This is a genomic window from Nocardia tenerifensis NBRC 101015, assembly GCF_000308715.1.
In the GTDB taxonomy this organism is placed as follows: domain Bacteria; phylum Actinomycetota; class Actinomycetes; order Mycobacteriales; family Mycobacteriaceae; genus Nocardia; species Nocardia tenerifensis.
The window spans coordinates 1-86,943 of sequence record NZ_BAGH01000010.1; the positions used below are offsets into that span (position 1 = coordinate 1).

Annotated in this window: 80 protein-coding genes, 4 tRNA genes and 1 other RNA gene; 48 read left to right on the top strand and 37 right to left on the bottom strand. The window is 68.1% G+C overall.

The annotated features are described in order from the left end of the window. The 4 genes from ON39_RS00850 to ON39_RS00865 form a co-directional block, all read left to right on the top strand. A partial coding sequence (locus ON39_RS00850) for a hypothetical protein (protein ID WP_040729560.1) occupies positions 1–251 on the top strand: 251 nt, incomplete at its 5' end. A gap of 153 nt (positions 252–404) precedes the next feature. Further along, entirely contained in the window at positions 405–818 is a 414-nt protein-coding gene (locus ON39_RS00855; protein ID WP_040729561.1) for a phage holin family protein, read from the top strand. Then, on the top strand, positions 815–1,414 hold the full coding sequence (locus tag ON39_RS00860; RefSeq protein ID WP_051186148.1) for a DUF3618 domain-containing protein: 600 nt from the start codon (positions 815–817) through the stop codon (positions 1,412–1,414). The genes ON39_RS00855 and ON39_RS00860 overlap by 4 nt, the downstream gene beginning before the upstream one ends. Further along, entirely contained in the window at positions 1,411–1,668 is a 258-nt protein-coding gene (locus ON39_RS00865) for a DUF4235 domain-containing protein (protein ID WP_174412481.1), read from the top strand. The genes ON39_RS00860 and ON39_RS00865 overlap by 4 nt, the downstream gene beginning before the upstream one ends. 12 nt (positions 1,669–1,680) lie before the next feature. Here the strand turns inward: ON39_RS00865 and ON39_RS00870 are convergent, their stop codons facing one another. Then, positions 1,681–2,793: a nitric oxide synthase oxygenase gene (locus tag ON39_RS00870; protein ID WP_051186164.1), complete on the bottom strand. Its 1,113-nt coding sequence runs from the start codon at positions 2,791–2,793 to the stop codon at positions 1,681–1,683. Positions 2,794–3,472: 679 nt separating this feature from the next. Between ON39_RS00870 and ON39_RS00875 the strand changes: the two genes are divergently transcribed. Next, the gene (locus ON39_RS00875) at positions 3,473–4,543 is read left to right on the top strand and encodes an alpha/beta hydrolase (RefSeq protein WP_051186166.1); all 1,071 of its coding nucleotides are present in this window, start codon (positions 3,473–3,475) and stop codon (positions 4,541–4,543) included. Here ON39_RS00875 and hisC read toward each other — a convergent pair. Continuing rightward, the gene (gene hisC / locus ON39_RS00880; RefSeq protein WP_040729564.1) at positions 4,540–5,619 is read right to left on the bottom strand and encodes a histidinol-phosphate transaminase; all 1,080 of its coding nucleotides are present in this window, start codon (positions 5,617–5,619) and stop codon (positions 4,540–4,542) included. The two genes, ON39_RS00875 and hisC, sit on opposite strands and share 4 nt — an antisense overlap. A 118-nt stretch (positions 5,620–5,737) precedes the next feature. Between hisC and ON39_RS00885 the strand changes: the two genes are divergently transcribed. The 3 genes from ON39_RS00885 (at position 5,738) to ON39_RS00895 (ending at position 6,752) form a co-directional block, all read left to right on the top strand. Next, positions 5,738–6,463, top strand: a complete 726-nt coding sequence (locus tag ON39_RS00885) for a dienelactone hydrolase family protein (protein ID WP_040729567.1) — start codon at positions 5,738–5,740, stop codon at positions 6,461–6,463. Between the two features lie 91 nt (positions 6,464–6,554). Beyond that, positions 6,555–6,644 (top strand) — tRNA-Ser (locus ON39_RS00890). Positions 6,645–6,679: 35 nt separating this feature from the next. Continuing rightward, positions 6,680–6,752 (top strand) — tRNA-Arg (locus tag ON39_RS00895). A gap of 150 nt (positions 6,753–6,902) precedes the next feature. Here the strand turns inward: ON39_RS00895 and ON39_RS00900 are convergent. Beyond that, complete coding sequence (locus ON39_RS00900) at positions 6,903–7,853, bottom strand: helix-turn-helix domain-containing protein (RefSeq protein ID WP_040729568.1); 951 nt, start codon at positions 7,851–7,853, stop codon at positions 6,903–6,905. Between the two features lie 71 nt (positions 7,854–7,924). Between ON39_RS00900 and ON39_RS00905 the strand changes: the two genes are divergently transcribed. Together ON39_RS00905 and ON39_RS00910 are read left to right on the top strand one after the other, a co-directional pair. Next, positions 7,925–8,257: a cupin domain-containing protein gene (locus ON39_RS00905; RefSeq protein WP_040729570.1), complete on the top strand. Its 333-nt coding sequence runs from the start codon at positions 7,925–7,927 to the stop codon at positions 8,255–8,257. 96 nt (positions 8,258–8,353) lie between these two features. Next, positions 8,354–8,731: a hypothetical protein gene (locus ON39_RS00910; RefSeq protein WP_040729573.1), complete on the top strand. Its 378-nt coding sequence runs from the start codon at positions 8,354–8,356 to the stop codon at positions 8,729–8,731. A 49-nt stretch (positions 8,732–8,780) separates the two neighbouring features. On the opposite strand, the gene ON39_RS00915 is transcribed toward ON39_RS00910, so the two are convergent. Both ON39_RS00915 and ON39_RS00920 read right to left on the bottom strand, forming a co-directional pair. After that, positions 8,781–9,509 (bottom strand): maleylpyruvate isomerase family mycothiol-dependent enzyme, encoded by a 729-nt coding sequence (locus ON39_RS00915; protein ID WP_040729575.1) that lies wholly within the window; start codon positions 9,507–9,509, stop codon positions 8,781–8,783. A 41-nt stretch (positions 9,510–9,550) separates the two neighbouring features. Then, positions 9,551–9,943 carry a RidA family protein gene (locus ON39_RS00920; RefSeq protein WP_040729578.1) on the bottom strand — a complete coding sequence of 131 codons (393 nt, stop codon included), beginning with the start codon at positions 9,941–9,943 and terminating at the stop codon, positions 9,551–9,553. Positions 9,944–10,025: 82 nt separating this feature from the next. On the opposite strand from ON39_RS00920, the gene ON39_RS00925 reads away from it, so the two are divergent. Then, positions 10,026–11,594, top strand: a complete 1,569-nt coding sequence (locus ON39_RS00925; RefSeq protein ID WP_040729579.1) for an esterase-like activity of phytase family protein — start codon at positions 10,026–10,028, stop codon at positions 11,592–11,594. On the opposite strand, the gene ON39_RS00930 is transcribed toward ON39_RS00925, so the two are convergent. The 3 genes from ON39_RS00930 to ON39_RS00940 all read right to left on the bottom strand — a co-directional run bounded on the left by ON39_RS00930 (position 11,595) and on the right by ON39_RS00940 (position 14,178). After that, positions 11,595–12,296 carry a DUF998 domain-containing protein gene (locus ON39_RS00930; protein WP_083894185.1) on the bottom strand — a complete coding sequence of 234 codons (702 nt, stop codon included), beginning with the start codon at positions 12,294–12,296 and terminating at the stop codon, positions 11,595–11,597. Positions 12,297–12,571: 275 nt separating this feature from the next. Continuing rightward, positions 12,572–13,009, bottom strand: a complete 438-nt coding sequence (locus ON39_RS00935; protein WP_255219221.1) for a very short patch repair endonuclease — start codon at positions 13,007–13,009, stop codon at positions 12,572–12,574. A 35-nt stretch (positions 13,010–13,044) separates the two neighbouring features. Continuing rightward, positions 13,045–14,178 carry a DNA cytosine methyltransferase gene (locus ON39_RS00940; protein ID WP_174412483.1) on the bottom strand — a complete coding sequence of 378 codons (1,134 nt, stop codon included), beginning with the start codon at positions 14,176–14,178 and terminating at the stop codon, positions 13,045–13,047. A 422-nt stretch (positions 14,179–14,600) separates the two neighbouring features. On the opposite strand from ON39_RS00940, the gene ON39_RS00945 reads away from it, so the two are divergent. After that, positions 14,601–15,848: a KasA/KasB family beta-ketoacyl-ACP synthase gene (locus ON39_RS00945; protein WP_040729582.1), complete on the top strand. Its 1,248-nt coding sequence runs from the start codon at positions 14,601–14,603 to the stop codon at positions 15,846–15,848. A gap of 105 nt (positions 15,849–15,953) precedes the next feature. Beyond that, complete coding sequence (fadD32, locus tag ON39_RS00950) at positions 15,954–17,876, top strand: long-chain-fatty-acid--AMP ligase FadD32 (protein WP_040729727.1); 1,923 nt, start codon at positions 15,954–15,956, stop codon at positions 17,874–17,876. Here the strand turns inward: fadD32 and ON39_RS00955 are convergent. Further along, positions 17,873–18,154 (bottom strand): putative quinol monooxygenase, encoded by a 282-nt coding sequence (locus ON39_RS00955; RefSeq protein WP_040729586.1) that lies wholly within the window; start codon positions 18,152–18,154, stop codon positions 17,873–17,875. The genes fadD32 and ON39_RS00955 overlap by 4 nt on opposite strands. A 260-nt stretch (positions 18,155–18,414) precedes the next feature. Between ON39_RS00955 and ON39_RS00960 the strand changes: the two genes are divergently transcribed. The 3 genes from ON39_RS00960 to ON39_RS00970 are packed head-to-tail and all read left to right on the top strand — an operon-like array spanning position 18,415 to position 22,787. Continuing rightward, complete coding sequence (locus ON39_RS00960) at positions 18,415–20,238, top strand: ABC transporter ATP-binding protein (protein ID WP_040729587.1); 1,824 nt, start codon at positions 18,415–18,417, stop codon at positions 20,236–20,238. After that, positions 20,235–22,118 carry an ABC transporter ATP-binding protein gene (locus ON39_RS00965; RefSeq protein WP_040729589.1) on the top strand — a complete coding sequence of 628 codons (1,884 nt, stop codon included), beginning with the start codon at positions 20,235–20,237 and terminating at the stop codon, positions 22,116–22,118. Before ON39_RS00960 ends, ON39_RS00965 begins: the two co-directional genes overlap by 4 nt. A 51-nt stretch (positions 22,119–22,169) precedes the next feature. After that, positions 22,170–22,787 carry a putative glycolipid-binding domain-containing protein gene (locus ON39_RS00970; protein ID WP_083894186.1) on the top strand — a complete coding sequence of 206 codons (618 nt, stop codon included), beginning with the start codon at positions 22,170–22,172 and terminating at the stop codon, positions 22,785–22,787. Positions 22,788–22,790: 3 nt separating this feature from the next. Here ON39_RS00970 and ON39_RS00975 read toward each other — a convergent pair whose 3' ends face one another. Next, positions 22,791–23,741 carry a prephenate dehydrogenase gene (locus ON39_RS00975; RefSeq protein WP_040729593.1) on the bottom strand — a complete coding sequence of 317 codons (951 nt, stop codon included), beginning with the start codon at positions 23,739–23,741 and terminating at the stop codon, positions 22,791–22,793. Between the two features lie 58 nt (positions 23,742–23,799). On the opposite strand from ON39_RS00975, the gene ON39_RS00980 reads away from it, so the two are divergent. The 3 genes from ON39_RS00980 to ON39_RS00990 all read left to right on the top strand — a co-directional run bounded on the left by ON39_RS00980 (position 23,800) and on the right by ON39_RS00990 (position 24,982). After that, complete coding sequence (locus ON39_RS00980; protein ID WP_040729596.1) at positions 23,800–24,339, top strand: tRNA adenosine deaminase-associated protein; 540 nt, start codon at positions 23,800–23,802, stop codon at positions 24,337–24,339. A 34-nt stretch (positions 24,340–24,373) separates the two neighbouring features. Then, positions 24,374–24,817: a nucleoside deaminase gene (locus tag ON39_RS00985; protein ID WP_040729598.1), complete on the top strand. Its 444-nt coding sequence runs from the start codon at positions 24,374–24,376 to the stop codon at positions 24,815–24,817. 74 nt (positions 24,818–24,891) lie between these two features. Continuing rightward, positions 24,892–24,982 (top strand) — tRNA-Ser (locus ON39_RS00990). 93 nt (positions 24,983–25,075) lie between these two features. On the opposite strand, the gene ON39_RS00995 is transcribed toward ON39_RS00990, so the two are convergent. Then, complete coding sequence (locus ON39_RS00995) at positions 25,076–25,519, bottom strand: MarR family winged helix-turn-helix transcriptional regulator (protein WP_040729600.1); 444 nt, start codon at positions 25,517–25,519, stop codon at positions 25,076–25,078. Between the two features lie 78 nt (positions 25,520–25,597). Between ON39_RS00995 and ON39_RS01000 the strand changes: the two genes are divergently transcribed. Beyond that, positions 25,598–26,524 (top strand): quinone oxidoreductase family protein, encoded by a 927-nt coding sequence (locus ON39_RS01000; protein ID WP_040729604.1) that lies wholly within the window; start codon positions 25,598–25,600, stop codon positions 26,522–26,524. A 52-nt stretch (positions 26,525–26,576) separates the two neighbouring features. On the opposite strand, the gene ON39_RS01005 is transcribed toward ON39_RS01000, so the two are convergent. Further along, positions 26,577–27,008, bottom strand: coding sequence for a hypothetical protein (locus ON39_RS01005; RefSeq protein WP_146251174.1), 432 nt, complete (start codon positions 27,006–27,008; stop codon positions 26,577–26,579). Between the two features lie 4 nt (positions 27,009–27,012). Then, positions 27,013–27,396: a winged helix-turn-helix transcriptional regulator gene (locus ON39_RS01010; RefSeq protein ID WP_051186151.1), complete on the bottom strand. Its 384-nt coding sequence runs from the start codon at positions 27,394–27,396 to the stop codon at positions 27,013–27,015. A 62-nt stretch (positions 27,397–27,458) separates the two neighbouring features. Between ON39_RS01010 and ON39_RS01015 the strand changes: the two genes are divergently transcribed. Next, positions 27,459–28,313 (top strand): SDR family oxidoreductase, encoded by an 855-nt coding sequence (locus tag ON39_RS01015; protein ID WP_040729610.1) that lies wholly within the window; start codon positions 27,459–27,461, stop codon positions 28,311–28,313. A 12-nt stretch (positions 28,314–28,325) separates the two neighbouring features. Here the strand turns inward: ON39_RS01015 and ON39_RS01020 are convergent, their stop codons facing one another. Next, positions 28,326–28,616: a DUF6191 domain-containing protein gene (locus ON39_RS01020; RefSeq protein ID WP_040729613.1), complete on the bottom strand. Its 291-nt coding sequence runs from the start codon at positions 28,614–28,616 to the stop codon at positions 28,326–28,328. A 233-nt stretch (positions 28,617–28,849) separates the two neighbouring features. Here ON39_RS01020 and ON39_RS01025 point away from each other — a divergent pair, with 233 nt between their 5' ends. Both ON39_RS01025 and ON39_RS01030 read left to right on the top strand, forming a co-directional pair. Then, positions 28,850–29,050 carry a hypothetical protein gene (locus ON39_RS01025; protein ID WP_040729732.1) on the top strand — a complete coding sequence of 67 codons (201 nt, stop codon included), beginning with the start codon at positions 28,850–28,852 and terminating at the stop codon, positions 29,048–29,050. A gap of 344 nt (positions 29,051–29,394) precedes the next feature. Continuing rightward, positions 29,395–29,589 carry a hypothetical protein gene (locus tag ON39_RS01030; RefSeq protein ID WP_174412484.1) on the top strand — a complete coding sequence of 65 codons (195 nt, stop codon included), beginning with the start codon at positions 29,395–29,397 and terminating at the stop codon, positions 29,587–29,589. Between the two features lie 44 nt (positions 29,590–29,633). On the opposite strand, the gene ON39_RS01035 is transcribed toward ON39_RS01030, so the two are convergent. Together ON39_RS01035 and ON39_RS01040 are read right to left on the bottom strand one after the other, a co-directional pair. Continuing rightward, positions 29,634–31,934, bottom strand: coding sequence for an MMPL family transporter (locus ON39_RS01035; protein ID WP_051186170.1), 2,301 nt, complete (start codon positions 31,932–31,934; stop codon positions 29,634–29,636). A 208-nt stretch (positions 31,935–32,142) separates the two neighbouring features. Then, a complete protein-coding gene (locus ON39_RS01040; protein ID WP_040729616.1) occupies positions 32,143–34,437 on the bottom strand; it encodes an MMPL family transporter in 2,295 nt (764 codons plus the stop codon). Between the two features lie 197 nt (positions 34,438–34,634). Between ON39_RS01040 and ON39_RS01045 the strand changes: the two genes are divergently transcribed. The 5 genes from ON39_RS01045 to tgt all read left to right on the top strand — a co-directional run bounded on the left by ON39_RS01045 (position 34,635) and on the right by tgt (position 40,942). Beyond that, a complete protein-coding gene (locus tag ON39_RS01045) occupies positions 34,635–35,228 on the top strand; it encodes a TetR/AcrR family transcriptional regulator (RefSeq protein ID WP_040729619.1) in 594 nt (197 codons plus the stop codon). Positions 35,229–35,273: 45 nt separating this feature from the next. Then, positions 35,274–35,783: an RrF2 family transcriptional regulator gene (locus ON39_RS01050; protein WP_040729621.1), complete on the top strand. Its 510-nt coding sequence runs from the start codon at positions 35,274–35,276 to the stop codon at positions 35,781–35,783. Between the two features lie 145 nt (positions 35,784–35,928). Next, positions 35,929–37,662 (top strand): ABC transporter ATP-binding protein, encoded by a 1,734-nt coding sequence (locus ON39_RS01055; RefSeq protein WP_040729623.1) that lies wholly within the window; start codon positions 35,929–35,931, stop codon positions 37,660–37,662. Further along, positions 37,659–39,578: an ABC transporter ATP-binding protein gene (locus tag ON39_RS01060; RefSeq protein WP_051186152.1), complete on the top strand. Its 1,920-nt coding sequence runs from the start codon at positions 37,659–37,661 to the stop codon at positions 39,576–39,578. Before ON39_RS01055 ends, ON39_RS01060 begins: the two co-directional genes overlap by 4 nt. Before the next feature lie 119 nt (positions 39,579–39,697). After that, complete coding sequence (gene tgt / locus ON39_RS01065) at positions 39,698–40,942, top strand: tRNA guanosine(34) transglycosylase Tgt (protein WP_040729629.1); 1,245 nt, start codon at positions 39,698–39,700, stop codon at positions 40,940–40,942. Between the two features lie 52 nt (positions 40,943–40,994). On the opposite strand, the gene ON39_RS01070 is transcribed toward tgt, so the two are convergent. Continuing rightward, positions 40,995–41,774 carry a queuosine precursor transporter gene (locus ON39_RS01070; RefSeq protein WP_051186155.1) on the bottom strand — a complete coding sequence of 260 codons (780 nt, stop codon included), beginning with the start codon at positions 41,772–41,774 and terminating at the stop codon, positions 40,995–40,997. A gap of 29 nt (positions 41,775–41,803) precedes the next feature. Here ON39_RS01070 and ON39_RS51120 point away from each other — a divergent pair, with 29 nt between their 5' ends. Continuing rightward, positions 41,804–42,325, top strand: a complete 522-nt coding sequence (locus ON39_RS51120) for a DUF4190 domain-containing protein (protein WP_040729632.1) — start codon at positions 41,804–41,806, stop codon at positions 42,323–42,325. 76 nt (positions 42,326–42,401) lie between these two features. On the opposite strand, the gene ON39_RS01080 is transcribed toward ON39_RS51120, so the two are convergent. From ON39_RS01080 to ON39_RS01090, 3 genes are all read right to left on the bottom strand, one after another. Further along, positions 42,402–43,109: an RDD family protein gene (locus ON39_RS01080; protein ID WP_040729635.1), complete on the bottom strand. Its 708-nt coding sequence runs from the start codon at positions 43,107–43,109 to the stop codon at positions 42,402–42,404. Positions 43,110–43,153: 44 nt separating this feature from the next. Further along, the gene (gene gluQRS, locus ON39_RS01085) at positions 43,154–44,071 is read right to left on the bottom strand and encodes a tRNA glutamyl-Q(34) synthetase GluQRS (RefSeq protein ID WP_040729638.1); all 918 of its coding nucleotides are present in this window, start codon (positions 44,069–44,071) and stop codon (positions 43,154–43,156) included. Between the two features lie 92 nt (positions 44,072–44,163). Further along, complete coding sequence (locus ON39_RS01090; RefSeq protein WP_040729743.1) at positions 44,164–44,649, bottom strand: DUF309 domain-containing protein; 486 nt, start codon at positions 44,647–44,649, stop codon at positions 44,164–44,166. 409 nt (positions 44,650–45,058) lie between these two features. Here ON39_RS01090 and ON39_RS46870 point away from each other — a divergent pair, with 409 nt between their 5' ends. The 3 genes from ON39_RS46870 to ON39_RS01100 all read left to right on the top strand — a co-directional run bounded on the left by ON39_RS46870 (position 45,059) and on the right by ON39_RS01100 (position 47,120). Further along, on the top strand, positions 45,059–45,268 hold the full coding sequence (locus ON39_RS46870; RefSeq protein ID WP_083894188.1) for a DUF397 domain-containing protein: 210 nt from the start codon (positions 45,059–45,061) through the stop codon (positions 45,266–45,268). Between the two features lie 206 nt (positions 45,269–45,474). Further along, complete coding sequence (locus ON39_RS01095) at positions 45,475–45,738, top strand: hypothetical protein (protein WP_146251176.1); 264 nt, start codon at positions 45,475–45,477, stop codon at positions 45,736–45,738. Between the two features lie 17 nt (positions 45,739–45,755). After that, positions 45,756–47,120 carry a tetratricopeptide repeat protein gene (locus tag ON39_RS01100; RefSeq protein ID WP_040729643.1) on the top strand — a complete coding sequence of 455 codons (1,365 nt, stop codon included), beginning with the start codon at positions 45,756–45,758 and terminating at the stop codon, positions 47,118–47,120. Here the strand turns inward: ON39_RS01100 and qcrB are convergent. After that, on the bottom strand, positions 47,117–48,781 hold the full coding sequence (gene qcrB, locus ON39_RS01105) for a cytochrome bc1 complex cytochrome b subunit (RefSeq protein WP_040729646.1): 1,665 nt from the start codon (positions 48,779–48,781) through the stop codon (positions 47,117–47,119). The genes ON39_RS01100 and qcrB overlap by 4 nt on opposite strands. Positions 48,782–48,982: 201 nt before the next feature. On the opposite strand from qcrB, the gene ON39_RS01110 reads away from it, so the two are divergent. Next, entirely contained in the window at positions 48,983–50,398 is a 1,416-nt protein-coding gene (locus ON39_RS01110; protein ID WP_040729649.1) for a wax ester/triacylglycerol synthase domain-containing protein, read from the top strand. Between the two features lie 22 nt (positions 50,399–50,420). Here ON39_RS01110 and ON39_RS01115 read toward each other — a convergent pair whose 3' ends face one another. From ON39_RS01115 to ON39_RS01125, 3 genes are all read right to left on the bottom strand, one after another. After that, positions 50,421–51,056 carry a class I SAM-dependent methyltransferase gene (locus ON39_RS01115; RefSeq protein WP_040729652.1) on the bottom strand — a complete coding sequence of 212 codons (636 nt, stop codon included), beginning with the start codon at positions 51,054–51,056 and terminating at the stop codon, positions 50,421–50,423. Between the two features lie 72 nt (positions 51,057–51,128). Continuing rightward, positions 51,129–51,740, bottom strand: coding sequence for a pyruvoyl-dependent arginine decarboxylase (locus ON39_RS48080; protein ID WP_246002967.1), 612 nt, complete (start codon positions 51,738–51,740; stop codon positions 51,129–51,131). A 209-nt stretch (positions 51,741–51,949) separates the two neighbouring features. Beyond that, on the bottom strand, positions 51,950–52,432 hold the full coding sequence (locus tag ON39_RS01125; RefSeq protein WP_040729655.1) for a GNAT family N-acetyltransferase: 483 nt from the start codon (positions 52,430–52,432) through the stop codon (positions 51,950–51,952). 120 nt (positions 52,433–52,552) lie between these two features. Here ON39_RS01125 and ON39_RS51250 point away from each other — a divergent pair, with 120 nt between their 5' ends. From ON39_RS51250 to ON39_RS51255, 4 genes are all read left to right on the top strand, one after another. Continuing rightward, positions 52,553–54,925, top strand: a complete 2,373-nt coding sequence (locus ON39_RS51250) for a bifunctional serine/threonine-protein kinase/ABC transporter substrate-binding protein (RefSeq protein WP_146251180.1) — start codon at positions 52,553–52,555, stop codon at positions 54,923–54,925. A gap of 501 nt (positions 54,926–55,426) precedes the next feature. Beyond that, positions 55,427–56,695: a cytochrome P450 gene (locus ON39_RS01140; RefSeq protein ID WP_040729658.1), complete on the top strand. Its 1,269-nt coding sequence runs from the start codon at positions 55,427–55,429 to the stop codon at positions 56,693–56,695. Between the two features lie 10 nt (positions 56,696–56,705). After that, a complete protein-coding gene (locus tag ON39_RS01145; protein WP_040729661.1) occupies positions 56,706–57,926 on the top strand; it encodes a cytochrome P450 family protein in 1,221 nt (406 codons plus the stop codon). Between the two features lie 221 nt (positions 57,927–58,147). Further along, entirely contained in the window at positions 58,148–60,328 is a 2,181-nt protein-coding gene (locus ON39_RS51255) for a bifunctional serine/threonine-protein kinase/ABC transporter substrate-binding protein (protein ID WP_157195394.1), read from the top strand. A gap of 28 nt (positions 60,329–60,356) precedes the next feature. Here the strand turns inward: ON39_RS51255 and ON39_RS01160 are convergent, their stop codons facing one another. Then, entirely contained in the window at positions 60,357–62,591 is a 2,235-nt protein-coding gene (locus tag ON39_RS01160) for a hypothetical protein (RefSeq protein ID WP_040729664.1), read from the bottom strand. Positions 62,592–63,222: 631 nt separating this feature from the next. Here ON39_RS01160 and ON39_RS01165 point away from each other — a divergent pair. From ON39_RS01165 to ON39_RS01175, 3 genes are all read left to right on the top strand, one after another. Further along, on the top strand, positions 63,223–64,206 hold the full coding sequence (locus ON39_RS01165) for an adenosine deaminase (RefSeq protein WP_040729667.1): 984 nt from the start codon (positions 63,223–63,225) through the stop codon (positions 64,204–64,206). Positions 64,207–64,369: 163 nt separating this feature from the next. Further along, positions 64,370–64,795 (top strand): hypothetical protein, encoded by a 426-nt coding sequence (locus ON39_RS01170; protein ID WP_040729670.1) that lies wholly within the window; start codon positions 64,370–64,372, stop codon positions 64,793–64,795. Next, positions 64,782–65,177, top strand: a complete 396-nt coding sequence (locus ON39_RS01175; protein WP_040729672.1) for a hypothetical protein — start codon at positions 64,782–64,784, stop codon at positions 65,175–65,177. Before ON39_RS01170 ends, ON39_RS01175 begins: the two co-directional genes overlap by 14 nt. Here the strand turns inward: ON39_RS01175 and ON39_RS01180 are convergent. Then, complete coding sequence (locus tag ON39_RS01180; protein ID WP_040729674.1) at positions 65,174–66,139, bottom strand: GlxA family transcriptional regulator; 966 nt, start codon at positions 66,137–66,139, stop codon at positions 65,174–65,176. The genes ON39_RS01175 and ON39_RS01180 overlap by 4 nt on opposite strands. Positions 66,140–66,209: 70 nt before the next feature. Here ON39_RS01180 and ON39_RS01185 point away from each other — a divergent pair, with 70 nt between their 5' ends. Next, complete coding sequence (locus ON39_RS01185; protein WP_051186159.1) at positions 66,210–67,502, top strand: MFS transporter; 1,293 nt, start codon at positions 66,210–66,212, stop codon at positions 67,500–67,502. Positions 67,503–67,800: 298 nt separating this feature from the next. Here ON39_RS01185 and ON39_RS01190 read toward each other — a convergent pair whose 3' ends face one another. From ON39_RS01190 to ON39_RS01200, 3 genes are all read right to left on the bottom strand, one after another. Then, entirely contained in the window at positions 67,801–68,925 is a 1,125-nt protein-coding gene (locus ON39_RS01190) for a helix-turn-helix domain-containing protein (RefSeq protein WP_306307536.1), read from the bottom strand. Beyond that, complete coding sequence (locus ON39_RS49580; RefSeq protein ID WP_040729676.1) at positions 68,894–69,607, bottom strand: hypothetical protein; 714 nt, start codon at positions 69,605–69,607, stop codon at positions 68,894–68,896. The genes ON39_RS01190 and ON39_RS49580 overlap by 32 nt, the downstream gene beginning before the upstream one ends. 242 nt (positions 69,608–69,849) lie before the next feature. Continuing rightward, positions 69,850–69,937 (bottom strand) — tRNA-Ser (locus ON39_RS01200). 138 nt (positions 69,938–70,075) lie between these two features. Between ON39_RS01200 and ffs the strand changes: the two genes are divergently transcribed. Then, an RNA gene (gene ffs, locus ON39_RS46685) (signal recognition particle sRNA small type) lies at positions 70,076–70,170 on the top strand. Positions 70,171–70,351: 181 nt separating this feature from the next. Continuing rightward, positions 70,352–71,641 (top strand): aspartate aminotransferase type Ic, encoded by a 1,290-nt coding sequence (locus tag ON39_RS01205; protein ID WP_040729679.1) that lies wholly within the window; start codon positions 70,352–70,354, stop codon positions 71,639–71,641. 43 nt (positions 71,642–71,684) lie between these two features. Here the strand turns inward: ON39_RS01205 and ON39_RS01210 are convergent, their stop codons facing one another. After that, positions 71,685–72,491, bottom strand: coding sequence for a methyltransferase domain-containing protein (locus ON39_RS01210; RefSeq protein WP_040729681.1), 807 nt, complete (start codon positions 72,489–72,491; stop codon positions 71,685–71,687). 270 nt (positions 72,492–72,761) lie between these two features. On the opposite strand from ON39_RS01210, the gene ON39_RS01215 reads away from it, so the two are divergent. After that, on the top strand, positions 72,762–73,337 hold the full coding sequence (locus ON39_RS01215) for an HhH-GPD-type base excision DNA repair protein (protein WP_040729768.1): 576 nt from the start codon (positions 72,762–72,764) through the stop codon (positions 73,335–73,337). 112 nt (positions 73,338–73,449) lie between these two features. Continuing rightward, the gene (locus tag ON39_RS01220) at positions 73,450–73,800 is read left to right on the top strand and encodes a hypothetical protein (protein WP_040729682.1); all 351 of its coding nucleotides are present in this window, start codon (positions 73,450–73,452) and stop codon (positions 73,798–73,800) included. Between the two features lie 34 nt (positions 73,801–73,834). Here ON39_RS01220 and ON39_RS01225 read toward each other — a convergent pair whose 3' ends face one another. Beyond that, positions 73,835–74,752 carry a neutral zinc metallopeptidase gene (locus tag ON39_RS01225; protein ID WP_040729684.1) on the bottom strand — a complete coding sequence of 306 codons (918 nt, stop codon included), beginning with the start codon at positions 74,750–74,752 and terminating at the stop codon, positions 73,835–73,837. Positions 74,753–75,182: 430 nt separating this feature from the next. Here ON39_RS01225 and ON39_RS01230 point away from each other — a divergent pair, with 430 nt between their 5' ends. Beyond that, positions 75,183–76,838 (top strand): DUF2207 family protein, encoded by a 1,656-nt coding sequence (locus ON39_RS01230; protein WP_040729687.1) that lies wholly within the window; start codon positions 75,183–75,185, stop codon positions 76,836–76,838. A 144-nt stretch (positions 76,839–76,982) separates the two neighbouring features. Here ON39_RS01230 and ON39_RS01235 read toward each other — a convergent pair whose 3' ends face one another. Further along, positions 76,983–77,345 carry a MerR family transcriptional regulator gene (locus ON39_RS01235; RefSeq protein ID WP_040729690.1) on the bottom strand — a complete coding sequence of 121 codons (363 nt, stop codon included), beginning with the start codon at positions 77,343–77,345 and terminating at the stop codon, positions 76,983–76,985. 66 nt (positions 77,346–77,411) lie between these two features. Here ON39_RS01235 and ON39_RS01240 point away from each other — a divergent pair, with 66 nt between their 5' ends. After that, on the top strand, positions 77,412–78,179 hold the full coding sequence (locus ON39_RS01240) for an amidohydrolase family protein (protein WP_040729692.1): 768 nt from the start codon (positions 77,412–77,414) through the stop codon (positions 78,177–78,179). Positions 78,180–78,182: 3 nt separating this feature from the next. Here the strand turns inward: ON39_RS01240 and ON39_RS01245 are convergent, their stop codons facing one another. The 5 genes from ON39_RS01245 to ON39_RS01265 all read right to left on the bottom strand — a co-directional run bounded on the left by ON39_RS01245 (position 78,183) and on the right by ON39_RS01265 (position 85,437). Further along, complete coding sequence (locus ON39_RS01245) at positions 78,183–79,472, bottom strand: ROK family transcriptional regulator (protein ID WP_040729695.1); 1,290 nt, start codon at positions 79,470–79,472, stop codon at positions 78,183–78,185. Between the two features lie 363 nt (positions 79,473–79,835). Further along, entirely contained in the window at positions 79,836–80,540 is a 705-nt protein-coding gene (locus tag ON39_RS01250) for a DUF8020 domain-containing protein (RefSeq protein ID WP_040729697.1), read from the bottom strand. 194 nt (positions 80,541–80,734) lie between these two features. Beyond that, on the bottom strand, positions 80,735–83,017 hold the full coding sequence (locus tag ON39_RS01255) for an MMPL family transporter (RefSeq protein ID WP_040729700.1): 2,283 nt from the start codon (positions 83,015–83,017) through the stop codon (positions 80,735–80,737). Between the two features lie 88 nt (positions 83,018–83,105). Beyond that, positions 83,106–84,407 carry an ammonium transporter gene (locus tag ON39_RS01260; protein ID WP_040729702.1) on the bottom strand — a complete coding sequence of 434 codons (1,302 nt, stop codon included), beginning with the start codon at positions 84,405–84,407 and terminating at the stop codon, positions 83,106–83,108. A gap of 205 nt (positions 84,408–84,612) precedes the next feature. After that, positions 84,613–85,437: a hypothetical protein gene (locus ON39_RS01265; RefSeq protein WP_040729705.1), complete on the bottom strand. Its 825-nt coding sequence runs from the start codon at positions 85,435–85,437 to the stop codon at positions 84,613–84,615. A 458-nt stretch (positions 85,438–85,895) separates the two neighbouring features. Between ON39_RS01265 and ON39_RS01270 the strand changes: the two genes are divergently transcribed. Continuing rightward, positions 85,896–86,943 (top strand): DNA polymerase III subunit gamma and tau (locus ON39_RS01270; protein ID WP_040729769.1); only part of this gene is annotated, 1,048 nt, incomplete at its 3' end.

Here is an 86,943-nt window from a genome sequence, read left to right on the forward strand (position 1 = left end):
GGCAGTGCTGGGCCGAGGCGGGCGTGGGGCCGGAGAACAACCATGTCTTCTTCGGCGAGGGCAAGCTCGAGTCGCTGGCTCAGCCGGGGCGGACGATCAAGACCTCGCTGACGGGTCTCGAGCCGGGCTCGAAGATCACCGCGCGCGGCGGCTGCGCCGACACCAGCCCGGCGGGTGGGTACGAGCTGAGTGAGACGGTCACCGTGAACGTCCCGTCCAACAAGCCCTCCACCGGCAGCTTCGGCGGCTGAGCCACACCACGGCCGAACCGAGGGCCGCAGAGGTCACAGCGACCTCTGCGGCCCGCTTCGTAAAGTCGCCGAAGTGGCAGCGCCGCCCCTGCGTGTCGCGCGTGTTTGCCTGGCGCGACGCCGGGTAACCGGCCGTCGACTGGGAGGTGCCACATGACGCAAGCGCGGAGCGGGCCACCGGCGGAGACACGGTCGGTCGGCGAACTGGTGAACGACGCCACCGAGCAGATCAGCAGGCTGATTCGAGACGAACTCCAGCTGGCCAGGCTCGAGGTGCAGAAGAAAGGCAAGCTGATCGGCCGCGGCGCCGGACTCGCCGGGGCCGGGGCACTACTCGCGTTCTACGGCGGCGCGGCGTTGATCGCCGCCGCGGTGTGCGCGTTGGCGATTCCGCTGCCCGCCTGGGCCGCCGCGCTGATCGTCGGCGGCGTCCTGCTGGTCGCCGGTGGCGCGCTCGCCTTGCTGGGCAAGAAGGACGTCCAGGAGGCCGTCCCGCCGGTGCCGCAGGAGGCGGCCGAGGGCGTCAAGCGCGACATCGAAACCATCAAGGACGGGAGACACCGATGAGCGACGAGGGACGCCGCGCGACCGACAAGCCGATCCTCAGCGGACCGATCGAGGAGGAGTCCCTCCGCGCGGACCGCGACCTGACGAGAGAGGAACTCGGGCAGACGGTTTCGGAGCTGACCGACAAACTGGACGTCAAGGGCCGCGCGCAGGACAAACTGCACGACACGGCCGAGGCGGCGAAGGAGAAGGTCACCGAAACCACCGAGGCCGCCGCGGAGAAACTCGGCAAGGCGCAGGCCGCCACGAGCCGTAAGGCGGCCGAGACCAAGGCCGCCGCGAGCAAGAAGGCCGCCGCCACCAAGCAGGCCGCGAACGAAAAGGCCGAGCAGGCAAAGGAATCCGCGAGCCACCTCGCCGCCGAGGCCAAGGAGTCCGCGACCCAGGCCAAGCAGGCGGCCGACGAGAAGACCCAGCAGGCCAAGGCGCAGGCGCGCGAACTGGTCGACAAGGCCGAGGCGGCGGCTCCCGAGCCGGTCGTCGCGCGCGGTAGGCAGGCCGCGGACGTGGCGCGCAAGCAGCCCGCCGCCGTCGCCGGAGTCGCGGCGCTCGCCGCAGTCGTCGCCTGGTGGATCGTGCGGAGGCGGCGGTCGTGAAAACGCTCTACAAGCCGCTCGGCATGCTGGTCAGCGTGGTCGGCGGCCTCGCGGCCAACGCCGCGTTCACCCGGGTGTGGCGGACGGTCAGCGGGGAGGACAAGGCCCCGAGCGCCACGGCGCGGAACTACACCTGGACCGAGGTCTTGATCGCGGCCGCCCTGCAGGGAGCCATTTTCGGTCTGGTCAAAGCCGCTATCGATCGCGCGGGTGCGACCGGCTACAAGTCACTGACGGGCACCTGGCCGGAGTAATCGACGCCAGGCTTAATCGTTGAAATGCCGCCGCACGAAATTGGGCCGAATATCGAGATCCGGCGGGTCGTAGTACCGATGAAAAGTAGGCGTCAGCCCCGAGGAGATCGGCGGGTTGATCCAACTCCAGTCGGTGGGGCAGCTACGACCCGCTGTCTCTTCCCGTCTCACGTGATCGCAGAACTGCTTGGCCGCCGTGTGATGATCGACGATGTACACCCCGGCCTTGCGAAAGCTGTACAGCACAGCACGATTGAGCTCGACGAGCGCCGAGTCCCGCCATAAGGTCCGCTCGGACCGCGTGTCCAGGCACATCATCTCGGCGATCAGCGGCAGCATGTTGTAGCGCGTGGCGTCGCTGAGATTGCGCGCACCGATCTCCGCGCCCAGGTACCAACCGTTGAACGGCGCGAACGGATAGGTGACGCCACCGACCTCGAGATTCATATTGGCCACCACGGGCAGCGCGTGCCAGCGCAGGTCGAGACCGGCGAACCACTCGAACTCCGGATGCTCGAGCTCCACCTCGCGCACCAGCTCCGGCGGAATGTCGAACCAGCGGATCGGCTCGTCCGGCGTGCTGACCAGCAATGGCAGCACGTCGAAAGGCGTTCCGGCGCCGCGCCATCCGAGCTTCCTCGCGAACTCGGTGAGCCGCACATTCGCCGCGTCGCCGGTGACCGTGCCGTCGCCGTTGCGGTAGCCGGCGTACCGGATGAGCTGCGGGCTGACGACGCGGAACTCGCGCCCGTCGGGCCGGCGCGGCGGTCCGACGGTGATCATGGATTGGATGGCCCCGCCATTGGTCGCCATCCGCAGGTGCCGCCAGCACACCTCCGCCAGGTCGCGAGCGGACCGCACGTCCCGCGCGTCGAGCAGTTTCAAAGAGCGCCAATGCTTCCGGCCGACGCAGCGGGCGTGATTGCGCCATGCGAGCTTGGCCCCGATCAGGATCTCCTCGGCGGTCTGGGAGTAGCCGCCGGTCTGTTCGAGTTGTTCCAGCGCGGTGCGGCGGCGCTGGGAGGGCAGGTGTGCCAACTCCGGCAGGCGGAAGAACTCGTCGCACTCGCGTAGCCGACGTTTCAGGTCGGTGCGGAAAGGCTGTGTGTCAGGAGCGGTTTCGATCGGCGATACAGGATTCACGATGTTCTCCGGTCGGGCATGGGCACTGCGGTGAAACAGACGAGTTCGAGCGGGAGAATGCGCGGGCGTTTACCGCGCCGGTGAACCGCGCACGGGAACATTCGGGGTGATGCCGCGAAATAGCCTGACGCCGAGGTGAACTCTCGCTGTGCCCGAAGTTTCCGGTGCCCGTACCAGCTCGACGATCCGCTTGCTGCACATGCGCGCAGCGGCCCGAACTCGATGCCGTCGGCGTGGATCCACGATCATGCGCGTCCTCGTTCATGCCCGGAAAGGCCAGACCAGTAGCCTACGGCGGGTGTGCTGACAGTGTGCCCGGATTTGCTGGATTCGTTTGTCGAGGTCTAACCGCGCCCAATGCCAGCCTGGTTCAGTCCCCTTGACTCCAGGTGCAATTCAGTTGTCGAGAATTTGCTGCAAGATCAGCGGACGTTATTGTCGGCACGCTCGACCCCCTCTCGTCGGCGGTCGGAGTGATCTCCGCTACAGGGTCCGCAGCGTCCGCTGCTCGTGGGCGGCCTTGCCGCGCGGGCGATCATCCAGGACGGGAGCAACCGCGCTGGTAGAGCTGTGTTCACTGATAAACGTGTCGCTGGTCACAATAATTGCGACCCGCTATGACAAAACGACCGAACTCGGCATATCTGGCAGGATGGTTCGCATGCTGTCTCGGCGTCGGGTGCGGCGCTGGGTGTCCGGCGTCTTGGTCAGCGCGGCACTGGTTTCCGGTGCCGCGGCGTTCGGCGCCCCCCAGTTGTCCGCCGCCCCTTCGGATTCCCCCCAGCCAAGCACCGGCTCCGCCGACGGCCCAGCCCCGGCCGAGCCGACCACGCAGCGCCCGCCGCAGCCGGCGATCGATCGCATCGAGCCGATCAACGACCGGTGGCTGCGCGTCTTCGTCGACTCGCCCGCCATGAGCCGCGCCGTCGAGGTGCAGGTGCTGCTGCCGCGCGACACGTCCGAGCCGCGGCCGACCGTCTACATGCTCGACGGGCGCAGCGCGGCCCCCGCCAGCAACAACTGGACCGAACAGGCCCACGCGGACCGCTTCTTCGAGGACAAGAACGTCAATGTCGTGCTCACCGTCGGCGGCCCGGCCAGCTTCTACACCGACTGGCAGAAGCCCGATCCGGTGCTGGGCACGAACAAGTGGGAGACGTTCCTGACTCAGGAGCTGCCGCCGCTGATCGACGCGAAGTTCAACGGCAACGGGCGCAACGCGGTCATGGGTGTCTCGATGGGCGCGGAGGCCGCGATGATGCTGTCCGTGCGGCATCCCCAGCTGTACACGGCGATCGCGGCGCACAGCGGCTGCTTCTCCATGGGCACCGACCTCGGCCAGGCGCAGGCCAGAGCCGTCATCGCGTCTTATCAGGGCGAGCCGGACAATATGTTCGGCGAGCAGGATGATCCCGCCTGGCTCGACCATGACGTCACGCTGCACGCGGAAGCCTTGCGCGGCAAGACGATCTACCTCTCCGTCGGTAGCGGACTGCCCGGCATCCACGACGTGCCCGGCGAACCGGGCGTCGACGTGGCCACCACCATCAGCTTCGGCGGGCCGCTCGAGGCCGCCACCAACGCCTGCACCATCCGCCTGGCCGACCGGCTCCGCGTGCTCGGCATCCCGGCGACCGCCCACTTCCGGCCGACCGGCACCCACTCGTGGCCGTACTGGGCCGACGAGCTGGTCCGGTCGTGGCCGGTGATAGCGGGCGCCCTCGGTGTCTAGATCGAGAAGCGTTCGAGCACCGCGGGATCGGTGGCGAAGGTTAGGAACAGGTCGTTCTCGTGCGGATCGCCCGTGGTGACGCGCACCCCGTCGGTGCCGTACGGGCGCACCAGCACACCGGCCTCGGCACTCGCCTCGCCGAACTCGGCGCTGCGCTCGCCCAGCGGCAGCCAGACGAAGTTCGTCTCGCTCGGCGGCACCTCGTAGCCCGCCGAGAGCAGGGCCTCGCGCACCCGGTCCCGTTCGCGCACGAGAGTGTGTGTGCGATCGAGCAATTCGTGCCGCGCCTCCAGCGAGGCGATCGCCGCGGCCTGCGCCACCCGGTTCACGCTGAACGGGATGTGCACCTTCATCAGCGCGGTGATCACCGCCGGATCGCCCACCGCGTACCCGACGCGCAGTCCGGCCAGCCCGTAGGCCTTCGAGAACGTGCGCAGCACAACAACATTGGGCCGGGTCCGGCCGAGCTCGACGCCGTTCGGGTAGTTCTCCTCGGCCAGGCGCATGTACTCGAAGTACGCCTCGTCCAGCACGATGAGCACCCGGTCGGGCACCGAGTCCAGGAAGCGGATCAGCTCGGCCTTGCCGACCGCGGTGCCGGTCGGGTTGTTCGGGTTGCAGACGAAGATCAGCTTCGTTCGCTCGGTGACCGCCGCGGCCAGCGCGTCCAGGTCGTGTACGTGGTCCGGGGTGAGCGGCACCTCGACGGCGGTCGCGTTGCCCACCTTGGCGACGATCGGATAGGCCTCGAACGAGCGCCACGCGAACAGCACCTCGTCGGTGGGTGTGTCGCAGGTGATCTGCACCAGCTCCTGGCACAGCGCGACGCTGCCGCAGCCGATCGCGACGTTCGCCTGCGTGACGCCTAGGAAATCGGCCAGCGCGTCGCGCAATTCGAGGGCCTGATTGTCCGGGTACCGGTTGGCCAGCTCGGCCGCCTCGGCGATGGCCTTGGCCGCGGTGGGCAGCGGACCGAAGGTGGTCTCGTTGCTGGCGAGCTTGACCGCATGGGGGTTGTTGCGGCCGGGGACATACGCCGGAATCGAGTCGAGGTCCGGCCGGGTTGACGCAGTCACACAACCAACCTTAGGTCCCTTCGCGCAAAGCATGCCCCGCGTACCGAAAATTCTGTGGTCGATACACGCTCAGCAGCAATTTCTACCGAAGATCACGAAGTCGCCCTACCCTGGTTTCATGTCGGGCACCTACAACGACCTCGCCCCCCTGCGCCGCGACGACCCGTCGCCCGAACCGGACACCGCATCGAAACGCCGGGCCGCCGATGCCCAGGTGCCCATCATCGTGGTCGAACCCGAGGGCAATGCCCGCGGCGGGATCGTGATGCTGCACGAATCCCGCGAGTTCACCGGCGCGCTGCTCGCCCTGATGAGCGCCCTGGCCTCCGAGGGCTGGACGGTGGTCGCGCCCAACCTGTTCCACCGGGCCGGCCACGAGCCGGTCGGGGAGGTGTTCGGCGACGAGCTCTTCGACGACTTCGACGCCTGCTTCGACTGGCTGACCCGGCACGGCGTGTTCCCCGACACCATCGGGGTCCTCGGCTTCGACTCCGCGGGCACCGCGGCGTTCCTGGTCGCCACCAATCGCCCGGTCGGCGCCGCCGTCAGCGTCGCCGCGCCCGGCATCGTCGAACCGCTCACCGACCAGGCCGACGCGCTCGTCCGGGTCGCCCCGCACCTGCAGGCGCCCTGGCTCGGCCTGTTCGGCACCGACGACCCCGCCACCCCGCCCGCTGAGGTCGAGCGACTACGCGACGCGACCGGCCGGGCCGCCGTGGCCAGCCTCGTCGTCAGCTACCCCGGCCTGCGGCACCGCGCCGACCATCCGGCCCCCGAGGACGACTTCGGCCTGATCGACTCACAGACCCGGATCTTCGACTGGTTCGACAGCAACTTACGCTGATAACCAGCCGTTTTGCGATCTGGACAACGGCTACTGTAATCTTCATGCTCGGCGGTTCGAAAGGACCGGTGCCCTCGAAGAGAAGGCTCCAGGAGGCGTGCCAGAGCGGCCGAATGGGACTCACTGCTAATGAGTTGTCCCTTCACGGGGACCGGAGGTTCAAATCCTCTCGCCTCCGCCACACCCGGGTAACCGGGTACACAACTGAATACCCACGCGGCTGTAGCTCAACGGATAGAGCATCTGACTACGGATCAGAAGGTTAGGGGTTCGAATCCCTTCAGCCGCACAATATGAAGGCCCCGGCGGTTCGCCGGGGCCTTCGTTATTTTTCGATGTTTCCGCAGTTCTCGTGACCGCCTATGTGCTTCCGGACCGTGAGCGTCGACACTCATCCGCAGCCTGTGAGTTGTTGCGGCGCATTGCTCTTGGACGGTCCTTACCCTGCGGTGGTTCTGAACGCACGCCGATAGGCACCGGGGGTCGTGCCGAGGGCGCGGAGGAAGCGGCGGCGGAGGTTGGTGGCGGAGGAGAGGCCGGCTCGGCGGGCGATGGATTCTACGGGGAGGTCGGAGGTTTCCAGGAGTTCTCGGGCCAGGGCGATGCGTTGGGCGAGTAGCCATTGGCCGGGGCCGATGCCGAGTTGGTCGGTGAAGCGGCGGGCGAGGGTGCGGGGGGAGACGGCGGCTTGGGTGGCGAGGTCGTCTACGGTGAGGGGCTCGTCGAGACGGGAGGTAGCCCACTCGAGCAGTGGGGCCAGGGAGCCGTCGATTTGGGTGGGGTGCGCGGGCGCGGCGTATTGCAACTGCCCGCCCTCGCGGTGCGGGGGCATGACCATGCTGCGCGCGACCTGTGCGGCGTAGCCGGCCCCGTGATCCGTGCGTACCAGGTGCAGGCACAGGTCGATGCCGGCGCCCGCACCCGCGCTGGTGGCGACGTCGCCGTGGTCGACGTAGAGCACGTCGCGGTCGACGGAGACGGCGGGAAAGCGTTCGGCCAGCTCGTCCGCCCGAGCCCAGTGGGTGGTCGCCCGCCGCCCGTCCAGCACCCCGGCGTGTGCCAGCGCGAAGACGCCGGAGCAGATGCTGACGAGGCGTGCGCCGCGGGAGTGCGCGCTCCGCAGGGCTTCGATGACAGCCGACGTCGGAGGCTCGTCGGTGGGCAGCCAACCGGGGACGATCACGGTGTCGGCGCGTTCGAGGGCGTCGAGACCTTCGGTCACGAGCATGGTGTATCCGGCGGTCGTCTCGACGTATCCGGGATGCTCCGCGCACACGCCGAACCGGTACCGCGTCGGCAGTCCGCTGCGCTCGATCCCGAACACCTCTGCCGCGCAACTGAGTTCGAAGGGCGACTGAGGTTCGTGGACAAGGGCGACAACGCGGTGCATGGCAGAAAAGTACCCCGAGATGTCATCTCTGACACTCGGCCGGGGCATCCGTGCCGAGAGAGGCTGGCTGCATGACGACAGACCTGAACATGACGGGATACGAGTGGTCCGCCGCGCAGGACGTCACGCCGCGCGAACTGTTCCCCGGCATTCGCTCGCGCACACTGTGGCAGGGCGAGGCCGGCGCGAAGGCGTTCCTGCTGGAGCTGGACCCCGGCAGCCAATGGCAGGGCATCGACGTGCACGAACCGGGTCCGGAGGAGGTCTTCGTGGTCTCCGGCGTGTTCAACGACGGCGTCCGGGACTATCCCGCGGGCTCCTTCATCCACGCCCCCGCGGGCTCCTCGCACATCCCGCAGACGACGACCGGCTGCACGCTGTTCGTCTTCTACCCGGAGGGTTAGGCGCGGCTGCCGCCAGAACTGGGGTCGGCGAAGGCGCTCCTTCGACGCGGTGCGGTCGATACATTGCACCGAAGGCCCCAACGAACGGAGATCGGCATGACAGCGACCTGGCACCGCATCATCAGTAGTTCGGCCCTCCTCGGTCTAGCGACGGCCGCGGCGATCGCCACCGCGGGCTCGGCGGCGGCGGAGCCGAGGGACTGCGTCCTCGACCGGTCGCCGACCGGCGCGACGGGCTTCTGCCCCGGCGGCGACGGGTACTTCACGGTCGAAGCGGACTGTATCGGCGTCTTCGTCACCCGTGGCGGCATCGGGTTCGGCCCGTACCGGCAGTCGAGCCAGCGCCACGCCTACGCGGGCCCCCACCCGGAGATGGATGCGACGCAGACGCACCCGAGGGCCGAGTGCAATGAGTTCATCACCGGGCATTTCGGCATCGCTACCGACGCGCGACTGTACGAGACCTTCCGCTGAGCGAACGAGGAGCCCCGCCGAAAAGGCTGGGGCTCTTTGCTTTTCGGCACTACTTCCAGGGAGGAAGAATCGGAACCTCACCGCTCAGATCCGCCCCGTCCGAACGCCCGAGCATCCAGGCCGCGAGCGCGGCGGCGGGGCCGCTCACGGTCCGCGTGGCGGCGGCGCCGACGAGGCCGGTGAAATCGGTGTCGGTGGCGCGCAATTCGAAGCCGGGAACCGGTTCCGTCGCCGCGGCGGTGATTCGGTTCATGTCCACCGTGGCCTGACGCAGCACGCGCGCGACGAACGACGCGGGCCAATCCGCGGGCGAGTAACCGACATTCAGATCGGCATGGTGAATCTCGACCTCTTGCAACCGCATCCAGCGCACTTCGCTCGCCGGAATCGGACGGCCCTGGCGGGTGCGGACTTCCGCGTGCCAGGTGTCGTCGGTGAGTGAATCCGCCAGCGCCCGCCACCTTCTCGCGGCGGCCGCGTTGTCGGCGTGCTGCTCCGCGGCGGGCCTCGGCGCGCCCGCGTCGATCTCGAAATCGCGCAGGAACATGCTCGCGTACTGCGGGATCTCCACCCCGGTATGCGCCCACAACAGCAGGTTGAGCAGGCTGTCGGCGTTGCGGGCGACGTGCGCGAGCACGTGTCCGCGGGTCCAGCCCGGCAGCAGCGACGGCTCGGCCACGTCGTCGTCGGTCAGCTTGCGCATGGTGTCGAGGAGGCGATCGGTCGCCTCGGTGAGGGTGTCGAGTGAGACGGGATCTTCCGGGGCAGCACTGGTCACACGTGCGACCCTAGCGAGCCTCGCCGGGCGCCGCCGAACTTCTACGCTCCGACGATGGCGTCCGCCTCGATCTCCACCAGCAGCGCCGGGGTGATCAGCGCGCTGATCTCGTACATGGCGGTCGCCGGGCGGATCTCGCCGAAGACCTCGGCGTGCGCCTTGGCCACCTCGGGCCAGCGGGCGATGTCGGTGACGAAGATGCGGGTGCGCACGACGTCGGCGAGGCTCGCGCCCGCGTCGGCGAGCGCGGCGGCGATGCGCCGCAGGGTCTCCCTGGTCTGCTCGCCGATGTCGTCGCCGCCGACCGCGGTGCCGCCCGCGGCCGAGGCGGTGGTGCCGCTGACCGCGACGTGATTGCCGAGCCGGACGGCGCGGCTGTAGCCGACGATGTCTTCGAACTCGGAGCCGGAGGAGATGTTCACGCGTGCGGTCATGGCGACAGCATCGCACGGGCCCGACACCGAGTTGTCACCTGCGCGTCGGATAGAAGTCGGATCGGCACGGTAGGCAGTCCCGGTGAAAGCTCATTCTCGTCCTCGTGTCACCGCCGTAGCCGTCCTCTGCGCACTGGCCGCCGGCTGCTCGTCGTCCACCTCGGCCGCCGACTTCACCGCGACCGCCGGACAGCCACTGGTGATATCCCTGGACGATCTGCTCGCCGCGACCGGTGGCAGTGCCGCGCTCCGCGTCGCCGATCCGGAGCACGGCAAGCTGAGCAGGCGGGTGGACGGCGCGCTCGTCTACACCCCCGACGCCGGATACCAGGGTTCGGACAGCCTCGAGGTGACCACGACCGACGCGGTCCGCCTGTACACCACCGACATTCCGTCGCTGGGCGAGTTCGGCGGAATCACGGTGCAGGGCAGCGGCTTCGGCTCGGCCTGGACACCGGTGCCGGGCAGCAAGGACGAGTTCTACGGGCTGACCGATCGGGGGCCGAACGTGGACGGACCGGGCAAGAACGAGAAGCTCTCGCCCACACCGAGTTTCGTGCCGAAGATCGGCCGGTTCAAGTTGGTCGGCACCCGCGCGGTGCTGCAGTCCACCATCGACCTGCACACCGCGGCGGGCGTCCCGTTCAACGGTCAGGTCGACGTCGCCGCGAACACCGGCGAGACCATCCGCGATCTCGCCGGAAACGTCCTGCCGCCCACCGATCACGGCCTCGACCCGGAGGGGCTGGTCGCCCTGCCCGACGGCACCTTCTGGGTCTCCGACGAATACGGCCCGTTCCTGGTGCATTTCGACGCCAAAGGCGGCGAGCTCGAACGCCTCGCCCCGGGATCGGGTCTGCCCAAGGAGCTTTCGCTGCGCACCCCGAACCAGGGCATGGAGGGCCTGACCATCACGCCGGACGGCGGCACGCTCGTCGGTGTGGTGCAGAGCGGTCTGAACACACCGGGCCTCAGCGGCTCCGCCAAGGACGTGCCGCTCACCCGCATCGTCACCGTCGACCTGAAGACGAAGGCGCAGCGCGAATTCGTTGTCCCGCTGGAGAACCCGAAGACCAACAAGGTCGCCGACTCGGAGATCACCGCGCTGAGCGCGACCACCTTCCTGATCGACGAGCGCGACGGCAACCTCGCGCCCAAGGCCGACAAGAAGCTGTGGACCGTCGACATCGCCGGCGCCACCGACGTCGGCCCCGACTCGAAGGTTCCTGGCGCGCACTACGATCCGGAACGCGGCGGCCTGCAGATCGACGGCAAGCCACTGGAGACGCTGGTCGGCCCGGCCTCGACCGCCGACGGCGTCGCCGCGCTCGCCAAGGCGGGCATCACCCCGGCCGCCAAGACCAAGAACCTCGACTTCGCCGGCTTGATCAAGGACCTCGACGCCGACGGCGGATTCTTCGGCCACGACAAGATCGAGGGCGTGGCGACCCTCGACGGCGGCAAGACGCTCTACATCGCCAACGACAGCGACTTCGGCCTGGCCGGTAGCAAAGGCGAGCAGCCCCCGTTCGAGCTGAAGCCCAAGACCCTGCCGAACGGCGTGCAGGACAGCGGCGAGATCCTCTTCGTCGACACCACCAAGCTGCCCGCGAAAACCGACAGGCACACCATCAAGCTCGAGGTGAAGTAGCTAGTCGCCGGGGTCGATCCACTCCCGGCCCTCCAGGATGACCGCCGCCGCCAGGGTGATCAGCCACAGCGACATCGAACCGACCTGGATGCGCTGGGCGACGCCGAGCGCGTAGTCGCCGGGGAGGTTGTCGGCGACCAGCATCCACACCGTCGCCGCCGACCCGACCGCCAGCACGACGAGCCCGGCCTCGCGCAGAATCCGCCACCGGTGATAGCGGAACGCGGCCAGGCTGAACGCGAAGGTGGCGACGGCGATCGAGGTGACCGCGATGGTGCTCGACAGCGCGTGCGGTTGGTGCAACTGCGGGAAAAGCTCGCTGCCGCCGCCGCACCCGCTGTCGCTCGCGGTGCAGTCCTTCAGGGGCAGCAACACGTCGGCGATCGTCGCGGCGCCGAAGCAGAACAGGGCGACCCAGCCGACCGTGGTGAATCGGCGGCGCGGGAACACCAGCAGTCCGCCGATCGCGGCCGGCATGAGCACCGCGCCGACGATCTTGTCGGCCGTCGCGAATATCGCACGGTATGGCTTGCCTTCGGCGTCCAGCTCGCTCAGAAACGAGTTGACCGGGTCCACGTCGATCTTCAGGAAGAACTCGAGCACCCAGGACGAGTAGCAGACGCCCGCGATCAGGATTGCCGCCGCGATCGCCAGGGACGCCACCCGCACGCGCCGTTCGGCGATCTTTCGGCTATCTGTCACGGATCCATTCTCCTACCTTCCCTGGACCGATGATCAAACCGTAGGTGAGGGCCGTCGCAGAGTCATGGGTTCACCGCTGCGATGGGATCAAACACACGCCATTGCCAACCGACGCACAGGTTCCTGTCAGGTTCGGGCGACAGGCTGTCGGGGAAGCGTTCTCTAGGAGGTCCCCATGATCGGCTACGCAACAGCCGCCGCCGGAGTAGCCGTGATGACGGCGATGGTGGTGTCGAACTACATCGCCGCCCACGCGCCGCGCACACTGGTCCGGGTCAAGTCCCGCTAGCTCGAAGCCCCAGCGCCCGCTGCACCCGATCGGCCGCGGCCACGGCATCCTCGTGTTCCCATACGCGGATCACCTGCCAGCCCGCCTCGGTCAGCGCCGCGTCGGTCGCCCGGTCCCTGGCCACGTTGCCCGCCAGCTTGGCGGCCCACCACTGCGCGTTGTTGCGCGGGTCGGTCGCGTGCTGCGGGCATCGGTGCCAGAAGCAACCGTCGACGTAGACCGCGACTCGCAGGCGCGGGAACACCAGGTCGGCGCGCCGGCGCTGCCCGCGTAAGGGCGCGCGATCGACGAAATACCGCAGCCCGCGCCGATGCAGCTCCCGGCGCAACGCGAGTTCGGGCTTGGTCCCGCTGCGCCGCTGGCGCGCCATCCGCGCACTCGTCGCCGCATCGGTGGTCGGGCGTCCGGGTGTGGTCTCCGGAATCGGTCGCGCCGACGGCACGTCGTCCTGCTGCCCGCTCACGCCGCCCAGCCACCCATTCGATCGAGATGACTCTCGACGTCGTCCAGGAAGCCCGGCGGAAAACGCAAGCTGCCCATGCCCGTTCGACGCAGGAACCCCGCGGTCGCGCGGGCGGACAGCAGTCGCGAGTCGGTGAGGAAGTTCCGCAGGTCCTCGTAAGGCTCGTGCACCGGCCAGGTCGACACCGGCACTCGATACGCCGACCCGGCGCGTCCCCAGGCCGCCACCGGCCACGGCGTTCCCGGCGGCAGCGGCTGATCGCCGGGGATCGGGTCCAGCGGGGCGGCCAGCCGCGCGCCGACCCAGTCGGCCATGCGCACGCTCACCGCGTTGCCGACCAATTTCCAGCGATGCCCCTGGCGAATGCCGGGCACGTCGGCGGCGGGCGCGGTCCATCCCGGGTCGAAGCCCTGCAACCGTTCCACGTCGACGAGACCGGGCGTGACGATCTCCCCCGAGGGCAGCCGCACTGCAGGCGGGCTGGCGATGCCGAGCGCGGATCCGCCCTTCAACGTCGGCACCGCGTTCACCGCCCAGCCCAGCCCGCGCACGCCCTCGGTCCAGTAGAACCCGCACGGATCGCGATCGGCGTCCCCGACGATCCTGGCCCCGGCGTCGTCGCCGAACAGGACACCGCGCGGGTCCTCGGTCCGCGAGGCCAGCATCAGCACCCGCTGACGCCGCTGTGGCAGGCCGAACGCGCGCGCGTCCACCACCCGGTACGCCCAGGTGTAACCCAGCTCGTCCAGGGCCGCGGTGATGTGACGCATCGCAGCTCCGCGGCCGAGTTGCAGCATGAACGGCACGTTCTCGATCAGCAGCCAGCGCGGTCCGCGCTTGCGCCGCACCAGCCGGAACACCTCGTCGACCAGGCCGGAGCGCTTGCCGGTGATGCCGGCGGTGCGCCCGGCCTGGGACAGGTCCTGACAGGGGAATCCGGCGGCGACCAGTTCGGTGCCCGCGGGCAGCGCGCGCAGGCTCGTGATGTCGGAGTGCAGCGCCACGTCGGGAAAGCGCGCGGCCAGCACGCCCTGCGCGCCCGGATCGATCTCGCACAGCAGCTCGGTCTGCCAGCCGTTGCGGCCGAGGCCGAGCTCGAGCCCGCCGATCCCGGCGAACAGCCCGACCATCCGCGCGCCCGTCACCGCCCGTCCCTTCCTCGCGTCCTCGGTCGAGACGCCGCCGACGTCGCGCCCCGTGCCCGGCAAGAGGTTACTCGAGTTGCTCGCCGGCGTGCGCGAACAGCACCATGACGGCGCGACGCAACGCCTGCACGGGCAGCCTGGTACCGTCCGCGTGTCAGCAACGTGATCGGTCCGCCGCTGCTCGATAATGCATATCGGCCGATCTCGGTGCGCGCCTTCACGGCTCGCAAGCGCTCTGTGGCACCACCTGATGACAGGCTCGGCCGGCCGATCTGCCCGCGCTCGGCGCGCAATACGCGCGGACGCCGCCCCCCGCGCGGCGCGTCCGCATGCGAAACATACGTGCTCCACCAGGTTTTGAGCTCGACGAATTTCTTAGTCTTCACGCTAGGGAAAGTGAGCGAAACATGCAGATACCCTCGAAAAACCGGAGCTTTCCCAGTGTCGTCGTGACCGGCCTCGCCGCGACGACCTCGATCGCGGGCGACGTCGACTCGACGTGGAAGGGCCTGCTCAACGGCGAGAGCGGCATCGACGTTCTCGAGGACAGCTTCGTCGAGCAGTTCGAGCTGCCGGTGCGCATCGGCGGGCATCTGAAGGTCTCGCCCACCGACAACCTGACCAGGGTCGAGGCACGCACCCTGTCCTACGTGGAGCAGATGGCCACCGTCCTGAGCCGCGAGGTGTGGCGCAACGCGGGCAATCCGGAGGTCGACAAGACCCGGCTCGGCGTCGCCATCGGCACCGGCCTCGGCGGCGGCGAGTACATCGTCGACGCGCGCGACCGCATCAAAAACGGTGGCTACCGCAAGATTTCACCGCTGACCGTGCAGCGGATCATGCCGAACGGCTCGGCCGCGTGCGTCGGCATCGAGCTCGGCGCGGGCGCGGGCGTGGTCACGCCGGTCTCGGCCTGCTCGTCGGGGTCGGAGGCGATCGCCAACGCGTGGCAGATGATCGTGATGGGCGACGCCGACATGGTCGTCACCGGCGGGGTCGAGGGCTCCATCCAGGCGGTGCCGATCGCGGCGTTCACCATGATGCGCGCCATGAGCACCCGCAACCACGAGCCGAAATGCGCGTCGCGCCCGTTCGACAAGGACCGCGACGGCTTCGTGTTCGGTGAGGCCGGGGCCATGATGATCATCGAGACCGAGGAGCACGCCAAGGCGCGCGGCGCGACGATCCACGCGCGAATCATGGGCGCGGGCATCACCTCCGACGCCTTCCACCTCGTCGCGCCCGACCTGGAGGGCAAGGGCGCGGCACGCGCGATGACGAGGGCGATCGAGAAGGCCGGGTTGACGAAAAAGGATGTCACCCATGTGAATGCGCACGCCACCGCGACCCCGATCGGGGATACCGCTGAGGCACAAGCCATTCTGTCGGCGGTGGGCGCGCACGCCTCGGTCTACGCGCCGAAGTCGGCGCTCGGGCATTCGATCGGCGCCGTCGGCGCGCTCGAGTCGGTGATCACCGTGCTATCGATTCGCGACGGCATCGTCCCGCCCACACTGAATTTGGACAATCAGGACCCGGAAATCGACCTCGACATCGTCAAGGGCCAGAGCAGGCCGGGCCGCATCGATTACGCGGTGAACAACTCGTTCGGTTTCGGCGGACACAACGTAGCGATCGCCTTCGGGCGGTATTGAGCGTCGGAAGGCTGCGCACCTGCTAGCCTTCCCGACGCTTCGTTATCGACCTGTGTTCGGTGTAACTGCACGGCCTTGTGCGTGCTTTGGCAAAAGGATAAGGCGATGATCGACGAAACCTTCGACGACTATTTGGATGACCAGGGCAATATCAAGATCCGCGGCGACAAGACCCTGATCGACTTCGTCGACAAGCACAGCGCGGAGAACGGCGACGACCTCGCCTACCGGTACATCGACTATTCGCGCGAGCGGGACGGCGAATACCACGAGCTGACCTGGCGGCAGTTCGGCGTGCGGCTGCGTGCGGTCGCGGCGAGACTCCAGCAGGTGACCCGGCCCGGTGACCGGGTCGCGATTCTGGCGCCGCAGGGACTGGACTACGTCGTCTCCATCTTCGCGGCGGTCTACGCGGGCAATATCGCGGTCCCGCTGTTCGACCCGGAGGAGCAGGGGCACACCGACCGGCTGACCGCGGTGCTCAGCGACTGCACGCCCGCGGCGATCCTCACGGTCGGCTCCGCGGCGGGCGGTGTGCGGAACTTCTTCCGTCATCTGCCCGCGGCGCAGCGGCCGCGAATCATTGCGGTGGAGGCGATTCCGGACAGCGTCGGCGCGGCGTGGGTGCGCCCGGATATCAATATCGACAGCGTCGCGTATCTGCAATACACCTCGGGCTCCACGAGAACGCCTGCGGGCGTGGAGATCACGCACCGGGCGGTGGGCACGAATCTTTTGCAGATGATCGATGCCATTGGTGTGCAAGAGACTTCGCGCGGGGTCACCTGGCTGCCGCTGTTCCACGACATGGGTCTGCTGTGCGTGATTCTGCCGACCGTCGGCGGGGGATTCATCACCATCATGTCGCCGAGCGCGTTCGTCCGCCGGCCGTATCGCTGGATCAAAGAACTGGCGGCGGCCTCCGACGGCGCCGGGACTTTCGCCGCCGCACCGAATTTCGCCTACGAGCACGCGGCGGCGCGCGGTAAACCGAAGCCGGGCGAGGAGCTCGATCTGTCGAATGTGATCGGGCTGATCAACGGCAGCGAACCGGTGTCGGTGTCGTCGATGAAGAAGTTCAACGAGGCGTTCGCGCCGTATGGGCTGCCGAAGACGGCGATCAAGCCCTGCTACGGCATGGCCGAGGCGACGCTGTTCGTCTCCGCGACCAAGGCCGAGGACGAGGCGCGGGTCGTGTATGTGGATCGGGCCGAACTGAATTCGGGCCGGATGGTCGAGGTCGAGGAGGGCGCCGAGAACTCGATCGCCCAGGTGTCGTGCGGATACGTCGCGCTGTCGCAGTGGGCTGCCATCGTCGATCCGGAGACCGGCGTCGAGCGCCCGGACGGCGAGGTCGGCGAGATCTGGTTGCACGGGGAGAACATGGGCATCGGGTACTGGGGCAAGCCCGAGGAGACCGTGGTGACTTTCCAGGCCAAGCTGGCGGCGCGGCAGCCGTCGGGCAGCCACGCGGAAGGCACGGCGCAGGACGCCGATTGGATGCGCACCGGCGACTACGGCGCCTATCTCGACGGCGAGCTCTACATCACCGGCCGGGTGAAGGATCTGGTGATCGTCGACGGCCGCAATCACTACCCGCAGGATCTGGAGTTCTCGGCGCAGGAATCGAGTTCGGCGCTGCGGCCCGGTTTCGTCGCGGCGTTCTCGGTGCCCGCCAACGAGCTTCCGGCGCTGGTCTTCGCCAAGGGCAGCCACTCCGGCCTGCGGTTCGACGCCGACGACAACTCCGAGCAGCTGGTGATCGTCGCCGAGCGCAACACCGGGGCGGGCAAGCTGGAGACCGAGCCGGTCGCCGACACCGTGCGGGCCGCCGTCTCGCAGCGGCACGGCGTCACCGTGCGCGATGTGCTGCTCGTGCCCGCCGGCTCGATCCCGCGCACGTCGAGCGGCAAGATCGCGCGCCGGGCCTGCCGCGCCGCGTATCTGGACGGAACATTGCGCGGCGGCTATCAGCAGCAGGCTTTCCCCGACGCACCGATCGAGCGGGAGAGCGCGGGAGTGCGTTAGAGCCGAACCTCGTTCGCGCACTCGAATTCACTGACCTCGGCGCCCAGAATCTGGGCGCCGAGGTCGTTGTCCGACGTCCCCGCGCCGCGGAACTCGTCCACCGCCGAACGCGACACCCACCGCTCGTAGACGTTGACCCGATCCGGCTCGACCAGATCCGCGCCCAGGCTGTAGTCCAGACAGCCCTGTGCGGCGCGAGCGAGCTCGACGACCTCGCGGCAGGCGGCGAGATAGCGGTCCCGGTCGGCGACCCTCAGATATCCGGCGACGATCAGCATGCGGCCGAGACTAATCCGTGCCTCCGACACCTTGACCTCGACATTACTCGAGGTTGTTGACTGGGTGCATGACGGCGGACGTGACCTGGGTGGAAGCGGTGATATCCAGCACGAACGCGGTCCGAGGGGAATCGTCGAGCCCGGAAAATCGGTTGGCCGATCCGGGCGATGCTGCAACCCTGAAGTGTCGGACCCCGGTGCGAACATCATCGGGTGTCCCGCTTCTCGACACCGCCATCCACACCACGCGAGGGGTAACTATGTCAGTTGCACTGGACGTCGCGACGGCCGATCCGGAGGTCGATAGACCCGAGCGGCCCGGCGCGTCCGCGCCGGGCCGCCTGCAATCGCTGCGACGTTTCTGGCCGTACGTGCGCCCGTATCGGCGCGCGCTGCTCGGCGCGACCACGCTCGCGATCCTCTCCTCGCTGACCGCGGTCGTCATCCCGCTGGTGATCGCCCGGATCATCGACGGGCCGATCGCCCGTCGCGATTTCGGCGGCGTCGTCGTGCCGGTGCTGGTCGTGCTGGGGCTCGGCCTGCTGGAGGCCGTCGGCGTGTGGGGACGCCGGTGGCTGGTCTCCAAGCCCGCGAGCATGGTCGAGATCACCATGCGCGCCAAGATCTTTCGCAAGCTGCAGTCGCTGGCGATCGGGCGCCACGACTCCTGGGAATCGGGCCAGCTGCTCTCGCGCGCGGTCGACGACATGGCCACGCTGCGCCGGTTCGTCGCGTTCGCCGGGCCATTCCTGATCATCCACTTCGTGCTGATCCCCGTCGGCCTGCTCGTGCTGCTCGGCCTGAGCTGGCAGATCGGCCTGATCTTCGTGGTCATCGCGATCCCGTTGACCTACATCTGCGTGCGCTTCGAGCGGGAGTACTCGGTGGCGTCGCGGCGGTCCCAGGACCAGTCCGGCGACCTGGCCACCACCGCCGAGGAGTCGGCGCAGGGCGTGCGCGTGCTGAAGGCGTTCGGCCGCGGCGTGTTCTTCGGCGGCCGGTTCACCGCGCAGTCGCGCGAACTGCAGCGGACCGAGCTGCTCAAGGTGCGCCTGGACGCGCGGCTGTGGTCGGCCATGACCGGCCTGCCGCAGCTGGCGATCGCGTTCGCGCTCGGCTACGGCGCCTACGCGGTGGTGCACGGCTCGATGACGCTCGGCACGCTGGTCGCGGCGATCACCCTCGCCAACTTCATGCAGTGGCCGATCATCTGGACCGGGTTCCTGCTGGCCGAGCTGAACGACGCGCGCACGGCGGGCGATCGGTACTGGGAGATCATCGACACCCCGGTCGACATCACCGATCCGGCGGACCCGGTGGAGCTGCCGGAGACCATCGTCGGCGAGTTGCGTTTGGAGGGCGTGAAATTCGCCTTCCCGGACGCGAAAGAAGAGGTGCTGCACGACGTTTCGCTGAAAGTACGGCCGGGGGAGACCGTCGCGCTCGTCGGCGCGACCGGCAGCGGAAAGACCGCGCTGCTCAACCTGATTCCCCGGCTCTACGACCTGGCCGGCGGCGCGATCACCATCGACGGCATCGACATCGCGACCATGCGGCTCACCGACCTGCGTGCGCTGGTCTCGGTCGCCTTCGAGGAGCCGGTGCTGTTCTCGGCGAGCGTGCGGGAGAACGTCGCGCTCGGTGATCCGAGCGCTACCGACGCCGACGTGCGCCGTGCGCTGGGCGTCGCGCAGGCCACCGAGTTCGTGGACAACCTGCCGTGGGGCCTGGACACCAGGATCGGCGAGCAGGGCCTGAGCCTGTCCGGCGGCCAGCGGCAGCGCCTCGCGCTCGCCCGCGCGGTGCTGAGCGGGGCGGGCGCGGGCAGCCGCAGCCGGATCATGGTGCTCGACGACCCGCTGTCCGCGCTCGACGTGGAGACCGAGGAGCGGGTGCAGGAGCGGTTGCGCACCGTGCTGGCCGGCGCGACGACATTGCTTGTCGCACACCGGCCCTCGACGGCGGCGCTGGCCGACCGGGTGGCGGTGCTGGCCGACGGCCGCATCGTCGCCGAGGGCACCCACGACCAATTGCTGCGCAGCAGCAGCCGATACCGAGAACTGATGGGAGGTGAACAGCAGTGAGCACGGAGACGGTCGCGTCCCAAGACGCGGCGGCGAGCGAGGATTCGCCCGCTGGCGACACCCCGCGCGACGAGGCCGCCGACTGGCGCGGCATCGCCAGCGAGGACAAGGAGGTCACCCAGGCGGGAAACCTGGTGCTGGCCGAGCGATCCCGGCGACTGCTGCTCGACCTGGTCCGGCCGTACCGCAGGCTGGCCGCGCTCGCACTGGTGCTCATCGTGGTCGACAACGCCGCGATGGTCTCCGCGCCGCTGTTCATCGCGCACGGCCTCGACAACGGCATAGCCGCCGGGCGCGAAGGCAATTGGGGCCCGCTGACCTGGGCGGTCGGCGGCTACTTCGGCGCGGTGCTGCTCGGCGGGGCGACCACGTTCCTGTTCCTGCGGGTGTCCGGCAAGCTCAGCCAGAGCGTGCTGTTCGACCTGCGGGTCCGCTCGTTCGCGCACATGCAGCGGCTCAGCGTGTCGTTCCACGAGAAGTACACCTCCGGCAAGGTCGTCGCGCGCCTCACCGGCGACATCGAGACGCTGCAGGAACTGCTGGAGAGCGCACTGAACCAGGCGCTCAGCGCGATCCTGTCGGTGCTGACCATCGCGGCGCTGCTGATCTACCTGGACCTCACGCTGGCCGCGATCGTGCTGATCGGCTTCGTGCCGCTGGTGTTCGTGACCCGCTGGGCGCAGCGCAGACAGCGGGCCGGTTACCGCCGCACCCGCGGCGCCATCGCGAAGGTGGTCGTGCAGTTCGTCGAGTCGATGGGCGGCATGCGCGCGGTGCAGACCTTCCGCCGCGAGCAGCGCAACGAGTCGGTGCTCGCCTACGAGGACGCCGAGTACCAGCAGGCGACCACGGCCGCCATGCGCGGCATGGGCGACTACGCCGGCCTCACCAGGCTGCTCGGCAACCTCACCACGGTGATCATCATCGTGGTCGGCGCGTGGCAGGTGATCGAGGGCCACATCGCGGTGGGCGTGCTCGCGGCATACCTGTTGTACCTCAACGAGTTCTACGGCCCGCTCGACGAACTCGCCCAGGTCTTCAACTCGTATCAGTCCGCGGCCGCGGCGCTGGAGAAGATCTCCGGCGTGCTCGAGGAGGAGCCCTCGGTCCCGGAGCCGGCCGACCCGACGCCGCTGGCGAAGGCGCGCGGCGCGGTGCTGATGGACAAGGTGTCGTTCGGCTACGGCGAAGAGCGTCAGGTGCTGCCGGAGTTCACGCTGGACATTCCGGCGGGGCAGGTCGTCGCGCTGGTCGGCGCCACCGGCGCGGGCAAGTCGACGCTGGCCAAGCTGCTGACCCGGTTCTACGACCCGTCCGAGGGCACGGTCACCCTCGACGGGATCGATCTGCGCCGGATCTCCGACGCCGACCTGCGCCGCAATGTCGTGATGGTGACCCAGGAGTCGTATCTGTTCTCCGGCTCGGTGGCCGACAACATCCGGCTCGGCAGGCCGGACGCGACCGACGAGGAGGTGTTCGCGGCCGCCCGCGCGGTCGGGCTGTACGACTTCGTGCGGGCGCTGCCGGAGGGCTTCGCCACCGACGTGCGCAAGCGCGGCGGCAGGCTGTCCGCCGGTCAGCGGCAGCTGGTCGCGTTCGCCAGGGTGTTCCTGGCCGACCCCGCGGTGATCGTGCTGGACGAGGCCACCTCCAGCCTGGACATCCCGGGCGAGCGGCTGGTGCAGCACGCGCTCGAGACCGTGCTGCGCGACCGCACCGCGGTGATCATCGCGCACCGGCTGTCCACCGTGGCCATCGCCGACCGGGTGCTCGTGCTGGAATCCGGGCGCGTCGTCGAGGACGGCAGCCCGGCCGAGCTCATCGCGGGCACCGGGCGGTTCGCCACTCTGCACGCGGCGTGGCGGGAATCCCTGGTGTGATGCGAGCTGGTGTGGTGCGGCCTACAGCCCGGTGTCGCTTACGGTAGATACGTGACGATCCCAGCCCCCGAGAGCCAAGCCTCTGGCCCCGAGACGCCACCGGCCTCCCGTTGGCCGGCGATTCTCACCTGGCGCGCGCACAACGCGTCGCGGATGGAATCGGTCCGGGTGACCCTCAACGGCAATCGCATCCGCGCCGCCGGTCGCATGATCGGCGGCGCGTGCGACGACCACCCGGCGTTCAGCGCGTCCTACGACCTGGTCACCGACGAGAGCGGCGCCACAAAGCGTCTCTCGCTGCGCACCACGACGGCGGCGGGCGAGCGGCACGCCTCCATCGCCAGGGACGAGGAGAACTACTGGCTGGTCGACGCGGGCGGCAGCCACGTGCGCTCCACCTTCGCCGGCGCGCTCGATGTCGACGTGGTGCTCAGCCCGTTCTTCAACACGCTGCCGATCCGGCGCTTCGACCTGCAGCACGCGGTGCACGAGGTCCAGGTCCCGGTCGTCTACGTGCGCCTGCCCGATCTGCTGGTCCAAGAGGCGAGTCTGACCTACAGCAGCGCCGCCGACGGCATCAGCGTGCTGTCGCCGGTCTCCAGCGCGACGGTCACCGTCGACGCCGACGGCTTCCTGCTCGACTACCCGGGCCTGGCCGAACGCATCTGACAATTACCGCAGCCGGGTGATAACCCCGCCGAGCTGTCCGGCCTCGCGCATGTTCGCCAGCCAATTGTGGTCGCCGGGATGGATATCGGTGATTTCCCATCGGCGCGCGGTTTCGTAGCGCCTGCGGGCATCGTGACCGGCGTCCACGAGATCGGCCAGGGAATTGTCCGCGCGCAGGCTGTCGCGGGCGGCGCCGAGCACCATGAGCGTTTCCTCGAGCACCGCCAACAGCGCCGCGGAATTCGGCTCACAAATAGCGCGCACGAGATCGGGAGCGGTGCCCGCCACGCGGGTGCCGTCGCGGAACGAACCCGCCGCGAGGCCGAGGGCGAGCTCGCCGCCCGCCGCACCGGCCGAGGCCAGCGCCTCGGCCAGCACGTGCGGCAGATGCGAGATCCGGGCCACCGCCCGGTCGTGCTCCTCCGCGACGACCGGGACGACCACCGCCCCGCAGTCCAGCGCCAGTCGCGCCACCCTCGTCCACGCCTCGGCCTGCGTGCCCTCGTCCACGCCGACCGCCCACACCGCGTCGCGGAACAGGCCGGAATCGGTGGCGGCCCACCCGGATTCGGCCGTGCCCGCCATCGGATGTCCACCGACGTAGCGGGCCGAGAGGCCCTCCTTGCGCACCGCCTCCGCCACCGGCGCCTTCACACTGACCACGTCGGTCAGCACGCAGTGCGGCGCGAACGAGGCGATGGCGGAGGTCATGTGCTCGACCGCGGGCATCGGCACCGCGATCACGATCAACGCGTCCGCGTCGGCCGCCCTGGCGAGCGCGGCGGACAGATCCTCGGTCACGTCGAAACCGTCGCCTCGTGCGGCGCGCGCTCCCTCCGCCGAGCGGTTGAAACCCCAGGCGTCATAGCCGGCGTCGACGGCGGCGCGCAGCAGGGAACCGCCGATCAAGCCGGTTCCGAGGACGCACACGGACGCTTTCTCAGCAGAAGTCACCCGAACAGATTCGCATACGACTTCAACATTTCGGCTTGGGCAGACTACCGTTGCGCCCATGGCAGCACAGCGCTCGGGCACGAATAGGGCGGCGTCGGATGATTACGACGACGTAGAAGGGTTCGCAGTGGCGGTTGTCCGCGAAGAAGGCAAATGGCGGTGCAGCCCGCTGAGCCAGGCCGCGCTTACGGATTTGTCCGCCGCGGAAAACGAACTGAAGGCGTTGCGCAGCTCGGGTGCCGTGTTCGGCCTGCTGGACATCGATGACGAGTTCTTCATCGTGGTCCGGCCCGCGCCGAGCGGCACCCGGATGCTGGTTTCGGACGCCACCGCCGCCATTGATTACGACATCGCCGCGGACGTTCTCGACGCCCTGAACGTGGAAATTCCGGACATCGACCCCGACGAACTCGACGACGTCGAGCCGTGGGAAGAAGGCGACCTCGGCGTGCTCGCCGATCTGGGCCTGCCCGAGCCGGTGCTGAGCGTCATCCTCGCCGACACCGACCTCTACCCCGACGAGCAGCTCGGCATGATCGCCCAGCGACTCGGCTTCGCCGACGAGTTATCGGCGGTGCTGGACAAGCTGCCGCGCTGACGTGCCCGGCCAGGCACCACCCTCGGATACCGACATGGTGCGCGCCGCGATCGCCGCGGCCGCCGCAGCCGACCCGCGCGACGTCCCCGTCGGCGCCGTCGTATTCGACTCCACCGGAAGGGAACTCGCGCGCGCCGCGAACGCGCGCGAAGCCCTCGGTGACCCCACCGCGCACGCCGAGGTGCTCGCCCTGCGCCGCGCGGCCGAGGTCCACGGCGACGGCTGGCGCCTCGAAGGCGCGACCCTCGCCGTCACCCTGGAGCCGTGCACCATGTGCGCGGGCGCCCTCACCCTCGCCCGCGTCTCCCGCCTAGTCTTCGGCGCCTGGGAACCCAAAACCGGCGCCGTCGGCTCCCTCTGGGACGTCGTCCGCGACCGCCGCCTCAACCACCGCCCCCAGGTCCGCGGCGGCATCCTCGAGTCCGACTGTGCCGCCCTACTCGACGCCTTCTTCCGCACCCAGCGCCACCCCTCCTGACCCGCCCCGTGACCCAGACCACCCTTCTTCCAGCCGATTTAGCGATCAGCCCCCCGTCCGGTATGGTTGTCGGCGGTGGCGTGTCCGAGCGGCCTAAGGAGCACGCCTCGAAAGCGTGTGAGGGGTAACCCCCCTCCGAGGGTTCAAATCCCTCCGCCACCGCCAAAGCCCCTTACCTGCTCCGTCAGGTGAGGGGCTTTTTTATTGTCGTGGCTTCGCTCGATTCGGGCACCGAGTGGGCACACTTCGGCTCCGGGTTCACTTTTCATCGCCGCGGTGTGGGGCCGGGGTGAGGAGGGGCTCGAGGAGGTCGGCGAGTTGGCGGCGCTGCTGCGGGTCGATTCGGCCGATGGCCGGGGCAAAGGTTTCTTGGAACTCGTCGTAGAGGCGTTGCATCAGTTCCTGGCCGGCGTCGGTGATGGAGACGATGACGGCACGTTTGTCGTCGGGGCTGGCGGCGCGCGTCATCAGGCCTCGTCGTTCAGCGCGGTCGATGAGGCCGGACAGGGTCGACTTGTCCAGGCCGAGGAAGGCCGCCAGCTCACTCATGCGCGGATGCCGGTCGCGCAGGATGCCGAGAACCCGTAGTTGGGTGAGGGACAGATCGTGCTGTGCGGCGAGGCGGGTGAGTACACCCATGATCTGGAAGGCGCTACGGACCAGGCCGTCGATCAGGGCGTCCGTGTGGTCGTCGGAGGCCATCACTGCACACTACTTGACATTGTTTGTAATACCAACAACTATGGATTTAGTTGGGAATACAAACTACTGGGAGTTCTTATGTACGCCGCAGTCATCACCTCTTCCGACGCCCCGCCCGCCTACTGTGCGCACCCCGCACCGGTGGCACATGATGAGAACGAGATGGTCGTCGAGGTCCTCGCCGCGGGCCTGCATCACTTGACGCGGGCGAAGGCGCAGGGCACCCATTACTCTTCGGCCGGCGAATTTCCGCGCGTGCCCGGCGCCGACGGTGTCGTGCGCGATGCGGCGGGCCGGCTGCGGTACGCGGTCCTGGACGACACGAATCTCGGCACGTTCGCCGAGCGCACCGTGATCGACGTGCGCCGCAGCGTGGTGCTGCCCGACGGGATAGACCCCGTGCGGATAGCCGCGGCGATGAACCCGGGCATGGCCTCCTGGATCGCGCTGCGCCGCCGTATCTCCTTCCGCGAGGGTCAGCGGGTCCTCGTCCTCGGCGCCACCGGCAGTGCCGGACGTATGGCCGTCCAGATCGCCAAGCGGTTCGGCGCCGCACAGGTGTTCGCCGCGGGCCGCGACGCCACCCGCCTGAAGACCGCGCTGGACCTCGGCGCGGACCGGACGCTCACCTTCGACGAGATCAGCGCCGCGGCCGACGTGGACGTCGTCCTCGACTTCGTATGGGGCGCCCCCGCCGCCGACGCCATGCTCCCGATCCTCACCGCGCGCGCCGACCGCAGCGCCCCGCTCGAATGGGTTCAGATCGGCTCCATTGCCGGAGCGACCGCTCCGATCCCGTCCGTGGCGCTCCGGGCGTCGCGGCTGCAGATCCTCGGCAGCGGCATCGGATCGGTCAGCGCACGGGACATGATCGCCGAACTGCCGGAGCTCGCCGCGGCGGTGACGGACGGCGACATCGACGTCCAGGCACGAGCCGTACCGCTGTCCCGCGTCGCGGAGGCATGGAACGAGAAGGCAAGCGAGCGTACCGTTTTCGTGCCGTGAGTTCGCAACGTCAGCTCGGGGTCACGCGGGTGAAGGGCACGGGGAAGTCGGGCTAACCCGTTCTGACGCAAGAGCTTCCGGTGTCCAGGCCGGTGCCTGTGACCTCGACGGTGACGTACTTCGTCGAGGTGCACTGGCCCGGCACGCTCTGGATGGCGGTGATGTTCTGCGATCCGATGCGGGTGGGGGTCCAGGAGGTGGTGACGGTGTTGTTGCCGGGGTGGTGAACAGGCTCACCGGAAAGGCGTTCGCCGTTGCCGGGGATCACGCCGCCCGAGAGCCAGAAGAAGACGGTGCCGGGCGGGGTGGACGCGTCGTCGAGCGTGGCGGTCACGGTGTAGCGGCAGCCGGTCACGATGCCTTCGGAACCCGCGGCGACCTCGACGCCGAGCATCTCGGCGCCGGCCGGCGGGGCGACCAGGATGGGGACGGCCACGGCCGCGAACGCCGCGCACACCACGGCTCTGGAGTGGGACCTGCTCATCGTGCTACCTCCCTGACTGGAATTTCACGATCGCCTCGCCATTGATGCTGACCCACTCCAGCAGCCCGCGCAATTGTTCCGCAACTTCCTGGCCCCTCGGCGTCAGCGCGTAGGTGACCTTGGGCGGGGTGCTCGGCTCCACGGTTCGTTCGGTGAGGCCGTAATTGGTGAAGGTGCGCAGGTTCTGCGACAGCATCTTCTCGCTGATGCCGCCGATGTGGTCGCGCAGGACATGGAATCGCATGGGCCCCTCGCTCAAAGAGGCCAGAATCAGCACGCCCCAGCGACTGGTCAGCTTGTCGAGCACGGTGCGGCCGGGGCAATCGCCGTCGAATATTTCACGTCGCGCGGACACCAGTGCGCTATCGGCCTGGAAACCTACCTTCACGTCTAGAGCTTACTTTGAGGTAGGCCCTTACCAAAGGTTAGCCGAGTTCGTATGGTGAGCTCATGGCTAAGATAAACAAGGTCCTGGTGATCGGTGCGACGGGACACGTTGGCGGACAAGTCGTTTCGCAACTCGCGACGACCGCTACGGCGGTGCGCGCGCTGGCTCGCACGCCGGCGTCGGCCTCGCTGGCGCCCGGGGTCGACGTCGTGCCCGGCGATCTGACCGCGCCGGACACGTTGATTCCCGCACTCGACGGCGTCGACGCGGTCTACCTCACCTGGCCGATACTGCCTCCGGAGGCCGCGAGCCCGGTGGTCGAGATCATCGCCGAGCACGCGCGCCGCATCGTGTTGCTGTCCTCCGCCGCGGTCCGCGACGACCTAGCAGAGCAAAAAAATCCGATCGGCCGTGCGCACGCGCTCATCGAGCAGCCGATCAAAGACTCCGGACTGGAGTGGACCTTCCTGCGCCCCTACGGTTTCGCGACCAACACGCTGGAGTGGGCGCCGCAGATCCGCAGTGGGAATGTCGTGCGCGGCGCGTACGGCGCGGCGTCGATGACGCTGCTGCACGAGGCCGACATCGCCGCGGTCGCGGTGCGCGCCCTCACCGGCGACGGCCACGTCGGGGCGCGCTACGAGCTGAGCGGCCCGGCGCCGCTGAGCAGGATCGAGCAGGTGGCCGCCATCGGCGCGGCGATCGGCCGTCCGCTGGCCTGGGAGGAGATCTCTCCGGAGGAGGCGAAGGCGCAGATGGGTTGGCTTGCACCGGAATTCGCCGACTTCGTGCTCGCCGGTCTCGCCGCGATGGTCGACACACCTGGTCGAGCGACGTCGACGGTTCACGAGGTCACCGGGGCGCCTGCCCGCGGCTTCGCGGAGTGGGCGGCCGATCACGCCGCCGACTTCGCCTGAGGAGCGGCCGGATCATTCGCCCTTCGGCTGCTCCGGCCGCAACACGACGGTGTGCCGGTCCAGGTCTACGCCGAAAGGCGGTGCGCCGTCGGAACTCTCGTCGCGCAGCATCGACACCGACTCACGGTGGTCGAGCTCCATCCGCTTGGTGCCGTAGAACAGCGCGGTGAACTCGTCGGTGAAGGTGCCCGACACCGGCGTTCGCCGCCGTCTGCGTCGCTTGCCCACCGCGAGCTCGTAGAGCGCTACCAGCATGAGCAGAACGACCCAGCCGGGAATCCACCACTGCAGCACCGACGCCATACCGATCGAACGATTCGATCGGCGGCAGTGTTCCCGATCACCGGGCTCCCCAGGCCGCGTCCGACGCGCGAAAAACCCCGCCCGCCTGCGGTTATCGAGCCGGCGAGCAATAGTTCGAGCGGAACGGATATTCCGGGCGAACCGGGGTATACGCCGGTTAGCTAGATGCGGGAAGGACGTGATGCGCTATGCGACGTCGAACTGTCCGCTCGAGACCGATGAGCGAGAGAAACATGAGAATCGGAAGCATAATTGTCTTGGTCTGGTTGCTGATCGGCGTCGTCGCCGCGGCGCAGCGGGACTACTTCGACAGTGGCCCGGTGAACTGCGCCGGGTTCGGCACCATCGCCGTCACCGTGATCGCGGGCCCGCTCAACTACATGGGGGTGAACCCCAAGGTCGCGGATTGCGATGTGCCGCAACCGAGTCCGTAGAACAGTCCGCTGGCGATCGTGAATCGCCCACCGGCACTGCCCATTCGATGTCCTCGCGCTCAGCAATGGGCGCGAGGTTCATCCATATGCGGGCCGAACTAAAACACAATCGCTCACCCTTTCGTCGCACCGCTCGGTTAACCCAGTGACGAACCCCGGAATTCGCCCGGCGCGCACCCCGGAGTCGCCCGACTCCCGCGTCCGCCCCGTCCGCGGATAAACCGTGGTCAGGCGGGTAGTACCTGGTGACGAGCACGGGAAGGGAGCGAGACATGCGCGACTACGAGTTCCGCGACCGCGGGCCCCGCGGCCGAGTAGTGCGCCACACCGGTATCGGCACCCGGGTGTTCAGCACGCTGTTGCTCATCTGGCTGGCCATCGGCCTGCTCGCCGCGGGTCAGCGCCACTATTTCGTCAGCAGCCCGACCAACTGCGCGGGCTGGGGCACGATCGCCGTCACGGCGGTCGCGGGCCCGCTCAACTACATGGGCGTGAACCCGAAGATCGACGACTGCACGCTGCCGCAGCCGAGCCAATAGCGAAACGCCCCCACCCTGAGCAGGGCGGGGGCGAGTCTGAGTGTTCAGCCGACGTCGGCGGGCAATTTCGTGTCGCCGGGCGTCGGTTGCCCGCGCAGCGCGAACAGTTTCGCGCCTTCGACATCGATATCCGGGACGATCTTGTCCAGCCACTTGGGCATCCACCACGCCCACTTGCCCATCAGCGCGAGCAGCGACGGAATCAGCAGCATGCGCACGAGGAACGCGTCGAACAGCACGCCGGCCGCCAGCGCGAAACCCATCATCTTCGCGGTGACATCGGTCTCCAGCAGGAAGGAACCGAACACCGAGATCATGATGATCGCGGCGGAGGTGACGACCCGGGCGCCGTGGTGATAACCGCTGATCATCGCCTCCTTCGGCGGCTTGCCGTGCACATACTCCTCGCGCATCCGGGTCACCAGGAACACCTGGTAGTCCATGGCGAGACCGAAGACCAACCCGATCAACATGATCGGCAGGAAGCTCACGATCGCCCGCGGATCCTGGATCAGCCCGAGCTTGCCCTCCTGGAAGATCAGCACCGTCGCACCGAAGGTGGCCGCCATGGAGAGCAGGAACCCGAGCGCGCCGGTGAGCGGCACCAGGATCGAGCGGAACACCAGGATGAGCAGGATGAACGCGGCCCCGGCCACGATGGCCATGTACGGCACGATCTTGCTGAGCAGCACGTGGTCGATGTCGGCATAGATGGCGGTGGTGCCGGTGATGCCGTATTTCATCCCGTACTGCGACTCCAGCCGGCCCTCCGCGTCGCGGGCGTCGCGCACCAGGTCCTTGGTGGACTGGTCGTTCGGCCCGGATTTCGGGACGCCGTTGATGAGCGCGCCGAGCCCGTCCTGACTCAGCCGCGGCTCGGTCACGTAGTCCATGTCCGGCGAGGCCGCGAGCTCGTCACGCAGCGAGTTCAACGCCGTGGCGCGTTTGTCCGCCGCGACGTTCGTGAGGTCGACGGCGACCTGGAGCACGCCGTTGCTGCCCTCGCCGAACCCGGCCGTGCGCAGCTCGTAGGCCTTTCGCACGGTGGAGGTCTTGGGCATGCTGTCCTCGCCGGGCAGCCCGAGGTTCATCTTCGTCGCGGGCAGCGCGAGCAGGCCGAGCACGACGATGCTGAGGATCAGCGCGACGGCCGGCGCCTTGCCGATGGCCTTGGCGACGCGCATGCCGTTGGTGACCGAGCTGTCGTCCTCCGGGTCGTGCTGGGCGATGACCGGCAGCTTCGGCTTGAACAGGAACCGCCCGAACGCGCCGAGCAGCGCCGGCATCAGCGTGATCGCGGTGAGCACCGCGAACGCCGCCGCGACCGCCCCGCCGAGACCCATGAAGGTAAGGAATCGAACGCCGACGATGCTGAGCCCGACCAGCGCGATGATGACGGTGAGACCGGCGAACACCACCGCCGAGCCCGCGGTCCCGAGCGCGGTCCCGGCCGCCTCGTCCGGCGAGTCCTGTACCGCCAGTTCGTGTTTGTAGCGTGAGACGATGAACAGCGCGTAGTCGATGGACAGCGCGATGCCGATCATCGACGCGAGGAACGTGGTGAAACTGGGGATGGACAGGAACGACGTGCCGAGGAAGATCAGCGAGGTGGCCGCGCTCAGCCCGACCACCGCGGTGATGATCGGTACGAACGCGGCGACGATCGCGCCGAACGCCACGATCATCACGATCAGCGCGACGGCCATGCCGATCATCTCGGACTTGCCGCTCGGCGCCTGCTGCTCCATCGCGATGGTGCCGCTGAGCTCGACCGTCAAACCCGCGCGCCGGGCCTGGTCGGCCACGTCGTAGGCGGCCTTGCGGCTCTCGGCGGTCACATCGGTGAAGTTCTTGATGCCGAACGGCACGCTGAAGAACGCGACCGTGTCCCGGTCGGTCTTGTTGAGCACGTTCAACGGTGCGCCGCTGCACTTCGCCGCGTCCGGCTCGGCGACGAGACAGCCCATCTGCTCGGTGACGGTGACCGGATTCGCGATCGGCTTGCTGTGATCGACGATGCCGAGCTGGTTCAGCTGCTCGATCAGCGCGTCGATGGCCTGCCGGTTGACCGGGTCGGTCAGCTTCTGACCGGCGGGTGCGCCGATCACGTAGGTGCCGGTCACGGCGTCGAACTTGAAGGCCTCCGACATGCCGGGGAAGTGCTGATCGAGGATGTGCGTCGCGCGCTCCGACGGCAGGTTCGGCATGCTGAAGTCGTCGCTCATCGGCTCCTTGAGCTGGGTGCCGAGCGCGCCGAGCACCAGGAAGGCGACGATCCAGATGGGCAGCACAATCCACTTGTGGCGGAAGGCGAACTTTCCCCACCGGTATAGATACACGGACACAGGGTTCTCCTCGCGGTGATCGAGTCGTGCCGGATCGAGCGACTGACGCACGCGGGCCGACTGCGCCCGCAGGGGAACTACCGAGCTGGGGTCGAGCTTTCCTCTGAGTCTGCTGCGGACGGCCGACAAGATCAAGAACCGAGCGCGGATACGACTCGGCCCCGCACCGTTGCACGCGTGCGGGGCCGAGTGGGGTACTACCGCCGGATCAGGCGACGCCGACCGGCACCTTGTCCGTCTGCGCCGAGCGATGCTGCAGCTCACGCAGCTTCGTGCCTTCGACGTCGATGTCGGGCACGATCCGATCCAGCCACTTGGGCATCCACCACGCCCACTTGCCCATCAGGACGAGCAGTGACGGGATCAACACCATCCGGACGATGAACGCGTCGAACAGCACACCCGCGGCGAGCGCGAAGCCGAACGACTTCGCCGTCACGTCGGTCTCCAGCAGGAACGAGCCGAACACCGTGATCATGATGATCGCGGCCGAGGTCACCACGCGGGCGCCGTGGTGGTAGCCGGCCACGACCGCGTCCCTCGGCGACTTGCCGTTGACGAACTCCTCGCGCATCCGGGTCACCAGGAACACCTGGTAGTCCATGGCGAGGCCGAACACCAAGCCGATCAACATGATCGGCAGGAAGCTGATCAGCGGATGCGGATCCTCGATCAGCCCGAACTTGCCCTGCTGGAAGATCAGCACGGTCGCGCCGAACGTCGCGCCCATGGACAGCAGGAAGCCGAGCGCCGCGGTCAGCGGCACCAGGATCGAGCGGAACACCAGGATCAGCAGCACGAACGCGGCGCCGGCGACGATGGCCAGGTACGGCACGATCTTGCCGAGCAGCACGTGGTCGACGTCGGCGTAGATCGCGGTGGTTCCGGTGATGCCGTACTCCATGCCGAACTCGGCCTGCAGCTGCCCCTCCGCGTCGCGGGCGTCGCTCACCAGGTCCTTGGTGGCCTGGTTGTTCGGTCCGGACTTGGGCACGCCGTCGAGCAGCACGCCCTGCTTGTCCTCGCTCCACTTGGGCTCGGTCACGTAGTCCATGCCCGGGTAGGCGGAGAGCTTGTCGCGCAACGCCTTCACCGCGTTCTCGCGGTTGTCCGCGGGCACCTTGGACAGGTCGGCCGCCACGTTCAGCACGCCGTTGCTGCCCTCACCGAACCCCTCGGTGCGCAGCTCGTAGGCCTTGCGAATGGTGGAGGTCTTCGGCTGGCTGTCGTCGCCGGGCAGGCCGAGGTTGAGCCCGGCGGCGGGCGCGGCGAGCGCACCGAGCACCAGGACGCTGAGGCCGAGCGCGAGCCAGGGCGCCTTGCCGATCAGCCGGCCGAAGCGCATGCCGTTGGTGACCGAGTGGTCGTCCTCCGGGTCGTGCTGGGCGACGATCGGCAGCTTCGGCTTGAACAGGAACCGCCCGAACGCGCCGAGCAGCGCCGGCATCAGCGTGATCGCGGTCAGTACCGCGAAGCCCGCGGCGATCGCGCCGCCGAGACCCATGAAGGTCATGAACTGCACGCCGACGATGCTCAGGCCGGCGAGGGCGATGATCACCGTCAGGCCGGCGAACACCACGGCGGACCCGGCCGTGCCGAGCGCGGTGCCGGCCGCCTCCTCCGGCGAATCCTGTTCCGCCAGTTCGTGTTTGTAGCGCGAGACGATGAACAGCGCGTAGTCGATGGACAGCGCGATGCCGATCATCGACGCGAGGAACGTGGTGAAGCTCGGCACCTCGATCATCGAGGTACCCAGCATGATCAGCGAGGTGGCCGCGCCGAGCCCGACGATCGCGGTGACGATCGGCACGAAGGCGGCGATGATCGCGCCGAACGCCACGATCATCACGATCAGCGCGACGCCCATGCCGATCATCTCGGACTTGCCGCTCGGCGCCTCCTGCTTCATGGCGATCGAGCCGCTCATCTCGACGGTGAGCCCGGCGTTGCGCGCGTCGGCGGCCACCGCGTAGGCGGCGTCGCGGTTCGCGTCGGTGACGTCGGTGAACTTCTTGATGGTGAACGGCACGTTCATCACCGCGACCGAGTCGGGCACGGTCTTGCTGAGCACGTTCAGCGGCGCGCCGCTGCACTGCCCGGGATCGGGGTTGGCCAGGCAGCCCATCTTCTCGGCGGCCTCGATCGGGTTCATGATCGGCTTGCTGTGGTCGACGATGTCGAGCTCGCCGAGCTTGGCGATCAGCGCGTCGACGGCCGTCCGGTTGGCCGGGTCGGTGAGCTTCTGGCCCGCCGGCGCGCCGATCACGTAGGTGCCGGTGACGGCGTCGAATTTGAAGGCGGCCGAGGCGCCCGGAAAGTGTTTGTCGAGAATGTCGTTGGCGCGCGCGGAAGGCAGGTCCGGCATGCTGAAGTCATTGGTCATCGGCTTGCTGAGCTGCGCGCCCAGGCCGCCGAGAATGAGGAAGAGGACGAGCCAGACGGGGAGGACTATCCACTTTCTTCGGAAAGCGAACTTTCCCCATCTATAGAGATATACGGACACGAAGGTTCTCCTAGCGATGCTGTGGTGCTGATTCGCCGCCGGTGACAGCACTCGCGGGGTGCCCTGCACGCCCCCGCCTCCACGTGACGCTTTCTGCCTACCGTGCGGTAGGTAGACTATCCGGGTCTAAGCGGAGGTACAACCTCAATTTCGCGGGCACCGTTAGCTCGGCGCACGATTGGTGAGAGGATCGTCCGATGGCCGCCCGATCAACCCCCGACAGCGTTGCCGCTGGTGGGGGCACGAAATCCGCGATCCGCGAGGCCGCGGTGAAGCTGTTCGGCGACAAGGGTTTCGAGCAGACGAGCCTGCGCGAGGTCGCGGATGCGGTGGGAATCACAAAGGCCTCGCTCTACTATCACTACGCCTCGAAGCTCGATCTGCTGCACGCGATCATCGATCCGATCGTGGACAACCTGCGCTCGGTGGTGGTCGATCTCGACCGGACCCCGCGCGACTCGGCCGGCATTCGAGACGTGCTGCGCTCCTATCTGCGCGGCATGGTGCACCACCGCGCCGCCGGGGCACTGGTGCTGCGCGACACCGTGACGATCATCAACGCGGTGGCCGACCGGCACCCCGATCTCGTCGACGACGACCAGACCCTGCGCGAATGGCTGGCCGGCCCGAACGCCACCGACGAGGCCAGGCTCCGCGCGAGCGCCGCGCTCGCCATGCTCGGCGTCGCGTTGATGTCCAGGGAGTTTGCGCCCGGCGCCGACGACGCGCTGGTGGAGGCCACCCTGCTCGACGCGGCGACCTGCGTGCTCAACCCGCGTGACTGCGCGTAGATTGCAGCTACTCGACGGACCAGACTGAAAACGCCAGGAGAAGCTGTGCACATCACCGCGAGGGTCGACTACGCGGTGCGGACGTTGCTCGAGATCGCCCGCGCACCGCGGCTGAACCGAGGCGCGCTCGGCCCCGTCGTGCAGGTCGCGCCGGTGGTGAAGGCGGAGGCCATCGCGACGGCGCAGCGAATTCCGCCCAAGGTGCTCGAGACGGTGCTCGGCGATCTGCGCCGGGCCGATCTGGTGATCAGCAGGCGCGGCCCCGACGGCGGCTACTGGCTGGCCCGGCCGGCCGCGGCGATCTCCGTCGCCGACGTGATCAGGGCGATCGAGGGCCCGCTCGCGTCGGTGCGCGGCGAGCGACCCGAGGACGTGTCCTACGCCGGTGCGGCCGAATCGCTGCAGCGGGTGTGGATCGCCGTGCGCGTGAATATTCGTGCGGTACTGGAGAATGTGTCGATCGACGATGTCGCGAACAATCGGCTACCCGAGTTCGTCGACGCGCTCACCAATGATCCGGGTGCGTGGGCGCGGAGAGAGCCTCCGCTGAATTAAGTCGGTTGAATCGGACAAAGCACCCGCCGCGTCGGATCGTCCGGCCGTCGAATTGGTCGTAAGGCGCGCGTGAAGGAAGGGTGTTTATGCTGGTCAGAAATGTTTGCGACGCATGTCACCGCGGGCAGGTAATCTGCGATCCATCATGCTGATTCGACTTCTGCGCACTCATCTATACCCCTACCGTGCCCAGCTGGCAGGGGTCGTCGTGCTGCAGTTGATCTCGGTGATCGCCATGCTTTACCTGCCGAGCCTCAACGCCGATCTCATCGATAACGGCGTCACCAAGGGCGATATCGGATACATCTGGAGCACCGGCCTGCGGATGCTCGCGGTCACCGGCGTGCAGATCATCGCCTCCGGCTGCTCGGTCTACCTCGGCGCGCAGGCGGCCATGAGCGCGGGGCGCGACATGCGCGGCGCGCTGCTGCATCGCGTCGGCTCCTTCTCCGCGCGCGAGGTCGGCATGTTCGGCGCTCCGTCGCTGATCACCCGCAATACCAACGACATTCAGCAGGTGCAGCTGCTCATCGCGATGTCGGCGACCATCCTGGTGATGGCCCCGATCATGTGCGTCGGCGGCATCATCATGGCGCTGCGCGAGGACCTCGGCATGTCCTGGCTGCTGCTGATCGCGGTGCCCGCGCTCGGGCTGTCCATGGCCTTCCTGATCAGCAAGATGGTGCCCGGCTTCCGGGACATGCAGACCAGGATCGACGAGGTGAACCGGGTGCTGCGCGAGCAGATCACCGGCATCCGCGTGGTGCGCGCCTTCGTCCGCGAACGCCAGGAGACCTGGCGCTTCGGCGTCGCCAATTCCGAGCTCACCGATACCGCGCTGCGCGTCGGCCGGCTGATGGCGCTGATGTTCCCGCTGGTCATGCTGATCAGCAATGTCACCGCGGTGGCAGTGATCTGGTTCGGCGGCCACGCCGTCGACGAGGGCAGCATCCAGATCGGCTCGCTCACCGCGATGCTGTCCTACATCATGCAGATTCTGATGGCCGTGATGATGGCCTCGTTCCTGGCCATGATGGCGCCGCGCGCCGCGGTCTCCGCCGACCGGATCGGCGAGGTGCTCGAGACCGAGTCCTCGGTGGTGCCGCCGCCGCTGCCGCAGCCGTTCCAGGGCGACCCGGCCGACGTCGACTTCCAGTTCGCCGAGTTCGCCTTCCCCGGCGCGGAGAAGCCGGTGCTGAAAGCCATTCGGTTCCAGGTGAAGCCGGGCACGACCACCGCGATCGTCGGCTCGACCGGCTCGGGCAAGACCACACTGCTCAACCTCGTGCCGCGGCTGATGGACGTCACCGACGGCGCGGTCTACGTGGGCGGCACCGACGTCCGGCACATCGACCTCGAACTGCTGCGCTCGCAGATCGGCCTGGTCCCGCAGAAGGCGTATCTGTTCTCCGGAACGGTGGCCAGCAACCTGCGCTACGGCAATCCGGACGCCACCGACGAGGAGCTGTGGCGCGCGCTGGAGATCGCGCAGGCCGACGACTTCGTCCGGGAGATGGCGCAGGGCCTGGAGACTCCGGTGGCCCAGGGCGGCACCACCGTCTCCGGCGGCCAGCGCCAGCGGCTCGCGATCGCGCGGGCGTTGGTGAAGCGGCCGCGGGTCTACCTGTTCGACGACTCGTTCTCCGCGCTCGACGTGGCGACCGATGCCAGGCTGCGCGAGGCGCTGCGGCCGGTGACCAGGGAGGCGGCGGTCATCATTGTGGCGCAACGGATCACGACGATCCGCGACGCGGATCAGATCGTGGTGCTCGAGGACGGTGAGATGGCCGGCGTCGGCAGCCACGACCAGCTGATGCGCAATTGCAAGGAGTACCAGGAGATCGTCTCGTCCCAGCTGAGCGCGGAGGAGGTGCGATGAGGCCAGGAATGCCGGCCCCCGGTGCGCCGGACGCCAAGGCCAAGTCGTTCGGCCCGTCGCTGAAGCGGCTGCTGCGCAGGCTCGCGCCGGAGAAGAAGTTCGTCTGGCTCGTCGTGATGCTCGCGATCGCCTCGGTCGTGCTGAACATCCTCGGTCCGTACATGCTCGGCAAGGCGACCAACCTCGTCTTCGACGGCGTCGTCGGCAGGCAGTTGAAGTTCCCGCCGGGCACCACCAAGGACCAGGCCGTCGAGTATCTGCGGGCCAAGGGCGACAACACCTTCGCCGACATGCTGAGCGCCATGAACGCCGTCCCCGGGGTCGGCGTCGACTTCGGCGCCGTCGGCCGGGTGCTCATGCTCGTGCTCGCGCTCTACATCGGCGCCGCGGTGTTCGGCTGGCTGCAGGCCTTCCTGCTGAACATGGTGATCAACCGGACGGTCAAGCGGCTGCGCAGCGACATCGAGGACAAGATCCATCGACTTCCGTTGCGCTACTTCGACTCTCAACCGCGCGGCGACGTGCTGAGCCGGGTCACCAACGACGTCGACAACATCTCGCAGAGCCTGCAGCAGACGATGAGCCAACTGATCGTCTCGGTGTTCACGGTGCTCGGCATCCTGGTCATGATGTTCTGGATCTCGCCGCTGCTCGCGTTGATCGCCCTGCTCACGGTGCCCGCGGCGATCTTCGTGACCGCGCTGATCGCCAAACGCTCCAAGCCGCACTTCGTCGCCCAGTGGAAGAACACGGGCTTGGTGAACGCGCAGGTGGAGGAGGCTTACACCGGGCACGAGATCGTCACCGCGTTCGGCCGCAACCGCGAGGTCGGCGCCGAGTTCGACAAGCGCAACGAGGAGCTCTATCAGTCGAGCTTCAAGGCGCAGTTCATCTCCGGCCTGATCATGCCCGCGATCATGTTCCTCGGGAACGTGAACTTCGTGCTCGTCGCGCTGGTCGGCGGCCTGCGGGTGGCGACGGGCCAGCTCTCGCTCGGCGAGGTGCAGGCGTTCATCCAGTACTCGCGTCAGTTCAGCCAGCCGCTCACCCAGATCGGCGCGATGGCCAACCTGCTGCAGTCCGGCGTCGCGTCGGCCGAGCGGATCTTCGAGATCCTCGACGCCGAGGAGCAGAGCCCGGACCCGGTCACGGCCGATCCCCGCCCGGTCGATCGGGGCGAGGTCGAGTTCGAGGGCATCTCGTTCCGCTACGAGCCGGACCAGCCGGTCATCGAGCGGCTCTCGCTGATCGCCGAGCCGGGCCACGTGGTCGCCATCGTCGGCCCGACCGGCGCGGGCAAGACCACGCTGGTGAATCTGCTCATGCGGTTCTACGAGCTGGACTCCGGCGCCATCACCATCGACGGCGTCGACATCACCCGGATCAGCCGCGACAACCTGCGCTCCCGCATCGGCATGGTGTTGCAGGACACCTGGTTGTTCAAGGGCACCATCCGGGAGAACATCGCCTACGGCAATCCGAACGCCAGCGAGGAGGACATCCTCGAGGCCGCGCGGGCCGCGTATGTCGACCGCTTCGTGCACGCGCTGCCCGACGGCTACGACACGGTCATCGATGAGGAGGGCTCCGGCGTCAGCGCCGGCGAGAAGCAGCTGATCACCATCGCCCGGGCGTTCCTGGCCAAGCCGTCGATCCTGATCCTGGACGAGGCGACCAGCTCGGTCGACACCCGCACCGAACTGCTGGTCCAGCACGCGACCGCGGCCCTGCGCCGCGACCGCACGAGTTTCGTCATCGCCCATCGCCTGTCCACCATTCGCGACGCCGACCTTATCGTCGTCATGGAGGCGGGCCGCATAGTCGAGCACGGCACCCACGAACGCCTACTCGAAGAGCGCGGCGCCTACTACCGCCTCTACAACGCCCAGTTCGCCGCCGCGTCGGCGGAGGTGTAGCTCCATCGAGCAGAGTCATATGGTTGCTGCAGCACACCTTTCAGCAACCGTATGCCTCTGCTCGTTCGCGTCGTGACACCTCGGGGGCGCGGGGGTGGAGGGCCTGGGAGGATGTCCGGGTGTCAGATTCCGGTTCCTTTTCGTTCACCGTCGGTGCCCGCCTCGAAGGGCGGCATGGTCGAGCGGGTGTGATCAACACCCCGCACGGGGCCATCGCTACGCCCGCATTCATCCCGGTGGGCACGAAGGCGACGGTGAAGGCGGTATTGCCGGAGACGATGAAGGAGATCGGGGCGCAGGCGCTGCTGGCAAACGCCTACCACCTCTACCTGCAGCCGGGTTCGGACATCGTGGACGAGGCGGGCGGGCTCAGCAAGTTCATGAACTGGCCCGGACCGACCTTCACCGACAGCGGCGGCTTCCAGGTGATGTCGCTCGGCGTCGGCTTCAAGAAGGTGCTGGCGATGGAGGCGGTCGACGTCCGCAGCGACGACGTGATCGCGAAGGGCAAGGAGCGGCTGGCCACCGTCGACGACGACGGCGTCACCTTCCGCTCGCACCTGGACGGCTCGAAGCACCGGTTCACGCCCGAGGTGTCCATGGGCATCCAGCACCGGCTCGGCGCCGACATCATGTTCGCCTTCGACGAGCTCACCACCCTGCTCAATACCCGTGGCTACCAGGAGAAGTCGCTGCAGCGCACGCACGAGTGGGCGCAGCGCTGCCTCGACGAACACGAGCGACTGACCGCGGCCCGCACGCACCGCCCATACCAGGCGCTGTTCGGCGTGATCCAGGGCGCGCAGTACGAGGACCTGCGGCGCAAGGCTTGTCGCGGCCTCGAGTCGCTGCGCGGCGACCAGGGAACAGGTTTCGACGGCTACGGCATCGGCGGCGCGCTGGAGAAGCACAACCTCGGCACCATCGTCGGCTGGTGCTGCGACGAACTGCCCGAGGACAAGCCGAGGCACATGCTCGGCATCAGCGAGCCCGAGGACATCTTCACCGCCGTGGAGAACGGCGCGGACACCTTCGACTGCGTGAACCCGTCCCGGGTCGCGCGCAACGCCGCCATCTACGTCGCCGAGGGTCGATTCAACATCAACACCAGTCGTTTCCGACGCGACTTCACCCCGATCGACGAGACCTGCGACTGCTACACCTGCGCCAACTACACCCGCGCCTACCTGCACCACCTGTTCAAGGCCAAGGAGATCCTCGCGGCCACCCTGTGCACGATCCACAACGAGCGCTACACGATCCGGCTGGTCGACCGTATTCGCGCGAGCATCGAGGGCGGCTACTTCGACGAGCACAAGGCCGAGACGCTCGGGCGTTGGAAGGGCCGCATCCAGGCCCCGTGAAACCGGTGGCCCCGGACTCCACGACGTGAAGTCCGGTGGCCGCCAACGTCTTTCAGCTCAGTAGTGCGGGCTCCGGGCTCGGCGCGTAGGTCGGCTCGTGCTTCTTGAGCCAGGCGATCACCCGGTAGGTGATCGGCAGCACGATGACCTCCGCGAGCGTCTTCCACAGGAAGCCGACGATCACGTAGTTCACGAACTGGCCCCACGAGTCGATGCCGATGGCCGTGGCCGCGATGGAGCAGAAGATGAGCGTGTCACCGAACTCGCCGACCACGGTGGAGCCGATCAGCCGCGCCCACAGGTGCTTTTCCTTGGTGCGCTCCTTGATCAGCACCAGCGTCGCGGAGTTCAGCATCTCGCCGACGAAATAGCCGGCCAGGCCGGCGGCGACGAGCTGCGGCGTGGTGCCGATGACGGTGCGGAACGCGTCCTGGTTCTCGTAGAACGTCGCGACGGGCAGCTCGATCGCGATCTTGAAGCAAACCACCGTCAACAACAGGACGGCGAATCCGTAGTAGATGGCCCGGCGGGCGGACTTGAAGCCGTAGATCTCGCTCAGCACATCGCCGACGATGTAGGCCAGGGGGAAAAGGAACCACGCGCCGTCGGTGCTGATCGGCAGCACCTCCAGCGGTCCTATCTTCAACGATTGATCGGTGAAGAACTGCACGCCCTTGGTCGCGCAGATGTTGGAGATGATCAGCGTCGCGGTGAACAACGCCACTATCGGTGTGTAGTACCCCCGCGCTACCTGGGCGAATGCCGCATGGTCCGGCGCGGGGCGCCCAGATTCGGGGGTATCGATTTTATTCGGCTCACTCACCCGCATCATCCAACCAGGTTGTGGAATACCCTGTAGCAATGACGAATCCCGGCGATTCCGACGAATGGTGGAAACAGTACGGCGGCCAAGGCGTTTCGCCGGAATCCGGTGCGCAGAGCTCGGTTCCGCAATATCCGAACGCTGAACAGCCATCGGGGTACCCGTCGGCGCCGCAGTACCCGCAGCAGCCCGCCCAGCCGATGACGCCCCCGCCGCAGCAGCAGTTCCCCGGCTATCAGCAGCCGTACGCCCAGCAGCCGCAGCAACAGTACGGTCAGCCGAGCTACGGTTACCCGCCCGCCTACCAGCCGTACGGCATGCCGCAGCAGGGCGCCAACGGCATGGCCATCGGCGCGCTCATCGCCTCGCTGGCCGGATTCGTCACCTGCGGCCTCGGCTCCATCGTCGGCATCATCCTCGGCGTCATCGGCCTGAACCAGATCAAGCAGACCGGCCAGGACGGCAAAGGCATGGCGCTGGCCGGCATCTGGATCGGCGTCGGCGCCATCGTCCTAGCCGTCCTCTGGTTCGTCGTAGTCCTGATCGCCGGCACCACCTAGCGTTCTATCCACGAAAACGTCAGGGGCGCACCCGTTCTCGGGTGCGCCCCTGCGCGTTTCGATCAGCCGTGCGCGATCAGGACTTGACGACCTGGGTGCCGCCGGCGAACTTGTCGTGCCAACCCTGCTTGTTCGGGTCCTGCGAGATGGTGACCATGATGTAGATGGCCAAGCCGAGCGAGACCAGGCTGCCGATGCACGGAATGATGCTGGCCGCGATGAACGCGTTGCGCTTCAGCGAGGTCACCGGGTCGATCTTGGCCGCGCCGCCGGGGGCGAGCACCTTCAGGCCGAGCACCTTCTTGCCGATGGTGGTGCCCTGCGAGGTCTCCATGCCGACGAAGTAGCCGAGCTGCACCAGGGTCCAGATCAGACCGAGGCCGATGGTCAGCCCCACGCTGTTCTTCACCACGAGGTAGATGATCAGGTAGGGGATGTAGAGGACGAGTGCGTCGATGACGCGCGCGCCGATGCGGGTGCCGAGGTCGCCCGGCTGGCCGCCGTAGTTGTTGAAACCGGGCTGCTGCGGGTACTGGCCGTAGGAATCCTGCGGCTGGCCGTACTGCGGCTGCTGACCGTACTGGGGCTGCTGGCCGTACTGCGGCGGCTGCTGACCGTACTGCGGCTGCTGGCCGTACTGCTGGCCGCCCTGCGGGTACTGCTGGCCGCCTTGCGGGTACTGCTGGCCGCCCTGTGGGAACTGCTGGCCGCCTTGCGGGTACGGCTGCCCATACGGCTGCCCGCCCTGCGGATATTGGTTGGGGTCGTACCCACCGCTTGTCATAGTTTGTCCTCGTCGAGTGATCAGTAGTTGGACGAATGCGTACGTTACGGACATCGACTGCGTTGCAACAACCCATTCCCGTCGAGTATCCACGGTTCACGCGGCAGCCGCGCCGGGTCGAAACGGTCGAGCAGCTCCGCCGCCGAGGTCGCCGGGTTGCCGAGCGAGTGGGCGAGCGCGGTCACCACCTGCTCGGGTGTCGCGCCGAGCGCGCGCTGGTCGGCCAGCGTCACCGCGCCGTCCCGCTTGGCGAGTCGTTGCCCCTGCGCGTTCAGCACCAGGGGAACGTGCGCGTAGTGCGGCACCGAAAGTCCGAGCAGCGACGCGAGATAGGCCTGCCGCGGGGTGGACGGTAGCAGGTCGTCGCCGCGCACCACCTGATCGATGCCCTGCGCCGCGTCGTCGACCACTACCGCCAGGTTGTAGGCCGGGATGCCGTCGCCGCGCCGCAGCACCACGTCGTCCACGGGGCCGCGGTAGCGGCCGTGCAGTTCGTCGACGATCTCGAATTCGGTTGCCGCGGACCGCAAGCGCAGCGCGGCCGGGCGGCCCTGCTCGCGAAACCTGGTGCGGGCCTCTTCGGTCAGCGTGCGACAGGTTCCCGGGTAGGCGCCCATCGGCCCGTGCGGCGCCGTCGCCGCCTGCTGGATTTCCCTTCGCGTACAGAAGCATTCGTAGGTGAGGCCGGCGGCGGTGAGCCGATCGATCGCCGCCTGGTAGATCGGCAGCCGCTCGGACTGCCGGACCACCGGCTCGTCCCAGTCCAGCCCGATCGCGGCGAGGTCGTCCAGCTGCCGCTGTTCGGCGCCGGGCCGCACGCGGTCCAGGTCCTCGACCCGGATCAGGAAGCGTCTTCCGGTCGAGCGCGCGAACGCCCAGGCGAGCAGGGCCGTGCGCAGATTGCCGACGTGCAGATCGCCCGACGGGCTCGGCGCGTATCGGCCCGCCCCCGGTTCAGGCACGGACCCGGCTGGTGCGGGTTGACGTGGACACGGTGCCCATCGTAGATATGGGGCGCGCGGGTGTGGATAGCAGCCGCGCAGGTGTAGAGGTGTCAGCCGCGGAGACGCGGTGTCAGCTTCTCCGGCGAGATCGGCGCCTCCGCGTCCAGGGCATCGAGCAGCCCCTGGGCGTACGCGATCAGCCCGGCGCGGTCTATGCCGTAGGGCGCGTCCGCGCCGTCCTCCGGCCGATACTCCGTCAGCCGGGTGATCGCGCGGGCGAGCAGTGTGCGCGCGCCCTTCTGATTACCGCGCTGGATGTGGGTGATGCCGACAGCGAGCTGCGCCAGCGCCTGCCACAGCATCCGTTCGGCGAACGGCCCGTTCTTCCACGCCGCCTCCAATACCTCGTGCGCGTTGAATGCCAGTCCGTCGTCCAGCAGTTGCTGAGCGAAGGTGAGTGTTTGCTGTGGCGGCAGATCCAGATCATCGGGAATTCGGGCAACTCCGGCACTGCCGGGCGGCAACGGACGGCCCAATCTGTCACGCGGACGAGAGTTAAGGGCGCGACCTGCGTCGTCGCGATCGCGTTCAACCATGGCTTCCATCATGCCCGCCCGCGGCGGTGGCGTCGATGAGCCACTGTCCGCAGAAAGAAACATCCCCGGATCACGGAGAATAATTTGAACCAAAATGTTTGCGGCAGCTCGATCAGCGGAATGTTCTCCCCTCACCGGCAATGTTCCCGCAACATTTCAACTTCGCAAACTTGGCAGTTGCGATGATTCAATAAGCAAGAGCCGGGCAAACTTTCGATGGACCTGCTAGGGTCGATCACGCGGGGGCAGCCCTCGAATAGTGTTTGCACCTTACGATGCAGGGTGATGATGTCGCACCGCGAAACCGCACGCCGAGACAGTGCTTGCGGAGCCCCTGTTTAGTGCCCGGTGCGAGCGTAACCATGTCAGGTAAATTCTCGTTCTCGACGCAGGCAAAGGAGCTAGTGCCGTGAAAGTTGATCTGACGGGCGCGGTTTGGCGCAAGAGTAGCTTTAGTGGGCCTGACGGTGCCTGTGTGGAAGTCGCGTTCCTCGAGGGAGGCAATGTGGCCGTCCGGGACACGAAGGCGCAAACACGTGGCCCGGTACTCGCTTTCACTCCACGCGAGTGGGATGCGTTCCTCGAAGGAGTTTCGGCCGGAAACTTCAAGCACCTCTGACTATCGAACCGCGTATACCTCGGGTCGGCTGCGACTCGGGGTAGCCGCGGTGGATCCCGATTCGGGTCGATCCACCAGCCGGCTTTGCGTCAACCCGGTATCTTCGCAATATGGGTGGGAGACTTGCGCTCGTCGTGGGATCCGAGTGTAAAGCGCTCGGCGAGTTGGGATTCCCCCTCCAGTTGGCCACCGACCTACATTCGCGCTTGACTACGTTGGGAGGCTGGGACTCCGCTCGCACGGTCGAGGGGCCCCTGCTGAATCCGACGACACGTGAGTTGACCGCGGAAATCAAAGCCGCATTCGCTCTTGCCGCCCGGAGCCAGGCCGCGCTGCTGATCAGCTTCGTCGGTCATGGCGTGGCGACCGGCCGGGACAACTTCTTCCTTCTGGCGCACGACTCGCCACAGCACCCCGAGTCGGATACCGCGCTGCACATCATCCAGGTGCTCAGCGAACAGCTCGGGTAGAGGGCTTTGCCTCGCTCGTGACGACCATCGCTGACGCAGGCGAAGACGATTCGACTGCCGATCTGTTCGATCTGCTGGTACTGAAACCACTCGCCCGGCTCGAATCAGTCTGGGAGCCTGTCAATCTCGTGATCGATGGCATCGATCAGGCTGAGCCCGGTGTCCGGCACCTGATCGTGGATGCGATCGCCGACCTTGTGGGTCGCTCCGAGCTGGCCCACGTCCGAGTGATCGTCGGGATCCGTTCGGGCTCCGTCCTCGAGGAGCTACCCGGTTTGGCGGGGATGCGTCGTATCGAGTTGTTCCCACCGGCACCCGGAGAGATCGCGAGGGCAGTCGCGCGGCACGGGCTAGCCGGCGATTCAGCTTGGGAGCAACGTCTCGTTGAGTTGCTTCAACAGACGGAGGCAGGAGGTTGGCTGCTCGCCCGGTTGCTGACCGAGATCGGTGACGATCTTCCCGGTGATGTTGCCGTGGACAGTCGTCTGGACGCACTGGTCAAGCAGCGCATCCGCTGCGCACTCGACGCAACCGCTCCCGCGCAGGCCAGCTCGATAGCCGCAGTGCTAGCCGTCTTGGCAGCGGCAGGATCGGGTCCGATAATGCCCGTGAAGTTGTTGCGTGATGCTGTCGCCGTACTCGGGCACCAACTATCCCTCCGGGGAGTTCGTGACATCGTGGTAGCGCTCGGGGTACTGATCAGCCGGGGCAACTCAGGGACGCGGCTGGAGATGCTGGGCTTGGCGCACCAAGACTTTCTGGCCTCGACACGGGATGAGGCTGCCAGAATTGGAGTGAGTTCCATTGAGGCGCACCAAAACATCTCCTGCGCGGTCCAGGCGAAAGCCGGTGACCGCGCCGCCGAATACGCGCGTACGACGGGTGTGCGTCATCATCTGGCCTGCGGCGACTCCGCCGCCGCCGTGCAATTGCTTGCGAATTCCGAGACCGTGCGGGCTGCGGACAATCGAGACTTGTGGGCCGCTTGGCTTCCGCTCTTCGTGGAGACCCTGGGCACGGCCCATCCCGACTGCCGCGTAGCGCGGTTCCACCTCGCCCATTGGCTGGGCGAGACCGGTGACCTGAATGCCGCGGTGATTGGTTTCGAGTGCCTGCTCGCCGATACTGCCGAGGCTGTCGGACCTGACGACGTGGAAGTCTTCCTGATCCGCGGCTGCTTGGCGCATTGGCGCGGTATGAGCGGCGAGCCACAGGAAGCGGTAGCAGAATTCGAGTTCCTTCTCGCCGATTGTGTACGGGTGTTGGGGTCCGATCATCCGGATACGCTCGATATCCGTGACGATCTGGCGGATTGGCGAGGCCAGAGCGGGGATGCCGTCGCAGCGGTAGGCGAGTACGAACAGTTGCCGGGGACGCCTTAAACCGGCTTACCCGTCGACCCGTTTCCGTTGGGAACGTTTCCGTCTCGGCTACCGCGTTCCTGGTAATTTCGGAGCACCGCGAGTTGGCGGCGTTCTTCGGCGTGGTCGGTTTCGAGGTTGCGTTCGGACTCCTGCCAGGGGTCGGCGCGGAAGAAGCCGCCGGTGCCGGGTTTGCCCGCGGCGCCTAGTTTGCTCATTTTCTTCGGGACCGGGGCGCCCTGGTACTCCAGCGGGATCGGGTGGCCGTGGTCGTCGACGGGGCCGAGGGGCTGGTGGATCTCGATGTACTCACCGTGCGGGAGGCGCCTGACCACGCCCGTCTCGACGCCGTGCCCGAGCACTTCGCGATCCCCGCGCTGCAGGCCGAGGCAGATTCGGTAGGCGAGGAAGTAGGCGAGGGGCGGGATGAGCAGGATGCCGATGCGGCCGGTCCAGGTGGTCGCGTTCAGCGAGACGTTGAACTTGTAGGCGACGATGTCGTTCACGCACGAGAGGGTGAGCACCACGTAGAACGCGATGGACATCGCGCCGATGGCGGTGCGCACGGGCACGTCCCTGGGGCGTTGCAGCAGATTGTGATTCACGAATTTGTCGCCGGTGAGCCGCTTCTCGATCCACGGATAGGCGATGAGCACCGTGAACACCAGACCCATGATCAGCGCGCCCCACACCGGGGCCGGCACGGTGTAGCGGCCCAGATACAGCTCCCACGGCGGGATCAGGCGCATCATGCCGTCGGTCCACATCATGTAGAAGTCCGGCTGCGAACCCGCGGAGATCTGCGAGGGGTTGTACGGGCCCATGTTCCAGATCGGGTTGATCTGCAAAAGGCCGCCCATGATGGCGACGATGCCGAGGGTGAACGCGAAGAACGCGCCCTGATCCAGCGAGAACACCGGGACGATGCGGGCGCCGACCACGTTGTTCTCGGTGCGGCCCGGGCCGGGGAACTGGGTGTGCTTCTGGTACCAGACCAGGGCGATGTGCGCCGCGATCAATGCCAGCATGATGCCGGGGAACAGCAGCACGTGCGCGATGAACAGGCGCGGAATGATGATGTTGCCCGGATAGTCGCCGCCGAACATCAGCCAGTGCAGCCAGGTTCCGACGACCGGCAGCCCGAGCGTGATGGACGAGAACGCCGCCCGCAGTCCGGTGCCGGAGAGCAGGTCGTCGGGCAGCGAGTAGCCGAAGTAGCCCTCGAACATCGCCAGGATCAGCAGCAGCGCGCCGATCACCCAGTTCGCCTCACGCGGTTTGCGGAACGCGCCGGTGAAGAACACCCGGAACAGGTGCACGATGATCGACGCCGCGAAAAGCAAAGCGGCCCAGTGGTGTACCTGCCGCACGAACAGTCCGCCGCGCACCTCGAACGAGATGTTCAGCGCCGTCTCGTACGCCCGCGACATGGTGACGCCGCGTAACGGCTGGTAGGAGCCGTTGTAGACGACCTCGGTCATGGACGGATCGAAGTACAGCGTCAGGTAGACGCCCGAGAGCAGCAGAATGATGAAGCTGTACAACGCGATCTCGCCGAGCAGGAACGACCAGTGCGTCGGAAACACCTTGTTGATCGACCGCTTGAGAAAATTCGCGGCCTGATATCGCTCGTCGGCGGAGCTCGCCTGCGCGCTGACCTTGCGACCGAGTTGGTTTGCCATGGTCGACACCCCGCCCCTGGGAGAGTGGTATGCGTTCTACTACAGACGGTAGCAGGTGATTCTCGCGGAATCGAGAGCTTTTTCCGGATCTGTCTGCGAATCAAGATCATTCGGGAATGCTCGAGTGCGCTCACCGGCGTCGCGACCGCGCCGGTAACCGCCCGTCCAGCGAGGTTTCGATAGGGTCGGGCGGTGAGCTCGATGGCACCGCAGGACGCGACGATGTACTGGCTGTCGGCTCGTACGCGCAACGATCTGTTCCTGCTGTACTGCTTCACCGATACGGACTGTCCCACGGCGCAACTGCGCGATGTCGTCGCCGAGCGCAGCGCGCGGATCCCGGACCTGCGGGTCCGGGCGCGGGCAGTGCCGGGGAATCTCGACTATCCGTCGTGGGTGCGATGCGAGTTCCGCTCCGACCAGTTCATCGAGCATGTGCTGCCGGAGCCGGACTGGGCGCATCTGCAGGCCGCGCTCGGCGAGGTGGTCGACACCGGGGTGGACGCCGCGGTGCGGCCATGGCGGTTGCACGTCTTCCGCGGTGTCGTCGACGCGCCCGCGCAGCCGGACGCGAGCCCGGCGCTCGTCGCCGTTCTCCAGATGTCGCACGCCCTCGCCGATGGCCGGCGCGCCGCCGAGATCGCGCGTGCGTTGTTCGAGACGGAACCAGCGGTCGATGGCGCCGCGAATTCGAGCGCTCGCGGCGCACCAGCCACAAGTCGGTTCGCCACCGCGAAAAGAGTTGGGATTTCCTCGACGTCCGCGTTGCGCCGCTCCGTCCCGGCAAGTCTTGCGCTCTCACTTCCTCGAATGCCGATTCAGGTCGCCCGCACAGCATTCCGAGGCTACAAGGCCTTCCGTGCTCAGCAGGAACTGGCCGAGCTCACCGCGAAAGGCGAATTACCGCCGCCCGGCCCCGGTTTTCCGCCCAGCCTGATCAATCACGAGTGCGCCGAACCGAATTCAGCACACCTGATCCGAATGCTCGTGTGCCACGCCGATGCATTGCGCCTTCCCGGACGCACGGTGACCGTGGTCGTCCTGACCGCCGTTTCGATCGCGCTTCCGCGCTACCTCGAACAACGTGGCGAACCGGTGGAGCGGCTCGGCGCACAAGTGCCCATGGCACTGTCGGCGACCGCAATGCCCAACGCGCGCAACAACTACCGCAGCCTGAGCATCGATCTCTTCATCGACGAACCCGACCTGTGCACCCGAGCGGACAAGATCACCGCGGACATGACCGCTCGCCGAACCCGCGCCCTGCACCCCTTGCTCGCGGCCCAAGACCGCGTCACGTCCGTCGTCCCCGCCCCGCTGCTCCGCCGCGACATCGACCGGTACCCACTCGATACGGTCCCCGGGTCCATCGCCGGTCACACCGTCGTCTCCAGCGTCCACCGCGGCCCGGCGAACCTGTCCTTCGGCGGCGGCCTGGTCCGCTACACCGCCGGTTTCCCAGCGATCGGCTCGGTGATGCGACTGACTCACGGCGTGCACGGACTCGGCGACACCGTCACGATCTCGCTCCACGCCGACAGCGCGACGGTGCCGGACATCGACGCCTACGCCGCATTGCTGCGCGCCGCACTGGACGAGGTTCGAGGCCTGAAATGATTGTTCCGCAACGACATTCGATCTAACCGTCGGCAGGCTTGTGCCACACCAACGCATACCGCCAGTAGACGAGCCGCCGCACCCGTGCCCCTGGCAGTACCTCGGCCGCCTGCCGCCGCACTTGACGTGTCGTCAACGGCGGATCGAGAACCACCGGCATGACGTCGTGGGTCGGCGCTACGGCATACCAATCACCGCGCCCGAATTTCCGCAGCACGGCGAAGGCGAGCCCGAGCACCCGGTGACCGGCCGCCGCCAAGATCTCGACCGGCAGTTCGCGGGGGAGGTCCGCGCGCGGCAGCGCGACGACGGCCAGCACCCCGCCGGGCCGCAGCGCGTCGGCCAGCACCGGCAGCGCCCGGTCGAGCGGCATGTGGTGCAGCGTGCTGATCGACACGATCGCATCGTAGGAGTTCGCGGGCAGCGGTTGCTCGAGCACGTCCCCGAGGACACAGGTGACATTGCCGGGCGTCGCCTGCTTCGCGGCCTCGATCATCACCGGCGACCGATCGATGGCGTCGACCCGGTCGGCGCGGCGCGCCAACTCGACCGCGAATTCACCGGCCCCGCAGCCGACGTCGAGCACCCGTCCGCACGGGTCAGGCAGTCGGCGAAGAAGAAACCGATGGTAGAAGCTGTTGTGACTCCATTGCGGCATGGCCGCCAGGGTAGGCGGACCGACTCCCCGCGGCGCGCCGGAGTGCGCACGCCGCGTTCACCTTTCGCGTGCTCAATCCCAGGAGCTGGTTTGATAGGCGGCCATGACCAGCGCGGTGGCCGGGGCCGCGACGCACTGGGCTTCGGCGACACACAGCTGCACCGGGCCGAACGCCTCGTCCCGCGCGGCGGTCATGTCGCCCAGGCTGGCCCGGATCAACAGCTCGACCTGCGCGCCGGTCGGGGCATCGTGCTCGACGAACAAGCCGGCGCCGGAGCCGTCCTCGCGCTGCACCCACCCCAGGCCCGCGGCGACATGCTCGCCCGGGGTCTTGGCGGTTCTCGAGGAGTAGACGCAGTAGAGGCGGTCACCCCAGGCGAGCTGCCGGCGAATCCGGTCCGTCCGCGCCACCTCGGCGCCGGACGGAATCGACGAGGACAGGTGAATCAGGTTCATATTGGCCACGCCGACCGCCCGCAGCGCGGCGTCGAAGGATGCCAGTGCCGTCGGCCCGACCCCGTGGCCGCCGGCCACATCGATCCGCAGGCCGACCGTGGAATCCGAAGGGGCAGCGCCTGCCGAGCCCGTGCCGAATCGGCTCGAGACCCCCACCGCGACCGACCCGACGGCCAACGCGGTCAACAACGATCGCCGGGCGAGCGCCGGCGAACCGTATTCGTGCACTGTCTCTCCCCATCCGTCGATGACCGCCCCTGCACAACCGGGCGCAGAAGTGTGGCCGCGGGCCTGCGTATCGCGAGAGCGGCCCGCGCTGGTATGAGAACCAGTCGGCACAGTAGACCGAGCCCCGCCGGACTCATAGCATCCGCGCATACGACGGCGATTCGGTGCGGCCCGGCTATTCCGCTCTGCCGCAGGGCTTCCGAGTGTCGCTACTCGAGCGCCACCGTCGCCGTGACCGTGTCACCGTCGACCGTCGAGTTCGCCGCCCCGAGCAGCCTGCGCGCCGCCGTGTTGCCGACCGTGGTCACCGCGACGATCCGCCGCGCGCCGATCTCCGCCGCGATCGCACGCAGCCGCTCGGCGACGACGCCGCCCACGCCGCGCCCACGATCGGAGCGGCCGATCCACACCCCCGCCTCGAGGCCGGCCTCGCCCGGCTGCAACCGCGCGGCGCCCACGACCCGGCCGCCGACCGTGATCACATAGGTGTACTCGACCGGCTGATCCGCCAGTGCTCGCCCGCGATGGAATTCGAGAAATGCCCGGCGGCGCTCAGCATTCCAGCCGGGCGCACCGGCTATCGGAGGCATCACCTCCAGCGGGTGCGCCTCGGCGACCGCCGCGTCGAGCAGCAGCGCGAGGTTGCCCTCCGTGAGGGGTTCCAGACCGACCGTATCGGTATTCCGGTGCACGGCTCGAGCTTCCCGGAATAGTGTGCCCTGGTCAACGGAGTTTTCGAGGCAGCACAACGAGCTTCGGCCAGCGGACTCAGGGGCATCGGGACGGTAATCGCGCAGGTTACGATGGCGCGAGTGCACGACCGGGTCAGCTGTGACGACGTGCCTGCGGGGGAGCGAGCCGATTCAGCCGGTCTCGACGCCGGAGAGGACGGAATGCTGCGCGCTGGTGAGGTTTTCGCCGGGTTCGTGATCGAACGCCAGCTGGGTAGCGGTGGCATGGGGTCGGTGTATCTCGCGCGCCACCCGCGGCTGCCGCGGCGGATCGCGTTGAAGCTGCTCAGTCCGGACCTGCACGCCAACGACGAGATGCGCGCGCGGTTCGAGCGGGAGGCGGAACTGGTCGCGCGGCTGGACCATCCGAATATCGTCGCGGTGTACGACCGCGGCGTCGACGAGGGCGTCCGCTGGATCTCGATGCAGTACGTCGACGGTATCGACGCCGGGGCGCTCGATCTCGCCACGCTGGAGCGGGCACGTGCGGTGGAGATCGTCGCCGAGACGGCGAAGGCGCTCGACTACGCGCACGCCGTCGGCGTCGTGCACCGCGACGTGAAACCCGCCAACATCCTGCTGGCCCGCGCGACGGCGGGCCAGGACGAGCGCGTTCTGCTGACGGACTTCGGCATCGCCCGCCTCCGCGACGATGCCCATCAGCTCACCCGCACCGGCACGTTCGCCGCGACGCTGGCCTACGCGTCGCCCGAACAGCTGTCCGCAAGCCCGGTCGATCACCGCGCCGACCAATATGCCTTGGCCTGCACCCTTTTCTGGCTCCTCACCGGCACGGCGCCGTTCACCGGGGACAACCCCGCCGCCATGATCGCCGGACACCTGCAACACCCACCGCCGCCGATCAGCGGCCGCCGCGCCGACCTGCCCTCCGCCCTCGACGACGTACTGGCGACAGCCCTCGCCAAGCGGCCCGGCGACCGCTTCGACTCCTGCTCGCGATTCGCCACCGCGGTCCGCGAAGCATTGACCGGCCCGCCAGGCGCAGCGGCAATCCGCCCCGCCGCACCCACCGTGCCGCAGACCTGGGTGCCACCGAGTGACGTTGCGGGAGCCGGGGTTCCACGCGAGCAGACGACCCGCACCACCGCGACGGACGGTCGGACGTTGTGGGAGGAGCCGGGCGGTCGCGCGTCCTGGACGGAACCGAACCAGGCGGAGTCAGGGAAGTCGCGGCCTGCCCAGCGGGGTCCGCGGAACATAGGGATTGCGGGTGCGGCGCTGCTTGTGGTGTCCGCCATCGTTATCGGCGTTGTCTGGGCGAACACGGATTCCTCGTCGGATAACACGGCGTCGCGCGGTGGGCAGGGCACTCCGCAGGCAATCGAATGGTCGGGCGCCCTGGCTCCCGGCACGGCCGGAGCACCGCGCGCCCTGGAGGCGTTGACGCAGATCGACCAGCAGGGCAAGGAAGTGGCGAAGCCCAGCGCGGCGATCACGCCGGCGGGCGATGGACATGCGACGTGCGCGCCGGTGGCCATCGCCACGACAGCGGGCACGCCGCACAGCGTTTACGGCGGGATGAAACTGGCGGTCGACCAGTTCAGCGAAGCGAACCCGGACTGCCACGTCAAGCTGCGCGTATTCGACCTCGGGGGTGCCGAACCGGCCGCCGACGTAGCCGCGCGGATCGTGCGCGATCCGTCGATCGCCGCGCTGATCGGCCCGGTGTTCTCCACCGAAATTCAGCGGGTGGGAGAGATTTTCGACGACGCGGGACTGCCGTTCCTCACCCCGTCGGCCACCGACCCCGCACTGTCCACCAACGGGTGGCACTCCTTCTTCCGCGGCCTGGCCGCCGACGACGCGCAGGGGACCGCCTTGGCGAAGTACCTGGTCAACACCGCGCATTTCCGCAAGATCTGCGTCATCCAGGACCGGTCCGGCTATGGGAGAAGCCTGTCCGGAAGCGCCGTCTCCAGCCTCGGCTCCGCCGCCGACCCGTCCTGCGCCGTCGAGATCGGCAGGGGTGAACGCGATTTCGCCTCGGTCACCGCGGCCATCGCCGCCGCCGCCCCGGACGCCGTCTTCTACTCCGGCTTCGCCGAAGAGGCCGCCGCGCTGCTGCCACAGCTGCGACGAGCGAGCGTCACCGCACCCTTCATCTCCGCCGAAAGCACCGTAACCCCGGATTTCCTTGCCCAGGCCGGTGATTCGGCCAGCGGCGCGATCGTGTCCTGCTCCTGTGCCCCGGTGGTGACACGGTTCGCCGCCGACTACCAGGCCCTGAACGGCCGGCCGCCCGGCCCGAGTTCCGTCGAAGCCTACGACCTGACCACCATCCTGCTGAAGGGCATAACCTCCGCCCACGCGAACCGCACCGCCCTCGCCGACTACCTGCGCGCCTATCAAGGCCCCGGCCTCGCCCGTGACTACCAGTGGTCCGCCACCGGCGACCTGGCAACGCCCCGAACCTGGCTCTACAAGGTCGACTGATCCTGCGCGGCTTGCCGCATGCCTAGGACCGCATCGTTCGAACAGCTTCCGGGCCTTCGAGACATCCGACGACGAGCTTTCGAGCGCCCACATCCATTCCATCGTGAGGTTTGCCTGACAGTCAGGGCAAGTAGCGGCCCATACCCGATTCCACTGCTGCTCGGAGGGTTTCGCACCGCGTCGCAGTCACCGCACCGACGACCATGCCGCATCGAGAGAGACTTTCTCGCAATGCTGCTACCGTGAGTGGGCCGTCAGGTTGTGGGCGGTTGCGGGGACTTGGCGGGCTGATTCGGCTTCTCTACACCGTAATCGCCTGGCCTGCACGGACTGTGAGGTGGACACGGTGAATCAGCGGTTGCCACACAGTATTCCGGTCCTCGGCGTGCACTCGTTAGCAGTGGTCATTTATGGTCGGTTGGCATCCGGTACACCTCCGACCTTTCCCCAGGCACGTGGCCGAGACACGTGCCCGCGCAACCACCGTCTGGAGTCACGTCTTTGACCACGTCACCGTTCACCACGTCCGATCCCGCCGTGGCCGGCGTCTGCCCCGTGCAGCACGGGTCGCCCATCGATACCGATGGCCCGCGGGTGCGCCTGCACACGCCGGAGTTCGCGGCCGATCCGCATCGCGCCTACGCCGACATGCGCCGCCGGTACGGCTCGCTGGCGCCGATCGAGCTGGCCCCGGACGTGCCCGCCACCTTGGTCGTCGGCTATCAGACCGCGCTGCGAATCCTCAACGACCCGGAGCATTTTCCGGCCGATCCGCGGACGTGGCAGCAGAGCATCCCCGACGACTCGCCCATCAAACCGATGATGGAGTGGTACCCGAACGCGCTGCGCAACAGCGGCGCCGCGCACGCGCGCTACCGTCAGGCCTACACCTACGCCATCGACGGAATCGACCTGCACGCCCTGCACGCCACCGTCGAGCGGATCGCCATCCCGCTGATCAACGGGTTCTGCCAGACCGGCTCGGCCGACCTGGTGACCCAGTACGCGTTCCCGCTCGTCTTCGAGGTGCTCAACCAGATGGTCGGCTGCTCGGCGGAGCTCGGCCAGCGGGTCGCGACGGGCATGGCCGCGCTCTTCGACACCGTGAACGCCGCGCAGGGCATGCAGATGCTGAGCGAGGCGCTGCTGGAGCTGATCGGCCTGCGGCGCGCGGAGCCGGGCGACGACGTAACCTCCCGGCTGGCACATCACCCCGCCGAACTCGACGACACCGAGATGCTGTGCCAGCTCATCAGTTTCTACGGCGCGGGCATCGAGCCGCAGCAGAACCTGATCATCAACACGCTGCTGCTCATGGTCACCGACGACCGCTTCGGCGGCGACGTGCTCGGCGGCAGCCTGTCCACCCGCGACGCCCTGGACGAGGTGCTGTTCAACGACCCGCCGATGGCGAACTTCTGCACCTCCTACCCGAGGCAGCCGATCCTGATCGACAACAACTGGCTGCCCGCGCACCAGCCCGTGCTGATCAGCCTCGCGGGCTGCAACAACGACCCCGAGATCCGCGGCGGTGACCGCACCGGCAACCGCTCGCACCTGGCGTGGGCGGCCGGGCCGCACGCCTGCCCGGCCAAGTCGGTCGCCTACCTGATCGTGCAGGACGCCATCGATCAGCTGCTCGACGCGCTGCCCGAGATGGAACTCGCGGTGCCCGTGGACGAATTGGACTGGCGGCCAGGGCCTTTCCACCGCGCGGTCGCGGCGCTGCCGGTCGTCTTCCCCAAGTCCCCTCCGTTGAACATGATGTAAGGAGCGTCCGATGGAGCATGAACCGATAGTTCTGGACACGACCGGAGCCGATATCCAGGGCGAGTCCGCGCGCATCCGCGCGCGGGGGCCCGTCGCGGTGGTGGAGTTACCCGGCGGCGTGCCCGCGTGGTCGGCGACCGACGCCGCCGTGCTCAAGAGCCTGCTCGCGGATCCGCGCGTGTCCAAAGACCCTCGGCAGCACTGGACCTCGTTCATCAACGGCGAGATCACCGAGGCGTGGCCTTTGCTGCCCTGGGTCGCGGTGGACAACATGTTCACCGCCTACGGCGCGGACCATCGGCGGCTGCGCAAACTGGTCTCGCCCGCGTTCACCCACCGCCGCACCGCGGCGCTGCGCCCGCGGATCGAGGAGATCACCGAGAACCTGCTGAACGCGCTGGCGGCCACCCTGCCGGGCGAATCGGTGGATCTGCGCGCGGGTTTCGCCTACCCGGTGCCGATCCAGGTGATCACCGAGATGATGGGCGTGCCGGAGCATCTCGGCGCGAGCCTGCACAAATGTGTCGACGGGTTCTTCGACACCTCGTTCACTCCCGAGCAGGCCCAGGCCAACTATCTCGAGATGTACCGGCTCATCAGCGAACTCGTCGCCTACCGGCGCGAGACCCCCGGCGACGACGTCACGAGCGTCCTGATCGCCACCCGCGACGAGGACGGCTCGCAACTGGTCGAGAAGGAGCTCGTCGACACCCTCATGCTGGTCATCAACGCGGGCCACGAGACCACGGTCAACCTGCTCGATCAGGCGATCGTCGCGCTGTTGACCCATCCGGAGCAGCGCGCGGACGTGGTCGAGGGGCGGGTGCCCTGGTCGGACGTGGTGGAGGAGACGCTGCGCTACGAGGCGCCGGTAGCGCACCTGCCGCTGCGCTACGCCGTCGACGACATCGACGTCGGCGACATCCGGATTCCCAAGGGGGACGCCATTCTCGCCTCCTACGCGGGCGCCGGACGCGACCCGAAGCTGCACGGCCCGACGGCCGACCAGTTCGACGTCCACCGCACCAACAAGGACCACCTGTCCTTCGGCCACGGCGCGCACCACTGCATCGGCGCCCCGCTGGCCCGCCTCGAGGCGACCATCGCGCTGCCCGCCCTCTTCGCCCGCTTCCCCGGCCTCCGGCTGGCGGTCGACCCGTCGGAGTTGCAGCCGGTAGGCAGTTTCGTCTCCAACGGCCACCGCCAGCTCCCGGTGTTCCTGGGGGAGTAGGGGATTCACGTGGGGTGTCGTCCGTCGGCACCCCACGCACTGGGTAGCGGCCGGGCAAGCGGTCCGCGCCACAGATTATTCAGTGCACCAACATATCCCGAAGCTAGGATGAGTTCGGCGGGCGAGATCGTTCCGAGGGGACGGCGGCTCGTCGGTGCTACCCGCGGTGAATTGGGTCGAGCGCTGGCCGGTTCGGCGGACTCTAGGTCTCAGGGGGCTCGATGCTGCGCGCTGGTGAGGTCTTCGCCGGATACGTGATCAAGCGTCAGCTGGGCCGTGGCGGCATGGGGGCGGTGTATCTGGCGCAGCACCCGCGCCTACCGCGGCTGACCGCGTTGAAGCTGCTCGATCCGGAACTGTACGCCGACAACGATATTCGTGCCCGGTTCGAGCGGGAGGCGGATCTGGTCGCCCGCCTGGACCACCCGAACATCGTGACGGTGTACGACCGCGGCATCGACGAGGGCCTGCTGTGGATCTCGATGCAGTACGTCGACGGGGTCGACACCGCCCACATCGACCAGCGGTCCCTCTCGCCGGAGCGAGCGGTGGAGATCATCGCCGAGACGGCGAAGGCGCTGGACTACGCGCACGCCTCGGGTGTACTGCACCGAGACGTGAAACCGGCGAACATCATGCTCGCCCGCGCGACCGCCGGGCAGGACGAGCGAGTCCTGCTGACCGACTTCGGCATCGCCCGGCTGCGCGACGACTCCCATCAGCTGACCGAGTCCGGCGCGCTCACGGCCACGCTGGCGTACGCGTCGCCGGAGCAGCTGTCGTTCGTCCCCGTCGACCACCGGTCCGATCAATACTCGTTGGCGTGCAGCCTGTTCTGGCTGCTGTCGGGCTCGTCGCCGTTCGCGGCGAGCAGCCCGGCCGCGATGATCGCGGGGCACCTGCAACACCCGCCGCCGCGACTGCACAGCCTCCGGGCGGCCGTGCCCCCGGGCGTCGACGACGTGCTGGCGAAGGCGCTGGCCAAACAGCCCGACGACCGATTCGCGACCTGTTCCGAGTTCGCGGCGGCGGCGAGACAGGCGCTGGCGCCGGCCAACTCGTTCGCGTTGCCCACTCAACGCGATCAGCCGACGGTGCCTCCCCGAGACGCCCAACCGCCACGTAAGGCCGGAGGAACCAGACGTCGCGTCGGCATCGCGGTATCTGCGATGGTTGTCGTCCTGGTCCTGGTGTTCGGAATCCTTTGGGCAACAAGAGATTCCACGTCGGACACCGGCGTGCCCCGGTCAGTGCCCGTTGCGCGGCAGCCGATCGATTGGAGCGGAGCCGTCGCCCCCGGGACCACCGGCGGTCCCGCACCGTTTCGTCCATTGATGCAGATCGACGCCGAAGGACGGGAGGTCGCGCGACCGAACGAGGCCGTCAGCCCGGCGGGTGACGGAAAGGCCACCTGCGCGCCGATCACCATCGCCTCGACCGCGCCGTTCACCGGAAAGGACCCGACCGGCTCGCGCGGCCTGCTCGGCGGGGTGAAACTGGCGGTCGATCAGTTCAACGCGGCGAACTCCGAATGTCAGGTCACCGTACGGGAATTCGACACCGGCGGATTCCCGCAGACATCGGCCGACGTCGCGCGACAGATCGTGAGCGACCCGTCGATAGTCGCGCTTGTCGGCCCGTCGTCCTCCGAGATCCAGCTCACGGGAGGCACTTTCAGCGATGCGGGACTGCCCGTGCTGTTTCCGGGGTACATTCCGGTCGAGGCCTCCCGTGGCTGGCGCGGCTTCTTCCGCGGCATGGCGACCACCGACGTGTACCGCCGTGCCCTGGGCAAATACCTCATCGACACAGCGCATTTCCGTAAGATCTGCGTGATCCGGGACGACTCGGGGTTCGGCAAGGGGATGGCCCACGACCTCGTCGCCACCCTGGGGCCGGCGGCCGACGCCGGCTGCCGCGCGGACGTCAAACAGGGGGACCGGGACTTCGGTGCCGCGGTGAGCAAGGTCGCCGCCGCCAAGCCGGACGCGGTGCTCTACTCCGGCTACGCCGCCGAAGCGGCCGCGCTCGTCCAGCAGCTCAAACAGGGCGGCGTCACGGCGGCTTTCGTCACCACCGAGGGTGCTCTCAGCACGGATTTCCCTGTCCAGGCGCGAGATTCGGCCCTCGGCGCGATTATCCCCTGCACCTGCGCGCCGGTCACCGGCAAGTTCTACTTCGACTTCCGGACATTGAACACGCAGGGCGCGGGCTGGAACGGCGTGGAGGCCTATGATCTGGCCACCATCGCCCTGAGCGGCATCGCGGCGGGCCACCGAACCCGCGCCGACCTGATCGACTATCTGCGCGGCTACGAAGGGACAGGTATGGGCCGGGTATACCGATGGTCGGCCACCGGCGAACTGATGACTCCCGGAATCTGGATCTACACGATCGGCTGAACCTCGGTAGTTCCTGTCCCGCAAGCCATTACGCGCCTCGGGCTGGCGGGATCGATCGGCTCTGCTCGACCGAGTCGGCGACGTCTTTCGCGGGAGATACCCCGGTGGCCGAAGCAGTCAACGGCGAGTGCGGGGCCGGATCCCGCTCCGCAGTGCCCGCGCCCCCGGGTGCCTGGGCCGTCGCGGTCTGCGGTGCGGGAACACGCGGGAACCGGGAGGGCGCGGCCGACGAGTTGCCCGCAGCGGGCGATGCGGTCTCCGGCTGGCCGACCGCACCATTGCCGACCGCGTCGGCGTTCGGCACCCCCGGCCCGTACGCCCGCGGGAAGCGCGAGGACGCGCGCTCGACGGGAACGGCGGCGCCGAACACCGCGACGGGCGAGGCCTCTCGCCGCGGCGGCACGGACACGGTCTCGTCCGACCGGGCGCTCCCGGAAACCTGGGCCGCCGCCTCGAACCACTCCGGCCGCGGCGTTTCGATGTGCACCGCGACCTTCCGGTGGTCGGTCGAGGGCGGCCGGCGATCGTCGCCGAGCAGTGCGGAGAGCCGTTCGGCCAGGGGCGGAGCGTATTTGCGCGCCGGCGACAACAGCGCCGTCGCGGCGATCGGATGGTTGACCACGCTGCGGATGATCGGCTCCGCGCCCGCCGCCGTCTGCGTGACCAGCTTCTCGAAGATTCGCAGCCGGCGCAGATCCTCGTTGACGGAGATGAGGGTGTCGGCCAGGGCCTCGATCGTGACGTGGTTGGCCAGCGCCTCCAGCAGCACCGGGAACTGCGGGTGGTCGAGCCACTGCATGGCGTGGAAGAGCAGCGTGCCGCTTTCGGGATGGCTCTTGAGAATCGCCCCGGTGAGCTGGCTGCCCGAGGTCATGTTCAGCATGGTGTCGGCCAGGTTCTGCACCGGCCAATACCGCTCCGGCACACCGGGTGTGCCCGCACGGGTCTCCCAATCGACCAGGGCGCGCGCCAGCAGCGTCGCGGTCTCGTTGAAGCGGGCGGAGGTCATCCGCCCGAGGATCGAGCCGAAGTCGGGCACCGCCTCCACCAGGTGACCCGCCGCCAAACCCTCGGCGCAGAGGATCTCCTCCTCGGTCAGCGCCGTGATCAGCCGCGATGGGGTCGCGGCGGCCAAGAAGCCGCGGAGGTCGGTGAAGCCTGCGCTGGGGCCGTGCGTGTTCGGGAGCCTGCTGGTGTGGCTGAGCAGCAGCAGGATCGTCGCGCGCAGCTCGGTCGAGAGCGCGTTGTCGAAACCGCGCAGCAGGGCTTTGCCCTCGATCGTCCGCGCGGCCCGCAGGAGCTGAACGACGCAGAGGACCATCTGCTCGCGATGGGACTTGGCCATCGATGAGAGCAGCATATTGACCAGTTGCGGTCCGTCCGCGTCGATCTCGATGAGTCCGCTGAGAATGCTCTCCCGCGTGCCGCGCGAGTCGTAGATCTTCGCCACGACCTCCCGGCTCGCCTGCCCGCTGTCGCCACGCCGGATCACCGCGGCTATTCGCCGCCCGAACAGGAGCTCCGGATCGGTGTCCAGGATGCTGTGCTCCGGTTCCGGGGGGTCGGGCTTCTCGCGCCAGGGGACCGCGGCGATCCGCTCGGCCACCTCCTCGTCGAGGTTTCGGATCGCCTCGTACAGTTCCGCGCCGAGCTGGTCGCCCTCGCGTTCGCAGACCGCGTCCAGCAGGGCGGCGACCGCACCCGGCAGCCGGCGACCCACCTCGACCAGGGCCGCGGGGAGCAGCGAGTCACCCGGACCGCTAACCTCGTGCAGTTGCTCGGCGGCGTCGGCCTCCTTTCCGTCACACAGCAGCGTCAGCAGCCAAGCCGTCTTGTCCGTCAGGCTGCCCTGTCCGATAGCCGAGGTGGATTGTCCGGTCGAATCGGGGGCCGGGGGAACTAGTGGATCGCGCTGCGGGAGTTTGCCTCCCGGGATGTCCGCCTGCGCTCGTTCGCGCAGCGGGAGAAATATTTCGAGGAGATCCTCGACGCGGCGACCGAGTTTGTCCGCCGCGGTGGCGATGATCGCGTCGAAGAATTCTCGCGAGGGTCCGCCGGGGGTCTCGCCCATCTGGCGGGCGCGCTGTTTGTCCGTCAGATCCAATCCGTCGGTCAGCTCGACAACCCGCTTGTGGGTCAGGCCCGCGTCGGTCAGCAGCTTGTTGAGCTCGGCATTGAGTTCTCGCGTTGTCGCGGGTAGATCGGCGGGGAATTGCTCCGGATCGGTCCGCAGGGGCCGACCGACGCGCTGGTGCTCCCCCATGCAGTCCTCCAGGCCGTGGAGTTGTCCCTCATCAGTCTCGTGCCGGGCAATTGTAGAGCCGGGCCGGGGACAATGTTCTCCCACTGGACGTCTCGAATATGCCTGAAACGGGGGAACTTCGGGGAGTAGACAGGAAATTTGTCCCCGCTCTTGAATAGCGGTACGGCTGCCGGCGCGGCAGTCGCCGGGGGTGGGACCCGCATCGGAACTTGGAAGGCGACGGTGCGGGCCCACCTCGGTCAGGCCGACTCAGAGAGGGCCCACCACTATGGTCTCCCATGACACCCGTGATCCGGAAGCCGGTAAGGCCGAATTGTCACCCAGCCCGGGCGACGGACAGACGCCTCGGCCGACGCAGAGTGATCGGCCTCGGGGTGCCGACCGGCGGCACGGCGATCGAAAAGCCTTTCTGCTCAGCGTGGCCGGGTCGGCGCTCGGGCGACTGCTCGCGGATGCCGTTCGCGCGGTCGCGAAGCGGATCTCGGAGGCGGTTGATCTGATCCCGTAACTATCGCCGATTCGATACCGGACGGCCCTGATCGGCTTCGTGCTGATCGGGGCCTTCCTGTGTTCAGCGCCTTTCCGGTTCGCGCAGGACGGCGCGTACACGCGACACGGCTAGGATCACCGGATGTCCGTACCGAAAGCCGAGTTGCATCTGCACATCGAGGGAACGCTGGAACCCGAGCTCGCCTTCGCGCTGGCCGAGCGCAACGGCGCTGAGTTGCCGTTCGCGTCGGTACAAGAGCTGCACGATGCCTACCGGTTCGAGGATCTGCAATCGTTCCTTGACCTGTACTACCGGCTCACCGACGTGCTGCGGACCGAGCGCGACTTCACCGAGCTGGCCGAGGCGTATCTCGTGCGCGCCAGCGCGGCCGGGGTGCGGCACGCCGAGATCTTCTTCGATCCGCAGGCGCACACGTCTCGCGGCGTGCCGTTCGCGACCGTCATCGACGGTCTGTGGGCGGCGCTGCGCGACAGCGAGCGACGGTATGGCATCTCGACCAAGCTCATTCTGTGCTTCTTGCGGGACCTCTCCGCCGAGTCCGCCCTAGAGACGCTGAGTGCCGCCGAGCCTTACCTGGATCGCATCGTCGCGGTCGGCCTCGACTCGGCCGAGGTCGGGCATCCGCCCGCCAAGTTCGCCGCCGTGTACCGACGGGCCCGCGAGCTGGGGCTGCGGGCCGTGGCGCACGCCGGGGAGGAGGGGCCGGCGTCGTACGTGGCCGAGGCGCTGGACGTGCTCGGCGTCGAGCGCATCGACCACGGGATCCGGGTGCTGGAGGATCCGGCCCTGGTCGAGCGGCTGGTGCGGGAGCGGATTCCGTTGACCGTGTGCCCGTTCTCCAATGTGCGGCTGCGGGTGATCGACAAACTGACCGACCATCCGCTGCGGCTAATGCTCGAACTCGGCTTGGTCGCCACGGTGAACTCCGATGATCCCGCCTATTTCGGTGGGTATGTGCAGGAGAATCTCGACGGGGTCCGGGATGCGTTGGGGCTGAGCGACGAGCACTTGCGTACGTTGGCACGTAATTCGTTCGAGGCCTCGTTCATCGATGAGCGCACTCGTGCGCGCTACCTCGGTGAGGTCGAGGCTTACCGGTTCTGAACCGGCGCTCGTAAGCGAAAGCCTCGCAAGGGCATTCGCGCGTATTTCGGCCCCCCGGCGATTGCGTTCCGTCGAAATTCGCGGTGACTACGTGTAGCGGCGTACGCGCCGATCCGCTGCGCGACGGATGTGCCGGACATACCGTTTCGCCGACAGTGTGTCTATGACCACAACGGCAGGCAGACGGCGGCTCTTCACTCTCGCGACGTGCGCGGCTCTCGTGCTCGCCGCCATCGGTGACGCCGGTCCGGAGATCATCGAATCCCGCAGTCTCCTTGCGGGTTACGACGGCCCCGGGCCGTTGATCTACCTCGCCTTCGCCGCCGTGGTCGCGGTGATCCGGTGGCGCTACATCCCCTTGGCGGCGGTGGTGATGTCGCTCTTCTTCCTGGCCGGCGGATTCGCCGACGCCGATTTCTCCGGTCGCCTCGTCACGCCGTCGCAGACGGTCGAGTTCCTCGCCGCGTGGCTCCAGACGCTGAGCTTCGTCGCGGCGACCTTCTTCGGAATCGCCGCCGTGTGGTGGCGAACGCCCGCCTCCGTGAGTGCGCGGAACGCTACGAAAGGCATTGACAATGAACAGAATTAGCCTGACGACATTGCCCGGTAATACGAAACTGTCCCTTTACGGATTGGGTGTCGGAATACTCGGACTGGTGATCCAATGGATCGCCGACCCGGACAAGTTTCCCGGTTTCCCGCCCGGCATCCTCGTGATCGCGGTCTTCGGGCTCCTGGTGGTTCTCGGTGCCCGCTGGTTCTGGACCCCGCTCCTCGCCACCCTCGTCGCCGTCTTCATCATGATCGGCGGCCTACTCGGCGGCGACCTCCTCGACAACCTCCGCTCGGGCGACCTCGGAACCATCGCGGGCAATATCGTCCTGTACATAGGACTGGTCATCGCGGCCATCGCCGGTGTCCTCGCGACGGTCGACGCTCGTCGCGCGACCTCTCGAACGGACCGCTGCTAACCTCGGGCACCCTCGCGCGTCGCACCGCTGAACGCGCGGCGGTAGGCGTCGGGGGTGGTGTCGAGCCGCTGACGGAAGTGCCGCCGCAGCGCGACCGCGGTGCCGAACCCGACCTCCCGGGCGACGGTGTCGATGCCGAGATCGGTCTGCTCCAGCAGCTGCTGGGCCTTCCGTACCCGCTGATCCTGCAGCCATTTCAAGGGATTCGTGCCGACCCGGGAGCGGAAGTGGCGATTCAGGGTGCGCACGCCCAGATTGGCCTGCCGCGCGAGTTGCTCGACGGTGATCGGCTCGTCCAGGTGCCGCAGCGCCCAGTCCATGGCCGGCGCCAGCTCGTCGTAGGACTGTTTGGGCACCGCCGGCTCGATGTACTGCGCCTGGCCGCCCGCCCGGTGCGGCGCGGTGACCAGCCTGCGGGCCACCTCGTTGGCGACCGTCGCGCCCCAGTCCCGCCGGACCACGTGCAGGCAGAGATCGATCCCCGCCGCCTTGCCCGCCGAGGTGAGCACCCGGTCCTCGTCGACGTAGAGCACATTCGCGTCGACCGTGACCCGCGGATACCGCCGCGCCAGGGTCGCGGTGTGCAGCCAGTGCGTTGTCGCCCGCCGCCCGTCGAGCAGGCCCGCCTCCGCCAGGACGAAGGCGCCGGTGCAGATCGACAGCACCCGCGCGCCGCGGTCGTAGGCGGCGCGCACCGCGTCGACCAGATCGCGCGGCGGACGCATGTCCGCGTCGTGGCAGGCCGGGACGACGACGGTGTCGGCGGTGACCAGCTCGTCGTAGCCGAACTCCGTTGCCGCGCGGAACCATTGGTCGACCCGGACGTTCGGCGGACCGCACACGCGGAACTCGTACCAGCCCGCCTCGGTGATGTCCGAGCGGTCGGCGCCGAAGATCGTGCACGGCGCGCCCAGCTCGAACAGCGGCACGGTGTCGGACAGGGCCAGCGCCACTACGCTCATGACCGAAAGTATACTAACCATGTCGGATCGGACACTCGTCTCCGGGTCGCGCGGCGCCGATGGTGGATGAATGACTCTCACCGACCTCCGTTCCGCGGCCGCGGTGCCGACCACCGCATGGTTGCGCCCCGGGCTGGCCCTGGCCGCGCTCGGCTGGGGCGCAAACCAATTCGCGCCGCTGATCGTGCTGTATCAGCAACGCTTCGGCCTGTCGCAGGCCGTGGTCAACGCGATCTTCGGGCTGTACGCGCTCGGTTTGATTCCGGCGCTGCTCATCGGCGGCAGGGTGTCCGACCGCATCGGTCGCCGCCCCGTCGTGCTGGCCGCGCTCGGACTGTCCGCCCTCGCCACCGTGCTGTTGATGATCGGCAGCATCGAGACCGTGTGGCTGGCGCCCGGCCGCACGCTGTCCGGTGTGGCGAGCGGACTCGCGTTCGGCACCGGAGCGGCCTGGTTGAAGGAACTGTCGGCCGAATCCGGTGGGGCGTCGGCCGGTCCCCGCCGCGCGACCGTCACGATGACGATCGGTTTCGGCGCCGGACCGCTCGTCGCCGGCGTCTGCGCCCAGTGGCTGCCGAACCCCGCCGTCACCGCCTATGTGCCCCACCTGTTTCTGCTGTGCGTCGCGACGGTCGCCCTGCTCCGAGCGCCCGACCCGGCGCGCGTCGCCACCGGCCCCCTCGACCGTGCCGACCAGGACACCGCCGTACTCGGCCAACACCTGCGCACCGTCCTCTTGCCTTTCGCCCCATGGGTTTTCGGCACCGCCGCACTCGCCCTCGCCTACCTGCCCGCGCTCGTCGCGCGCACCCACGCCGAGTACGGCGTGCTGTTCGGCGCCGTCGCCACCGCCCTCACCGCCCTCACCGGCGTGCTGGCTCAACCCCTCGCACAACGGATCAACAGACCCGGCCGTACCCGCCCGCTCACCGTCGCCATGCTCCCCGTCCTCAGCGGAATCGCCTGTGCCGCATGGGCAGCCGTCGCCGCGACCCCACTCCTCGTACTGCTCGCCTGCGCCCTGCTCGGCGTCGCCTACGGTGTCACCCAATTCACCGGACTAGTTGAGGTCCAACGCGTAGCACCCGCCCACCGTCTCGGCACCGCCACCGCCGCCTACCAGGTCCTCAGCTACCTGGGCTTCGCCCTCCCCTACCTACTGTCCCTAGCCCAAACCCAACTCCACGCCACCCCCACCACCCTGCTCCTAGCCGTCCTCGGTCTCGCCGCAGCCCTGACAGCATGGTTGACCCTCACCTACCGCCGCGCCGCCGCCACAGCGGCCCGAAACGCCCGCAACGCCGACCCCCGCCGCCCCTCCCTCGCCCCCGAAGACGACTCGGGCGCGGTCTGCACTTCGTGACACGATCGCGAACGCGGCCGCGTCGGCCAAGGCTTCCCCGGCACCCCGAGCACGTCACGCTCGTAAACGACATACCAATGCTCCCGCTCGGACATCCTGCCTCCTCGGTCTCGAGTCACCGATCGATCTGCTTTCGTACTCTTCGATGACTTCGACGTTGAACGTGATCAACCCGAGAAGCAACCACCACCGGCACTTTTGCGCGCACAGCGTGCTGTATGAGGCATTCGAAGCCATGCCTTGGATGTGCCGGGCAGGTGCCACATTTGTGCACCACATACCTGCGCGGCTGGAATGTCTAGACGGCGTGCAAGCGTCGGCCGGTGGGGTGTTGTCGGTTGGTGTCGCTGGTGACCTCTGTGGTCTGGGCGGTCCGAAGCTCGGTTCCGAAGGTCAGGGCGTGCACATCGCTCAGCGGTAGGTTCAGTTCTGTGGCGATCAATCTGGCGTTTACTTTGGCTGATTTCGATCGACTGAGTACCTGCGGGAACACCCGCGACATCTCATAATTCGACATACCGCCCGGCTCCGTATTGCGGAAGCCCCGCGCGGACAGTTCAATGCACATCTGCCGATATGCCCAGTCGGACAGCCTCCCCGCTTTGTGTGCCGCGAAAGCCAAGGCCATCGCCGACACCTTGAATTGCCCTCGGGCGGTCAATACGTCCTGTACCAATGGGTTGGGCGGAAGGTACTCGATCATGCTGGCGGCGGGCATCAGGAACTCCGAGGCGAAGGCGTCTGCCTCGCGTTCCAGCGACGGCGTCTCGCAGGATTCGCCGCCATGTAGCACGAGGTGACCTATCTCGTGAGCGAGGTCGAATCGGATACGCTCGGGCGTTTTGCGGCGAGCGAGAAACACATAGGGTACGTCGCCGCGCCAAATCGAATACGCGTCAACCGCATCCGCGAACGGAGGCAGGCTGTAAACCCGCACTCCGCGCGACTCGCAGAGTTGGACGAGGTTGGGTAGGGGCTTCGTACCGAGCCCCCACACCGCTCGCAACAGACGCGCGGCGACTACAGCGGTATCACCGGCGAACGACGGGAGATCGATCGATGGCAGCGTGAACCGGGCAGAGATCCACTGGTCGATCTCGACCCCGGAAACGCCCGCTGCGACGGCGGCGTCACGTTCCCGAGCGCTGGCGCGGCGAGCCGCTCGGAACCGCACCTCGGATGCGTCGAGTACTGGAGCCCCGCCGCGTCCGAAGTACGCGGCGGGGAAATCCAAAGCTTCACCGAGTTTGTGGGCGGCCCGCGTCGGCGCTTGCCCTGACTCGTATTTGGTAATCGTCCGGGGAGTAACCGAGAGCTGGTGCGCTAATTCGATTTTGGTCATTCCCCGGCGCATGCGAGCTATCTGAATCCGCTCGGGGACGAGGAAGGCCCTACCCGACTTCAGTGACTCGGAAGTCGACATCTTCGCCTCCGACGTCGATCGGTCGCCTGGTGACGCCTTCCGGTTTCCAGGAGTCAAGGATGACCCGCACCTTCCATCCGGTGAACTGTCCCGCATTGCGATCGAAGCCTAGCGGCAAGGATACTTCGCGCCGAACAAGGTCCTCGGCTCGGTGGTAGACCAAGAACCAATTGCCCGGCGGTGGCTCGACGTCGTGGGCGGTGGCTATACCGCGAAGCTTTTCGACAGTGATCAGGGGCTCGATGCCGTTGACCGCCTCGGCGGTGGCGGGGCCTCTTCGTCGAGCCGCCATGGGGCCGGACGGATGATCGATCACTCCGGTGGGCTCTGTGCCGCAGACGGTGGACAGCGTGTACCGGCGGTCGATTCGCTTCGATATGGGCCGGTTCTGGGGGTCGTCGCCGATCCATTCGGCGGTGTCAGCGAGTGCTTCACGCAGGGTCCCGACGATGTGGATCCATCGGGTGAGTCCTGCGGCGGTGACGGGGTGGTGGCGGGTGATGTTCCCGGCCGTCACCTCGCCGGCATTGAGGGCCAGATCGATGATGGGAATCGCGATACCCATCTTGCCCAGGTAGTCGGCCGCATCCTCGGGCTTGACGATGACGGGTGTGTGGAGAGGGCTCGATTGCGTCACTGCGAGTCCGTTCTTGGTTGGAATGTTCCTCAAATCCGTGCGCAAAACCAGAACATATAATGGTCAGAAGGTATCAGATCGAAGTGGTCGACGGAACCCGAATACGGTGCGGCGCGGGGATTCTCGGTGAGTGAGGCGGATCGACACGCCTCATGCGCGGGAACGAGCGGCTGCCCCGGAATGCGCCGCGCAACCGCGTTGCGGCAGTCAAGAATGTTCGCAAGGGGGATGAGATGTAAAGGAAACGCCCCTGACCAGCTGTAAGGCTTGATCAGGGGCGTTTGCCGTGGCGGAGGATAGGGGATTTGAACCCCTGAGGGCGTTAACCCAACCCGCGTTCCAGGCGAGCGCCATAGGCCACTAGGCGAATCCTCCGTGGAGCAGCATACCGGTAGGGGAAGGGTGGATGCCAAACGGGTGGGGGTGGGCGGGGAAAGTCCCAGTTCGGCTGGGTTTGCGAGGGGATGGGGTACCCGGGGGCGGGGGAGGTGCGGGAGAGCGGCTACACTGGCCCACGGATCCCGCGCGGCGCGCATCCTGTGAACTCCCCCAGGGCCGGAAGGCAGCAAGGGTCAACGGGCTCTGCCGGGTGCGCGGGGTCCCCTAATCTTCGGGGAGCGCACGGGCCGGAGCCCGGGCCGCGAATATCGCCTCCAAATCCGAGCAACGCACGAGTAACGTGAACTATGGTCCGCCGAGGCACGACGCGTACGGCTGGCCGAACGTCCGGCCGCCGCACATCGGTCCGGCCACAACCCACGTCCCCGCTGCTTCGAAAGGCTGCCCAGGATGCCCCGGCAAACGCAGATCGGTTTGATGAGCCATGAGGAACTCGTGTCCGAGCACGATACTCAGCACGAGAACTACGCGAAGCTCAAGACCGAGAAGCTCACGCTGGACCTGACGAGGGGAAAACCCTCCCCGGAACAACTCGATCTGTCCCTCGACCTGCTCTCCCTGCCCGGCGACGGCGACTACCGCGACGGCACCGGCACCGACTGCCGCAACTACGGCGGCCAGCACGGACTTCCTGAGCTGCGCGCGATCTTCGGCGAGCTGCTCGGCATCCCGGTGGACAACCTGCTCGCCGGCAACAACGCCAGCCTCGAGCTGATGCACGATGTGCTCGCGTTCGCGATGTTGTACGGCACCAACGACTCCGAGCGCCGGTGGGCGTCGGAGGAGAAGCTGAAGTTCCTGTGCCCGGCCCCCGGCTACGACCGGCACTTCTCGATCACCGAGGTGCTCGGCTTCGAGATGATCCCGATCCCGATGCACCACGACGGCCCGGACGCGCACGCCGTCGCGGAGCTGGTCGCGAACGACCCGCAGATCAAGGGCATGTGGGTGGTGCCGAACTACGCCAACCCGACCGGCGTCAACTACTCCGAAGATGTTGTGCGGGAACTGGTTTCGATGCCAACGGCCGCGCCGGACTTCCGCCTGATCTGGGACAACGCCTACGCCGTCCACCCGCTGACCGACACCACCGCTCCGGTGTACGACGTGCTCGGCCTCGCCGCCGCGGCCGGAAACCCCAACCGCCCCTTGGTTTTCGCGTCCACCTCGAAGATCACCTTCGCCGGCGCGGGCGTGAGCTTCCTCGGTGGCTCCACCGCGAACCTCGACTGGTACCTCGGGCACGCAGGCAAGAAGAGCATCGGCCCGGACAAAATCAACCAGCTGCGCCACCTGCGCTTCTTCAAGGACGCCGACGGCGTGCGCGCGCACATGCAGAAGCACCGCGCCATCCTGGAGCCGAAATTCGCTCTGGTGCTGCGGATTCTGGAGGACCGGCTGGGCGCGTCGAAGATCGCGTCCTGGACCGAGCCGAAGGGCGGCTACTTCATCAGCCTGGACGTCCTGGAGGGTACCGCGGGGCGGGTGATCGCGCTGGCGAAGGACGCGGGCATCGCGCTCACCGCCGCCGGTTCGGCGTTCCCCTACCGGAATGACCCGGAGGACAAGAACATTCGGATCGCGCCCAGCTTCCCGAAGCTGCCGGAGCTGGAGAAGGCGATGGACGGCCTGGCCACCTGTGTACTGCTGGCGGCCACCGAGAAACTGCTCGGCAAGTAGCCGAAAGCGGCGGGCGCGCACCGAGGTACGCGCCCGCCGTAGGTCAGTCCGGCTTGTGCGCCAGCACGGCGAACATGGTCACCGACAGGTGGATGTCGCCGCTGGCCGCGCCCGCCTCGATATCGTCGACCAGCCGTGCGCGCTGCTCCTCGGTGATCACGCCGCGCGCCACCGCCATCGCCGAGATGCGGGTCACCAGGGAGCCGACGCCGACGGTGCGGTCCTGCACGAGCGCGTGCGAGCCGATGTCGTCGATCACCAAGCCCGCCTTGGTCAATTGGCCGGGCAGCCTGCGGCCGGAGAAGGGGTTCGTGGTCGCGGAGATCAGCGTGTCGATCACCTCGCGGACCACCTGACGCTCGCCGGGGTGCACGATCGCCGTGCCCCAGTCGCTGTCCACCACCACGACGCGGCCGCCGGGGCGCAGCACGCGCGCGATCTCGTTGGCGGCGCGCGCGGGCGCGGTCAGATGCTGGAACACCCGCTCGCACAGCGCGGCGTCGAAACTGTTCGCGCCGAACGGCAGGCCGTAGGCGTCGCCGGAGTGGAACTTGGCCGTCGAACCGGTCTGCGCGGCACGGCGTTCCGCGGAGGCGAGCAGGTTCGGATCCGGCTCCACGCCCACCGCCGATCCCTGCGGTCCGACCGCGTCGGCGAAGGCCATCACCTCCGTGCCGGTGCCGGAGCCGATGTCGAGCGCGCGTTCGCCGGGTCGCAGCGCGAGCGCGTCGTGCGCCCAGTCCCGCAACCTGCGGATACCGGGCAGTGCGGCCTGTAGATCGCGAACGTCTACGAGTTGATCCTGGCCTGCTCGATCGAAGCGATCGGGGCGCAAAGTGTAGGTGTCCATGGGCCCGTTTCCATCCCTAGCCGTGGCCACCTCGTGGGGTGCCGATGTAGGTACTGCCGTCTGCTGAGGCATGCGCAGGAGCCTACGCGCGGCCGCACACCCCCGCACAGCAGGTCTGTGAGCCCCGTCACGAACCGCACGTTCGTGATCAACGGCGCTCGCGGGGGTCCTGCGGGGAAGGCGGGATGGTCGGGACGGCTTTACTCCGGGTTGACAAGTGAGATGATCGTGTTCGTCCGAGCAGGTTTGTCACGGTGGGAAGGAATGGCGATGAGTCGCAAGCTTTGCCTGGCGCAAGACGTCGAGGCCGACGAGCTACTGACCGAGGACCACTTCGCCACCCTGCTCGGCATGCTGCTCGACCAGCAGTACCCGATGGAGCAGGCCTTCCGCGGCCCGAAGAAGATCGCCGACCGGATGGGCGGGTTCGATATCCACCGCATCGCCGAGGCCGACCCGCAGGAATTCGAGGACCTCTGCGCCACCCCGCCCGCCATTCACCGGTACGGCCGCTCGATGGCGCGCCGCGCCCAGGAACTGGCCCGCTACATCATCGAGAACTACGACGGGAAGACCGAGAACCTGTGGAAGCAGGACAAGCCGGACGGGAAAGAGGTGCTGCGCCGACTGAAGGCCCTGCCCGGCTTCGGCGAACAGAAGGCCAAGATCTTCCTCTCGCTGCTCGGTAAGCAACGCGGGGTGCAGCCCGCGGGCTGGCGGGAGGCGGCCGGGTCCTACGGCGACGAAGGTTCGCGCCGCTCCGTGGCCGACGTGACCGACGCCGAATCCCTCGCGCAGGTAAGGGAATTCAAGAAACAGGCCAAGGCGGCGGCCAAGCAGGGGTAGCGCCGGAGCGCGAGCGGGCCGGAGGCCGGTGCAGTGGCGGGTTTCGGGCAGCGGTCGGGCGTTGTCGCGGACCGCGGTTGCCGGGATGGTGGTCTCGGAAGGGAGTGGTCTGATGAGGCGACGTCCAGCGGCGGTCGGATATCTGCGGCGCGATGTTTCCGGGGCTCGGCAACAATGGGATGAGGTGCTGATCCGGAGTCTGGCGCAGCGATTCGGTTACGACCTGGCCAAGACGGTGGTGTTCAGTGCGGAGACCGACGATCCCGTCGAGCGATTGGCGAAGGTGGCGCGGCGGCTGTCCTCGGAAGTGGTGATCGTGCCCAGCACAGCGCATTTCGGCGGCGACGTGCCCGGCGAACTGGTGCAGGTGTGCGATGTGATCACCGTGGCACCGGAGTACACGTATGCCCGCCGCCCCGATCCGCCGTACGCCGAAGACGCGCGCGGCCCTCGGCCCGCGTGAGACAGGCTCGCGCGCAACGACTGCGGACCCGCGCCTAACTCACCGATCCGGCCGGCGCGGTGAACGTATTGCATTGGGCGGCACGGTTTTTGTCCAAGCCCGTCTCGAACCACTGGCCGCCGTTCTCGGAGGTGCCGTGGTCACGCATGTCGCCGGCCTGGTCACCGCGGCCGTAGGCGTCCTTGCGGGCGAGGTTGAGCTGGGAGTTGGTCAGCGACCCGCCGCCGGACGACGAGCTGAGGTACATGCCGTCGAAGCAGTTGGCCTGCAACTCGACCCGGCGGGAGAGCTCGAGCCCGCGGGTGCTGCGCGGCCCCGCGTCGGCGCGGTCGCTGTTGGCTTTGCGCAGGATGCCGGACATAGCCTGCACGTGGTGGCCGTACTCGTGAGCGAAGACCGACAGATAGACGACCCAGTTGTCCTTGAAGAAGTCGGTCTGCAACTGGCTGATCGGCATGTAGATGGTCTTGTTCGCCGGGCAGTAAAAGGCGGCGAAGTTGCTGGTCGAGCCGGTGCACGGGGTGGTGATGCCGGTGGTGGTGGCGCTGACGTTGAGCGCGGGCGCGGTGAACGGCAGATTCGCCTTCTGCAGCACCGGTTTCCACGCCGCCTCGAGGCAGCCCGCGGCGGACTCGAAGAATTTGCGTGCGGCATCGACCTGGGTGCCCCACGGGGAGTACGCGCAGCGCGACGGGATGAGCGTCGCGTTCGGGTCGGCGAGCAGCGGATTGGCGCCGGTCTCGGCCGGGCCCGTCGCGCCGTCGGGGGCGAAGGTGAGGCTGGACGCCGGGCCGGACGCGTCGTTGTCGTGCTTGCCGGTCGAAATGGCATTGCGCACAAGGCCGCCCGCGACCAGGAAGACCACGACGACGAGCACGGCGATCCACGCGCCGCCCCCACCGGACCTGCGGCGCGGTGCGTGCGGCGGGCGTCCGGGCGGACCGTAGGGCATCGGCGGCGGCGCGCGGTGACCGGGCGGAGGACCGTAGCCGGGCGGCGAATAGTTAGGCGGCTGAGCGTATCTCGGTTGCTGACCGTAGCCGGGTTGTTGGCCGTAGCCGGGCTGCTGTCCATAGCCGGGCTGTTGACCATAGCCAGGCTGTTGACCGTGGCCGGGCTGCTGTCCATAGCCGGGCTGTTGGCCGTAACCGGGCTGCGGACCGTACCCCGGTTGCTGTCCATAGCCGGGCTGCTGCCCCTGACCGGGCTGCTGCCCGTATCCCGGCGGCGGCCCATACCCGGGCGGGGGCGGAACCGGTCGCCCACCAGGCGGAACCGGCCCATATCCGTACGGTGGTTGTGTCACGCCCCCGTACCCCCTCGTCTCAATGATCACCGACAGCCGATGACGCAGAATAGCAAGCTGTCTAAAGTAGGCAGCCATGCTGACTTTTCGGGGGGGCGCCGTAGGCGCGCTGCTGCTCGCCACCGTGGGATTGCTCGCGAGCGCCCCGATCGCGCACACCCAGCCCGCGCCGGTCACCCCCACCCAACCCGCCCCGAGCGGTGTCACCATCATCGCCGATTTGAAGCTCAGCCGCGAGGGCGTGCTCGAGGTGGTCGAGCAGGTCGACGTGCCCGCGGACGGCTCCTTCCGCATGTCGCTGCCGCTGCGGCTCAAGGTGAGCGACGACGCCGAGCGCTACTTCAAGGTCACCGACGTCGACACCAAGGGCGCCGGCACCGCGACGGTGGCGAACGACCAATTCACCATCGAGGCGAAACCGGGCGAGTCGACGTTCACCTACTCGGTGCACAACCTCGTCAACGACGCGCCCGGCAGCCAGGTGTTCAACTGGCTCGGCGTGATGGGCACCGATATCGCCTCGATCAGCGCCACTTTGATCAGCCCGAGCTTCGAAATGGGCATCGTGGACTGCAAACTCGGCGCGCCCGGCAGCACGAGGCCGTGCGCCGATGTGAAGACCGAGGTCGACGGCGTGCTGCACCTGGAGCAGACCGATCTGAAGAAGGGCGAGGCCATCGACCTCACCCTGCAACTGCCGCCGGGCAGCGTGCCGAGCAACGCGGATGTGCGCGACACCGGCGCCGCCGGGCCGTTCGCCCTGACCGCTCCGGTGCTCGTCGCCTTCGGCGTGCTGCTGCTCGCGCTGGCGGGCATGGTCGCCTTCGTGCTGCGCGCGCGTCGCCGGAACGGCGCCGCCGCAACGGGTTCCGAGACGATCGACCCGCTCGTGCGCGACGGCGAGCGGGTGCAGTTCACCTCGCCCGACGGCGTGCTACCCGGCGAGGCGGGCCTGCTGCTCGACGAGCACGTCGACCCGGTGGATATCGCCGCCACGGTCGTGGACCTGGCCGTGCGCCGCTACCTCTGGATCACCCCGATCAGCGAGACCGATTGGCGGATCACCAAGGTCAACGCCCCGGACGATCAGCTGCGCGACTACGAGAAGGCCGTCTATCAGGCGCTGCTACCCGACGGCGCCGAGGCCGCCACCGTGGCCGAGTTGCGCGCGCCGGGCCGGGTGCAGTCCGAACCCGTGCGGAGCGCGCTCGTCGCCGACGCCGTCACCCGCGGCACCTTCGCCGATCCCCGCCGGCCGGGCCTGACGCTGTGGTTGGGCGGCGCGTTGATCGTCGCGGGCATCGCCGCCACGATCGCCCTGGCGCTCACCTCGGGCCACGCGCTGGTCGGCGTCGCGATCGCGCTCGCCGGTGTCGCCACCGTGCTGCTGCCGAAGTACCTGCCCGTGCGTACCCCGCACGGCCTCGAACTGACCGGGCAGATCCGCGCGCTGCAGCGCGGCCTGGAATCGACACGGCGCGAACAGGTTCCGCCGATCGATCAGGAGACGGTCTTCTCCCGTGCCCTGCCGTTCATGGTGATCGGCGGCCGCGCCGACAACTGGATCCGCGCCTTCCGCGACCTGAACCCCTCCGCCGACTCCCAACCCGGCCTCTACTGGTTCGGCGGCTTCGAACGCGACCGCAACCTGCAACGCTTCGCGGGGCACTTCCCGTTCTTCATCACGGCGCTGGAGGGCCTGTTCGCGACCGCAGGCGACCCGCACCGGTAAGACGTTCGACTCCGCGCACGTCAAATCGCACGCCTCGCCCTCGCGGAGATCGCAGCCTGGCCGTCGTGACGGCCCGGCCGTACGCCTCCGACGTCATTCACAACAGCCGAGGTAAGCGTGACCGTATCCCGCCGCAGCATGGTCTCAGCTATGCGCACCGTGGTGCTCGGTGTGCGCGATGGCATCCCGGAGAAGCGTGCGCGCGGTAGCCAGATCCGCTGCGCGACGGTCCAATTCAGCCAACCGGTCCCGTAAAGCCGGCAAGACCCCCGGGCACGCGCGCAACGCACCGTCCGCGCGCGTACAGGGCAGCAACTGCCCGATCACCCGGGTGGGCAGACCTACCGCGAGCAGCGCACGGATCCGCGCGACCCGCTGTACGGCCTCGTCGTCGTATTCGCGGTAGCCGTTGCCGCGGCGTTCGGCCGAGAGCAGGCCCGCGCGCTCGTAATACCGCAGCAGCCGTTCGCTGACGCCGGTACGGTCCGCCAGCTCACCGATCAGCACGATTTGACCTTCCCATGGTGTCAGGGTTCAACACTCGGTGGCGCAACCCGATTCCGAGGAGGACCGTTGATCATCGACGCGCACAGCCACGTGCACGACCCGGTCGAGGACCACATCGCGCTGCTCGACGAGGCCGGTGTCGACAAGGCCGTGCTGTTCATGTCCCGGCCGCACCCCGAACGTGCCCGCGACCTCACCGCGCTGCGCGAGGAGATGGCTCTGCTGCACCGGGCGCTCGCCGGCGGTGACGCGGGCCGCGAAACAGCCTGGCGCGAACTGGATGCCGCGCTCACCGCGTACCCGGACCGTTTCCTCGGCTTCGGCTCGGTGCCGCTCGGCACACCCGACGTCGCCGAGCTCGTCGACCGCGACGTGGTCGGCCGGGGGCTGCGCGGTATCGGCGAGCTGACCCCGCCGCCGGATCGTGCGGCGCTGCTGGAGCCGGTATTACGCGCCGCCACCGACCACGACGGACTGCCCGTGGTCGTGCACGGCGCGGCGCCCACCACCGCCGACGACCTGCGCACCCTCGCCGACCTGGCGCGCCGCTATCCGAGGGTGCCACTGGTGGTGTCCCAACTCGGCGGGGCGCACTGGATAGACGCCATCGAGCTGGTGCGCGACACACCGAGTATGTTCCTCGAATTGTCCACCGCCAGTATTGTTTTCGCAGTCCGCCTAGCCATCGCCGAGATTCCCCGGCGCACGCTCTTCGGCTCCGACGCACCCTACGGCGACCCCGTCACCGCCCGGATCACCGTCGAACGCGCGACCAGCTCGGCCGAGGTGCGTGAGCTGGTGCTCGGCGGCACCGCCGAGCAGCTGCTGAGCTGATGCTCAGTCGCTCACCGTGGTCCGGCGGATGGCGGCCAGCGGGTCCGCGTACAGCACGCTCAGCGAGGTGACCACCGCCGCGAACTCCTGTACCTTGCCGCCGAATCCGCTGATCCGGATGTCCGTGGGCGGCAGGGTGGAGCCCTGGTTGAACGCGCGAGCCACATGCGTCACGGCGGGGCGGTAGCCGGTGAAGGCCTGGCCGCCGAGGATCACGCGGTCGGGGTTGAGCATGTCGCGGACCATGGCCACGGTGTGGCCGAGGATCGTCGCGCGCTCGGCGAGCAGCTCGCGGGCCGGCGCCGAGCCGGACTCGGCCGCGCGGTACAGGTCGAGGATGGTCGAGCCGGCGGTTCCGTTGTGCGCGGGGATGATTCCGCGCCCGACGGCCCGCGAGTGCAGCGAGCGATCGCCGACGGTCACCTCGAGGCAACCACGCCTGCCGCAGGTGCATTCGACATCGGAGCCGGTGGGCAGGTGCGCTATCGAGCCGGGTCCGTTGCTCGGCGTGTGCACCCGGCCATCCAAAGTGACTGCGACGCCGGCGGTTTCGCGAACGTAGAAGTACAGGCTGCTGCCGCGCTCCGGCCCGGTGACGCGCCCGTTCGCCGCGTCCCGCGCCTCGACGGTGGGCAGCAGCAACTCGGCGGCGGCCATCGCCTCGACGTGCGGCGCCACCGACACGGGCAGCTCGAGCACCTCACCGAGCACGGCGCCGATCTGCGCGCCCTGCCACTCCAGCTTGGGATGGTCGACCACGCCGGTGAGCGGATCGACCCGGCCGCCGATGGCGACGCCGGCCCAGAGCGGCCTGCGCCGATGCCACCGCTGCAGGAACGCCTTGGCGCTGCGCGCGACGGTCGTGGTGGCGAACTCCTGACCGGTCTGCGGAGTAGCGATGGCCAGGCCGCCGAGAATCCGGCCGCGCAGATCCGCCGCGACGATCTTGGTGACCGCGGCGCCGATGTGGATGCCGAGGGTCAGATACGCCTCGTGGTCGATCTCGAAGGGCACCCGCGGTCGGCCGACCGCACCCGACGCCGTCAGGTCCGGCCGCTCGCGCAGCAACCCGGCGGCAAGCAGGGCGGACACCTGGCGGTTGACCGTCGCGATGCTCAAACCCGTTGTGCGCGCGGCGTTGTCACGCGAGACCGGGCCGGCGGTCGCGGAGCGCAGGACCGCCGCCGCCGGGTTGTCGGCGATGCGCAGTTCCGGGGCGATCACCGGTCGCTGGACGCGGGCGCGGCCACCGGCGACCCGGCTGGCGGATCGTTCGAGGGTAGGTAAAGACATGGTGCGAATTCCTTGCCGAGGTCCCGCGGCTGGCGGGACGTGCCTATATGGGCGACTAGGCAGCAAACCGGCGGGTGAACCGGCTCAGCTGCGGCAAGAGGGGCAACACAATTCGCGAGTCAGCGGCAATCGCAGGCCCAGCGCGGCGGTCACATAGGTGACCCGCGGGGCGGTCGATCGGCCGGCGGACATGTAAATGAAATTAACACCGCCGACCGCGACTCACCAAGCCTCAATCCGTCGCTGTGTTGTCACACACAGTGTTTCCGCAGGTCAGGCCTTCGCGGTTGTGACGCACGAAAAGCCCCGCCCGGGCGAGAGGAGTCCGGGCGGGGCTTCGTCGCGGCAGTGGCGACCGCGAGTTTATTTCGGCGGATTGAACGGCTGATTGATCGTCGTGAAGTACTGGATCGCCGCCGCGATGGCGACGGGGGCCGTCACGAAGATCTGACCCGCGACCACACCGAGCGCGCCGATGGCGGCCGCGCCGCCGAGGCAGCCCGCGATGATGCCGCCGACGAACGGACCGAACAGGCCGACGATGGTGCCGCCGACGATCGTGCCACCCAGCGCGCCGCCGAGCACGCAGCCGACGGCCGCGCCGCCCAGGCCGCCGACGAGGGTGCCGATGGTGGCGCCCATCGAGATGGTGCTGGTGAGCCGGCTCCAAGCGGCCTGCTCACGGTCGTACTCGGTCTTCCACGGCGCCTTGTCCTCATACGGCAGCGCGACCGGCTTGTACACGGCCCGCGCGGGGTCGAGCTGCGGGGTCAGCGTCGCGGTGTGGCCCGCGATGTCCGCGGCGATCGGCAACTCGAAGTCGTCGAGGCGGAACTTCAGCGCGGTGCCCGCGACGGTGGTGCCGTCGGCGGCCTTGATCTTCAGCGCGTCGTCCTCGACCACCAGCGAGCCCGAGTCGATCGTGATGATCGACGCCGTGTCCGTCGCGTGCGCGGTGAAGTTGATCGGGTCCTCGTCGGTTTGCGGTCCGGCGGCGGAAGTGCCGGCGGCGACTCCCGTCGCCACGGTCACCAGCGCCGCGACCACGGCAAGCTTCCTCATCCTCATGTACTGCGATCCCTCATCTAGGTTTTCTGCTCGTGCAGGTGCTCTGGTCGAGGCAAGCATCGAGGAGAAAGCGCAGGATAACGAGGGAAAAACGCAGGCAGATTCCAATACCGGCGCTACAGCGGCGTCAGCTCACCGAGCGGGCCCGAGTCCGGCTTCGGGTCCCGGCCGTCGATGCTTACGTGCACCCCCGATCATCCGCGCCCGGCCGGCACGGGTGCGGCGGGTTCGGGATCGTCGTGTTCGCGCAACCCGATTCGGGCATGCAGGCGAGCCAGCGGCGCGGGCGCCCACCAATTCGCGGTGCCCATCAACTTCATCAGGGCCGGCGCGAGCATGGTGCGGATCAGCGTGGCGTCGGCGAGCACGGTCAGGGTGAGGCCGAGGCCCATCAGTTGGAGGAACGACACCTTCGAGGTGATCATCGCGCCCATCACGATGGCCATGAGAACCGCCGCGGCCGTGAAGATCCGGCCGGTCTTGGCGACGCCGACGGCGAGCGCGTGCACATTGTCCTGCGCGGTCCGCACGAGCACGCCGTCGACCACGCGGCCGGAGGCGAGCCACTCCTCGCGGATGCGCGAGAGCAGGAACACCTCGTAGTCCATCGACATGCCGAACGCGAGGCAGAACATCAGGATCGGCATGGTCGGCGTCATGTAGCCGACCGCCGTGAAGCCGAGCACGCCGGACAGGTGACCGTCCTGGAACACCCAGATCATCGCGCCGAACGCGGCGGCCAGCGAAAGTGTGTTCAGCAGAATGGCTTTCACCGGCAGCACCACGCTGCCGGTGAACAGGAACAGCACCGCGAAGGTGGCCAGCGCGATGAGCGCGATGGCCAGCGGAAGCCGCTTGGCGAGCGAGTCGAGGGCGTCCGCGTTGACCGCCGCGCCGCCGCCGAACAGCGCCTGCGCCGGGGCGGGAACGGCCCGCAGTTCGCGCAGCTGCGCCCCGCCCGCGGGAGAGAACGGGTCGACCTGGGTCGCGACGGTCAGGTATTCGCCTGTGCCGTTGGCCATTCCGGGTGGGCCGCCACCCATGCGCGCGCCCTTGACGAACACACCCGCGCTGGACAACACCGCCGAAACACCGTCCGCTCTCGACAATCCCTTGGCGTACTCGCCGATCGGGCCCGGCCCGCCGTGATACCCGTCCAGCACGACGGTGGTGTTGTTGCCCGAGTTGGCCGCGGGAAACTCGGCCCGCAGCACATCGCCGACCTGACGGCTGGCGGCGCTGGTCGGCAGCACCCGGTCGTCGGGGTAGCCGAATTTCACCGAGAGGAAAGGGGATCCGAGCGCGAGGAAGAACGCGGTGAGCACAATCGCGACCGGTACGGCATGGCCGCTCACCCAGGTGACCATCCGATACCAGCGGCTGCGCTCGGGGTTCAGGGGCGTCACAGGACCCGGCGCGGAGCGACCGAACATGCGGCGCAAGGGAACTCGGATGTCGAGGGAGTTCACCCGGTGCCCGAGCAGCACCAGCGCGGCAGGCAGGATCACGATCGCGGCGGCGGCCGCCGCGGCGACCACCGCGACTCCGGCATAGGCGAACGACCGCAGGAAGTAGATGTCGAAGATGCTCAGCACGGCCAGCGAAAGGGCAACGGTCAGTGCGGAATACAGCACCGTGCGGCCCGCCGTCTGTACCGCGCGAACGGTGGCGGGCGCCGGATCGAGGCCGTTGGCCAGTTCCTCGCGGTAGCGGCTGACGATGAACAGGCTGTAGTCGATGGCGAGCGCGAGACTCATCGCGGTGGTCATGTTCAGCGCGTAGATGGACACGTCGGTGATCTGCGTGAACATTCGCAGGATGGCCAGCGTGGTGAGAATGGCGAAGATGCCGACGGTCAGCGGCAGCGCGGCGGCGATCAGGCTGCCGAACACCAGCACCAGCACGACCAGCGACACCGGGATCGCGACGCCCTCCGCGACGGCCAGGTCGTGGGTGATCTGGGAGTTCACGTCGTGGAAGACGGCGGCGATGCCGCTCTGGCGCACCGTGACCCCGTCGGTGGTTCCGGCGAGTTGCTCGGTGAGTTCGCCCGCGGCCCGCTGGGATTGGTTGTCGTCGCCGGTCAGATAGGCGAAGACCAGCGCGTCCTTGCCGCCGGTGCTGCGCAGTGCGGACGCGACGGTCGGCGGCGCGGTCCAATACGACTGCACGCCTTTGACATCCGCGCGGGCGCGCAGCACCTCGGTCAGGTGCAGGCCGACGGCCTTGGCGGCGGGTGCGTCGACGCCCGAGGGCGAGCTGACCAGCAGCACGTAGTTCGGTGCGGCGCCGTCGAAATTGTCCGCGAGCAGCCGCGCGGCCTGTGACGACTCGGCGTCGGGCGAGGTGAATCCGGCGGATTTCAAATGGCCGGCCACCGTCGCGCCGAACAACCCGCACAGGATCGCGAGCGCGGCGGCGGTGAGCAGGATCGCCCGGGGATATCGGGTGGTGATCTGCGCGATCCGAGTCAGCACGCGCGGCTCCCTTGCTCGGCGCGGGGGACGTTGGCGGCGTTAGCGTAACGCCGTTGCACCCGTGTCGGCAGCGGGCGTTGGTGCGCGATCAGTGATTCCGGTCACCCATCGAGCCATGTCCGAGATGCCCTTCGCCGAACCGCCGCGGCGCGTGGCCGTGCACGCCCTCGGCGTAGGCGGTCTCGGCGTGCAGCGCGAAGTCGATGCCCGCCGTCTCGTCCTCCTGGCTCACCCGGAAGCCGACGGTGCGGTCGATGATCTTGCCGAGCACGAAGGTCACCGCGAACGCGTACGCCGCGACGGCGAGCACGCCCACCAGCTGCTTGCCGAGCTGCGCCAGCCCGCCGCCGAAGAACAGGCCCTCGACGCCGCCGGTCATCACGTGGGTGGCGAGCAGGCCGATGAGCACCGTGCCGACGATGCCGCCGACGAAGTGCACGCCGACCACGTCGAGCGAGTCGTCGTAGCCCGCCTTGAATTTCCAGCCGACCGCGAACGAGCACACCACGCCCGCGGTGAGCCCGACGATCAGCGCTCCGAGCGTGTTCACCGAGCCGCACGACGGCGTGATCGCGACCAGGCCGGCCACCACGCCGGACGCCGCGCCGAAGGTGGTCGGCCTGCCGTCGCGGATCTGCTCGACCGCGAGCCAGCCGAGCATGCCCAGGCAGCCCGCCACCAGGGTGTTCAAAAAGACCGCTGCGGCAACACCATTCGCGGTCAGCGCGGAACCGGCGTTGAAGCCGAACCAGCCGAACCACAGCAGGCCCGCGCCGAGCAGCACGAACGGCAGGTTGTGCGGACGCATCGCGTCGGTCTTGAACCCGATGCGCGGGCCGAGGACCAGCGCGAGCGCGAGAGCCGAAGCGCCGGAGGCGATCTCGACCACGAGGCCGCCCGCGTAGTCCAGCGCGCCGAACGAGGCCAGCCAGCCGTCCGGACCCCACACCCAGTGCGCGATCGGGGCGTAGACCGCCAGCGCCCAGATCGGCACGAAGATCATCCACGCCGCGAACTTCGCGCGGTCCGCGATCGCGCCGCTGACCAGGGCGGCCGTCAGCACCGCGAAGGTCAGCTGGAACGTGGCGAACAGCAGCTCCGGCACGGCGCCGTGCAGGGTGCCCGGGTCGATATCGGCCATGGCGAGGTGATCGAGGTTGCCGATCAGGCCGCCGCCCGCGTCGTCGCTGAAGGCCATGCTGTAGCCGAACAGCAGCCAGGCGACGGTCACCAGCGGGATGGCGATGAAGTTCATCATCAGCATGTTGAGCACGCCGGTCGAGCGCACCATCCCGCCGTAGAACAGCGCGAGCGCCGGGGTCATCAGCAGCACGAGGGCTGTGCTGACGAGCAGCCAGGCGGTGGCCGCGGGGTCAAGGCCTGTGGACACGGGAGCTCCTTCCACGCGAATGCGGCCTCGCACATACGTGGCTCGCAAGCGCTCTCTACGGCCTCGCCCATGCGTGGCTCGCAAGCGTTTTCTGCGTCGCATGGAAATTACCGAATGCTCACCGCCGGGTTTCCGCTGGTCTACGAGTTGCGGGACATATCGGACATGGGATGTTTTCGCTCGGCGGCCACCCGGCCGGCACCGTTCAGGCGCGCGCTTTGCGGGCTATCGCGCGCAGACCGCGCTTGCCGGGAACCGGCAATCCGTCCCGGATGGCCACCCATTCCGCGGTGGTCAGCCACAGCTCCTGGGCGCGGGCGTCGTGCGTGTTGTGGAAAACCCGGCGGCCGCGATCGTCACGCAGTTCCTGAGCGACGGTGGACCAGCGCGGGGCGCGATCGTGCTCGGCCAGATAGTCGGCGAGGTAGGTGGCGACCGCCGTGCCGATCGTGTTGACCGGACGCAACGAGACCCGGTTGCCGTACTGATCGGCGTGGAAACGGCGTCCGGCACAGAGCGATCCGGCGTTGGCGTTGGAGGCGATCCAGCCCGCGCGCTGGGCGCGCTCGATCAGCCAGAGGTGTTTCACCGCCGAGGGCGCGATATCACCTATGCGGGTGCGGATCAGCGTCATGACCTGGTCGGAGGAGAGCACGTCGCGGCGGGTCGGGCCGATCCCGTGCGCGGTCCAGTGGGCGTCGGCCAGGGTGGCCAGGGCGCGGCCGAAGTCGTCGATGCTGCGCTGGGCGCGGCGGCCGAGGCGCTCGATGCGCTCGGCCTCGCGGCGCATCTCGTTCTGCGTGGTCAACGTGCGGATCGCGGCCATGGTCGGCACCTGCCCGCGTTCGAGCAGCTCGAGAATGGCGGTGGAGGTGATGGGGTCCGCGGCGGCGGCGACCGGCAGTGAGTCGCGTTTGATCGCGAAGTCCTGCGGGCTGATCGCGCGGCTGAGCAGATCTACCGCGGAGCGGTCGCCGGCGAAGTCGGTGCTGGAGAGCAGCGCGGCGGCGATGTCATCAGGCGACGGCACGGCGAGAAGTTCCTCCGATATGGAAGGGGACTCGGTTGCGCTGGAACTTGGGTTGGTGCGGGAACTTTGGTTGTGCCCCGGCCGGGATGAGGGACCGGCCGGGGCAACCAACCTGATGAAGGTTTGGCTACCGAAGTTGCCGTTTGCCACGGTAGCCAGCGGATTGCATCGCTGTCATCTTCGTTGACGTTATCGTTATTTCCATAAACTGGAGGTAAAGCGGGGAGAGAGTTCATATTTTCCGGTCTACAAGGGGGAATTGGGCGGTATTTTCCCCCCGGCGGCCGGGGCGGCGTCAGCGATAGCTCGTGCGTTGCCGCCGATCTCATCGGACAGCGGCCGCTAAGAAGGTTTCGGGAATCTTGTGATCTGCGTCACAAATGTTGCCCTGCGCCCGCATGGTCGCGCCGCGCCGGGCGGGAATGTTCTTTGTCGGTCCGCGCCGGTAACCTCTGGCCGTGGCTCTGTACCGGAAGTACCGACCGGCAACGTTCGCTGAGGTAGTGGGTCAGGAGCACGTCACCGACCCGCTGAGCATCGCCCTCGACACCGGCCGGATCAGTCATGCCTACCTGTTCTCCGGCCCGCGGGGCTGCGGCAAGACGTCCTCGGCGCGCATCCTCGCGCGGTCGCTGAACTGTGTGCAGGGCCCGACCTCCACGCCGTGCGGGGAGTGCCCGTCCTGCGTCGCGCTCGGCCCGGGTGGCCCCGGCAATCTGGACGTCATCGAACTCGACGCCGCGAGTCACGGCGGCGTCGACGACACTCGCGAGCTGCGCGACCGCGCCTTCTACGCGCCCGCCGAGTCCCGCTACCGGGTGTTCATCGTCGACGAGGCGCACATGGTCACCACGGCCGGTTTCAACGCGCTGCTGAAGATCGTCGAGGAGCCGCCCGCCCACCTCATCTTCATCTTCGCCACCACCGAGCCGGACAAGGTGCTGCCGACCATCCGCTCGCGCACCCACCACTACCCGTTCCGGCTGCTGCCGCCCGCCACCATGCGCGGACTGCTCGGCAAGATCTGCGATCAAGAGCGGGTGCCCGTCGAAGAAGCGGTGTACCCCTTGGTGATTCGCGCGGGCGGCGGCTCCCCGCGAGACAGCCTGAGCGTGCTCGACCAGCTGCTGGCCGGCGCGGGGCCCGAGGGCGTCACCTACTCCAGGGCGGTCTCGCTGCTCGGCGTCACCGACGTCGCGCTGATCGACGACGCGGTGGGCGCGCTCGCCGACAACGACGGCGCGGCCCTGTTCGGCACGGTCGATCGAGTGATGGAGGCGGGGCATGATCCGCGCCGCTTCGCCGTCGACCTGCTCGAGCGGCTGCGCGACCTCATCCTGATGCGCGCGGTACCCGACGCCATCGACCGCGGCCTGGTCTCCGGGCCGGGCGACGTCCTCGAGCGCATGCGCGATCAGGCCGAACGGCTCGGCCCCGCGACCCTGGCCCGCTACGCGGAACTGCTGCACACGGCGCTCGGCGAGATGCGCGGCGCGACCTCCCCGC

Bases quoted from the DNA above. Each gene is read 5' to 3' on its own strand.
- ON39_RS00855 (WP_040729561.1), top strand. From the start codon at position 405: ATGACGCAAGCGCGGAGCGGGCCACCGGCGGAGACACGGTCGGTCGGC.
- ON39_RS00860 (WP_051186148.1), top strand. From the start codon at position 815: ATGAGCGACGAGGGACGCCGCGCGACCGACAAGCCGATCCTCAGCGGA.
- ON39_RS00875 (WP_051186166.1), top strand. From the start codon at position 3,473: ATGCTGTCTCGGCGTCGGGTGCGGCGCTGGGTGTCCGGCGTCTTGGTC.
- ON39_RS00885 (WP_040729567.1), top strand. From the start codon at position 5,738: ATGTCGGGCACCTACAACGACCTCGCCCCCCTGCGCCGCGACGACCCG.
- ON39_RS00900 (WP_040729568.1), bottom strand. From the start codon at position 7,853: ATGCACCGCGTTGTCGCCCTTGTCCACGAACCTCAGTCGCCCTTCGAA.
- ON39_RS00905 (WP_040729570.1), top strand. From the start codon at position 7,925: ATGACGACAGACCTGAACATGACGGGATACGAGTGGTCCGCCGCGCAG.
- ON39_RS00910 (WP_040729573.1), top strand. From the start codon at position 8,354: ATGACAGCGACCTGGCACCGCATCATCAGTAGTTCGGCCCTCCTCGGT.
- ON39_RS00920 (WP_040729578.1), bottom strand. From the start codon at position 9,943: ATGACCGCACGCGTGAACATCTCCTCCGGCTCCGAGTTCGAAGACATC.
- ON39_RS00940 (WP_174412483.1), bottom strand. From the start codon at position 14,178: ATGGTCGGGCTGTTCGCCGGGATCGGCGGGCTCGAGCTCGGCCTCGGC.
- ON39_RS00945 (WP_040729582.1), top strand. From the start codon at position 14,601: ATGCAGATACCCTCGAAAAACCGGAGCTTTCCCAGTGTCGTCGTGACC.
- fadD32 (WP_040729727.1), top strand. From the start codon at position 15,954: ATGATCGACGAAACCTTCGACGACTATTTGGATGACCAGGGCAATATC.
- ON39_RS00955 (WP_040729586.1), bottom strand. From the start codon at position 18,154: ATGCTGATCGTCGCCGGATATCTGAGGGTCGCCGACCGGGACCGCTAT.
- ON39_RS00960 (WP_040729587.1), top strand. From the start codon at position 18,415: ATGTCAGTTGCACTGGACGTCGCGACGGCCGATCCGGAGGTCGATAGA.
- ON39_RS00980 (WP_040729596.1), top strand. From the start codon at position 23,800: ATGGCAGCACAGCGCTCGGGCACGAATAGGGCGGCGTCGGATGATTAC.
- ON39_RS00985 (WP_040729598.1), top strand. From the start codon at position 24,374: ATGGTGCGCGCCGCGATCGCCGCGGCCGCCGCAGCCGACCCGCGCGAC.
- ON39_RS00995 (WP_040729600.1), bottom strand. From the start codon at position 25,519: ATGGCCTCCGACGACCACACGGACGCCCTGATCGACGGCCTGGTCCGT.
- ON39_RS01000 (WP_040729604.1), top strand. From the start codon at position 25,598: ATGTACGCCGCAGTCATCACCTCTTCCGACGCCCCGCCCGCCTACTGT.
- ON39_RS01005 (WP_146251174.1), bottom strand. From the start codon at position 27,008: ATGAGCAGGTCCCACTCCAGAGCCGTGGTGTGCGCGGCGTTCGCGGCC.
- ON39_RS01015 (WP_040729610.1), top strand. From the start codon at position 27,459: ATGGCTAAGATAAACAAGGTCCTGGTGATCGGTGCGACGGGACACGTT.
- ON39_RS01020 (WP_040729613.1), bottom strand. From the start codon at position 28,616: ATGGCGTCGGTGCTGCAGTGGTGGATTCCCGGCTGGGTCGTTCTGCTC.
- ON39_RS01025 (WP_040729732.1), top strand. From the start codon at position 28,850: ATGAGAATCGGAAGCATAATTGTCTTGGTCTGGTTGCTGATCGGCGTC.
- ON39_RS01045 (WP_040729619.1), top strand. From the start codon at position 34,635: ATGGCCGCCCGATCAACCCCCGACAGCGTTGCCGCTGGTGGGGGCACG.
- ON39_RS01055 (WP_040729623.1), top strand. From the start codon at position 35,929: ATGCTGATTCGACTTCTGCGCACTCATCTATACCCCTACCGTGCCCAG.
- ON39_RS01060 (WP_051186152.1), top strand. From the start codon at position 37,659: ATGAGGCCAGGAATGCCGGCCCCCGGTGCGCCGGACGCCAAGGCCAAG.
- ON39_RS01070 (WP_051186155.1), bottom strand. From the start codon at position 41,774: ATGATGCGGGTGAGTGAGCCGAATAAAATCGATACCCCCGAATCTGGG.
- ON39_RS51120 (WP_040729632.1), top strand. From the start codon at position 41,804: ATGACGAATCCCGGCGATTCCGACGAATGGTGGAAACAGTACGGCGGC.
- ON39_RS01080 (WP_040729635.1), bottom strand. From the start codon at position 43,109: ATGACAAGCGGTGGGTACGACCCCAACCAATATCCGCAGGGCGGGCAG.
- ON39_RS01090 (WP_040729743.1), bottom strand. From the start codon at position 44,649: ATGGTTGAACGCGATCGCGACGACGCAGGTCGCGCCCTTAACTCTCGT.
- qcrB (WP_040729646.1), bottom strand. From the start codon at position 48,781: ATGGCAAACCAACTCGGTCGCAAGGTCAGCGCGCAGGCGAGCTCCGCC.
- ON39_RS01110 (WP_040729649.1), top strand. From the start codon at position 48,983: ATGGCACCGCAGGACGCGACGATGTACTGGCTGTCGGCTCGTACGCGC.
- ON39_RS01115 (WP_040729652.1), bottom strand. From the start codon at position 51,056: ATGCCGCAATGGAGTCACAACAGCTTCTACCATCGGTTTCTTCTTCGC.
- ON39_RS01145 (WP_040729661.1), top strand. From the start codon at position 56,706: ATGGAGCATGAACCGATAGTTCTGGACACGACCGGAGCCGATATCCAG.
- ON39_RS51255 (WP_157195394.1), top strand. From the start codon at position 58,148: ATGCTGCGCGCTGGTGAGGTCTTCGCCGGATACGTGATCAAGCGTCAG.
- ON39_RS01160 (WP_040729664.1), bottom strand. From the start codon at position 62,591: ATGGGGGAGCACCAGCGCGTCGGTCGGCCCCTGCGGACCGATCCGGAG.
- ON39_RS01165 (WP_040729667.1), top strand. From the start codon at position 63,223: ATGTCCGTACCGAAAGCCGAGTTGCATCTGCACATCGAGGGAACGCTG.
- ON39_RS01170 (WP_040729670.1), top strand. From the start codon at position 64,370: ATGACCACAACGGCAGGCAGACGGCGGCTCTTCACTCTCGCGACGTGC.
- ON39_RS01175 (WP_040729672.1), top strand. From the start codon at position 64,782: ATGAACAGAATTAGCCTGACGACATTGCCCGGTAATACGAAACTGTCC.
- ON39_RS01180 (WP_040729674.1), bottom strand. From the start codon at position 66,139: ATGAGCGTAGTGGCGCTGGCCCTGTCCGACACCGTGCCGCTGTTCGAG.
- ON39_RS01185 (WP_051186159.1), top strand. From the start codon at position 66,210: ATGACTCTCACCGACCTCCGTTCCGCGGCCGCGGTGCCGACCACCGCA.
- ON39_RS01190 (WP_306307536.1), bottom strand. From the start codon at position 68,925: ATGTCGACTTCCGAGTCACTGAAGTCGGGTAGGGCCTTCCTCGTCCCC.
- ON39_RS01205 (WP_040729679.1), top strand. From the start codon at position 70,352: ATGCCCCGGCAAACGCAGATCGGTTTGATGAGCCATGAGGAACTCGTG.
- ON39_RS01210 (WP_040729681.1), bottom strand. From the start codon at position 72,491: ATGGACACCTACACTTTGCGCCCCGATCGCTTCGATCGAGCAGGCCAG.
- ON39_RS01215 (WP_040729768.1), top strand. From the start codon at position 72,762: ATGAGTCGCAAGCTTTGCCTGGCGCAAGACGTCGAGGCCGACGAGCTA.
- ON39_RS01220 (WP_040729682.1), top strand. From the start codon at position 73,450: ATGAGGCGACGTCCAGCGGCGGTCGGATATCTGCGGCGCGATGTTTCC.
- ON39_RS01225 (WP_040729684.1), bottom strand. From the start codon at position 74,752: ATGCCCTACGGTCCGCCCGGACGCCCGCCGCACGCACCGCGCCGCAGG.
- ON39_RS01230 (WP_040729687.1), top strand. From the start codon at position 75,183: ATGCTGACTTTTCGGGGGGGCGCCGTAGGCGCGCTGCTGCTCGCCACC.
- ON39_RS01245 (WP_040729695.1), bottom strand. From the start codon at position 79,472: ATGTCTTTACCTACCCTCGAACGATCCGCCAGCCGGGTCGCCGGTGGC.
- ON39_RS01250 (WP_040729697.1), bottom strand. From the start codon at position 80,540: ATGAGGATGAGGAAGCTTGCCGTGGTCGCGGCGCTGGTGACCGTGGCG.